Below are 114,626 nucleotides of genomic sequence, written 5' to 3'. Positions count from 1 at the left end.
GTGACCGCCTTCCCCTTGATCTTCTGGGTGCCCGCCCGGTCCTCCAGGGCGGCGAGCTTGTCGTCCTCGGCCTTGGTGCTGCCGTCGTCGCGCTCGGCGAGCGACTCGACGTCCCGGCGCAGCGAGCCGTTCGACTCGTCGAGCTCGCCGTTGTTGCGGCTGCGCTCCTGGATGAGGTCCGAGAGCTTCAGCATGGAGGCGTCCGTGCGGATGTCGGTGCCCTTGGCCGTGTTGAAACTCGTGAAGAAGATGAGTCCCGCGAGAGCGAAGACACCCACCGTGAGCACCCGCACCGGCCTGAAACCCCGCTTGCGGACAGGACTGGATCCGGACTGGGGAGAGTCGGCAGAATTGCTCAACGTACCCTTATCTCCTTCGGCGCTGCGGAAGCACTACGCTAACGGACGCCCGGGGGAGCACTCAGTGTCCCCTTGTACGCTGCCCCGAGCCCGACCATTACCTGCGCGGCCACGCAGCGCATCGACAGGAGAGACCCTCGTGCCGAAGTCACGTATCCGCAAGAAGGCCGACTACACGCCGCCCCCGGCGAAGCAGGCGACCGCCATCAAGCTCAACAGCCGCGCCTGGGTCGCTCCTGTGATGCTGGCCATGTTCCTCATCGGGCTCGCCTGGATCGTCGTCTTCTATGTGACCGACGGCTCACTGCCCCTCGATGCTCTGGACAACTGGAACATCGTGGTGGGCTTCGGTTTCATCGCCGCCGGCTTCGGCGTGTCCACCCAGTGGAAGTAGCTCTCCCCAGGGGTATCCGCTGAGTTATCCACAGCCCGGCTTGAATTTCCACAACAGGCTGGGGAAAAGACGACGATCTGTGGATAACCCATCGGGTGTTGACGCCGGTACGACCATCTCACCAGTGCCCGCAAGCTTGTTCGCCCCCTGCCTGACCTGCGCAAATACAGGCCAGCGACAGGGGGCACAGCTGTTCCCGCACTGTATGCACAAGATCCGGGACTCTCTGTGGACAACGTGCCGCTCAGAGGGGGTGCGGACCCGTCAGGTCAGCTGGGCGGTTCTGACCAGGATCATGACCACGACGACCGCCAGAACCAGCGCACAGGTCCCGTACTGCACGAGTGCCCGCCGCTCACGCGGGGCGTGGACCATGCCGTAGCCCGTGATGAGACCGGCGACGAGGCCGCCGATGTGGGCCTGCCAGGAGATGCTGCTCCAGCCGAAGGTGATGATCAGGTTGATCACCAGGAGCGCGATGATCGGCCGCAGATCGTAGTTGAGCCGCCGCATGAGCACAGCGGTCGCGCCGAAGAGGCCGAAGATGGCACCGGAGGCGCCGAGCGTCCCTGTGCCCGGGGAGGCCAGCAGATACGCCAGCGCGCTTCCCGCGAGGCCGGAGACGATATAGACCGCGAGATAACGGGCCCGGCCCAGGGCGGCCTCCAGGGGGCCGCCGAGCCACCACAGGCTCAGCATGTTGAAGCCGATGTGCCAGTACTGCTGGTGCGCGAACATCGAGGTCACCAGGCGGTAGTACTGACCGGTCGCGACGCCCTCGGTGGATGTGAAAGGCGGCGGCGGGTATGCGCCGACGAGGCTGAGGTCATCCGCCAGGGACGGTTTGCCGAGGATGGCGATGAACAGCGCCAGGTTGATCCCGATGAGGATCTTCGTGAACAGCCGGGGATCGGCCGTGACCGTACCGCCGGCGATGGTGCGGGGTCGGGCCGTGGCCGGAGCCGGTCCCTGGCCACCGCCGTCGCGCACGCAGTCGGGGCACTGGAAGCCGACGGAGGCGCTGACCATGCACTCGGGGCAGATCGGGCGCTCGCAGCGGGTGCAGCGGATGCCGGTCTCACGGTCCGGGTGCCGGTAGCAGCCAGGCAGGTTCTGGGCCTCCGGTGTGCTGCCCGCCTCCTGATTCATGCCATCCCCTAAGTCGCCCTGAGTCGTCGTGCCCACATGGACCGCCCCGCTCATCCTTACGGTTGAGCGGGGCGTTTGGTTCCCTGCGCGGTGGCTGCTCGGGCTCAGCCCTGGCGCGTCTCCACGATGACCTGCTCGATGACGACGTCGTTCACCGGGCGGTCGTTGGGGCGGGTGGTCTTGACGCCGGCGATGGCGTCGATGACCTTCTGGCTGGCCGGGTCGGTGACCTCGCCGAAGATGGTGTGCTTGCGGTTCAGCCAGGCCGTCGGGGAGACGGTGATGAAGAACTGCGAGCCGTTGGTGCCGGGGCCGGCGTTGGCCATGGCGAGCAGGTAGGGCTTGTTGAAGCCGAGGTCGGGGTGGAACTCGTCCTCGAACTCGTAGCCCGGGCCGCCGATGCCGGTGCCCAGCGGGTCGCCGCCCTGGATCATGAAGCCGCTGATGACGCGGTGGAAGATCGTGCCGTCGTAGAGCTTCTTGGTGGACTTCTCACCGGTGCCCGGGTGCGTCCACTCGCGCTCGCCCTGGGCGAGTTCGACGAAGTTCCGGACCGTCTTCGGGGCGTGGTTCGGCAGGAGCCGGACTTCGATGTCGCCGTGGTTGGTCTTCAGGGTGGCGTAAAGCTGCTCGGCCACGATCTGCCTTCCGTTGTCTTCTTGTGCCCGACCGATCCTCGCACGGATCCGGCCGAGGATCGGTCGGGCGGGGGCGCGGGGCGGCGATCCGTGGCATTGTCGTCGACAAGCTCCTGATGCCACGTATTCATCCGTTATTGATCCGGATGCCCGCCCTCAGGTGCCGGGCTGTGCTCCGGCAGGCATGATCCGTAAAAGGGTGGAAAGTCGAATTACCGTACGCCACCGAGGAGGAGGATCCCGTGACCCGCATCGAAAGCGTGCGCGCCGCGACCGGCTCGGCGAAGGACAGCGTGCTGCACGCCGCGGAAGTGGTGGCGCCCTACGCCGACACGGCCAAGGACAGGGCCTCGCACTACGCGACGGAGGCACGCGTACGGCTCGCGCCCAAGGTCTCGCAGGCGGCCGAGCAGGCGCGTGTCCAGTACGGCGCCCATGTCGCGCCGCGCCTGGAGCAGGCCCGTACGCATGTTCCGCCGAAGGTCGACCAGGCCGCCCACGAGGCCGCAGTACGCACTCGCAAGGCGGCTCGGCAGGCCGCCGACTATTCCCGCCCGAGGATCGAGCAGGCCGTCGCCGCGGCCGGCCCGGTTCGCGACGAGGCCACGTCTCGGAGTGTGGCCGCACTGGCCGCGCTGCGTGGCCAGGTCACGCCGAAGGAGGTCCAGAAGCTGGTCCGCAAGCACGAGCGTCGGGCCCGCGCAGGACGGCTCGCCAAGGCTTTGGCGGTCGTGGGCCTCGTCGCGGGCGGTGCGTTCGCCGCTTGGAAGTGGTGGGACAAGCAGGCCAATCCTGACTGGTTGGTCGAGCCGCCCGCCGCGACCGAGGTGCCCGAGACGGGCCGGCTGACGTCCGTGGACGGCAGCGGTCAGTCCGTCCTGGACCCTGAGGTTCAGGCGAAGGAGGCCGAGGAGGACGCCGCGAAGCACGACGAAGGGCGCTGACGCCGACACCGGCGTGTACCAGTGGTGGGGCGGAACTTCTCCGCCCCACCGTCGTGTTCACCCGACGGTGTGGCCCGGTGGGGCCCGATCGGTGCGGCAGGGTTTCCGTGCGCCACAGTCGCGGGGACATGTCTTCGCACCGGATGGACCGCCGCCCTGATGAAGCCCTCGCGCCGCGGGCCGCTCGCTCTGGCCGCCGCACTGCTGTTCCTGGCCTCGGCCTGCACCGCCCGTGCCCCCGAGCCCGCGGCGGCTTCGGCGTACGGCGCGTATGTCGGCTACCAGCCGGCCGACGTGGGGCGTCTTGGCGCACTCGGCGCCTGGCTGGGCGGGCCCGCGCCCCGGGTCGGGCATGTGTATCTGCCCGGCGACCGCTGGAGCAACATCGCGGGGGCGCCGGGCTACCTGGAGTCGTGGGCGGCCTGGCGGCGGGCGGATCCGGGACGGATGTTCGTCCTGAACGTGCCGATGCTGGAACACACGGAGGCCCACCTGCCCGACAGCGTCGTTCGCGAACAGCTTCGGCGCGGTGCGAGCGGTGACTACGACGGGCATTTCCGGGCGCTGGCCAGGCGGTTGACGGCTCTGGGCGTCCCGGACGCGATCGTGGTCCTGGGCTGGGAGATGAACGGCACCACCTACACCCACCGCTGCGGCCCGGACCCGGGCGCGTGGAAGACGTACTGGAGGAGGATCGTGCGCGCGATGCGCTCGGTGCCCGGTCAGCGTCTGCGTTTCGAGTTCACACCCAACCGTGGCCGCGACGCGATCCCGTGGCCGCGCTGTTATCCGGGCGACGAGGTCGTCGACATCATCGGCATGGACGCCTACGACGCCCCGCGCGGTCGGCGTTTCGCCGACCAGGTGAGCGAGCCGTACGGCCTGATCGCCCACGTCCGTTTCGCCCGCGCCCACGGCAAGCCCTTCTCGTATCAGGAGTGGGGTCTGTACAAGAACGGCGACAATCCGGCGTACATGCGCGGCATGCTCACCTGGTTCGCCCGGCAGCGTCCCCTCTACCAGGCCATCACCGACTACTGCCCGCACGGTGTGTGGGGCTGCCGGTCCCATCCGAGGTCGTCCGCGGTGTATCGCTCGTTGATGAAGTAGGCCGCTGCGGCCGCACCGGCGGGTCGGGGGTCGCTCGCGTCGTCCGGGGCCGCGATATCCGCCGTCGTACGGCACCACGGTCTGCGTGGTGCGGAGGTCGGAGACGCGTGGCGCAGGCGCTGGGCGGCGGTGCGCACTTCGTCGTCGACGGGTGGTGCAAACCTTGCGCGCGACGCCGTCGGTCCCGGCCACGTCAGCCTGGCACGGGGCACGGGGCGCGGGCCGGCCAGGACATGTCGGTGATCCAGCCCGGGTTGCCGTGTCGAGGCAGACCCTGAGTGTGCGGCTGCCGCTTGTGCCGTGCCGTGCCACGGCGTGGGCGAACGGCGCGAGACGCTCCGCTGGGTCCTCGGTGTCAGGCGTGTCCGTCGTGTCTGTCGTGTCCGGCTGAGGAGAGCCGGCCAGGGCCCACGGGACGACGTCTGGCTCTACGACGACGAGTCCTTCACCGGTCGCAGAGTCCCCCCGTGAAGGACTCGACGTTGTCCCGGTGGCCCTGGTGGGTCGACCGTGTCCCCGCGGCAGTGGGCCGGTAGTCGCGGAACGGGGAGGGTGGGCGCAGCGCTGGGCCTGGCCGGGGTTCGCGCTGGTCAGCCAGGTGGCCCGTTGGCGGTGGCGCTCCTGTCGATCAGCGCTGCGTCCTCGTGCGGTCTGGTAGGGGCGGAACTCGGCGGTGTTCGGCGGCCTGGAGCGCGGCGGGGGTGCTGGGTCCGCCCAAGGGAATAGCGGCTGGGAGGCTGGGGGCAGACCGACGGCCGGTGCGGAACGGCAGCCACCGCCATCCGAACCGCTCCCGGCACCCGGCACCCGGCACCCGGCACCCGCACGAAAAACCCCTCCGCCCGCGTATTCGCAGGTCGGAGGGGATTTTGGAGTGGAGCCTAGGGGAGTCGAACCCCTGACATCTGCCATGCAAAGACAGCGCTCTACCAACTGAGCTAAGGCCCCGGGAAGAGGAACGTCCGCCGGAAGAACCACTTGCCGGTGGGCGCCGCAGACCAGAGTACCGGGTCACCCCGGGTATTCCGCAAAAAGATATGGGGGTCCCCGCGAACGACCACTCTCCGTAAGATGCTCGGCGTGGTTCGCTGTCGCGAACCACGGTTTTTTGGGGAAGCGATGGGGAGACGCACATGGACGCCGCACAGCAGGAAGCGACCGCAAGAGCGCGGGAACTGCAGCGGAACTGGTACGGGGAGCCGCTGGGGGCGCTCTTCCGTAAGCTCATAGACGACCTCGGCCTCAACCAGGCTCGTCTCGCGGGGGTGTTGGGACTGTCCGCTCCGATGCTGTCACAGCTGATGAGCGGTCAGCGGGCGAAGATCGGCAATCCCGCCGTGGTCCAGCGCGTGCAGCTGCTGCAGGACCTGGCGGGGCAGGTCGCGGACGGCAGCGTGAGCGCGGCCGAGGCGACCGAGCGCATGGACGAGATCAAGAAGTCGCAGGGGGGCTCGGTGCTCAGCAACACCACGACCACAACCAGTAGTTCGGGCGCGCCGACGGTCAAGCGGGTCGTCCGCGAGATCCAGTCGCTGCTGCGCTCGGTGGCCGCCGCCGGAGACATCATCGACGCGGCCGACACTCTCGCCCCGACCCACCCGGAACTGGCAGAGTTCCTCCGGGTCTACGGCGCCGGCCGCACCTCCGACGCGGTCACGCACTACCAGTCCCACCAGAACTGAGCCGTCCGTCCGGTCGCCGAAGGGGGTTCGGCAGCCGGGCCGGGGCCGTGCGGTGGCACGGAGGAGCGCGAGGGGGTCGCGCTCCTCACCGGTGGGCGACACACGGGGGTGTGTCGGCCACCGAGGAGACGAGGAACACGGGGCCGTATCTCTCATCCGGGAGGCCACGAGGGGTCGTATCGCTCATCGAGGGGGAAGCAACGGGGGTAGCCGCAGGGGGAGGAGCGACACGCAGTCATGGGTGAGGTGTTCGCCGGCCGGTACGAACTGGCCGATCCGATCGGACGCGGAGGCGTCGGCGCCGTCTGGCGTGCCTGGGACCACCGGCGCCGACGTTATGTGGCCGCCAAGGTTTTGCTGCAGAGCGACGCCCACTCCCTGCTGCGCTTCGTCCGCGAACAGGCTCTGCGGATCGACCACCCCCATGTCCTCGCGCCCGCCAGCTGGGCCGCCGACGACGACAAGGTCCTGTTCACCATGGATCTGGTCGCCGGTGGCTCGCTGGTCCATCTGGTCGGGGACTACGGTCCCCTGCCACCCGCCTTCGTCTGCACCCTGCTCGACCAACTCCTCGCGGGGCTGGCCGCGGTGCACGCGGAAGGTGTCGTGCACCGTGACATCAAGCCCGCCAACATCCTGCTCGAAGCGACCGGCACCGCTCGCCCGCGGCTGCGGCTGTCCGACTTCGGCATCGCCATGCGGTTGGGCGAGCCCCGCCTGACCGAGACCAACCTCGTGGTGGGCACGCCCGGTTATCTCGCCCCCGAGCAGATGATGGGTGCGGAACCGGACTTCCCCGCCGACCTGTTCGCCGTCGGCCTGGTCGCGCTGTACCTCCTGGAGGGCGCCAAGCCCGACGCCAAGGCACTCATCCAGTACTTCGCCGCCCACGGCACCCCTGGTGCGCCCCAGAGCGTCCCCGAACCGCTCTGGCAGGTCGTGGCCTCCCTTCTCCAGCCGGACCCCCAGGCCCGCTTTCGCACGGCGACGGGGGCCCGCAAAGCCCTCGCCGCCGCCCGAGAACTCCTCCCTGATCCCGGCCCCGACGACGAGGCCATCGAAATCTTCGACCAACTCGGCCCCCTGCCCCCCGGGTTCGGCCCGGAAGGACCACTCAAGCGGGCACCGGGCGTGGACCCGAACAGGACACGGAACGGGGGGCCCGGGACGGGGGGAGAGGCACGCCACGGGACGGTTGACGGAAGCCGGGGTTCCTTTGGGGGCGGCGGGGGGACAGGGCTTCCTCCTGTGGGCGGCGGAGAGAGGGCGGGGGCCTTTGCCGGCGGCGGAGGGGACGGGGGAGCTTTCTGGCGGGGGGCAGGCGAAGGGGCTGATGGTGGTGTTGGGTCGGGTGCTGGTCTCGGTGGTGTTGCGTCGGGTGCCGGTGTAGACGCCGGTGGTGCTGGGCCCAGGGCTGGTGCTGGGTCGGGTGCCGGTGTGGGGTCTGGTGGTGCTGCTTGGCGGCCTGGTGCCGGTGCTGCGCCTGGTGCTGGTGAGGCCGACGGGATGCCTTCGTGGCCTGGCCAGGGCAACGGCGTGGCTTCCCGGCCAGGTGAGGCGGGTGGGGCGTCCTCCTGGTTCGGTGAAGGAAACGAGGCTGGATCCCGGCCTGGTCAAGCAGGCGAGGCTCCCTTCCGGTCGGGCGACGGGAATGCGCCAGGCCCCTTCCGATCCAGGGACGCGAGCCGTCCCCCGTCCTGGCCCGGCGGCGGAAACGAGGTGGGGGACCCCCGGCCTCGTCCAGCGGGCGGAGCCCCCCTCGAGCCCGGCGAAGGGAATGGACCGACCCCCTACCTGCCCGGAGGACCGAGCGGGACGCCGCCCTGGTCCGGAGAAGGAAACAGGTCGGGCTCCCAGTCCGGTCAAGCGAGCCGCACCCCTTCCCAGCCCGGCGAGGCAGGTGGAGCGACCAACTGGTCCGGCGTAGGAAACGGACGGTCCGCCCACCCCGAGGTGCCAGGCGGAGCCCCCTACGGGCCCAGCGAGACAAGCGGAGGGCCTCCCCGGCCCCACGAGGCAAGTGAGACGCCTTACCAGCGAGGTGGGGCAGATGGATCCGCCTACAGACACGGTGGGCCGAACGGACCCGCCTACGAACCTGGTGAGCTGAGCGGACCAGTGTCCCGGTCCGGCGAGGCGCACCGGGCTCCCTCTTGGCCTCGCGAGGGAAACGAGTCGTCCTGGCCCGTCGAGGGCCGCGAGGTCTCGCAGCGCGCCGGAGAGGGCAACACACCGCCCTGGCCCGCTGAGGCGAACTCGCCGTCCTGGCCCAGCGAATCGAACCCGGCGCCGTGGCCCGAACAGGCCGACCCGCCGTCCTGGCCCCGCGAGGTCGGCCGCCCGTCCTCCCCAGGTACCGACACCCCAACTGCCCACCCCAACACCGGTACCGACACGTCCTCCCCCACCACCGGCGGCGGAACCCCCTGGCCCGCTCCCACCAGCCCACCCTCGGTGTCGGACACCGGCAGCTTCCATCTGCCGCCACCCCGGCCCACGGACTCCGGCTCCCAGCCCTCCACTCCACCGGAGCACCAGGCACAGCCGCACCACCCCTACCCACAGGTCCCAGCGCAACCACACCGGCCTGTGCCCCCGGCTCACTCGGCCTACGTCTCCCCCCACGACCCCACACCCCCCACTCATGTCCTGCCCTCCTCCCAACCCCGCGCCTCCCGCTTCCCCCCGCAGGCTCCGACACCGGTCCCGCACCAGCTCCACGCCGATACCTCTACTGCTTCGTACACCGCTCAGAGCCCGCAGGTTCCACCTCCCGCCCCGTCACTTTCCCGAGCGCGCCGCAGCGGCCCACCCGCAAAGGTGGCGATCCCCCTCCTGCTCCTGGCCCTGGCCTGCTACGCCGTAGGGTTCTGGGCACTCACCCAGATCTGAGAACCGGGCCCCCGGACAGACCGCCATCCAGAAAGAACCCACGCGCACCACCGCATCACCCGCAGGACGTACCGCCGTACGCGTGACTCACACGCATCCCGCCCACCCCATGCAGGCGCCCCGACCGGCGGCAAGACAGCCGCGCTCAAGCCCGTCAGCCCCGAACTCCGACGCCACGCCCAAGCCGGACCACCCACCCTCGAACCCCCGAGGTCGGTCCTGCCCCACCCCTCGAACTCCCCAGGCCGGACCCACCCGCCCCCGAACCCACCACGCCCTACACTCCGGCAGCCCTCCGCCGCCCCACCACAACCCACACCCCGAGTACCACCAACACCACGGTCCCCGCCCCGATCCCCCCGACGGCCACCAGCTTCATCCCGGCATCACCGCCACCCGTCCCACCACCGTCGCCGTCACTCGAATCCGCGTCCCCCACCGCCCCCGAGCCCCGCCCGAGAAGCCCCACCTGGAAGATCCCCGAAGGCGCGGACTGTCCCGCATAACCGGGCCCGGCCGTCGCCGCCCCCTTCACCCGCACACGCAGCGTCAGCCCGAACGGCCCGTCCCCGAACTCCTCGCCCACCCGTGCGGCGAGATGCACGACGAGGTAGTAGGACCCGGCGAACCGCATCCCGCCCACCCGGTCGGAAACGGCGTACCGGTTGTCGTACCCGACCGGCGGCAGGGCAGCCAGCGCGCCCGACTTCTGGCTGCCGTTGTAACTGATGCTCGTGTCGTCGACGAGGCCACGCACAGGGTTGTACAGCGCCAGATTCGCGCCCCCAGGCACAAAGCCCCCACCTGCCCCACCACCGCTCGCACTGTTCGCACCGCTCAGGTCGGCGGTCGCGTACACCTGCTGCCCCCAGTCGACCGGCATTTCGTAGAACAGCGTCTGCCCGGGCCGTATGTCGTCGCGCCAGGCGCCTTGTTCCAGGGCGGTCGCCGAGCCGAAGCCTCCGCCTCCCCGCAGCCGCACGCCCCCACCGCCGGGGGGCGAGGGCGTGGCCGAGTCCCAGGCCTCGGGGGCACTGGTCGAACCGGCCTTCCGTAGCCGTGGCTCCAGCACGGGTGCGAGCTCCAGGTCCCAGTCTCCCGGCCTGGACTCGGTGCGCAGTACCCGCTCGACTACGACGTAGTACGTACCGGCGGCCCGGCACAGTGACCGGCTCGACGGGAGTTGACGCGCCGCCCACACGGTGAGGGGACGTGGGCTGCGGCCGGCGCCGATGCTCGCGGTGTCCGTCGCGGAGCAGGGACGGCCGGCTGCGTCCTGCACGGACACCCTGACCCCTTCCGTGGGGGTGACCGCAGTGTCCGTCGGGGGTACGGCCGTCGCAGCGACGTACACGGTCGACGTGCCGTCGAGTACGAGGCGGTAGTAGACCTTGCCGTCGCTCGGCAGCGAACTCCGGTACGTCGTACCGGGTTCGAGACGCTCGGCGTCCGCGGTGTCCGTCGCTCCGGTGACCGTCGGGGCGCCTTCGGCAAAGGTGTAGGAGGAAGGCGGGGCGGAGGAGGAAGCCGTGGCGGAGGAAGAAGGAGAGGGGGAGGGGGACGTGGAAGGGAAGGCCGAGGCGGCGAAGCCAGGAGATCCCGGCGCACCGGCCACCGCGCCGAGCACGACCCCCACGACGGCCACCCGCCACCACGCCCTACGCCGCCCCATCCCGCCGCCACCCCTCCGTGCCCGCGCCCGAGCTCCTACGACCGCCACCGATGCGACATGACCGCCCGTGCGGCCGGGCGGCCGTGGCCCATCCTGCCCCGCCGGGCCGCCGCCCACCCTCGCAATCCGTACGACCGTCCGAAACCCCCGGCCACCACCGGTCCGCGTACGGAACGGGCCGGGCCGGGCCAGGCCGGGCAACGCAAAACCCCGACCGCAACTACGGCCGGGGTCTGTTCAGAATCGGATATCGGTACTCACGAACCCGTGGGCACGGAGTCAGTCGCCTCCGTCCACAGATCCTGCTCGGCGCGATCCGCCTGGATCTGGCGGTACACGAGGAGCCCGCCGATGGCGGCCAGTGCGACCAGGAGCAGCTTCTTCACCGCGCTACCTCGTCTTTCCTTGACGTAGGGGACCTCTGGCGCCCGACTATACACACCGACCGATACCGATCGGTGACCTGCGTCCGGGCCCTCAACTCCCGTCGGGAATGGCCCAGTAGAAGCGGAACAGGGACCTCCGATCAGAGGGTGATCACACCTCCACGGACGGTCACTACAGCACCCATTGCACCACTTCTCCTATTTTTCGCCCTTTATGCACCCATCCGTGTGGTGTTCATCTGAAGATCGACGCGCCACAGGCTTGGGTCCGTGCTTTCGCGACGCTCATACACATCATGAGGAAAGTACGCAAATCGCCCGACCCGAAAGTGAGGGACCATGGCCCAGAACAAGGTCATGAAGCTGTGGACCGTCGTCATCACCGCCTTCCTCGCGCTGTTCACGGCGCTCGGACTGATCACGACGACCGCCGCCGCTGCCGTACCGCAGAGCCAGCCGGCCCGCAACAGCGCGACCGCACACCCGGAGCTTCCGGCGACGTCCCACGGACTCTGGTCCTACGTCAGGTCCCTGCCCCCCACGATGAAGCAGCGAATCCGGGCAGAGGCCCACGGCAAGACCCCCAGCTGCCGCCCCCGCTCTCTCGCCGACACGGACACGGCCGCGGACCCGGACCTGGAAGCGGGCACAGCCGAACCGGCTGGAGCGGACTGCACCTGACTCCACGGTCCCGCCCGAGAAACACCGCAGAAGCATCAAAGACGCCTCGAAGACGTACCGAAGACGCAGCAGCATCGCATTGAAGACGCACCAAAGACGCAGCGAAGAAGCGCTGAAGAAGTGACGACGTCGCATACAGCCCCGCACGGAAACACCCGCCGAATGCCGAAGACCCCCGACCGGAACCGGCTGAAGGTCTTCGTCTCCGGTGGAATCAAGAGGACGCACTCCGAAGGACACCGCACGCGATGGACGCGCCACCAGTGTTCACCGGCCCCCTGCACCCGCTCAGGGGCTCTCACTGACGCCCTTGTCCCAGGACACAGAACTCGTTGCCTTCCGGGTCGGCCATGACCACCTACGACTGGTCACCCCGGCCGATGTCGACCCGCTTGGCACCATGAGCCTCAAGGCGAGCCACCTCGGCGGCCTGGTCATCAGGCCTGAAGTCGAGATGCAGCCGACTTTTGACTTGCTTGCCCTCCTCGATCTTGCCCTCCTCGATCTCGCTCTCCTCGATCTCGCTCTCCTCGATCCTGACGAAGCCAGCCCTGGCAGGCGGTCCGGCTCCGGGCGGATCTCGAACTCCTCATCAGAGGGAGTGAGCCACAACCCAGCCAAGAGCCTCGGCTTGGCGAGAGGCCGACCGACACGGCGACACGGCACCGAAGACCGATGTCAGTCGTAGACGACGAAACCCCGGACGACGCCCCCCAGACATCGCCCCCCGGACGCCAAAAACCCCCAACCATGATCGGTTGGGGGTCTTCGTGCTGGTGGGGCTAACAGGATTTGAACCTGTGGCCTCATCCTTATCAGGGATGCGCTCTAACCAACTGAGCTATAGCCCCGCCGCGCTCTGCGGAGTGTGTCCCGCGCGCTGACTCCTGAAGATTAGCGCACGACGTGGGCAGTCCCAAAATCGGTTCCCCGAGGACCGCCTCCGCACGTTTGAGGCAGCGTTACTCGTCCTCGGCCAGCGTCAGCTCGACGCCGCCGACGAAGCCGGCGGAGAGGTTGTAGATGAACGCGCCGAGGGTCGCGAGCGCCGTCGCGAGGACGACGTCGATGACCGCGATGATCGACGTGAACATCAGGACGTTCGGCAGGGAGAGGAACGCCTGGAGGTCGAAGCCGTTCGACTCGTTCGAGCCGGTCGCCTCGGAGATCGTGCCGCCGACCGTCGAGAAGACGCCCATCGCGTCCATGACCATCCACAGCACGGCGGCCGCGACGATCGTGCAGATGCCGAGCGCGATGGAGAGCAGGAAGCTGACCTTCATGACGGACCACGGGTCGGCCTTGGCCACCCGCAGACGTGCCTTGCGGGTACGGGGCATGGTGCGCGCACCGGTGCGCGGGCGGCGTACCGCACCGGCCGGGCCGGCCTGGGTCGGGTAGGCCTGCGGCGGGTGGTACGGGCCGGCCTGCTGCTGCGGCTGCCGTTCCCCCGGCAGCGGAGAGGGTGAAGGCTGAGGCTGTACCGCGGGCTGGGGCTGCGGCTGGGCCGCCCCCTTCGGCGGCGCGGCGGGCGCCGTCGGCTGGGCCGGCGGCTGGGTGTCCGTCACAGGTCCCCCCTGGGATCCATGCGTCTCGGGCGAGCGCGACTGGGTCGCGGGCGGCTTGATCGCCTTGAGTTGAGTCGTGTGCGTATCTGTTGGGTGCGCGTCCGTCGCCCGCGCGTCTGTCGCACGCGCGGCAGAGCCACGGCCGCCGCCGTCCGCCTCCGTGCCGGGGGAGGACCCCCCAGAGGTTCCGGTCGATCCGGCGCCCGTGGCTCCGCTCACGATGACTCTCTCCTCGTGCTACTCGGCCGAGGGTGCCTCACCCTCGTCCGTGCCGATGGTCTCGGCGACACCCTCGGCGGTCTCGTCGTCGGCCACATCGCCTTCGACCTCCTCCGCCTCACGTCCTGCCTCGGCGTTACGTGCGATGCCGACCACGGCATCGCGCTTGCCCAGGTTGATCAGTTGGACGCCCATGGTGTCACGGCCCGTCTCCCTGACTCCGCTGACTCGCGTACGAATCACACCGCCGGACAGTGTGATGGCGAGGATCTCGTCGGTCTCCTCGACCACCAGCGCTCCGACGAGCGATCCACGGTCCTCCACGATCTTGGCGGCCTTGATGCCTAGGCCGCCGCGACCCTGGACGCGGTACTCGTCGACAGGGGTGCGCTTCGCGTACCCGCCGTCCGTAGCAGTGAACACGAACGTACCGGGTCGAACAACATTCATCGAGAGCAGCTCGTCGCCCTCGCGGAAGCTCATACCCTTGACACCCGAGGTGGCACGGCCCATGGGACGCAGGGTGTCGTCCGAGGCGGTGAACCTGATCGACTGGGCCTTCTTGCTGATCAGAAGCAGATCACTGTCGGCCGAGACGAGTTCGGCACCGATCAGTTCGTCGTCCGAACCGTCCTCGCGCTCACGCAGGTTGATGGCGATGACGCCACCGGAACGCGGAGAGTCGTAATCCTTCAGTGATGTCTTCTTGACCAGACCCGCCTTTGTGGCGAGCACCAGGTACGGCGCCGCGTCGTAGTCGCGGATCGCGAGGATCTCGGCGATCGCCTCGTCCGGCTGGAAGGCCAGCAGGTTGGCGACGTGCTGTCCGCGCGCGTCGCGCCCGGCGTCCGGCAGTTCGTACGCCTTGGCCCGGTAGACGCGGCCCTTGTTGGTGAAGAACAGCAGCCAATGGTGCGTGGTGGAGACGAAGAAGTGGTCGACGATGTCGTCTTCCTTGAGCTTCGTACCGCGTACGCCCTTGCCGCCGCGCTTCTGGGCGCGGTAGTCGACGGTCTTGGTGCGCTTGACGTAACCGCCGCGCGACACCGTGACGACGATGTCCTCCTCGGCGATGAGGTCCTCGATGGACATGTCACCGTCGTAGGGCACCAGCATGGTCTTGCGGTCGTCGCCGTACTTCTCGACGATCGCGGCGAGTTCGGCACTGACGATGCCGCGCTGACGGACCGGCGAGGCCAGGATCTCGTTGTACTCGGTGATCTTCGCCTGGAGTTCGTCGTGCTCCTGAACGATCTTCTGGCGCTCCAGGGCGGCCAGTCGCCGCAGCTGCATCTCGAGGATGGCGTTCGCCTGGATCTCGTCGATCTCCAGGAGCTCCATCAGGCCCGTGCGCGCGATGTCGACGGTGTCGCTGCGCCGGATCAGCGCGATGACCTCGTCGATGGCGTCCAGGGCCTTCAGCAGGCCGCGCAGGATGTGCGCCCGCTCCTCGGCCTTGCGCAGCCGGAACTTCGTACGCCGGACGATGACCTCGATCTGGTGCGCCACCCAGTGCCGGATGAACGCGTCGAGCGAGAGGGTGCGGGGGACACCGTCGACGAGCGCCAGCATGTTGGCGCCGAAGTTCGACTGCAGGTCCGTGTGCTTGTACAGGTTGTTCAGTACGACCTTGGCGACCGCGTCACGCTTCAGGACGATCACGAGCCGCTGACCCGTGCGCGACGACGTCTCGTCCCGGACGTCCGCGATGCCGCCGACCTTGCCGTCCTTCACCAGGTCGGCGATCTTCTGCGCGAGGTTGTCGGGGTTGGTCTGGTACGGCAGTTCCGTGACCACCAGGCACTGGCGGTTCTGGATCTCCTCGACCTCGACGACCGCGCGCATGGTGATCGAGCCGCGGCCGGTGCGGTACGCCTCCTCGATGCCCTTGCGGCCGACGACGAGGGCGCCGGTCGGGAAGTCGGGGCCCTTGATGCGCTCCATGAGGGCGTCCAGGAGCTCCTCGTGCGAGGCCTCCGGGTTCTCCAGGTACCACTGGGCGCCGGACGCGACCTCGCGCAGGTTGTGCGGCGGGATGTTGGTCGCCATGCCGACCGCGATACCGGCCGAGCCGTTGATCAGCAGGTTCGGGAAGCGGGCCGGCAGGACGGTCGGCTCCTGGGAGCGGCCGTCGTAGTTGTCCGTGAAGTCGACGGTCTCCTCGTCGATGTCACGGACCATCTCCATGGACAGCGGCGCCATCTTGCACTCGGTGTAGCGCATGGCCGCCGCCGGGTCGTTGCCCGGAGAGCCGAAGTTGCCGTTGGAGTCGACCAGCGGCATCCGCATCGACCACGGCTGGGCGAGGCGCACCAGGGCGTCGTAGATCGAGGAGTCGCCGTGGGGGTGGTAGTTGCCCATGACGTCGCCGACCACGCGCGCGCACTTGTAGAAGCCGCGCTCGGGGCGGTAGCCGCCGTCGTACATGGCGTACAGGACGCGGCGGTGGACGGGCTTGAGACCGTCCCGGACGTCCGGCAGCGCGCGGGACACGATGACGGACATCGCGTAGTCCAGGTACGAACGCTGCATCTCCGTCTCGAGCCCGACGGGCTCGACACGCTGGGCGATGACGCCGCCCTCTTCAGAGGTGACGGGCGTGTTCTCGTCGGCCATTGCGGGTGAAGATCCTTCCTGGTGCGGTCAGCTGAGACCGACTCAGATGTCGAGGAAGCGGACGTCCTTGGCATTGCGCTGGATGAACTGGCGACGGGCCTCGACGTCCTCGCCCATCAGGACGGAGAACAGGTCGTCGGCCTGGGCGGCGTCGTCGAGGGTGACCTGGCCCAGGACGCGGTGCTCCTGGTCCATGGTGGTCACGCGCAGCTCCTCGGCGTTCATCTCGCCGAGACCCTTGAAGCGCTGGATGGAGTCCTCGCGGATGCGCTTGCCGCGCTGACGGCCCATCTCGATCAGCGCGTCGCGCTCGCGGTCGGAGTAGGCGTACTCGAGGTCGTCCCGGCCCCACTTGATCTTGTACAGCGGGGGACGGGAGAGGTACACGTGCCCGGCCTCGACCAGCGGCCGCATGAAGCGGAACAGGAAGGTCAGCAGCAGGGTGGAGATGTGCTGGCCGTCGACGTCGGCGTCCGCCATCAGGATGATCTTGTGATAGCGCAGCTTCTCGATGTCGAAGTCCTCGTGGACCCCGGTGCCGAAGGCCGAGATCAGCGCCTGGATCTCCTGGTTCTGCAGGATCTTGTCGATCCGCGCCTTCTCGACGTTCAGGATCTTGCCGCGGATCGGGAGGATCGCCTGGTACTCGGGGTTGCGCCCGGACTTGGCGGAACCGCCGGCGGAGTCGCCCTCGACGATGAAGATCTCGCACTTGGTGGGATCGTTCGACTGGCAGTCGGAGAGCTTGCCCGGCAGGGACGCGGTCTCCAGGAGACCCTTGCGGCGGGTCAGGTCGCGGGCCTTGCGGGCCGCCACGCGCGCGGTGGCCGCCTGGATGGACTTGCGGATGATGTCCGCGGCCTCGACGGGGTTGCGGTCCAGCCAGTCGGTGAGGTGTTCGTAGACGACCTTCTGAACGAAGGTCTTCACCTCGGTGTTGCCCAGCTTGGTCTTGGTCTGGCCCTCGAACTGCGGCTCGCTCAGCTTCACCGAGATGATCGCGGTCAGACCCTCGCGGATGTCGTCACCCGTGAGGTTGTCGTCCTTCTCGCGGAGCAGCTTCTTGTCGCGCGCGTACTTGTTGATCAGCGAGGTCAGCGCCGCGCGGAAGCCCTCTTCGTGCGTGCCGCCCTCATGCGTGTGGATGATGTTGGCGAAGGAGTACACACCCTCGCTGTAACCGCCGTTCCACTGCATGGCGAGTTCGAGGGAGAGACTCTTGTCCTTGTCCTCGGCCTCGAGGTCGATCACGGTGGGGTGGACGACCTCTCCCTTGCGGGAGTTGAGGTACTTCACGAAGTCGACGATGCCGCCCTCGTAGTGGTACGAGACGGTCTTGACCTCGTGCTTCTCGTCCTCGCCCGCCTCGTCCGCGCCGGCGGTGGCCTTCGCCGACTCGCGCTCGTCGGTGAGGTTGATCCTGAGACCCTTGTTGAGGAACGCCATCTCCTGGAAGCGCCGCGAGAGCGTCTCGAAGGAGTACTCGGTGGTCTCGAAGATGTCCGGGTCGGCCCAGAAGGTGACCGTGGTGCCGTGCTCGTCGGTGGCCTCGTGCTGGGCCAGCGGGGCCGTCGGCACGCCCAGCTTGTAGTCCTGCGTCCAGCGGTAGCCGTCGGTCTTGATCTCGACGGCCACCTTGGTCGACAGGGCGTTCACGACGGAGACGCCCACGCCGTGCAGACCGCCGGAGACCGCGTAGCCGCCGCCGCCGAACTTGCCGCCCGCGTGCAGCACGGTGAGCACGACCTCGACGGCCGGCTTGCCCTCGGAGGGCACGATGCCGACCGGGATGCCGCGGCCGTTGTCGATGACCCGGACCCCGCCGTCGGGGAGGATCGTCACATCGATGGTGTCCGCGTGGCCCGCCAGTGCCTCGTCGACGGAGTTGTCGACGACCTCCTGCACCAGGTGGTGCAGGCCGCGCTCGCCGGTCGAGCCGATGTACATACCGGGTCGCTTGCGGACCGCGTCCAGACCCTCGAGGACGGTGATGGCGCTGGCGTCGTACGAGGCGGTTACCTCGCCGTTCGACGAGGTCGCCTCGGCGTCGGTGGACGGAATGTTCTCGTTGGGGTTGCCGGAATCGGCCACGAAGCGCCCTTTCTGGCACAGCACGAGCCGGGCTCGTCGGCGGGTTGCCGGAGCGGCTGCGGCATGTTGCGTTGGTAAGCCTTGATCAGCGTTGCTCAGCTTCTCCCGGGCGGTCCCCACGTTCGGGGCGGGATTGGCTTCCAGTCTACCGGTAGCGCCGACAGTGATGGGGGTTTGCCGGTACCTGAGTCCGCATGTGCCGCCCTCAACCGGCGTCTTCCAGGTCCCCATATACGGAGCGGGGCTCCAAGAGGCTCACGGAGGCACTCAGCGCTTCTGGCTGTCAACCCTTGGCTACTTGGGAGTCAGGTCGGAATTCGCAACCGCGTGCAGCGCTACGACAAAGGCGTCGGCGGCGCCCCGAAGGCACCGCCGACGCCCTTGATGTGATGTCTGTCACCCGTAGGTGTCACCGGGTCCGGTGCTGCCGGGGGCGCGCAGCGGACCGTAGCGACGAGCGGGCCCGGCAGGGCCGTTCACCTTGATCATGTTCACCGCGCCGTGCCCGAGATCCTCGTTGAGGCGGGCCACCAACTGCGGGGCGAGCAGCCGCAAGTTCGTCGCCCAGGCCGTCGAATCGCAGCGCACCACCAGAACCCGCTCGTCCTCGTCGTACGTCTCCGGCGCACAGTGCTTGGCCAGGTCCTCGCCCACGATCTGCGGCCAGCGCCCCATCACCCCGCCCACCGCGGCCGGCGTCTCCCAGCCGCGCTCGGTGATCAAGCGGTTGATGGCGGCGCCGAAAGCCATGGGGTCGCGTCCGTCGGCGCGCGCGCCGGAGCGCAGACCGCCTCCGCGCCGCGCCTGCCGCTTCTGCTGCGCCGCGTCCCCACGCGCGCGTGCCTGTTCCTTCGCGGCCCGAAGCGCCACGCGCGCGAGGTCGACGCCGGAGGGTTCGGCGGGCTTGGCGCTTTCGACGGGAGGCTGTTCGTCGGTCATGCGCGCTCCACCGTCCCCTCGGCCACGGCGTACCGCGTCCCCGCCAGCACGTGCGGCACGTCGTCGTCGACCGCAGCCGTCACCAGGACCTGCTCACCGGGCGCGACCAGCTCGGCCAGACGCTCACGGCGACGGGTGTCCAGCTCGGCGAACACGTCGTCGAGGATCAGCACGGGTTCGTTCCCCTCGGCCCTGAGCAGGTCGTACGACGCCAGACGCAGCGCCAGCGCGTACGACCAGGACTCGCCGTGCGAGGCGTATCCCTTGGCGGGCAGTTGACCGAGTTTGAGATTCACATCGTCCCGATGCGGCCCTACGAGGGTCACTCCCCGCTCGATCTCCTGCTTGCGCACCTCGGCGAGCGCCGCCATCAGCTGCTCGTGGAGATCCTCACGCGTGTGTGCCTCGCCCGGCGCGGACGGCTTGTACTCCAAGGCCACCGGACCGCCGCCGGGCGCCAGTTGCTCGTACGCCTTGTCGGCCAGCGGCTGGAGCGCGGCGATCAGGTCGAGCCGCTGGGCGAGCAACTCGGCACCCACGCGCGCCAGGTGCTGGTCCCATACGTCGAGGGTGGACAGGTCCATCGAGCGGCCGCCGTGCCTCCTCGCGAGAGCGGCCGACTTCAGCAGGGTGTTGCGCTGCTTGAGGACCCGCTCGTAGTCGGAGCGGACGCCGGCCATGCGCGGGGAGCGCGCGGTGATCAGCTCGTCCAGGAAGCGGCGCCGCTCGCCCGGGTCGCCCTTCACCAGCGCGAGATCCTCCGGCGCGAACAGCACCGTGCGTACGATCCCGAGCACATCACGCGGTCTGACCTGCGAGGACCTGTTGATGCGGGCACGGTTCGCCTTGCCCGGGTTCAGCTCCAGCTCGACCAGCTGCTGCCGCTCGCCCTGTCTGACCTGCGCCCGGACGATCGCACGGTCGGCGCCCATGCGGACCAAAGGGGCGTCGGAGGCGACCCGGTGGCTGCCGAGGGTGGCGAGGTAGCCGATCGCCTCGACCAGGTTCGTCTTGCCCTGCCCGTTGGGCCCCACGAACGCGGTGACGCCCGGGTCGAGCGGAACTTCGACCCGGGCGTACGAGCGGAAGTCGGCCAGCGACAGATGCGTGACGTGCATGGTCGGTCGCCGACCTCCCCCAGCTTGTGGACTGTGTGGCTTGTGGACTGTGTGAACAGCCCTGTGGATTACTTCGTCTCGACCGCGTGGCCGCCGAACTGGTTGCGCAGCGCCGCGATCATCTTCATCTGCGGCGAGTCGTCCTGGCGGGACGAGAACCGCGCGAACAGGGACGCGGTGATCGCCGGCAGCGGCACCGCGTGGTCGATGGCGGCCTCCACGGTCCACCGGCCCTCGCCGGAGTCCTGTGCGTAACCGCGCAGCTTCTGAAGGTGCTCGTCCTCGTCGAGAGCGTTGACCGCGAGGTCGAGGAGCCAGGAGCGGATGACCGTGCCCTCCTGCCAGGAGCGGAAGACCTCCCGGACGTCGGTCACGGAGTCGACCTTCTCCAGGAGCTCCCAGCCCTCGGCGTAGGCCTGCATCATCGCGTACTCGATGCCGTTGTGGACCATCTTCGCGAAGTGGCCCGCACCGACCTTGCCGGCGTGCACCGCGCCCGCGTCGCCCTCGGGCTTGAGGGCGTCGAAGACCGGCTGCACCTTGGCGACGTTCTCCGCGTCCCCGCCGTACATCAGCGCGTAGCCGTTCTCCAGGCCCCACACACCGCCGGAGACACCGCAGTCGACGAAGCCGATGCCCTTGGCGGCCAGTTCCCCGGCGTGCTTCTCGTCGTCCGTCCAGCGGGAGTTCCCGCCGTCCACCACGACGTCGCCGGGCTCCAGAAGCTCGGCCAGCTCGTCGATGGTCGCCTGGGTCGGCGCACCGGCCGGGACCATCACCCACACGACCCGCGGGCCCTGCAGCGCGTCCACAAGCTCCTTCAGGCTGTGGACATCTGCGAGGTCCGGGTTGCGGTCGTATCCGATCACGGTGTGGCCTGCGCGGCGTATCCGCTCGCGCATGTTGCCGCCCATCTTGCCGAGGCCGACGAGACCGAGCTCCATCAGTGGTTCCTTAGGTTGCTGTGGCGTGTGGGGCACCTTCGTACCCACGTACGAGCCTAAACCCGGACGCTCACGCACACCTGTGGGCATACGCGCTCAAACGTATGCCCTCACCTGGGGCTTTGACTCAGCCGCTGAGGCGCACCGGCATGATCAGGTACTTGTAGGCCTCGTCCGCCTCGGCGTCCAGGGCCGGCTTGCCGCTGAGCAGCGCGGGCTTGGTGGACGTCGTGAAGGAGAGCTGGGCCACCGGGGAGTCGATGGCGCTCAGCCCGTCCAGCAGGAAGGTCGGGTTGAAGGCGATCGAGACGTCGTCGCCCTCCAGCTGGGCGTCGACCCTTTCCACAGCCTGTGCGTCGTCGCTGGAACCCGCCTCCAGGATCAGCACCCCCTGCTCGAAGCTCAGCCGCACCGGGGTGTTGCGCTCGGCGACCAGGGCCACACGCTTGACGGCCTCCACGAAGGGGGCGGTCTCGATCACGGCCACGGAGTTGAACTCCGTCGGGAACAGCGAGCGGTACTTCGGCAGGTCGCCCTCGAGCAGACGCGTGGTCGTCCGGCGGCCCGCGCCCTCGAAACCGATCAGGCCCTCGCCCGCGCCCGAACCGGACAGCGCCAGGATGACGCTGTCGCCGCTCGTGAGGGCCTTGGCGGTGTCCAGGAGCGTCTTGGCGGGCACCAGGGCCACCGCGGACGCCTCGGGGTTCTCCGGCTTCCACAGGAACTCGCGGACCGCGAAGCGGTAGCGGTCGGTGGAGGCCAGCGTGACGGTGTCGCCCTCGATCTCGATGCGCACACCGGTCAGGACGGGGAGGGTGTCGTCACGGCCCGCGGCGATGGCCACCTGGGCGGCGGCGGAGGCGAAGACCTCACCGGGAACGGTGCCGGTGGCGCTCGGCATCTGCGGCAGCGCCGGGTACTCCTCCACAGGCAGGGTGTGGAGTGTGAACCGGGAGGAGCCGCAGACCACCGTCGCCCGTACACCGTCTGTGGAAATCTCCACGGGGCGGTTGGGCAGGGCGCGGCAGATGTCGGCGAGCAGGCGGCCGGAGACGAGGACCGTGCCCTCCTCCTCGACCTCGGCCTCCACGGAGACCCGTGCGGAGACCTCGTAGTCGAAGCTGGACAGGCTCAGCTGGCCTTCCTCGGCCTTCAGGAGAAGGCCGGCGAGGACAGGCGCCGGCGGACGGGCCGGGAGGCTGCGCGCCGCCCAGGCCACTGCCTCCGCGAGTACGTCGCGTTCCACCCGGATCTTCACTGTTGCCGCCTCCTGCTGTTGCCGGCGCTGCTCGGCCTGCCTGGCTTCGTCGTCTGTCTCGGTGTCGTCGGTCCCTGTGCCGGGAAGGACACCGGGGAACAGTCTGACGCACCCCACTGACAGTAGGTGCCTCTCGGGGTCAAGTCGTGACGAGGGGCAGCCGGGAGCCGGACAGCGAGTTGTGCACAGGCCCCACTTCGAAACGGATTCCCAGCTCTCTCTAGTTGGGAGTAGTAGTAGGGGCTGTGGATACCGTGGATAACCCCGTTTTCCCAGCTCAGAGCATGAATTTTGTCCACCGGCCCTGTGGGCGACGGCGGTGGACAACCGGGTCTAACTGTGGAGAACAAAAAGTTCTGCACACTCCGTGCACAGCCTGAGGCGACTTCTCCCCAGCGCCGTCCCCAGCTTTACCCGTCTTTCCCACAGCCCAACCCGGCACCTTCGTGTGACGCCTTTCACTCGACCCGGTGATCAGGCGCGTCGCGTTGCCGAACAGTGGACAGGCATGTGGAGAAGCCGGTGATCGCTGGGGACAACCGGCCCCAGCCTGTGGGTTGCCGGTGGACAACTCGGTGCACAGCCTGTGGATCTTTTCGCTGTCCACAGTCTGTGGAGATCGTTCGTCCACGAATCCACAGCCCCCTGACCTGGCCTGATGGCCTTTCGACAGGGAGCCTGTGGACCGCGATCTGGACAACTTCCCAGTCCCCAGGATGTGGACGGGAAAAAGTCACCGGATCTGTGGAGAGAGGCCGTAACCCCGCGGGGAATCGAACAGCCGGCTACGGCGGCGTGACCTGTGGAATGCCGAAGGGCGCCCTCGGGATCTCGTCCCCAGGGCGCCCCGCGGCGTCGAAACCGCCGTGACTCCGCCTCGGTCAGCCGTTCTTGATGCGGTTCGTCAGCTCGGTCACCTGGTTGTAGATGGAGCGTCGCTCGGCCATCAGATTGCGGATCTTGCGGTCCGCGTGCATCACGGTCGTGTGGTCGCGGCCGCCGAACAGCGCGCCGATCTTCGGCAGCGAGAGGTCCGTCAGTTCGCGGCACAGGTACATGGCGATCTGGCGGGCCGTGACGAGCGCCCGCCCGCGCGAGGTGCCGCACAGGTCCTCGACGGTCAGGCCGAAGTAGTCCGCCGTCGCGCTCATGATGGCCGTCGAGGTGATCTCGGGCGCCGAATCCTCTCCCCCCGGGATCAGGTCCTTCAGCACGATCTCCGTCAGGCCCAGGTCGACCGGCTGCCGGTTGAGCGAGGCGAAGGCCGTGACCCGGATCAGCGCGCCCTCCAGCTCGCGGATGTTGCGCGAGATGCGGGAGGCGATGAACTCCAGGACCTCCGGCGGTGCGTTGAGCTGCTCCTGGACCGCCTTCTTGCGCAGGATCGCGATCCGCGTCTCCAGTTCGGGCGGCTGGACGTCCGTGATCAGACCCCACTCGAAACGGTTCCGCAGGCGGTCCTCCAGCGTCACGAGCTGCTTGGGCGGCCGGTCGCTGGAGAGGACGATCTGCTTGTTCGCGTTGTGGAGCGTGTTGAAGGTGTGGAAGAACTCCTCCTGCGTCGACTCCTTGTCCGCGAGGAACTGGATGTCGTCGACGAGCAGGATGTCCATCTCGCGGTAGCGCTTGCGGAAGCTGTCGCCCTTGCCGTCGCGGATGGAGTTGATGAACTCGTTGGTGAACTCCTCCGAGCTCACGTACCGCACGCGCGTGCCGGGATACAGGCTGCGCGCGTAGTGCCCGATCGCGTGCAGCAGGTGGGTCTTGCCGAGGCCCGACTCCCCGTAGATGAACAGGGGGTTGTACGCCTTGGCCGGAGCTTCGGCGACCGCCACCGCGGCCGCGTGGGCGAAGCGGTTGGACGCGCCGATGACGAACGTGTCGAAGAGGTACTTCGGGTTCAGCCGCGCGGTGGGCTCACCAGGGCCCGTCGCCGGCGCGGGCTGCGCGGCCAGCGGGCCGGGGGCGCCGGTGGTGGGCAGGTTGGAGCCGACCGGGCCGCCGCGGTGCACCCGCCCGGAGCCGGACGGCGGATCGTTCAGCTCCCGGCGGCCGTCGCGCTGGTCGTAGTCGGACCGGGGCTGGTCGTAGTCGGGACGCGGCTTGTCGTAGTCCGGCCGCTGGTCGTAGTCGCGGCGGGGACTGTCGTAGGACGGGCGCTCCAACGACTGCGGGCGGTAGTCCTGCGACGGGGGGCCGTACGAATCCTGCGGGTACGGCTCCTGCGGATAGGGCTCCTGTGACGGCGACGCGTACGGGTCGCGCTCCGGGAAGCCGAGCCGCTGCTGCTGCCAGCTGTATTCGTCCTGCGTCGGCCGCGGCCAGGCGCCGGGTTCGGGGCGCTGGTACTCCGAGGGGTAGGCGGGGCGTGCGGTCGGGAGCTGGTCCGGGCGGGGCGCGTGGTCGCCCTGGTGTCCGGGGCGCTGTTCGCCGCGGCCCGGGCGGGAGTCGTCGGCGCGGTGACGGCCGTAGCCCTCGTACTGGTTGTCGTACTGGCCGGAGGGCAGCTCCGGCTCCTCGTAGCGCGGCTGGGGCCGGGGGGCCGGAGGCGCGGGCGGTGCCGGGGGCTCGCCCGCGGAGTCGTCGACGGTGATCGCGATGCGGATCGGGCGGCCGCACTCGCGGCTCAGGGTCTCGCTGACGGCCGGGGCCAGTCGGCCCTCCAGTACGCCTTTCGCAAATTCGTTCGGTACGGCGAGCAGGGCGGTGTCGGCGACCAGCGCGAGCGGCTGGCAGCGCCGGATCCAGTGCTCGTCCTTCGCCTCCACACCCTGGACGCGGCCCTCACCGAGAAGCTGCTCGAGTACGCGTGGCCACACTGCGGCAAGATCGGCAGGTACGTCAGCCACAGGGCACGCTCTCTCACGGGTCCCACGAACGTGTGGTTGTGGGACGAGTCGGGATTCAAATGGGATGGAGCCGAAACAGAGGGGTCAAAGGAACGAAGCGGAGTTCAGCCACGGTAGTCAGGGCGACGGGTGCGGTTCAAGTTGTTGTCCCCAGCCTGTGGATAGTGTCTCCCGGTGACCACTGGTTTGACCGGATGGCGTAGCCGCGCGTACCGTAACCAGGTCGAGTTGTCGATGGCTGCTGCCGCCTGCCTCCGATGGGCACAGATCGCGTCAGGTGATCGGTAAGCGGTGCACACGGGCGTAACTGCGAGCTACTCGTGGGCGCACGGTGACAGCCAGGACGGCACCCGCCACCACCGATTGATTTCTGGAGCCCCCGAGTGAGCAAGCGCACCTTCCAGCCGAACAACCGTCGTCGTGCCAAGACCCACGGCTTCCGTCTGCGGATGCGTACCCGTGCCGGCCGCGCGATCCTGGCGAACCGCCGCAGCAAGGGTCGCGCCAGCCTGTCCGCCTGATCCCGGTCAGGTCATGCCGTCGTGCTGCCCACCGAGAACCGGCTGAGGCGGCGCGAGGACTTCGCGACCGCAGTACGACGAGGGCGCCGGGCCGGACGCCCGTCCCTCGTCGTCCATTTTCGTAGCGGTGCCACGGACCCGCACGCGCCTGGGGAGAGCGCTCCCCCGACGCGTGCGGGTTTCGTCGTGAGCAAGGCCGTGGGCGGCGCCGTCGTGCGTAACAAGGTGAAGCGCAGGCTGCGTCACCTGATGCGCGACAGGGTCGCTCTGTTTCCCCCCGGTAGCCTGGTAGTGGTACGAGCGCTGCCCGAGGCGGGCGACGCCGATCACGAACAGCTGGCCCGAGACCTGGATGCCGCCGTTCAGCGGCTGCTGGGAGGGGGCGCACGATGAAGTACCCGCTGCTGGCGCTGATCAAGCTGTACCAGTGGACCATCAGCCCGCTGCTGGGGCCGGTGTGCAAGTACTACCCGTCGTGCTCCCACTACGGCTACCAGGCCATCGACCGGCACGGTGCGATCAAGGGAACGGCACTCACCGCCTGGCGCATCCTGCGGTGCAATCCGTGGTCGCTGGGCGGTGTGGACCATGTCCCGCCGCGCAAGCGTCCGCGGTGGCACGAAATGCTGCGTAACGCCTGGCGTGCACGTAGGGGCGGGCCCTCCGCCGCCTCGGCCACCGAGGGACAGACTCCTTCGAGCCCGGCCGCAGAGACTCCGTCCCATGCCCAAGGAGCATGATTAGTGGACACGATTGCCAGTCTTTTCAGCTTCATCACGACACCCGTCTCCTGGGTCATCGTTCAGTTCCACACGGTGTACGGCAAGATCTTCGGCCCTGACACCGGGTGGGCCTGGGGCCTGTCGATCGTGTCTCTCGTGATCCTGATTCGTATCTGCCTGATCCCGCTCTTCGTGAAGCAGATCAAGTCGACGCGGGCCATGCAGACGCTCCAGCCCGAGATGAAGAAGATCCAGGAGCGCTACAAGAACGACAAGCAGCGTCAGTCCGAAGAGATGATGAAGCTGTACAAGGAGACGGGCACCAACCCGCTCTCCTCGTGCCTTCCCATCCTGGCGCAGTCCCCGTTCTTCTTCGCCCTGTACCACGTGCTCAACGGCATCGCGACGGGCGACACCATTGGTGTCATCAACGAATCGCTGCTGGCCAGCGCCCGTAAGGCCCACATCTTCGGTGCCCCGCTCGCCGCGAAGTTCAAGGACGGCTCCGCCACCGTCCAGGCGCTGGGTGCCACGGTCACGGACGTGCGGGTCGTCACCGCGGTCATGATCGTCATGATGTCGGCGTCGCAGTTCTACACGCAGCGCCAGCTGATGACGAAGAACGTCGACACCACGGTCAAGACGCCGTTCATGCAGCAGCAGAAGATGCTGATGTACGTCTTCCCGGTCATGTTCGCCGTCTTCGGCATCAACTTCCCGGTCGGTGTCCTCGTCTACTGGCTGACCACCAACGTGTGGACCATGGGCCAGCAGATGTACGTCATCCACAACAACCCGACCCCGGGTTCCAAGGCCCAGGCCGCTTACCTGGAGCGCCTCACCAAGCACGTCACGACCCACGGCAAGGCCCGCAAGCGCAGCGAGCGCACCATCATCAAGGCGATCGTCGCCAAGGGCCGTGACCGCAACGAGTTCGAGCGCAAGTTCATCAACGGTCTGAACAAGGCGGGCCTCGCGGCCCAGGCCGACGGTTCGGTCATCCAGAGCGAGTCGCAGGCCGCGGTGCAGACCGAGGACGGTTCGCCGGCGAGCGCGGCGGCTCCCAAGCGTCAGCAGCCCAAGCGGCAGAGCAAGTCCCAGCGGCAGTCGGGTGCGGCTTCGGCCGGCTCGAAGGCGGCCGGTGACGACCAGCCGTCGGAGCCGATCTCGCTGAGCAAGTCCGACGAGCCCGAGGACGCCAAGCCCGCCGCTCCCGCCAAGAGTCAGTCCGGCGGCGGTACCCGCAGCAAGGCCCAGTCCGGACAGCGCAAGGGTCCGCAGCGGCCCAAGTCCCCGTCCAAGAAGTAAGAAGGAGTCCATCCCGTGACGGAAGGCACCACCTCCGCCGCTGCCGAGGGTGCAGACACCCTGACCCGCCTGGAGCAGGAGGGCGAGATCGCGGCGGACTACCTCGAGGGTCTGCTGGACATCGCCGATCTCGACGGCGACATCGACATGGACGTCGAGGCCGACCGCGCCGCTGTCTCGATCATCAGCGACGCGGGCGGCCGTGATCTGCAGAAGCTGGTCGGTCGTGACGGCGAGGTGCTGGAAGCCCTGCAGGAGCTCACCCGCCTGGCCGTGCACCGGGAGACCGGGGACCGCAGTCGGCTGATGCTGGACATCGGCGGTTACCGGGCAAAGAAGCGCGCGGAGCTCTCCGAACTGGGCGCCAAGGCCGCCGCCGAGGTGAAGAGCACCGGTGAGGCCGTGAAGCTCGACCCGATGACGCCGTTCGAGCGCAAGGTCGTGCACGATGCGATCAAGGCCGCCGGGCTGCGCAGCGAGTCCGAGGGCGAGGAGCCGCAGCGCTTCGTCGTCGTGCTTCCCGCCTGATCGGTCCGTACGTTCCTCCGGCCCCGTCTGTAGAGCAGGCGGGGCCGAACTTTGTCAGCCTGATAGTTCTGATGGTCGGCGCCCGGTGCGCTGATGCGGTACGGAAGGACGGTTCCCCGTGACGGAGGCAGCGGAGCTTCCCCCCGCGCCCGAACAGGCGCGCGAGGTGTTCGGCGATCGCTTCGAGGACGCGGTGCGCTACGCCGAGCTGCTCGCGGAGGCGGGTGTGCAGCGCGGTCTCATCGGCCCCCGTGAAGTGCCCCGTCTTTGGGAGCGGCATCTGCTGAACTGCGCGGTGCTCTCGGAGGTCGTTCCCGAGGGCGTGACGGTGTGCGACGTCGGCTCCGGTGCCGGTCTGCCCGGCATTCCTCTGGCGCTCGTCCGTGAGGACCTGAAGATCACGCTGTTGGAGCCGCTGCTGAGGCGCACGACCTTCCTGACGGAGGTGGTGGAGCTGCTGGGTCTGGACCATGTGACGGTCGTGCGGGGCCGTGCCGAAGAAGTCATGGGCAAGGTGACCCCCGTGCATGTGGTGACGGCCCGGGCCGTGGCCCCGTTGGACCGGCTGGCGACGTGGGGAGTCCCGCTGCTGCGGCCCTACGGCGAGATGCTCGCGCTCAAGGGCGACACCGCGGAGGAGGAACTCAAGGCGGCAGGGGTGGCCCTGAGCAAGCTCGGTGCCGTGGAGACCTCCATCCTGCATGTGGGTGAGGGCGTCGTCGACCCGCTGTCCACGGTGGTGAGGGTCGAGGTCGGGGAAAGTCCCGGCGGGGTACGTTTCGCGGCCAAGCGTGCCAAGGCGGCTCGTACCGGCCGCACGCGTCGACGTCGTTGATCCCCTTCCTGGCGACGAGACGTACTCCACACAAGCTGCCAAACCTATGCATGCCGGAGTGTCGCGGCAGATCGGGCACGGCTGCACTGCATCGTGTTTCACGTGAAACGTCGCTCACTGCTGCACGGCATCATCAGCCGGGGCCGCGCCGCGGCCGAACCCCGCGACCGGAAGCCTCTCGGGTCACTCGGAGAGGTAACGGAGTTGTCCACAGAGGTGGATTTCTCCACAGAACAACAGGCCTCACTGGTTCACGACCCCGAAGACATGGGAGGCTCTGTTCATTGCGAGCCTGAAGTCGAGGAGAGTGAATCCTTGCGGTCCGACGCCAACATCGCGGGACCGATGACCGATCCGGTCCCCGGTCCCCGAACCGAGTCGATGGGGGAGGATGTTTCACGTGAAACACCGCCCCCGATGGACGACACTCCGATCGGTCGTGCTGCCCAACTGGCGGTAGAGGCTCTTGGCCGGGCCGGCGAGGGTCTGCCACGGCCCGAGCAGACCCGGATCATGGTCGTGGCCAATCAGAAGGGTGGGGTGGGCAAGACGACGACGACCGTCAATCTTGCTGCTTCGCTGGCTCTGCACGGCGGTCGTGTCCTGGTGATCGACCTCGACCCCCAGGGCAACGCATCCACTGCGCTGGGTATCGACCACCACGCCGAAGTCCCGTCCATCTATGACGTCCTGGTCGAGAGCAGGCCGCTGGCCGAGGTCGTCCAGCCGGTCCCTGATGTCGAAGGCCTCTTCTGCGCCCCTGCCACCATCGATCTCGCCGGTGCGGAGATCGAGCTGGTGTCCCTGGTGGCACGTGAGAGCCGGCTGCAGCGCGCGATCCAGGCGTACGAGCAGCCTCTGGACTACATCCTCATCGACTGTCCACCCTCGCTCGGCCTGTTGACGGTCAATGCGCTCGTGGCCGGTGCGGAGGTCCTCATCCCGATCCAGTGCGAGTACTACGCGCTGGAGGGCCTCGGTCAGCTGCTGCGCAACGTCGATCTGGTGCGGGGCCACCTCAACCCCACCTTGCACGTATCGACCATCCTGCTCACCATGTACGACGGCCGGACGCGCCTCGCGTCCCAGGTCGCGGACGAGGTGCGCACCCACTTCGGCGAGGAGGTGCTGCGGACGAGCATTCCCCGCTCGGTCCGTATCTCCGAGGCGCCGAGTTATGGACAGACGGTGCTGACCTACGATCCAGGTTCGAGCGGTGCCCTGTCCTACCTGGAGGCGGCGCGAGAGATCGCGCTGAAGGGCGTCGGTGTCAGCTATGACCCGACCCAGGCGCACATCGGCGCACAGAGCAACCCAAGCATGGTGGAGGGGATCCAGTGAGCGAGCGACGGAGGGGTTTGGGCCGTGGTCTCGGCGCACTGATCCCGGCTGCCCCGACGGAGAAGACGCCGACTCCGGCGGCGATGGGGGGCCCCGGTTCAGCGTCACCGACGTCCGTCCCGGTGCTGACGACCGACCGCGGAGTGGCCGCAGCGAAGGTGGCTACGCTGCCGCCTGTTTCACATGAAACCGAGGCGCCGTCGGTCAACGGCCACGCGGAGATGCCCGCGCCTCCCGTGGGCGCTCACTTCGCCGAGCTCCCCCTCGACTCCATCACGCCGAACCCCCGCCAGCCGCGTGAGGTCTTCGACGATGACGCGCTCCAGGAACTGGTCACTTCCATCAAGGAAGTCGGTCTGCTCCAGCCGGTCGTCGTACGACAGGTCGGTCCCGCCCGCTACGAGCTCATCATGGGCGAGCGGCGCTGGCGGGCCAGCCGTGAGGCCGGCCTGGAGGCGATCCCCTCGATCGTGCGGGCCACGGAGGACGACAAGCTTCTCCTGGACGCCCTCCTGGAGAACCTGCACAGGGCTCAGCTGAACCCGCTGGAAGAGGCAGCCGCCTACGACCAGTTGCTGAAGGACTTCAACTGTACGCACGACCAGCTGGCGGACCGCATTGGCCGGTCCCGTCCGCAGGTCTCCAACACCCTGCGTCTGCTGAAGCTCTCGCCGGCCGTGCAGCGCCGAGTGGCCGCTGGAGTGCTCTCCGCCGGACACGCCCGTGCCCTGCTCTCCGTCGAAGACTCGGAGGAGCAGGACCGGCTGGCCCACCGGATCGTGGCCGAGGGACTTTCGGTGCGTGCGGTCGAGGAGATCGTGACCCTCATGGGGTCGCGGCCGCAGACCGCCCAGCGTTCCAAGGGGCCGCGTGCCGGCGCCCGGGTCTCCCCGGCGCTGACGGACCTCGCGACCCGCCTCTCGGACCGTTTTGAGACGCGGGTGAAGGTCGACCTGGGGCAGAAGAAGGGCAAGATCACCGTCGAGTTCGCCTCGATGGAGGACCTCGAACGCATCCTCAGCTCCCTCGCCCCCGGTGAGGGACCGGTTCTGCAGAAGAGCCTGCTGGACGGCGAAGCCGAGGAGACGGAAGGCTGAGCCAGGCCCCGCCGGGGTGACACCGCCCGGGCGAGCACGAAGAGCGGGACGTGTCCGGTGTGTCCCGAAACGCGGCCCGCTCTTTGCTTTCAGGCGGTATCGATGGAATCGCTGTGTGGATACGATGCGAATGGGTGCGGCGCATCCACCCGGCAGTACCTCTGAGGGGGAGGCAGAGGCCATGCGAACGATGGGTCGAAGCGGACTGGTGAGCGCGGGCCTGGGACTGGGGGTGGTCGGCGGATTCGTCGGCAGCCTGCTCAGGGAACGGAGCGCTCTGACGGCCGCCCGCGACGCGGCGGGCGAAGGAAGCGAGGAACTGCCTTCATGGGGCGTCGGCTCGTACCGCTCACGCTGGACAACCTTCCGGACCTACCCCGGCGTTGCCGCTCGTGTGTCTTCTGGGAGTTGGACCCCGTCAGCGGAGAAGCCGCGGTAAAGGCGGGAACACCCGCTCTGGAGAAGGAAGCCTGGATCTCCGCCGTACTGCTGGACTGGGGATCATGCGGCCGGGTCGTCTACGTCGACGACGTACCGGTCGGCTTCGTCCTCTACGCCCCTCCCGCATACGTTCCCCGCTCCACGGCGTTTCCCACGAGCCCTGTCTCTCCGGACGCCGTCCAGTTGATGACGTCGTTCATCATGCCGGGTTATCAGGGGCAGGGACTGGGCCGGGTGATGGTGCAGACGGTCGCCAAGGACCTGCTGCGGCGGGGCTTCAAGGCCATCGAGGCCTTCGGGGATGCCCGTTGGAAAGAGCCCGCCTGCCTGCTCCCTGCGGACCATCTCCTCGCGGTGGGCTTCAAGACGGTCAGACCCCATCCCACGTATCCGAGACTGAGGCTGGAGCTGCGGACCACGCTCTCCTGGAAAGAAGACGTGGAGATGGCACTCGACCGGCTTCTGGGGGCGGTACAGAAGGAACCGGCGTTGCGCCCCCTGTAATACGAGGGGGCCGACCCTTTCGGGCCGGCCCCCTCGTGTTTCACGTGAAACATCACTCGGCGATGAAGTCCTCAAGGTCGCGCACGATCGCGGCCTTCGGCTTGGCACCGACGATGGTCTTGGCGACCTCGCCACCCTGGTACACGTTCAGCGTCGGGATGGACATGACGCCGTACTTGGCGGCCGTACCCGGGTTCTCGTCGATGTTGAGCTTGACGATCTCGATCTTGTCGCCGTACTCGGCGGCGATCGCCTCGAGGGACGGCGCGATCTGACGGCACGGTCCGCACCAGGCGGCCCAGAAGTCCACCAGGACGGGCTTGTCGCTCTTCAGGACGTCCTGCTCGAAGGAATCGTCGGTCACATTCTTCAGGGTGCCGGCCACGGCGGGCTCCTTAACTGGGTTGGTGCGGTGGGGCGGGACGGGGGTCAGACAGCGGTCTTCTCGGGCTCGGCCTTCTCCTCGTCCGCGAGGGCGGCGAGGAAGCGCTCTGCGTCGAGAGCAGCGGAACAGCCGGTGCCGGCCGCGGTGATCGCCTGGCGGTAGGTGTGGTCGACCACGTCACCGGCGCCGAAGACTCCGGTCAGGTTGGTTCGGGTCGAAGGTGCTTCCACCTTCAGGTAGCCCTCACCGTCCAGCTCGAGCTGGCCCTTGAAGAGCTCGGTGCGCGGGTCGTGGCCGATCGCGATGAACAGGCCGGTGACCGCCAGGTCCGAGAGTTCGCCGGTCTTGAGGTTGCGCAGCTTCAGGCCCGAGAGTTTCGGGTCGCCCTGGATCTCGGCGACCTCGCTGTCCCAGACGAACTTGATCTTCGGGTCGGCGAAGGCGCGCTCCTGCATCGCCTTGGAGGCGCGCAGGGTGTCACGGCGGTGGACGATCGTCACGGACTTGGCGAAGCGGGAGAGGAAGGTCGCCTCCTCCATCGCGGTGTCACCGCCGCCGATCACGGCGATGTCCTGGTCCTTGAAGAAGAAGCCGTCACAGGTGGCGCACCACGAGACACCGCGTCCGGAGAGGGCGTCCTCGTTCGGCAGGCCGAGCTTGCGGTGCTGCGAGCCGGTGGTGACGATCACGGCCTTCGCCTGGTGGACTGTGCCCGAGGTGTCGGTGACGGTCTTGATCTCACCGGTCAGGTCGACGCTGACGATGTCGTCCGGGACGAGCTCGGCACCGAAACGCTCCGCCTGGGCACGCATGTTGTCCATGAGCTCGGGGCCCATGATGCCGTCCTGGAAGCCGGGGAAGTTCTCCACCTCGGTGGTGTTCATCAGCGCGCCGCCTGCGGTGACGGCGCCCTCGAACACCAGCGGCTTCAGCGACGCGCGCGCGGTGTAGAGCGCCGCCGTGTAGCCGGCGGGCCCGGAGCCGATGATGATCACGTTACGGACGTCGCTCACGGCTTGGTTCCTCGTCTCTGGACTGCGTCGTCGGACCGGTGGAGCCCCTCTCAGAACTCTCACCCCACCCAACGGATCCTAAGGGGCGCGCATTCCCGGTGTGTCCGGGCACACGGAGAGGCCACACCGTACGGATTACCACGCAGGACAGAGACGAAGCGCGAGGGCTCAGGAGTGCGCGTAGGACTGCTTCAACAGAACCTTCGCGGTGCCCGTCGGTGCGGTCTTCACGCACGATGCATCCACGATGTAGGCGGTGACCCGGGTGCTGTCGGAGGGATCACGCAGCACGACGAGGAGCGCGTCCGTGCCCTTGTAGACGCCGTCCTCGGTCGCGAGTGGTGTCTCGCTGGTGTGGATGCCGTTCTGGATGCACTGGGGAACCTCGGGTGTCACGAGGATGTGGGGATCCCCGGAGCCCGGGATGTTCGCCGCGCCCATGCTGGTGTGCGGAGCCCGAGATCCGCCGCTCGCACTTTTCTTGTCCGTGAGAAGTTCCGAGACCTGCTTCTCGAGTCCGCTCGCGGAGAAGGTGTCGGCGGAGGTGGTCGCCTGTCCGCGTGCCGCGTCGGTCGGCTTGCCGTCATCCAACGCGGACAGCAGGACGGAACCGAATCCCAGAGCCGCGACGGTGAAGACTGCGCCGAGGACCGCGACCTTGCGGCGGCCGTTCCTCTTGCGGTCCTTGCGGCCGGGGCCGGTGGTGGCCGTACGGGCGTGTCCCGTGGGGCGGTCGGCCGTGGGCGATGTTTCACGTGAAACATGTGCAGTCTCAACTGGCGCCGGTGCGTTCACGGCCTCGGGGGCAGTTGCCTGCAGGAGAGTTTCGGCGGCGAGGGCGGCGTCGATCCTGCCGGCGACGTCGGCGGGCATCTGCGGTGGGCCCGGCAATGTGCCGAGCAGTCCGCGGATTTCCTCCAGCGAGGCGTGTACGTCTGCGCAGAGTTCGCACTCATCCAGATGGCGACGTACGTCCGCGGTCCTGGAAGCGGGGAGGAGGCCTTCGGTGAGGTCGGAGATCTCCGCGACATCCGGGTGCCCGGCTGTGTCTGTCGTGGAAGTCACGCTCGCCCACCTCCGCCCTTCATTGCAGCTGAATCGCTTGATCCCGAATCCGGCGGGCCTTCTGACGGAGGTCCCGCTGCGGGTGGGACGGATGTCCCCTGCGTCCGGTTCCGCCCGAAGCCCGTTTCTCTGCCGTCTCCGGTTTTTTCCGGCCGGAGATGAGTGAGAAGGGGGAGGAGTCTGGCTCTGCCTCGGGCGCAGCGGCTCTTCACCGTCCCTGTCGGCACGTCGAGCATGCGGGCGGCTTCGGCGACCGGGTAGCCCTGCATGTCCACGAGGACGAGGGCGGCGCGCTGGTCGGGCGGGAGCGTGCCGAGGGCTTCCAGGAGCTGGCGGTGGAGGTCGTTGCGCTCCGCGGGCGCCGAGGCGGACTCGTGCGGCTCCAGGAGCTGCTCCAGGCGCTCGGTGTCGTCCACGGGAGATGTCTTGCGGGAGGCTGCCTTTCTGGCCCGGTCCAGGCAGGCGTTCACCGTGATCCGGTGCAGCCAGGTCGTGACCGCCGACTGACCCCGGAAGGTGTGGGCGGCCCGGTAGGCGGACACCAGGGCGTCCTGAACGGCGTCAGCGGCTTCCTCACGGTCCCCGAGCGTGCGGAGGGCGACGGCCCAGAGCCGATCCCGGTGCCGCCGCACGAGCTCACCGAAGGCCTCGGGGTCGCCCTCTACGTGACGGGCCAGGAGATCCTGATCGCTGGTGTCGCCGTACGCGGTGTCATCTGCCATCGGACCCCCTCCTCAGCCTTAACTGGTGACCTTGATGTCCGCCACCCGGCCGCGGTAGGTGCCTTCCTCGGTCAGGGGCAGCTTGGTCAGCCAGACCAGAAGGTAGCGGGACTTCACGGTCTTGTCCGGCTTGAGCGGGACACCCGTACCGGAGCCCTCGGCGACCTTGGTGTATGCGTCGAAGGTGGTCGGCCGGGAACTCGCGTCGCTTGAGGCGGCACGTAGTTCGACAGACGTGTCGCCCATGAACGTGACAGTGACCTTGCCGATGTCCTGGACCTTGCCGAGGTCGAGAATTATCCCGAGGCCCGGCTTGAGGTTCCCGAAGCGGGCGCCCTCGTAGAAGTCCGTCTGCCAGTACGACGAGGTGTCGTCGTCGTAGGCCTTCTTTATGTCGGTCGGCTTCTCGGATCCGTCGCCGAACGGGTCGAAGTCGTACCCCTTGACGATGGCGATCGGAACACTGGCTGCCTTTGTCGGGCTCTTGTCGCCGTCGTCGGTCGTCTGGGTCTGGTTCTCGTCCGACGTGCCGCTCCGATCCATCAGCGCGTCCGCGAGCTGCCAACTGCCGAGACCGAGCGCGGCGATGAGGAGGGCGGAGACCGCCCACTTCAGGGCCCGGCCCGTGCGGCTCTGCAGCGGCGGTGGCGGGGACGGCACAGGCTGGGTGACGCCGGAGTGCGGTGCCGGGCGGCCGTACGTGCCCTGTTGGTACGTCGTGCGCTGGTACTCGGGCGGGGCTGTGAACGCCGGCTCCGGCGGGCGGATGCGGGGCATCTCACCGATCGCCTTGACCAGTTCCTCGGGTGTGGTGCACGCCGACTCGTGCCGCGAGGCGGTCGCACCGTCGTTGGCGAGCGCCCGCATGGACAGCTCGGACAGCCCACGGTGGACACCCGCCCGCACCTGATCGGGTGCGATGAGACCGACGTCCTTGGGCAGACCGGCCAGACCGTAGGCGTCGTTCTCGTACGGCCAGCGCTGGGTGAGCGCCGCGTACAGGAGCGCGCCGATGGCCTCCGTGTCGGTGCGCTGCGGAGTCTCCGAACTGGCGCCCCGCAGCGCGGCGTTCACGGCGAGGCCGCGGATGCGCCACTGCCCGCTCGACGTACGCAGGACCGCGTTCGGGTTCAGCCGCAGATGCGCGAGGCCCTCACGGTGGGCCGCGACCATGGCGGACGCCACCTGACTGACCATCTGGTAGGCGTCGTACACCTCCAGCGGGCCCGGGGCGAGGAGGGTGGTCAGCTCGGTTGCGTCGGGGAGCCACTCGTGGACGACGTAGACGACGTCGTTCTCCTCGACGGCGTCCAGGACCTGGACGAAACGCGGGTCGCCCAGCAGCGCGGAGGAACGGGCCGCGGCCAGGACGGAGCGCGCCCGAGCATGGTCCGCGGGCAGGATGTGCACGCCGACGGCCCGACGGAGTTTCTCGTCGACGGCACGCCAACTGCTGAACCCGTCCAGACGGGTGACGCACTCCTCGAGACGGTAGCGTCTGGCGAGCTTGTGGCCGCTGTGCAACTCCGGCGGTGACGCCTTGCCAGGACTCTCGGTCCCGCCACTCCCCTGTGCCTCGACGTCTTCCGTGTCCCGCTCCCGGTTCTTGGCCACGCCGTCGGCCGTGGGCTGGTCCGCCTTGGCGGTCAGCGGTTCGTCACCGCTGTTGTCTGCCACGTCGACGGCAGCCGTGCTCCGTTCCGCCACCGTCGTTCCCTGCCTCCCCATTCATTGCGCGCCGTGCGACGCAGAATCCAATTGTGCCCACAGTCCGCCGCTATGCACGACACACGGTGGCGGACGATGGTTGTGCGCGTACCCCTGCCTCAGCGCCCCAGACGCCCCCGGACCATGCCGACCAGTGAGTTCAGCTCCTCGATCCGCATCTTGCGTGCGGCGATGAAGAAGATCCCGAGCAGAACCGCGCCACCCGCGATCAGAGCGGCGAACGAACCGACAACTCCCTGGCCGAGCGAGTGACCGATGCCGTAGCAGGCCGCTCCGCTGAGCAGCGCCGCCGGGACGGAGGCGATGCAGAGTCGGGCGTAGGTCCGCAGGACGCGGTTGCCGTCCAGGTCGCCGCCGAGCCGCTTGCGCAGCCGGTTCCAGGCGACGCCGACGCCGATCGCGTAGGCGAGACCGTACGAGGCAGCCATGCCCGCCACGGCCCAGCGCGGCGGCAGTACCACGTAACACAGAGCCGATGCGCCCGCGTTGACCGCCGCCACGATGACCGTGTTGTAGAAGGGGGTGCGGGTGTCCTCGTATGCGTAGAAGGCGCGCAGGACGACGTACTGCACCGAGTAGGGGATCAGGCCGAGGCCGAAGGCCATCAGCATGTACCCCATGTTCGTGGCCTCGCCGGTGCCCGAGGAGCCGAAGATCAGCGTGCACATCGGGATGCCGAGGGCGAGGAACCCGAAGGAGATCGGCACGATGGCGACGGCCGTGGTACGCAGCCCCTGAGAGATGTCGTCACGGACTGCGCCGCTGTCTCCCTCGGCCGCCGAGCGGGCCAGGCGGGGCAGCAGAGCCGCCATCAGGGAGACGGTGATGATGGCCTGCGGCAGGCCCCAGATGAGTTGGGCGTTGGCATAGGCGGAGAAGCCGGTGCCGTCGAGGGGAGAGGCCTTGCCGGATGCGGTGGACAACTGGGTGACGACGAGTGCGCCTGCCTGGTTGGCCAGCACGAACAGGACGGTCCACTTGGCGAGCGTTACGGCCTTGCCGAGTCCGTGGCCGCGCCAGTCGAAGCGCAGCCGCATACGGAAGCCGGTTTCGCGCAGGTACGGGATCATCGCCAGTGCCTGCACCACGAGGCCGAGCAGGACGCCGACGCCGAGCAGGCGCTGTCCCTCCGGCGGGATGTTCGTGACCTTCATTCCGGAGTCGGCCGCGGTGCCGTAGACCCACATGAACATGCCGAGCGTCACGATGATGACGATGTTGTTCAGGACCGGGGTCCACATCATCGCGCCGAACTTCCCACGCGCGTTGAGGATCTGGCCCATCACCACATGGATGCCCATGAAGAAGATCGAGGGCAGGAAGTACCGCACGAAGGTGATGCCGACTTCGTTTGCCGCCGGGTCGCTGGCCACCGAGTCGGACAGCAGCCGGATCAGGAACGGGGCACCGAGGACCGCGAGGGCGGTCAGAGTACCGAGCGCCACCATCACCAGGGTCAGCAGCCGGTTGGCGTACGCCTCGCCGCCGTCCTCGTCCTCCTTCATGGCGCGCACGAGCTGCGGCACGAACACGGAGTTGAGGCCACCGCCGACGGTCAGGATGTAGATCATCGTCGGCAGCTGGTAGGCGACCTGGAAGGTGTCACCGAGCAGACCGACACCCAACGCCGAAACGATCAGCGCCGAGCGGATGAAGCCCGTAAGACGCGAGACCATCGTGCCGGCCGCCATCACGGCGCTCGACTTCAGCAGGCCCCCGGCCTTCCCGCCCTTCTTCGCGGGAGCAGCGGGGGCCGCAGTCACCGCCGCAGCCGGCGCGGTACCGAGATTCATGGTCTCGTCGGCCGAGGGCGCGGGCGCCACCGGCGCCTGGAACTGCGGTGTCGGTGACGGCCCGCCCGGCCCCGGCACCGACGGGGGATCAGTCGGGCGGCCGCCGCGCTGCTGCTGATCGCGGAAAAGGTGCGCGAACGCGTCCGGCTCGTGGCGTTCCTCGCCGGCCTGGCTCACCAGGTCGTCGACCCCCACGAACTGGGTGGTGCGAGGGTCGTCGCCGTACGGCAGATACTGCGTCGGGCCTTCCGGCTCGGGCGCCGGGGTCTGCGCCCAGACGTGCGGGTCCGGGGCGTAAGGAGACTGGGGCGGCTGGGAGTACAGCGGTTGCTGAGGCTGATAGGTGCCGGGGGGCGGCGGGGGGTGCGCGGCCCGGTCGTACAGGGCCTCGGCGACCGGGTCCTGGGCATGGAGGTCCTGTGCCCGGTAGGGGTCCTGGTCGTAGGCGTCCTGGAGGTACATGTCCGCGGGAGCCTGCGGCGGCACCTGGCCATGCTCGGGCGGCGGCCCCTCGGAGCGACCCGAGCTGTCCGCGCCCTGACCGTGATCACCGTCGTACGGCGCGTTCATGGTTACCCCACCTCATCGTCCCGGGCCCACCGGCCACGACATCCTCAACGGTCCACTCTCTCACCCGTGCCGGACGGGTCGGCGCTTTCCGCTGCGGTGTCCGCTGTCAGATCACTCGGCTGCTCCGGGTCGTCCGCCCCTGGTCCGGTGCCGGTCTCCTCCTTGAGACGGTCCTCGGGGCCTTCCGGGTTCTCCGGGCCGTCCACGGCTTCGCCCGCCTCGTCGTCGGGGCCGTTCCGCTCGGCCTCCCGGGCGGCGGCGCGCTTGCGCTGGGTGTACATCCGGAACCCTGCCAGCACCAGCAGCAGGACACCGCCGCCGATGACCAGCATCACGGTGGCCGTGAACTCGGTGACCTTCACGTCGAACCTGACGGACTCGCCGTACGGCTGGCCGTCCTCCGTGTACAGCTGGGCGATCACTGAGGCCTTGCCGTTGGCGTTGGCCGTCGTGGTGAACTTCACCGTCTGGCTGTGGCCGCCCGAGACCTCGACGGGCTGCTCGTCGTAGGAGGAGCCGCCGATCTCGAGACGGTTCGGGCTCAGGGAGGTCAGCCGCAGCCTCAGGTGCTCCACTCCCTGCACCAGGTTGTTCTGGACTGTCACGGGGATCGTGGCACTGCGGCCGGAGAGTTTGGTCTCCGACTTGTCGATCAGGCTGACCTGGGAGGTCAGTTCGTCGAGGTAGGCCTCGACGTCGCTGCGGAAGCCGCTCGCCTCGGTGGCGCGGCCCCGCCACGACGTGGACATCTCGCGGTTCATGGCCCGTCCGAAGGGGGTCACGACGCGGGACTGGTCGGAGAGGATCACCTTGAAGTTGTCGAGCTTGTTCTGCGTGCTCGCGATCTGCTGGAAGGCCCACTTGGGCAGCGCCTGCTTGCGCAGCGAGGAGGGGTAGGCGGACGCGGAGGGGACCTTGGTGGTGGCCCCGGGATCGGGCTTGGCCGCAGCCGCCGCCGTGAGCTTCTGGGGCTGCGACCAGTTACCGCCCTGCAACGCGGTGATCGCTTCGGCCATCGCGTCCGCCTGGCTCGCCGTGGGCATGCGCTGCGGGGCGACGACGATGCTGCGCTGCTTGTCCGTCTGGAGGTCGAGAGTGAGGCTCTGGGCGAGGAACCGCTGGACGGCGAGCGTGGCGGAGGAGGCTTTCGTCAGATCGCCCTGGAAGGCCGTGGACATCCGCGCGTCCGCGACGACCGCCGTGGTGCCGCCACCGATGGGGCGGGCCGCGGAGGGGGTGTACGACAGTCCGGCGGTCTCCTGGAGGCTGTCGCTGCGGGCGATCACCTTGTCGGCGCCGGCGGAGGTGGCGACCTTGACGATCGACGGGTCCACCGCGCCGTTCACCGGCCAGGCGAAGTCGGTGCTCGGCGTCACGTGGAGCACGGTCCGCACCGTGGTGGCCGCGACGTCGGTCGCCTCGTCGAGGTGGCTGAGCGAGCCGGTGACGCTCGTGCCGTTGTGGGCCAGGGAAGCGAGGTCAGGGTCGGCGAAGGGAAGCGCGACGACCTCCTTGTCCTCCACCGCCTTCTGCAGCCTGGCCAGCCACTGCTTGGCGAGTGCCTGGTGTGTGCCCGGGGTGGTGGTGTCACCCTCACCCTGGATCCGGTAGCTGCGGGTCATCGCGTCGACGGACGCCAGTAGGTCCGGGTCGATCACCCACGTGACGTTCAGGTTCTCGCCGAGCGAGAGCATCTGGTCCAGGCGGCCGCCCGCCGAGATCTCCTCGGCGAGGTCGTCGTTGAGGAAGACCGGTGTCTGCTGTGCGTTCGAGCCGGTCTCCGCCGTCATGTGCACGGTGGAGATCAGCGGCCACAGGAAGGTCGTCTTCGTCTTTGTGTCCGCCTCGTCGGCCTGCCAGGGCAGGAACGTCCGCTGGATGCCGAGCGGCTGGTCCCACGACTGCGCGGAGGTCCTGCCCGAGAGGGAGACGGCGAACTGGTAGACGCCGGCGTCACCGAGGTCCAGCTCGTCGACCGGCACGGAGATGGAGAAGGGCTCTGCCACCCCAGGGGTCAGCTTCGCGAACTTCGCCACGTACTTGCCGCCGACCTCGGACCCCGTGGCGCCCTGGAGGGAGTCCTCGTCGTCGGTGACGGTGTCGATCGACGAGCGGGTGTTCAGCTCCGGGCCCACCTGCAGGCCCACATGGGCCGCTGTGACAGCCTGCTTGCCGTTGTTGGTCACCGTCCCTGACACGGTGAGCGTGTCACCGTCCGTAGGTGTGGTGGGGCTGAGCGTGTCGATCGCGACCGATACCGATCCGGTGTCGTCGGCGGCCTGGGCGGGGATTGCGGCGGGAAGCTGGCACAGGCCGGCCACAAGAGGGACGCCTGCGAGCAGGGCCCCGGTACGCCGCAGCCAGCGGCGGGCAGGTGAGGGACTCGTCCCCTGGAAGTCTGCCGCCTCGGCCACGCGCTCGCCCGTCCCTCGTCGTCGTCAGTGGTCGTCGGAATGTGCGTCCACGCATGGTAACGATGCGCGCTGAGGGGAAGTGCCGCGGACTGCTCCACAAGATCGGGGGACGCTGCCGCACTGTCCCGTATGTGCACGTATAAAGGGGAGCGCGCCCGTGAGTCTCCGGAGCAGACCTTGTGCAGGTCTGCATGGCGAGTCCGTGCACGTTTAATGGAGGCGTACGGGGACGCCCGGGCCACGTACCCTCTTCTGTTGTGCCGAACGCCAAGGAAGACAACCTCAGTGCCCCGAGTCGGGTGCAGGACCGCGCGGTGAACGAACCGCTTGAGGTCGCACCTGTCGCCGACGACCTCGCCCGCCGCTTCCAGGAGGCCGGGTTCTCACTCGCCCTGGTCGGTGGTTCGGTCCGGGACGCACTGCTCGGCCGGCTCGGCAACGACCTGGACTTCACGACCGAGGCCCGCCCCCAGGACGTTCTGAAGATCGTTCGGCCGTGGGCGGACGCGGTGTGGGAGGTCGGGATCGCCTTCGGCACTGTGGGGGCGCAGAAGGACGGCTTCCAGATCGAGGTGACCACTTACCGGTCCGAGGCGTACGACCGCACCTCGCGCAAGCCCGAGGTGTCGTACGGCGACTCCATCGAGGAGGACCTCGTCCGGCGTGACTTCACCGTGAACGCGATGGCCATCGCTCTCCCGGAGAGGAAGTTCATCGACCCGCACGGTGGCCTCGACGACCTTGCGGCGCGGGTGCTGCGGACGCCGGGCACTCCGGAAGCGTCCTTCTCGGACGACCCGCTGCGGATGATGCGGGCCGCACGCTTCGCGGCGCAGCTCGACTTCGAGGTGGCGCCCGAGGTGGTCACCGCGATGACGGAGATGTCCGGGCGCCTGGAGATCGTTTCCGCCGAGCGGATCAGGGACGAGCTGAACAAGCTCATCCTGTCCGCCCATCCGCGCAAGGGCCTGACGCTGCTGGTCGACACGGGGCTTGCCGAGCACGTGCTGCCGGAGCTTCCCGCCCTGCGACTGGAGAGCGATGAGCATCACCGGCACAAGGACGTCTACGAGCACACGCTGATCGTCCTGGAGCAGGCCATCGCGCTGGAGAAGGAAGGGCCCGACCTGACCCTCCGCCTGTCCGCCCTCCTCCACGACATCGGCAAGCCGCGCACCCGCCGTTTCGAGAAGGACGGCCGGGTCTCGTTCCACCACCACGAAGTGGTCGGAGCGAAGATGACCAAGAAGCGGATGACGGCGCTCAAGTACTCCAACGAGCTGGTGAAGGACGTCTCGCGGCTCGTTGAACTCCATCTGCGCTTCCACGGATACGGCACCGGGGAGTGGACGGACTCGGCGGTTCGCCGCTATGTGCGGGACGCGGGCCCGCTGCTCGACCGGCTCCACAAGCTGACCCGCTCGGACTGCACGACCAGGAACAAGCGCAAGGCAGCCGCGTTGTCGCGTGCCTATGACGGTCTGGAGGAGCGGATCTCTCAGCTTCAGGAGCAGGAGGAGCTGGATTCGATCAGGCCCGACCTCGACGGGAACCAGATCATGGAGATCCTCGGCGTGGCACCCGGCCCCGCGGTGGGCCACGCGTACAAGCACATGCTGGAGCTTCGTCTGGAGAACGGGCCGATGGAGCACGATGAAGCAGTGGCCGCGCTCAAGGAGTGGTGGGCCGCGCAGAACTGAGGCCGTGAAACGGGGTCATGTTTCACGTGAAACATGACCCTGAGCGCATCGAGGGGCGGTGTTTCACGTGAAACATCGCTCCCTCATCGTTCCGTCGCCATCTGGCGTTCCTTCGTCATCGCCACAGCGATCGTTGCGTAGAGAACGGCGACCATGACCACCAGGGTCGCCGAGCGGCCGTCCGGTGGCAGGATCAGGGCGGCTACGGCCGCGGCGCCCACGAAGGCGATGTTGAACAGCACGTCGTAGACGGAGAAGATCCGGCCCCGGAATCCGTCCTCGACGGAGGACTGCACGATCGTGTCTGTGGCGATCTTCGCGCCCTGGGTGATCAAGCCCAGCACGAACGCCGCGATGAGCATGGGGGCGGTGGCGAAGGGGAGCCCGAGGGCGGGCTCCAGTACTGCCGCGGTTGCCGCGCACACGACCATCCAGCGCTCCGGTCCGAGTTTTCCCGCGGCCCAGGGGGTGACGACCGCGGCGACGAAGAAGCCGGCACCGGAGATTCCCAACGCCAGGCCCAAGAGGGCGAGTCCGTCGTCCGGATCGGATGTCAGGGCGTACCGGCAGAGCATCAGCACCATGACGAGCAGAGCGCCGTAACAGAACCGCATGACCGACATCGCGGCGAGCGCGCGGGCGGCCGACCGACGTGTGGGGGCGGCCAGATGACGGACACCGGCGGTCAGATCACGAGCCGTTCCAGCGAGGGCAGTGCCGAGGCGAGGCTGCACCAACTCGCGATCGGGGCCCAGTAGTTCCGGTGACATGCGCAGTGCGGCGAGCGCACCGCACAAGTACAGCCCCGCTCCCAGCAGCACCACGGCCGCGTCGGAGTCGGCGACCAGTAGGCGTACGACGAAGGCGAGGCCGCCGCCCGCGGCCGCGGCGAGCGTTCCGGCCGTCGGGGAAAGGGAGTTGGCGATCACCAGCCGTTCCTCGTCCACCACGCGGGGCAGTGCCGCGGACAGACCGGACAGGATGAAGCGGTTGACGGCGGTGACACACAGGGCGGAGACGTAGAAGAGCCAGTCCGGGACGTGGCCGATCATCAGGACGGCCGTCGCCGATGCCAGCAGGGCGCGCACGAGATTGCCGTAGAGGAAGACCTGGCGGCGGCGCCAGCGGTCCAGGAGGACGCCGGCGAAAGGACCGACCAAGGAGTAAGGGAGCAGCAGGACCGCCATCGCGGAGGCGATCGCGGTGGCAGAGGTCTGCTTCTCCGGGGAGAACACGACGTAGGCGGCGAGCGCGATCTGGTAGACGCCGTCCGCGCCCTGGGAGAGCAGGCGCACGGTGAGCAGACGTCGGAAGTCTCGGAAACGGAGAAGGGCACGCAGATCGCGGACGACGGACATGGGGCACAGCCTCACATACGGCGAAAGTCCCCGGGCGATACAGCCCGGGGACCCTCTGTAGCCCTGGCAGGAGCGTTTTGAGTGAGCCTTAGCGCTCGACTTCACCCTTGATGAACTTCTCGACGTTCTCGCGGGCCTCGTCGTCGAAGTACTGGACCGGCGGAGACTTCATGAAGTAGCTGGAGGCCGACAGGATCGGGCCGCCGATGCCGCGGTCCTTGGCGATCTTCGCGGCGCGTACGGCGTCGATGATGACACCCGCGGAGTTCGGGGAGTCCCAGACCTCCAGCTTGTACTCCAGGCTCAGCGGCACGTCGCCGAAGGCGCGACCCTCGAGGCGGACGTAGGCCCACTTGCGGTCGTCGAGCCACTGCACGTAGTCCGACGGGCCGATGTGGACGTTCTTCGCGCCGAGATCCCGGTCGGGGATCTGAGAGGTCACGGCCTGCGTCTTGGAGATCTTCTTGGACTCGAGGCGCTCACGCTCGAGCATGTTCTTGAAGTCCATGTTGCCGCCGACGTTCAGCTGCATCGTGCGGTCCAGGACGACACCGCGGTCCTCGAACAGCTTCGCCATGACGCGGTGCGTGATGGTCGCGCCGACCTGGGACTTGATGTCGTCACCGACAATCGGGACGCCCGCCTCGGTGAACTTGTCCGCCCACTCCTTGGTGCCGGCGATGAAGACCGGGAGGGCGTTGACGAAGGCGACCTTGGCGTCGATGGCGCACTGGGCGTAGAACTTCGCCGCGTCCTCGGAGCCGACGGGCAGGTAGCAGACGAGGACGTCGACCTGCTTGTCCTTGAGGACCTGGATGATGTCGACCGGGGCTTCGGCGGACTCCTCGATGGTCTCGCGGTAGTACTTGCCGAGACCGTCGAGCGTGTGACCGCGCTGGACGGTCACACCGGTGTTCGGCACGTCGCAGATCTTGATGGTGTTGTTCTCGGAGGCGCCGATGGCGTCGGCGAGGTCGAGACCGACCTTCTTCGCGTCGACGTCGAACGCCGCGACGAACTCGACGTCACGAACGTGGTAGTCGCCGAACTGGACGTGCATCAGCCCGGGGACCTTCGACGCCGGGTCGGCGTCCTTGTAGTACTCGACTCCCTGAACCAGCGACGCGGCGCAGTTGCCCACGCCGACGACGGCTACGCGAACCGAACCCATTCCGGTTGCTCCCTGTGTGTACGAGTGAGGCCCTGGCAGGGACCTCACGTGGCGGTGTCGCCGGGCGTATCCGACCCGGGGGTGTCCCCGGGCCGGGGCAGGACGCCCGGCGCTCCCTCTGTGGTGTCGCGAGTGGGTTCTCCATGGCCCGGACCCTTCAGGTCCCGGCCGGCCCGCTCGCTCTCGATGAGCTCGTTCAGCCAGCGCACTTCGCGCTCCACGGACTCCATCCCGTGGCGCTGGAGCTCAAGTGTGTAGTCGTCGAGGCGCTCCCGGGTGCGTGCCAACGAGGCACTCATCTTCTCCAGGCGCTCCTCCAGCCGGCTGCGACGGCCTTCGAGGACTCGCATGCGGACGTCGCGCGAGGTCTGCCCGAAGAAGGCGAAACGAGCGGCGAAGTGCTCGTCCTCGTACGCGTCGGGACCCGTCTGCGAAAGCAGCTCCTCGAAGTGCTCCTTACCTTCCGCCGTCAACCGGTAGACGATCTTGGCGCGACGCCCTGCGAGTGGTGCGGCGAGGGCGTCCTCGTGGGTGTTCCCCGGTTCCTCGATCAACCAGCCGTTGGTGACCAGCGTCTTGAGGCAGGGGTAGAGCGTGCCGTAGCTGAACGCCCGGAACACGCCCAGTGACGTATTGAGACGTTTGCGCAGCTCATAGCCATGCATCGGGGACTCACGGAGCAGGCCGAGTACGGCGAATTCGAGGATCCCGGAACGCCGGCTCATCGTCGCCTCCTCGTCGTTGTGTCGCACCGATGTATCGACTCGATACATCAAGACGATAGAACGCTCTTCCGGAAGCGACAAGTGGGGAGACGGTGAACGGGATCACATCAATGTTTCATGCGAACCAAGTTGCCTGATTTGGGGTGAACTTCGGGGCACGGCTGGTTTTGACGGTGCGTAGTCTGTGCGGCATGCACACCACCGGGAACCGAGCGACGCCTGGGGAGCGTTGCTGTCCCGGTGCGGTACGGATGAATGCGGAACCGACCGCATCCGTACTTCGGGGGGACCGGAAACCAGCCGCCGTTTCCAGGCGCGCAAAGGTGCGCCTGCCCGAGGAGTAGTCGTTCGATGAGCGAGCACCGTCGCAAACCGCCGCAGCCGCAGGGAGGCGGACGTGCCGCGGCCCGACGCGGCCAGTCCGGCTCGTCCTCCGGCCGCCGCGCGGCTCCGCGAGGCGCCACCGGGTCTCTTGCCGACTCCTATGGGACGAGCTCCCAGGAGTCGGCTTCTTACGGTCCGGAGGGCGAGGAACGTCAGTACGGCAGCCGTGCCGAGGCCCGCCGGGCGGCCCAGAGAAGTACGGGCGGTGGTCGCCGCAGAGGGGCGGAGCCTGCTCGCGGAAGCGGCCGCCGGCCGCCGGGCGGCCGGGGACGGGCGGGCGACCCCGGCAAGAAGCGGCTGATCGACTATCCCCGCGCCGGCAAGTACGGCGTGGCGCGCTGGGTGCCGTCCTGGAAGCTGGTGACCGGTCTGTTCATCGGCTTCATCGGAAGCCTGGTCGCAGTCGCAGGTGTCGGTTACGCGCTCGTGAGTATCCCGAACGTGGCCGAGACCGCGACGGCGCAGAACAACGTCTACTACTGGTCCGACGACACCGAGATGGTCTCCACGGGTGGTGAGACCAACCGACAGATCGTCAACCTCGCGCAGATCCCGAAGGCGATGCAGTACGCCGTCGTCTCGCAGGAGAACAAGACCTTCTACACCGACAGCGGCATCGACCCCAAGGGCATCGCCCGCGCCGTGTTCAACATGGCCAGGGGCGGCAACACGCAGGGTGGTTCCACCATCACCCAGCAGTACGTCAAGAACGCGCGCCTGAACGACCAGTCCCAGACCGTCACGCGCAAGTTCAAGGAGATCTTCATCTCCATCAAGGTGGGCGCCACGGTCAACAAGGACACGATCATGGAGGGATATCTCAACTCCGCGTACTACGGGCGCAACGCCTACGGCATTCAGGCGGCCGCGCGCGCGTACTTCAACAAGCAGGCCAAGGATCTGGATCCGGGCGAGTGCGCCTTCCTGGCCGCCATGCTGAAGGGCGCCACGTATTACGACCCGGCGGGCGCGACGTCCATCGACCCGGTGAACGCCTCACCCGAGGCCAACAGCAAGCGAGCCCTGCGCCAGATGCAGGACACCCTCGACAAGATGGTCGAATACGGTCACCTCAGCGCCACCGAGCGGGCCAGGCACACCACGCTTCCCAAGGTGCAAAACCCCCGGTCCAACACCCAGCTGAAGGGACAGACCGGCTATCTGGTCGACCTCGCCAAGGCCTACCTGATCAACAACAAGATCATCAGCGCCGACCAGCTCCAGCGGGGCGGCTACTCGATCTACACGACCTTCGACAAGAAGAAGGTCAACGAGCTCGAGGCGGCGGTCAAGAAGGTCCGCGAGGAGAACATCGATCCCAAGAAGCGCCCTGACAAGGACACCTACGTCCAGTTCGGCGGGGCTTCCGTGGAGCCGGCCACCGGGGCGATCCGGGCCTGCTACGGCGGCGAGGACGCGACCACCCACTTCACCAACAACTGCGACTCGACCGGTGCCCAGGTCGGTTCGACGTTCAAGACGTTCGTGCTCGCCGCGGCGATGAAGTGGGGCGTGCGCGATCCGGATCTCGGCGAGAGCCAGGCGCAGGACGAGCGCACCGTCGTCAACGCGAAGAGCCTGTTCAGCGGCAAGAACGACCTCAAGATCAAGAACTACGACCGTTCGATCTGGAAGAACGAGGAGGACAAGGAATGGCTCCAGGAGAACGACGGCAAGCAGTCCTACGGCTCTCCGCCCAAGTACCAGATCGATCTTCGTGAGGCGATGCGGGAGTCCGTGAACTCCGCCTTCGTGCAGCTCGGCATGGACGTCGGCCTGGACAAGGTGAAGGAATCGGCCATGGACGCGGGCCTCAAGGAAGACAGCCTGGCCGGCACCAACTTCCCGTCCTTCTCCATCGGTATCTCCGACCCCAGCGCGATCCGTATGGCGGGCGCATACGCCACCTTCGCGGCCAGCGGCAAGCAGAACGAGCCGTACTCCGTCGAAAGGGTCACGAGCAAGGACGGTGACGTCTTCAACCACAAGGCGAAGCCCGAGCAGGCTTTCGAGAAGAAGGTCGCCGACAACGTCACCGACGTCCTCAAGACCGTGGTCGAAAAGGGCACCGGCACCAACGCCCAGCTGACCGGCCGTGAGGTGGCCGGCAAGACCGGTACCACCGACGGCAACAAGTCCGCCTGGTTCGTCGGGTACACCCCTCAGCTGTCCACGGCGATCACGATGTTCCGGCTCGACGACGACGAGACCAAGAAGAACCGCACGTTCCTCGAGATGTACGGAACGGGTGGCCAGGAGAAGATCCACGGTGCGTCGTTCCCGTCCGAGATCTGGCACGACTACATGGAGCAGGCGCTGAAGGGCCAGAAGGCGATCGACTTCCCGACGCCGGAGCCGATCGGTGAGATCGTCAACGAGGAGCCGAGCCCGACGCCCACTCCGACGCCCAGTGAGACCGAGTCGCCCACCCCGACTCCGACCCCGACGCCCAGCCTGACGTTTCCCTCACCGACGCCCACGGCCTCGGAGAGCTGCCGGTTCGACTGGCAGTGCGGCGACACGGGCGGTACGGACAACGGCGGCACCGACGGAGGCGTGAGCTCGACCCCCACCGCCACATCGACGGATCCCAATGGCGGCAACACCAACGGGAACGGCAACGGCAACGGCAATGGGGGCCTCTTCGGCGGCCCAGGTGGTTAGGCGCCACGTGCCCCATTGAGGGTGTTTCACGTGAAACATGGGCCGTCGCACCCACCAGGTGCGGCGGCCCTCGGCGTACTCCCAGCCTCGTACGGCAGGATGGGCCGCATGCCCAGTGCTGAATCGACGCCAGCGAGCGTGCACGACTCGGACCCAGTGCGTCCGACCAAGGACGACGAGGTCTCCAGGAACGGCAGCGAGTTCATCGGCGGCCCTCTCGGGCGGCGCGCCCTGCTGGGGACCTCCTGGTGGACGCCCGTCCGGGTCATCGCGCTCGTGGCCATCGGCGTGTTCGCGCTCGGCCTGGTCCAGAAGGCGCCCTGCTACAACGGCGGCTGGTTCTTCGGTGCCAGCACCCAGTACACCCACGCCTGCTACTCGGACATCCCGCATCTGTACCAGGGACGCGGATTCGCCGACGGACTCGTCCCGTACTTCGACAAGCTCCCCGGCGACATGCAGTACCTCGAATACCCGGTGCTGACCGGCGTGTTCATGGAGGTCGCCGCCTGGCTCACGCCCGGGAGCGGCAGCATCCAGGACCAGGAACAGTGGTACTGGATGGTCAACGCCGGAATGCTGATGGTCTGCGCGGCCGTCATCGTCGTCTGCGTGAGCCGCACCCACGCCCGGCGCCCCTGGGACGGTCTGCTGGTCGCCCTGGCGCCCGCCTTCGCGTTGACCGCCACCATCAACTGGGACCTGCTGGCGGTCGCTCTGACGGCCTCCGCGATGCTGATGTGGGCGCGGGGCCGCTCGCTCGCCTTCGGCGTCCTCCTGGGGCTCGCCACGGCCGCCAAGCTCTATCCGGTCTTCCTGCTCGGGCCGCTGTTCGTGCTGTGCTGGCGGGCGGGCAAGTGGCGGGACTTCGGCAAGGCGTTCGGCGGCGCGGTCGTCTCCTGGCTCGTGGTGAACCTGCCGGTGATGTACTTCGCCTTCGACGGCTGGTCGAAGTTCTACACGTTCAGCCAGGAGCGGGGCGTGGACTTCGGTTCCTTCTGGCTGATCATGGCCCAGAAGTCCTCCGACCCGTTCAGTACCGAGACCGTCAACACGCTCGCCACGCTGCTGGTGCTGCTGTGCTGCGCCGGCATCGCGGCGCTGGCCCTGACCGCTCCGCGCAGGCCGCGTTTCGCCCAACTGGCGTTCCTGATCGTCGCCGCGTTCATCCTCACCAACAAGGTCTACTCACCGCAGTACGTCCTGTGGTTGGTGCCGCTGGCCGTGCTGGCCCGGCCGAAATGGCGGGACTTCCTCATCTGGCAGGCGTGCGAGGTGGCGTACTTCCTGGGGATCTGGCTGTACCTCGCGTACACGACCAGCGGCAACGCCCACAAGGGGCTGCCGACCGACGGTTACCACTGGGCCATCGGACTGCACCTGCTGGGCACGGCCTACCTGTGCGCGATGGTCGTGCGCGACATCCTGATGCCGGAACGGGACGTGGTGCGTCGGGCCGGCGACGACGATCCCTCGGGCGGTGTGCTCGACCGAGCCGAGGACGTCTTCGTACTGGGCCCCGCCGCCCATCCGCCGCGGCACGCGGCCCACTTCGACGGGCCACCGGTGGAGTGGGGCAGCGATCGTCGGCCCGACGGTTCGCTCTGAGCGAACAGCGCCTGTACGGCGTACGCCGGTTGGGCCACACGTGTGAAAGGCCGTACACGGACATTCCCGTGTACGGCCTTTTCGTCAGCGGTGCTGAAGGACCTCAGCGGTCGACGATCCGGTCGAACTGCGTGGTGGTGTGCCGCAGATGGGCCACCAGTTCCTCGCCGACCTTCGGCTCCGGGGCGTCCGAGGGCACGAACAGAATGGAGACCTGCATGTGCGGCGGTTCGGCGAACCAGCGCTGCTTGCCGCCCCAGACGAACGGAGAAAGGTTCCGGTTGACCGTCGCCAGGCCGGCCCGTGCGACCCCCTTGGCGCGCGGCATGACGCCGTGCAGGGCCTTCGGGGCCTCCAGGCCCACACCGTGCGACGTACCGCCCGCCACGACCACCAGGAAGCCGTCCGAGGCCGCCTTCTGCTGCCGGTAGCCGAAACGGTCCCCCTTGGAGACGCGGGTGACGTCCAGGACGGCGCCGCGGTACTCGGTGGAGTCGTGGTCCCCGAGCCACAGCCGGGTCCCGATGCGGGCGCGGAAGCGGGTCTGCGGGAACTGCTGCTGCAGCCGGGCGAGGTCCTCGGCCTTGAGGTGGCTGACGAACAGGGTGTGCAGCGGCAACCGGGCCGCGCGCAGCCGGTCCATCCAGCCGATGACCTCCTCGACGGCGTCCGAGCCGTCGGTGCGGTCCAGCGGCAGGTGGATCGCGAAGCCCTCGAGGCGGACGTTCTCTATGGCGGCGTGCAGCTGCGGCAGGTCCTGCTCGCTGATGCCGTGCCGCTTCATCGAGGACATCACCTCGATGACCACGCGGGCGCCCACCAGGCCGTAGACGCCGTCGATGGACGACACCGAGCGGATCACCCGGTCGGGCAGGGGCACGGGCTCCTCGCCGCGGCGGTAGGGCGTCAGTACCAGCAGGTCACCGCCGAACCAGTCCTTGATCCGCGCGGCCTCGTAGGTCGTGCCGACGGCGAGGACGTCCGAGCCCAGCCGGGTGGCCTCCTCCGCCAGCCGCTCGTGCCCGAAGCCGTAGCCGTTGCCCTTGCAGACCGGGACGAGCCCCGGGAACTGCTCCTGCACGTGCTTGTGATGCGCCCGCCAGCGCGCAGTGTCGACGTAGAGCGTGAGCGCCATGGCCGGACCCGGAACCTTTCTAGTGGCTGCGGTGTATCAGAGGTATGCGAGCTATTGAAGCGAAGAGCGCGGCGTCAGCGACGCGACATGTAGATGTCGAGGGCCTTGTGGAGCAGCTTGTTGAGCGGGAAGTCCCACTCGCCGAGGTATTCGGCCGCCTGGCCGCCCGTGCCCACCTTGAACTGGATCAGACCGAAGAGGTGGTCGGTCTCGTCCAGCGAGTCGGAGATGCCCCGCAGGTCGTAGACGGTCGCGCCGAGCGCATAGGCATCCCGCAGCATCCGCCACTGCATCGCGTTCGAAGGCCGGACCTCGCGGCCGATGTTGTCGGAGGCGCCATAGGAGTACCAGACGTGACCGCCCACGATCAGCATGGTCGCCGCCGACAGGTTCACGCCCTCGTGCCGGGCGAAGTACAGCCGCATCCGGTTGGGGTCCTCGGAGTTGAGGGCCGTCCACATGCGCTGGAAGTACGACAGCGGGCGGGGCCGGAAGTGGTCGCGCACCGCCGTGATCTCGTACAGCCGCTGCCATTCCTCGAGGTCCTGGTAACCGCCCTGGACGACCTCGACGCCGGCCTTCTCGGCCTTCTTGATGTTGCGTCGCCACAGCTGGTTGAAGTTCTTGTGGACCTCTTCCAGGGAGCGGTTCGCGAGCGGCACCTGGTAGACGTAGCGGGGCTGCACGTCACCGAAGCCGGCTCCCCCGTCCTCGCCCTGCTGCCAGCCCATGCGGCGCAGCTTGTCGGCGACCTCGAAGGCGCGCGGCTCGATGAAGTCGGCCTCGATGTCGCGCAGGCGCTTCACGTCCGGGTTCTGGATGCCGGCCTTGATCGAGGTGGCCTCCCAGCGCCGGATGATCACCGGCGGGCCCATCTTCACGGAGAACGCGCCCTGGTGCTTGAGGTGCGCCAGCATCGGTTCCAGCCACTCGGTCAGATTCGGCGCGAACCAGTTGATGACCGGGCCTTCAGGCAGATAGGCGAGGTAGCGCTTGATCTTGGGCAGCTGCCGGTAGAGGACGAGGCCGGCGCCGACCAGCTCGCCGCCCTTGTCGAACCATCCGAGGCTCTCCGATCGCCACTCCGCCTTGACGTCAGCCCAGGCCGGGACCTGCATGTGGCTCGCCGACGGCAGGCTCTGGATGTATGCCAGATGCTGCTCGCGACTGATCGTCCTCAGGGTCAGGCTCATTCGGGGCGCTCCTCGGGCTGGTGTGTCCCCATGGGTACAGGGGCTCCGGCTCTCGCGCCGAAGCCTACTGCGCCTCGCGAGCGCCCCGACTGGGCGTACGGAACCTGCGTCCCGGCTCGTGGGCCGCCGGGACGTTCCGCGATGCTTTGGGTGGTGTTGAGCGGACAGTGCCCGTGGCGTCAGTTGATGACCCCACCGAAGAGACCGCCGTGCGCCATGCCGAGGAAGAAGCCGACCGCTGCGGCGCCGAGACCGAGGATCAGTCCGAAGCGCTCTCGGGTCGTCTCCGAGACCCACTGGCCGTACGCACCGGTGAGGATGCCGACCAGGCCGGTCCAGGAGCTGAGCAGGTGCAGGTTGTGGAACATCGCCGAGACGAAAGCCGTGATGCCCAGCACCAGGGTCACCGCGAGCAGTGTGTCCTGGAGGGGGTGGGACTTTCCGTCCGTGGCAAAAAGGCCTCCGGCGGTGTTGGGTCGCATTGCCTGTGCCATAGGGCACCTCCTGCGGAAGGCGGCGCATCGTAGCGCCATACACACCCGATGTGTACAGAGTGACCGTCCTCCGGGCCGGATTTCAACCGGAAGCCGGTGTGCGGGTAGTCTGTACCGTCTGCACGGTGTCTGCCCATGTCACGACCGGGACTACCGCGAGGAAGCCCCGATTGTCAGTGGCGGCCGATACCGTTGCGTACGCATCACAACCCTCCTGCCACGGAACGACCGTGGCCGTTGAGTCCAAAGGAGGTGGGTTCCACATGCGTCACTACGAGGTGATGGTCATCCTCGACCCCGATCTGGAGGAGCGCGCTGTCGCCCCCATGATCGAGAACTTCCTCTCCGTCGTCCGTGAGGGCAACGGCAAGGTTGAGAAGGTCGACACCTGGGGCCGTCGTCGGCTCTCGTACGAGATCAAGAAGAAGCCCGAGGGCATCTACTCGGTCATCGACCTGCAGGCCGAGCCTGCGGTCGTCAAGGAGCTCGACCGCCAGCTGAACCTGAACGAGTCGGTCCTCCGGACCAAGGTCCTCCGCCCCGAGACCCACTGAGCTTCCGCTCAGTTGATCCCGGGATCCGAGTAGCAGCAACCAAGCAGCCAGAGCAGCAAACCCGCCGAGAGGTTCCCCATGGCAGGCGAGACCGTCATCACGGTCGTCGGCAATCTTGTCGATGACCCCGAGCTGCGCTTCACCCCTTCCGGTGCGGCGGTCGCGAAGTTCCGTGTCGCGTCCACCCCCCGCACCTTCGACCGCCAGACCAACGAGTGGAAGGACGGCGAGAGCCTGTTCCTGACCTGCTCGGTCTGGCGTCAGGCGGCGGAGAACGTCGCCGAGTCGCTCCAGCGAGGCATGCGCGTCATCGTGCAGGGCCGGCTGAAGCAGCGGTCCTACGAGGACCGTGAGGGCGTCAAGCGCACGGTCTACGAGCTGGACGTCGAGGAAGTCGGCGCCAGCCTGCGCAGTGCCACGGCCAAGGTCACCAAGACCGCCGGCGGTGCCGGACGTGGTGGCCAGGGTGGTTACGGCGGCGGTAGCGGTGGCGGCCAGGGTGGCGGCGGCTGGGGCGGTGGCTCCGGCAGCGGTCAGCAGGGCGGCGGCGCTCCCGCCGACGACCCCTGGGCGACCAGTGCTCCCGCCGGTGGCAGCCCGGCCGGCGGCGGCGGTGGCGGCGGCTGGGGTGGAAACTCCGGCGGCGGCGGCACTGGCGGCGGCTACTCGGACGAGCCCCCCTTCTAGGCCTTCGGCCGAGGGGTGGGTCGTACCCACACTTCTTGATCACACAGGAGAAACACCATGGCGAAGCCGCCTGTGCGCAAGCCTAAGAAGAAGGTCTGCGCTTTCTGCAAGGACAAGGTCACGTACGTGGACTACAAGGACACGAACATGCTGCGGAAGTTCATTTCCGACCGCGGCAAGATCCGTGCCCGCCGCGTGACCGGCAACTGCACGCAGCACCAGCGTGACGTCGCCACGGCAGTCAAGAACAGCCGTGAGATGGCGCTGCTGCCCTACACGTCCACCGCGCGATAAGGGAAGGGTGACCGACTAATGAAGATCATCCTCACCCACGAGGTCTCCGGCCTCGGTGCCGCGGGCGACGTCGTCGACGTCAAGGACGGTTACGCTCGCAACTACCTGATCCCGCGGAACTTCGCGATCCGCTGGACCAAGGGTGGCGAGAAGGACGTCGAGCAGATTCGTCGTGCTCGCAAGATCCACGAGATCCAGACCATCGAGCAGGCCAACCAGGTGAAGGCCCAGCTCGAGGGTGTCAAGGTCCGTCTGGCCGTCCGCTCCGGCGATGCAGGTCGTCTCTTCGGTTCCGTCACCCCGGCCGACGTCGCTTCCGCGATCAAGGCTTCCGGTGGCCCCGAGGTCGACAAGCGCCGCATCGAGCTGGGCTCGCCGATCAAGACCCTGGGCGCCCACGAGACGTCCGTGCGTCTGCACCCCGAGGTTGCCGCCAAGGTCAACATCGAGGTCGTCGCGGCCTGACGGCTGCGGTTGTCTTGAGCAGCGGTGAGAGGGGCCGTACCTACGTAGGTACGGCCCCTCTTGCATGCTGTGAACCGTTCCTGGGTCGCGTTGTGTTTCACGTGAAACGTGACGGCCCACGATGTTTCACGTGAAACGGTCAGCGGGTCGCGCCGGTGACGATCCAGCGGCCTGAACGGGTTCGCAGCCAGAGTGTCAGCATGCGGACCACCATCATCAGAGTCATCGCTGCCCACAGCGCGGTGAGGCCGCCATCCAGTGCGGGTACGAGCAGAGCTATCGGGGCGAAGACGGCCAAGGTGATCACCATGGCCCAGGCGAGATAGGGTCCATCACCCGCTCCCATCAGCACACCGTCCAGGACGAAGACGACGCCGCAGATCGGCTGGGAGAGAGCCACGATCAATAGAGCGGGTAGGGCGGCACCCTTGACCGTGGAGTCACTGGTGAACAGGGGAAGGAACAGCGGTCGGGAGAGTACGACCAGCACGCCGAGGGCGATCCCCACCGCGATGCCCCATTCCACCATCCGCCGGCACGCCTGGCGGGCGCCTTCGGTGTCGTCGGCGCCCAGATAGCGCCCGATGATGGCCTGCCCGGCGATGGCGATGGCGTCCAGGGCGAAGGCGAGCAGGCTCCACAAGGACAGGATGATCTGGTGGGCAGCGATGTCGGCGTCCCCCAGGCGGGCTGCGACGGCTGTGGCGATCATCAGGATCGCCCTCAGGGAAAGCGTGCGGACGAGCAGGGGGACGCCAGCTTGGGCGGAGGCTCTGATCCCCGCGGCGTCAGGACGCAAAGAGGCGCCGTGTCTGCGGGCCCCGCGGACGACGACCACGAGATAGGCGGCGGCCATGCCGCACTGGGCGATGACGGTGCCCCAGGCGGAGCCCGCGATGCCGAGATCGGCGCCGTAGACGAGGCCTGCGTTGAGAGCGGCGTTGGCCACGAAGCCGGCGATGGCGACGTAGAGAGGAGTCTTGGTGTCCTGCAGCCCGCGGAGTACCCCGGTCGAAGCGAGCACCACCAGCATGGCTGGGATGCCAAGGGCGGAGATCCGCAAATAGGTGGTCGCGTAGGGAGCGGCGGTGTCAGAGGCACCGAAGAGCTCCACGATCGATGGCGCGGTGGGCAGGACGACAGCGATGACAACGGCACCGAGCAGCAGCGCCAACCAGATGCCGTCCATGCCCTGGCGGATGGCGGCCTGCGGATCACCGGCTCCCACACGGCGGGCGACGGCGGCCGTGGTGGCGTAAGCGAGGAAGACGAAGACGCTGACGGCCGTGGTGAGAAGGGCCGAGGCGATGCCGAGGCCGGCGAGTTGGGCAGTGCCCAGATGGCCGACGATCGCGCTGTCGGCCATGACGAAGAGGGGCTCGGCGACGAGCGCACCGAAGGCCGGAACGGCGAGTGCGACGATCTCGCGGTCGTGCTGTCGTCGGGTGGCCCTGGGGGCCGCGGACGCCTGTGTCATGTGCACCAATCTAATCGTCCACAGGTAAGAGATGCAATGGAGATTAGACCCTTACTCGTGTTCGGGAGGTGTGCGCTGCTGTGTACAGTTCGAACTGATCTTGAGCCGACCGGGAAAGTTTTTCTTCTGCACAGCCGGTGGACGGCGAAGGCACAGGTCAGAACCCTTCTGGGAGGTTAGAAGGGAGCTTGTTCACAGGGCTGTCCACCGGGTCGTGCACAGGTTTTGCCGAGTTCTCCACAGCATCCGGGCCGTCGTCCACATGGCCTGTGGATAACCAGATTGGCTGACGGTGCCCGCGGGCCTACGGTGGTCCGGCGCCCGCTCCATCCGTCGGCTGGAAAACCATCCCAAAACCGACGCGCCAGAACCGGAGTTGGGCGTCTCAATTGTCAGTGCCGTGCCGTAGAACTGAGAAGCACGGCGAGGTCCGCTCGGCGGACGGGAGGAGGTGGCTCGGTGAGCATTTCCGAGCCCTTGGACGACCCGTGGGCCGACAGCGGTCCCAGTGATCGTCTGCCTTCCTCGCGCCGCCGCAGCGACGGAGGCCGGGGCCGAGACGAGCAGCACGACCGCGGCCGGGACAGCGACGCGTGGGACGGCGGAGGCACGGCCTTCGAGCGGGTCCCGCCCCAGGACCTGGACGCGGAGCAGTCCGTCCTCGGCGGCATGCTTCTGTCCAAGGACGCCATCGCGGACGTCGTCGAGGTCATCAAGGGCCACGACTTCTACAAACCCGCCCACGAGACGATCTTCCAGGCGATCCTGGACGTCTACGCCAAGGGCGAGCCGGCCGACCCCATCACGATCGCCGCCGAGCTCACCAAGCGCGGCGAGATCAACAAGGTCGGCGGCGCATCGTATCTGCACACCCTCGTCCAGACCGTGCCCACGGCGGCGAACGCCGAGTACTACGCGGAGATCGTCCATGAACGGGCGGTGCTGCGGCGCCTGGTGGAGGCGGGGACGCGCATCACCCAGATGGGATACGCGGCCGACGACGACGTCGACGAGATCGTCAACCGCGCCCAGGCCGAGATTTACGCGGTCACCGAGCAGCGCACCAGCGAGGACTACCTGCCGCTCGGCGACATCATGGAGGGCGCGCTCGACGAGATCGAGGCGATTGGTTCGCGCAGCGGTGAGATGACCGGTGTGCCCACCGGCTTCACCGACCTCGACTCGCTCACCAACGGACTGCACCCGGGCCAGATGATCGTCATCGCGGCCCGCCCCGCCATGGGAAAGTCCACCCTCGCGCTGGACTTCGCCCGCGCGGCCTCGATCAAGCACAACCTGGCCAGCGTCATCTTCTCCCTCGAGATGGGGCGCAACGAGATCGCGATGCGTCTCCTGTCGGCCGAGGCACGGGTGGCCCTGCACCACATGCGTTCGGGCACCATGACGGACGAGGACTGGACTCGGCTGGCGCGCCGGATGCCGGAGGTGTCCTCCGCGCCCCTCTACATCGACGACAGCCCGAACCTGTCGATGATGGAGATCCGTGCGAAGTGTCGGCGGCTGAAGCAGCGCAACGACATCAAGCTCGTGATCATCGACTATTTGCAGCTGATGCAGGCCGGTGGTTCCAAGCGCTCCGAGAGCCGTCAGCAGGAGGTCTCGGACATGTCCCGCAACCTCAAGCTCCTGGCCAAGGAGCTGGAGGTCCCGGTGATCGCGCTCTCGCAGCTCAACCGTGGTCCCGAGCAGCGCACGGACAAGAAGCCCATGGTGTCCGACCTGCGTGAGTCCGGATCCATCGAGCAGGACGCCGACATGGTGATCCTGCTGCACCGCGAGGACGCCTACGAGAAGGAGTCGCCCCGCGCGGGCGAGGCGGACATCATCGTGGGCAAGCACCGTAACGGCCCTACGGCGACGATCACCGTCGCCTTCCAGGGGCACTACTCGCGCTTCGTGGACATGGCCCAGACCTGATGTCGGTGCCGCGTCGCACCATGCTGGTCACCGGGGCGCCCGGGGCCGGCAAGAGCACCCTGGCGCGGCCACCGTCGGAAACGCTCCGTTTCCCCCTGCTGGCCGCCAAGGACCACATCAAGGAGACTCTGCCCGACTAGCTGCAGGTACCCGCGGGTGCCCTCACGCCGGCTGGGTACTGCGGCCATGCGGTTGCTCTGGACGCTCACCGCAGGCTGCCGGAGGCGATCCTGGAGGCGCACTTACTGCCATGCCCTTCCGATACGCGTCCTCACCTGGGTTCCCCGACCGCCAGGGTGGTCAAAGTCCTTGCTCCTGCCCACCGGAGGAGGCCGCTCGTCGCTATGCCGTACGGGCGGCCACCGCCCACCCGGTCCATGTGGTTTGCGAGCTCTCGCCGGAGATCCTGGCCCAGTACGACCGGCCGCTCGGCTACGGCCCCGTCATCACCGTGGACCCCACGCGACCGACGGATCCGCTTGCCATCGCCGCACAGGTCCGCCGAATGTCCGACCAGGAAATGCCACGGCTCTGAGACGGCAGCCGTCGGTCGGCCATCCACACCACCGCCGGGGTTAAAGAAGTCGACGCCCGCGTATCCCACGGGATGGACTGGGGGCATGACGACATCTCAGGAAGAGCTGCTTCCCGGCACACGTCGGGCGCTGCTGCACCGGATCGCCACGGCGCAGGCGGAGGGGAGGGCTCCCTCACTGGTCGCGGCGGTCGTGCGGGACGGACGGACCGTGTGGCACGGTGCGCGCACCTCGGTGGACGGGCACGGCCCGGACGAGAACGTGCAGTACCGCATCGGCTCGATCACGAAGACCTTCACCGCCGTTCTCGTCCTGCGACTGCGTGACGAGGGGGTGCTCGACCTCGGGGACCCGCTGGAGAAGCATGTACCCGGCACGGGAGCGGGGGAGGCAACCATCGCCGAACTCCTCTCCCACACCGGCGGTTTGGCGGCCGAGTCTCCCTCGCCCTGGTGGGAGCGCACCCCGGGGGCTCTGCGTCCCGAACTCACCGACGTACTGGGCGAGCACCCCTTCCTGCATCCGGTAGGACGCCTTTTCCATTATTCGAACCCCGGCTACACCCTGCTGGGAGCACTCGTCGAGAAACTGCGCGGGGCTCCGTGGGAAGAGGTGCTCCGGCGAGAAGTACTCGTACCTCTGGGTCTCGACCGCACGAGTGTCCGTCCGGAAGCGCCGCATGCGGGCGGCTGGGCCGTCCACCCGTGGGCCGATGTGATGCTGCCCGAACCCTGCGAACACCTCGGGCGGATGGCGCCGGCCGGGCAACTCTGGTCCACCACGGCGGACTTGGCTCGTTTCGCGGTCTTCCTGACGAACGGCGACGACCGGGTTCTGTGCGCGGAGACCGTGCGGGAGATGCGCACGCCCGCGGCACCGGCTGGGACGGGGGAACTCGCTGACAGTGCCACGTACGGGCTCGGATTGCAGATCCAGTACCGCGATGGACGGCTGCTCGTGGGGCACTCGGGCTCGCTGCCGGGATTCCTCGCGAATCTCACGTTCAGTGAGGCGGACGACGTCGCCGCGGTCGTGCTGGCCAACTGCACCTCCGGCCCGCTGTTGTCCGTCGTAGGGGCCGATCTCGTACGGATCGTCGCCGAGGCCGAGCCCAAAATCCCCGAACCCTGGCGTCCGATGCGCGAAGCCGATTCACGCGTACTGGAGTTGGCGGGCCAGTGGTACTGGGGAACGAGCGGATTCGCCCTACGGCTGACGGCAGACGGGCTCGTCTCGCTGGAGCCCCTGTCGGGCGCAGGCCGGCGCTCGCGATTCCGGGCCGACGGCGACGGCACCTGGACCGGCCTGGAGGGGTACTTCCAGGGGGAGGTCCTGAAGGCCGTACGGCGGCCTGACGGATCGGTGGACCATCTCGACCTCGGTTCGTTCGTATTCACTCGTCAGCCGTACGACGAGGGGTCTTCCGTGCCGGGTGGGGTGGATCCGCAGGGCTGGCGAGGCATCGGCTAGGCGCCCCTGCCCGGTCGACCGAGCGGCGCCCTGTTTCACGTGAAACAGGGCGCCATGCTGTGCGAGCGAACGGCCGTGGGGGAGGATCAGAGGGGCAGCTTGAAGCCCGCGTGTGAGGCCGTGAAACCGAGCCGTTCGTAGAAGCGGTGGGCATCCGTGCGTGTCTTGTCGGACGTCAACTGAACCAACTGGCAGTTCTGCCGTCGGGATTCCTCGATCGCCCACTCGATGAGCCGGGAGCCGAGTCCACTGCCCCGCTCGTCGGCATGGATGCGCACACCTTCGATGATCGATCTGGTGGCACCGCGCCGGGACAGTCCCGGGATGATGGTGAGCTGAAGCGTGCCGACCACGCGATCGTCTCGTGTGGCGACGACCAGATGCTGGTTCGGGTCGGAGGAAAGTCGCTCCAGCGCGGCCAGATAGGGGTCCAGGTCGTCCGGGGACTCGCGCTGGGCGCCCAAGGGGTCGTCGGCAAGCATGCCGACGATCGCAGAGACGTCGTCCGCCGTGGCGGGCCGAATTTCAAGATCTCCCATGTTCGCACCCTATGAGGGGTACTCGCGCGCGGGCACCGCGGGCGGGCGGAGAGCTTCCAGGGCTCGTACGAGGGGGGCGAGTTCGGGGTTGGTGGCGGCCTGGTCGAGGGCTTCTCGCAGGGCGTTCTCGTTGGTGGGGCGGGCTTGTTCGAGGAGGGTGCGGCCGGTGTCGGTGACGTCGGTGTAGATGCCGCGGCGGTCGGTGGGGCAGAGGTAGCGGGCGAGCAGGCCGCGGTCCTCGAGGCGGGTGACCAGGCGGGTGGTGGCGCTCTGGCTGAGGACGACGGCGTCGGCGACCTGCTTCATCTGCAGGTGTTCGCCCTCGCCGTCGTGCTGGCGGCCCAGGACGTCGAGCAGGGAGTACTCGCGCACGCTGAGGTCGTGTGCGCTCTGCAGGGCCTTCTCGATGTGCGCCTCGATCCGGCCGTGCAGCAGGGAGAGCGCGCACCAGCCCTGGGCGAGGGCGGTGAGCGCGGGGTCTGTGGCGGTCATGGGGCCTGCTTCCTCCGTCCTGAGGCTCCTGGCCCGGGCATAAGCGAATCGAGAATACCGTCGCTTGCAAGTAGCACGCGTCTGCAATTATTGTGAGCGTGTGCAACATGCTCTGCAATCGTCTGGGAAGGTGTCACCCCCATGCCGCTCGCGCTTCTGGCTCTCGCGATCGGGGCCTTCGGAATCGGAACGACGGAGTTCGTGATCATGGGCCTGCTGCCCCAGGTCGCGGACGACTTCGGGGTCTCCATCCCCACCGCGGGCCTCCTGGTCACCGGCTACGCGCTGGGCGTCATGTTCGGCGCCCCCCTGATGACCGCCCTCGGCACCAAGATCTCGCGCAAGCGGATGCTGATGCTGCTGATGGGGCTGTTCATCGTCGGCAACCTGCTCTCCGCCGTCGCCCCGTCGTTCACCGTCATGCTGATCGGTCGAGTGGTCGCCTCCCTCGCCCATGGAGCCTTCTTCGGCATCGGCTCGGTCGTCGCCGCCGACCTGGTGGCCCCGGACAAGAAGGCCGGAGCCATCGCGATGATGTTCACCGGCCTGACCGTCGCCAATGTCGTCGGCGTCCCGCTCGGCACGCTGATCGGCCAGAGCGCCGGCTGGCGTCTCACCTTCACGATCGTCGCGGCCCTCGGCGTGGTCGGCCTGATCGGCATCGCCCGGCTCGTCCCCGAGATGCCCCGGCCGGAGGGTGTGCGCCTGCGTCACGAACTGGTCGCCTTCAACAACGCCCAGGTGCTGCTCGCCATGGCGATGACCGTCCTCGGGTTCGGCGGGGTCTTCGCCGCCATCACCTACATCGCGCCGATGATGACCCACGTGGCGGGCTTCGCCGACGGCTCGGTGACCTGGCTGCTGGTCCTCTTCGGCCTCGGCATGGTCGGCGGCAACCTGGTCGGCGGCAAGTACGCGGACCGGGCCCTGATGCCCATGCTGTACGTGTCCCTGGGCGCCCTGGCCCTCGTGCTGGCCCTCTTCACGCTCACCGCGCACCACAAGATCCTGGCCGGCGTCACGATCACTCTCATCGGCGCACTGGGCTTCGCCACCGTGCCGCCGCTCCAGAAGAGGGTCCTCGACCAGGCGCGCAAGGCCCCGACGCTCGCCTCGGCCGTCAACATCGGTGCCTTCAACCTCGGCAACGCCCTCTCCGCCTGGCTCGGCGGTCTGGTCATCTCGGCCGGCTTCGGCTACACCGCTCCCAACTGGGTGGGCGCCGCCCTGGCCGCGGGGGCTCTCCTTCTCGCGTTCCTCTCGGCTGCGCTGGAGCGAAGGGACACCGCTCCTAGTGCCGTGGTCGCAGGGGCGACACCCGCGGAACAGCCGGAACAGCCGACCGCGGTGCACCACTGAACCTGAGTGGCCTGCGGCCCGGCATGACGACAGCGCCGGTTCCCCGAAGTCCGGGGCACCGGCGCCGTCGTACAGGCATGTCTCAGACCGCGACCACCGTCAGCGGAGCGAACCGCCGATGCCAGTCGCCCGGCAGCTCCGGAATCCCGTACGTCATGATCGAGTTGAGGGTGACCGGCGCCAGACCGCGTTCCCGGGCCCACGCCCGTAGCGCTTCGTGCCGTACGTCGATGTCGGTACGCAGGGGACGGTCGGTGCCGGCCGCGAGCGAGGTCAGGAGTGACTGGGCCGTCTTGGTGTCACGGGCGACCAGCGGACCCACGACATGGGTGTGCATGTTGGGCCAGGCAGCCGCGTAGCCGATGATCCGGCCGTTCTCCTCGGCGACGCGGAACTGGTCGGCGAAGGCAGGCAGCCGGGTGATGAGGTGGGTGCGATCGGTGCCGAGCACCTCTTCGTCGAGCCGGAGGATCGTGGCGAGGTCCTCGGCGGTGGCCGCTCGCGTGCTCACCGTCGGGTCCGGGCCGCCCGGAATGAAGTGTCCGCGGAGCATCTCAGCATGGCCGGTGACCTTGAAGCCCAGTTCCTCGTAGAGCGGGCGGCCGTAGGGCGTCGCGTGAAGAGTCAGCGGGGTGGTGCCCATCGCGGAGAGAATGTGACGCATGAGCCGGCGGCCAATGCCCTGCCGGGCATGCCGTTCGGCGACCAGCACCATCCCGATCGCTCCCAGATCGGGCTCGCTGTAGGGGCCGTACTCCGTGACCACGCAGGCGGTGACGAGACCCCCGTCGGGGTCGTCGATGCCGTAGCCCTTTCCGGCCGCGAGGAGGAGGCCCCACTTGTGCTCCTCGCGCGGCCACCCTCGGTTCTCGGACAGGTCCGCGCAGGCGGTGAGATCGCGAAGCGTCAGACGGCGGATGGGCAGAGCGGCGAGAGAAGAAATCGGCACGCAGGTCAGGCTGTCCGACGGGTACCCTCGGCGTCCACTTGTTTCCCGGGGTGCGTACGAGCTTTTGGCCATGTCGTAGCCAAGCGCACAGCACGCGATCAAATGCCGATGTTTCACGTGAAACATCGGAGAACGACGACCGTCCGGCGATCGACCGGAAGCACGCATGACACCTCACCGATCTCATGGACCACTAGCCTCAAGACATGGCGAGACTTCATCTCTTCGACCTCGATGGCACTTTGCTGCACGGAACCAGCGCGCCCGTGCAGATTTCCCGGCAACTCGGCCTTGAGGCCGAGACGGTGGCACTCGACCAGGCGATCGGCGCCGGGCTGATAGGCCCGTCGGAATATGCGCAGCAGGTGTACGCGCTGTGGGTGTCCCTGACCGAGGCACACGTCGTCGCGGCCTTCGAAGGTGCCCCATGGCTGGCCCGCATACGTGAGGTCTGGGCGGAGATCAGAGGGCAGGGCGACTACTGCGCGGTCGTGTCACTCTCGCCATCCTTCTTCGTGGAACGGCTGACCGGTTGGGGAGCTCATGCCGCGTACGGATCCCGCTTTCCGGCCATCCCCTTCACCGAGCCCGTGGATCCTGCCGGAGTACTCAGCGCCGCCGCCAAGGTCCTGATCGCGGACCGGCTCTGCAAGCAGTTCGGAGTGACAAGAGCCGACTGCATTGCCTATGGAGACTCCTCCTCCGACAAGGACCTGTTCGCCGCGGTGCCGATCTCGGTGGCGGTCAATGCAGACCATCACCTGTCCGATATCTCGACCCACTCCTACAAGGGCAGAGATCTGTGGGAAGCCTATGAATTGGTGCGCCATGCTCGGTAATTGAGGCTATGACGGCGACCGGTAGGGTCGACACCGGTTCCTGTCCGTACCGAGGTATGACCATCCCAGGCGGCCGAGAGCGGGGCAATGCAGCCTAACGGGACGGAGAGATCGAAGACCCGCATTTGTGGTTATGGAGCCAGGGCATCCGTACCTGGTGGGACGCTGCAGTGAGGGTGCCGCGGCCAATGCCACACTCGCGCCTACTTGTCCGTACGGACTGCGAATACGGGTTGTAAGTGGCTGTGTTGGCCGTGACGCCGAACCGGGAACGCAAGCCGTCTGCGGGAAAAGGCACCTTCCGACCGAGGAAGTGCGCAGACCGACCGAGAGATGTTCGAGGCGAGGCACACCATGGACGCTCCGACCTCCACGTCGGCCGACGACGGCACTTCCGGGGGTGGCGGCTGGTTCGCTCCACGCAACCAGCCGACAGCGGCCCCCGGTGCCGAACAGGAGACGACAGAGGAAAGCAGGTCGGCCGCGCTGCGCCCGGTCGGCAGGCCGGGGGCGGGCTCTGCAGGAGTCCCGGCAGCCAGTGAACGGGACCAGTCGACTGGTGCCACAGCACCGGCCGACGCTTCGGCTCAAGGCACAGTGCCACCCCGTACGGAGACCGACGACGAGGAAGCGACACCAGCCGAGGAGATACCCACCCCGGCCGCCCAGGCACAGGTCCCGACACGGCCGGACGGGTTACATTCCCCGGCGCGGATACCGCGGCCCGCCCCGGTCCAGCTCCCCGCAGCGCCGGACGACACCCCTTCCGCACGCCCCCGAGTCCCCGTCCGGCGCTCCTCCCCGCACCAGGGCACCCTCAAAGCGCTCGGGACCACCCCTGTGCTCCTTCCAAGCCTGTCCCCACGAGACCAGCCGCCCTCCCCGGACGCCGTCCTCATCCGCCGGACCATGGCCGAGGTCGCGCCCGTGGCCGAGAAGGTCACGTCGTACTTCTACGCGCTGCTCTTCGTACGCCACCCCGATCTGCGCCCACTGTTCCCCGCCGCCATGGACGCCCAGCGGGACCGCCTGTTCAGGGCGCTGCTGACGGCGGCCCAGCACATCGACGACACCCCGGTCCTGGCCGACTACCTGCAGAACCTGGGCCGGGGCCACCGCAAGTACGGCACCCGCGCCGAGCACTATCCGGCGGTCGGGGAGTGCCTCATCGGCGCGCTCAGCACGTACGCTTCCGGCATCTGGGACGCGGAGACGGAAGCGGCCTGGGTCCGGACGTACACGACGATCTCGCAGGTGATGATCGACGCGGCGGCGGCGGACGAACTGCGCGCCCCCGCCTGGTGGTACGCGGAGGTGGTGTCGCACGACCTGAGGACCCCCGACGTCGCCGTCGTCACCGTCCGGCCCGACCAGCCGTATCCGTTCCTCGCCGGCCAGTACACAAGTCTGGAGACGCCGTGGTGGCCGCGCATATGGCGGCACTACTCCTTCGCCTCGGCGCCCCGCTCGGACGGCCTGCTGTCCTTCCATGTGAAGGCCGTTCCCGCGGGCTGGGTCTCCAACGCGCTGGTGCACCGGGCCCGCCCCGGCGACATCATCCGGCTCGGTCCGCCGACCGGGTCGATGACCGTGGACCACACCACTGACAGCGGACTGCTCTGTCTGGGCGGCGGTACAGGCATAGCTCCGATCAAGGCGCTGGTCGAGGACGTGGCCGAACACGGCGCACGGCGGCCGGTCGAGGTGTTCTACGGAGCTCGCACCGACGACGACCTGTACGACATCGACACGATGCTCAGGCTCCAGCAGTCCCACCCCTGGCTGTCGGTCCGCGCCATCGTCGACCGGCAGGCCCGTCTCCAGCTCCCGGACGCCGTACGCGAATACGGTCCCTGGCGCGAGTACGACGCCTACCTCTCGGGACCGCCCGGCATGATCCGCAGCGGTGTGGAGACGCTCAGGTCCCTCGGGATCCCGTCGGAACGCATACGCCACGACTCCGTGGAGGAGCTCGTCCTGGCCCAGTGACCCTGCGAGAGGTCAGCCCAGGTCGGGTGCGTGCATGGCCCGTACGCCCTCGATGTTGCCGTCCAGGTAGTGGCGCAGGGACAGCGGGACCAGGTGGACGGAGGCGATCCCGACGCGGGTGAACGGCACCCGGACGATCTCGTACTCACCGATGGGCTCGTCCACCTCGGGTCCGTGGCGTAGGGACGGGTCCATCGACTCCAGGTGGCAGACGAAGAAGTGCTGCACCTTCACTCCGGTCGCGCCGCCGTCGTCGCCGATGTGCTCGACGGTGTCCACGAAGCAGGGCACCACGTCAGTGATCTTGGCGCCGAGCTCTTCGTACACCTCGCGGTGCAGGGCGTCGACGACGGTCGTGTCCGTCGGCTCGACTCCGCCGCCGGGGGTCAGCCAGTAAGGATCCATGCCGGGTTTGGTGCGCTTGATCAGGACCAGATCGTCGCCGTCCAGCAGGACGGCACGGGCGGTGCGCTTGACCACGGGTCGGACGGTCATGGGGGGTATGTGGCCCGGATGGTTCCACGTGAAACATCGCGAGGTGTCACCGGCCGGGCTCGCTGCGTCAACAGCGCAAAACACCAGCTCAACACCAGTCGGCAGCCGCTCGCAGCAGCCATTCGTGCGCCCGCGCGATATGCGGCATGGCCAGCGTCCCCGTGCGGACCACCAGGAAGTACGTCCGCAGCGGCGGCACGGGGGGCTCGTGCAGCGCGATGACGTCACCGCGCTCCAGGGCAGCCGCGCACAGATAGCGCGGCAGCACGGCGAGCCCGGCACCCGCGACGGCGCAGGCGAGCACAGCACGCAGATCGGGGACGACGACGGTGCCCGGGGCGGCCGGACGGGAATCGAAGACGGAGGCCCAGTAGCGCGAGACGAAGGGCAGCGACTCGTGCACCTCGATCACAGGAACGTCCTCGAACGCGGGAGCTCGCTTGACCGCGGGAAGGGCCTCGACCGCCTCCCCAGAGTCGAGCCGGCCGACCCAGCTCGGGGCGGCGACCAGGACGTGCTCCTCGTCGCAGAGCGTGCTCGCGGTGAGCAGCGCGCCCCGTGGACGGGCCGTGGTGATGGCCAGATCGTGATGTCCGGCGGCCAGACCTTCCAGAGTCTCCTCGGCGTTCCCGAAGGAGGCCCGCAGGGCGAAGCCCTGGCCGTCCTCGCCGGTCAGCTCGGTGAGCGCGGGCAGCGCCCGCTCGGCGGTGAACTCGGGAGGCCCCGCAAGATGCAGCGTGCGCAGGGACGACTCGTCGTCGAGACCGGTCTCGGCGATCTCCACCAGGGCGTCCAGATGAGGCGCGGCCTTGTGGGCGAGTTCGTCACCGATGGTCGTGGGGGTCACGCCGCGGGCCTGCCGTAAGAACAAAGGACGGCCCAACTGCCGTTCCAGGGTGCGGATCTGGGAGGTGACGGCCGGCTGCGAGAGTCCGAGCAATGCGGCGGCGCGGGTGAAGGAACCGGCCCGGTGCACCGTTACAAAGGTGCGCAGCAAGGCCAGATCCATGGCGACGCCCCCTTCCCCTGCCCTTCTCCCGGCCCGGGGCAGGGGCCCCACTATAAATATGTCGATAGGTCTCTGTCGCTACTGTGATTGGACACTGACACAGAGTCAACTAGCCTTGTTCGCGCGGTTCTTCGCGCGCGGGAACCGGGGCGGTCCGAGCCACGAGGGGGGAGGCTCGGACCGTCCGTTGCGCGTACCCGGACGTGGCCGCGCGTCTCGTCGGCCAGCAGTACGCGGATGGTCATCGAGCCTCGTAAGAACCCCTGCTGAGACGGTTAGTCGGCCGACTCGTCCAGCGCACGCAGCACGTCCGCCACCAGGTCCTCGGGATCCTCCGCCCCGACCGAGAAGCGGATGAAGCCCTCCGGCACGTCGTCGCCGCCCCAGCGCCGACGCCGCTCGGCCGTGGAGCGCACCCCGCCGAAGCTCGTGGCGTCGTCCACGAGCCGCAGGGCGTCGAGAAAACGGTCCGCACGCGCGTGCGTGGGCAGCGTGAAGGAGACCACGCATCCATAGCGGCGCATCTGGTGTGACGCGATCTTGTGCGAGGGGTCGTCGGGCAGCCCCGGGTAGCGCAACCCGGCCACGTCGGGCCGCTCCCGCAGTGCCTGGGCGAGCACGAGCGCGGTCGCGTTCTGCCGGTCGACCCGCATCTGGAGGGTCGCGATCGACCGATGGGCGAGCCAGGCCTCCATGGGACCCGCGATCGCCCCGACGATCTTCCTCCAGCGGCGGACGGCGTCCATGGCCTCGCCCTCGTGACCGGTGACGTACCCGAGGAGGACGTCTCCGTGCCCCGTGAGCTGTTTGGTGCCGCTGGCCACGGAGAAGTCGGCGCCGAGCTCCAGCGGGCGCTGTCCGAGCGGCGTGGCGAGCGTGTTGTCGACGGCGACGAGCGCACCACGCGCGTGTGCCGCCTCGACGAGCCGCCGGATGTCGCACACGTCCAGGCCGGGGTTGGACGGGCTCTCGATCCACAGCAGCCGTGCGCCGTCGAGGACCTCGAGCTGGGCGTCACCGCCGGTCGGAGCGGTGCGCACCTCGATGCCGTACGCCTCCAGCTGAGCGCGGATCAGCGGCAGCACCTGGTAACCGTCGCTGGGCAGGACGACCGTGTCCCCGGCGCGCAGCTGCGCGAACAGCACGGCGGAGATGGCGGCCATGCCCGAGGCGAAGACCAGCGTCTCCACGCCGTTCTGCCCCGGCGCCTCCAGCTCGCCGATGGCGCGTTCGAGAAGGCTCCAGCTCGGGTTCGTGTCGCGGCCGTAGGTGTAGGGCCCGTCGACCTCGCCGGGCAGATGGAAGTGGGCGGCGAAGGCCGGACCGGGCAGGGTCGGCTCGTTCTTGACCGCCTCGGGCAGTCCGGCCCGCACCGCGCGCGTGCCTTCGCCCTGGTCCACAGCCCTGTCGCTCATGCCACCCGTCCTTCCGTCTGCCGGCGCACGGCGGCGAGCAGACCCTCGCTCGCCGCCTCCACCATCTCAAGGCACTCCTCGAAGCCGTCCAGGCCCCCGTAGTACGGGTCCGGAACGTCGAGGTCGTCGCCCGCGGCGGGGTCGTACGAACGCAGCAGCCGTACCTTCCCGGCGTCCTCCGGCGTGGGCGCGAGGCGTCGCAGGGCCTTCAAATGGCCGGCGTCGAGGGCGACGACGAGGTCGAGGCGGGAGAACCAGGAGGGCTGGAACTGCCGGGCCGTATGGGCGCCGTCGTAGCCGTGGTCCTCCAGGACGGACACGGTGCGGGGGTCGGCGCCGTCGCCCTCGTGCCAGCCGCCCGTACCGGCACTGTCGACCTCGACCAGTCCCTCCAGGCCGGCTTCCGCTATGCGGGCGCGGAAGACCGACTCGGCCATCGGGGAACGGCAGATGTTGCCCGTGCAGACGAAACAGACGCGGTAGGTCATGCCTCCTCAGTCCTCGTCGGGCAGGACGACGTGCAGGGCCCAGGACACGATCGAGATGATCAAACCGCCCAGAACGGCGGTCCAGAATCCCTCGACGTGGAAGCTCAGGTCGAGCTTGTCGGCGAGCCATGAGGTCAGCAGGAGCATCAGCGCGTTGACGATCAGTGTGAACAGGCCGAGCGTCAGGATGAACAGGGGGAAGGTCAGGAGCTTCACGACCGGCTTGACCAGGAAGTTCACCAGGCCGAAGACCAGGGCGACGAGGATCAGCGTCCAGACCTTCTTGCTGGTGCTGTCACCGGTCAGGGTGATCTTGTCGAGCAGCCAGACGGCGACCGCCAGAGCGCCCGCGTTGGCGATCGTCTTGACTAGGAAATTCTTCATGTGTCTGATCGTGACAGAAGAGATCGGTTACGGGCACTGACGAGGGCGGACCAAGTCGATGAAGGCATTCCGGTTGGATGAACTGGAGGCGGAGCGCGCCGCCAACGACGGCGCCTACCTGCAGTTCCTGCGTGAACGGAACATGTCGGTCGGCCTGTACGCACTCGACGCGGGCGCGCAGGACCCGCAGCAGCCGCACCACCAGGACGAGGTCTACTTCGTGGTCAGCGGACGCGCGGCGATCACCGTGGGCATGGAGACCACCCAGGTCGCGCGCGGCAGCGTGGTGTACGTGCCGGCCGGAGTCGCTCACAAGTTCCACCACATCAGCGAGGACCTCAGGGTCATGGTGGTCTTCTCTCCCCCGGAGAGCTGACCTGTGGCCTCGGGGTTCCCTAGGGGATCAGTCAGGGGAGGACAAGGGGTGCGAGGCCCCCGCAGCGGTACCTCCCGGCCCTAGCATCGAGAGCACGACATTGGTGGATCCGGTACCAGAGGGGCCGGACGGTGCCGGACTTCAGAGAGGTAAATGCGATGGGAGAGATCTTCGCGGGGCTGCCGTGGTGGGTGAAGTGGATCGCGGTGCCGGTCATCGCCCTGGTCGTGTTCGGCGGACTGATAGCCACGGTCGTCGGCTTCGTCATCGGCCTGCTCTTCAAGCTGCTGGTCTTCGTGGCCCTGGTCGGCGGACTCGTCTACGTCGTACGAAAGTTCATGTCGAGCTCCTCGTCGCGCAGCGACTGGTGAGCGTCCGGAGCGAGCGGGGCGACCGGTAACAGGAATCCCCCGTTCCCTCGGGCGGGGGAAGTTTTCCGTACGGGCCGTATACGTGCGGTGGCGGACCGTTAAAGTCCGGAACTCGACGCGGGGGCGACCCCGCGAGCGGAGTACACCCCCCGTGTTCCCCGCACGGGCTACCCCCCTCGCGCTCCGGGAGTGACCCTTGGCCACGGTTGACACCGCACCCGCACAGATCGACGCCCGCTCGACGACGGCTCCGACACAGCCGACGGCTTCGGTACGACCGACGGCTCCTGGAGGTCCGGGAGCTCCTGCCCAACCGGCAGCTCCGGTACGGGCGTCCGCTCCCGTACAGCCAACCGCTCCCGTACGGCCGACGGCTTCCGTACGGTCAACCGCTCCCGTACGGCCGACGGCCCCGGTTCGGCCGTCAGCCCCTGTGCAGCGGCACGCGGCGTCCTCCGCCGAACCTCCCGAACAGGCCCACACCGCGACCTTGATCGGGTCCGTCCAGCGCGCGATGCGCCTGCTGGAATCCGTCGCGGAGCACGAGCACGGCGCCCCCGCCAAACAACTCGCCCGCGAGACCGGGCTGGCGCTCCCCACGGCGTACCACCTGCTGCGCACCCTCGTGCACGAGGGCTATCTGCGCCGGGACAAGGGTCTGTTCTTCCTCGGGGAGGCGGCCGAGCGACTGAGCAGCAACGGAGCCGAGCAGAAACGTCGCAGCACCGTTGTCGAGGCGCTCGCGCACTGGCGCGACCTGATCGGCGTGCCGGTCTACTACGCCCAGTACCGGGACGGCGAGATCGATGTCCTCTGCGTCTCCGACAGCCCCGGAAACCCGGCGGTCGAGGAGTGGGCCGACTTTCGCGAGACCGGGCACGCCCACGCCATCGGGCAGTGTCTGCTGGCCCAGCTCGACGACGAGGCCCGGCGCGACCACCTCGACCGGTACCCCGTGCAGTCCATCACGCCGTACACCGTGCGCGACGGCCACAGCCTGCTCCGGCGTCTCGAACGGACCGCGCGGATGGGGCCGGTGATCGAGCGTCAGGAGTACGCGCTCGGGACGGTGTGTGCGGCGATTCCGATCACGGTGGGTAATGCTGCGGCAACGATGGCCATCTCGTTGCCCGTTCATCAGTCGGACCGGTTGCTGGCCGCCACCCAGCAACTTCAAGAGGAAATCGGGCGCCTGATGGGCTCGCTCTCGATCTCTATCAGTATCTGAAAACTCACTCCTTGTGATCTGTCGTGCACGTTCAGCAAGATGCCACCAGTGTCAGAGGGATCATTCCGGGCCAACGAAGGCAGATGACGGGGTAGGCAATGCGCGAGTCCGTACAGGCAGAGGTCATGATGAGCTTTCTCGTGTCGGAGGATCTCTCCTTCCGTATTCCGGTGGAGTTGGGATACGAGGCCTGCGATCCCTATGCCGTCCGGCTGACCTTCCATCTCCCGGGCGATGCCCCGGTGACCTGGGCGTTCGGCCGCGAGCTGTTGATCGACGGGGTGGGCCGGCCCTGCGGGGAGGGTGATGTACGGGTCTCACCCGCCGGTTCCGACCTACTGGGTGATGTCCTGATCAGGCTTCAGGTCGGCGGCGACCAGGCCCTGTTCCGCTCATCGACGGCGCCGATCATCGCCTTCCTCGACCGCACCGACAAGCTGGTACCGCTGGGCCAGGAGGCCGCGCTGGCCGATTTCGACACCCATCTCGACGAGGCGCTGGACCGGATCCTGGCGGAGGAGCAGAGCGCGGGCTGATGCGTTCTGCGGCGAGCTGCCGGAACCCTTCCTCGTGGGGCGGGAGGGCGCAGGAACGCTTCTGCCGAGTCGGGCTCCTCGGCTCGGTCAGACCGGACTGGGAGCTCGTGCTGGTGAGGGGGTGGCCGGGCTCGCGGCCTGGGGAGGCTGCCGGATCGGATCAGGATGCGGGAATTCGTCGAGGCGGGCGATGAGCACTGATCACTCTCAGCGCGGGGCGACAGCGGTGAGTCGGCTCGCTGGGGATGCGGGGCGGGACGGTGCTCTGATCGGAACCAAGGCTGCGGGAGACCATCGCGGTGCTTCTGCCGAAGCGGTCGATGTGGCCCGTCCCGACGGCCGGGACCGGCAATCGGGGGCGTGGGAGCCGTAGGAATGCCCAGGCGGCGGGCCACTAGTCCGCTCTTGCGCTCGTGCGCTCGTGCGCCGAGGTCGGCGTGGGAGCGGAGGTGGCGGATGCGGCGCGCGTGTTCGCACACGCACTACGGCGAACGAGTTTCCTTGTAGGAGCCGGGAGCCGGGAGCCGGGAGCCGGGAGCCGGGAGCCGGGAGCCGGGAGCCGGGCGGCGGGCGGCGGGCGGCGGCACCCGAGCGGCGGAACCCGAGCCCAAAAGCCCAAAGCCCAGCCCGGAACCCCGAACCCGAGTCCGGAGCCCCGAAGTCCAGCCCGCGACCCGGGAGCCGGGGAGCCGGGAAGTGATCCGGAACCGGGGCTAGGAAGGGTGGGCGGAGTACTGGCCCAACCCCGGGGCCTCTCTCAGCGCTTGCGCCGCCGACCCCTCCCACCGCGTCCCGCCACCGGCCGACTGCCGGCCGTGCCCGCACTCGCACTCGTCGCCGGTACGGGCGCCGACATCCCCGCCACAGCCTCCGCCCCCGGTCGGTCGGCCGAGACCACCAGGGCCGCCAGGGCCGTCGTGACCGGTACCGAGGCGACGAGGCCGATCGAGCCGATCAGCGTACGCACGATCTCCTCCGCCACCAACTCGCTGTTGGCGACAGTCCCCACGCTGGACTGCGCGATGGAGAAGAGCAACAGCAGTGGCAACGCGGCACCGGCGTAGGCGAGGACGAGGGTGTTGACGACGGACGCGATGTGGTCGCGGCCGATCCGGATACCCGCGCGGTACAGCCCGCGCCAGCCCATCGTGGGGTTGGCCTCGTGCAGCTCCCAGACCGCCGACGTCTGCGTGACCGTCACGTCGTCGAGGACACCGAGGGAGCCGATGATGACGCCGGCGAGCAACAGACCGCTCATGTCGATCGACGGGTACAGCCCGTGGATGAGCCCGGTGTTGTCGTCCGTGTTGCCCGTCAGCGCTGCCCAGCCGATGAACAGCGAGCCGAGGACGCCGATCAGCACCAGCGAGATCAGCGTGCCCAGTACCGCCACGGAGGTACGGGCCGACAGACCGTGGCACATGTAGAGGGCGATCAGCATGATGGCGCTCGACCCGACCACCGCCACGAGCAGCGGATTCGAGCCCTGCAGGATCGCGGGCAGGACAAAGAAGTTCAGCAGCAGGAAGCTGACGGCCAGCGCGACCAGTGCCATGACACCGCGCAGCCGCCCGACGACAACGACGACGAGCGCGAAGATCCCGGCGAGCAGGCCCATCGGGAACCTGCGGTTCACGTCGGTGACCGAGTACTGGAGGTCCCTGGGCGCGGAGGGCTCGTAGGCGACCACGACCTTCTCGCCCTCGTGCAACTGTCGCGACTGGTCAGGCTGGACGATCTCCGTGAAGGTGCGGCCCTTGTCGTCGCCGGTGTCGACCCGGATCGTCGCCTTCTTGCAGGTGCCGTTGGCCTGCTGCTCGGCGGACGAGCCCTCGGCGGTGGAGGTGTCCCCGGTCGGGGTCTCCCCCGAGGCGTTCACCGACTTGCAGCTGACGCTCACGACCTTGCTGACCGTGGCCTGCTGGGTCTGCCGGTCGAAGCCGACCCCGGTGCGTTCGTGCGCCGGGGCACCACCGGGCCACAGCACCCCGAGCCCCACCACCACAGCTACACCGAACGGGATGAGGATTGCCGCGATGACCTTGCGCAGGTGCTTGGAGACGGGAGTTGCCGGTCCATGGCTATGACTGTGCGAGTGACCGTGCCCACCGCCGGAGCCGGCCTCGCTCTCATGCCCGGGCCCGCTCCCATGCCCGTGCCCGTCACCGGAACCGTGCCCGTCACCGGGACCATGCCCGCGCCCATCGCCGCCATGGCCACCGCCACCGCCCAGACCGCCGCCACCGCCGCCTGAGGCACCGTGGCTCGCGCCTTGACCGCGGCCGTAGTCGGGACCGCCGCCGTGCCCGCCCCTGGGCTCGTGCTCATGCTCGTGCCAGCCGCCGGCCCCTCCGACCCCACCGGCCTCACCGCCCCCGAAGCCACCGTGGGAGCCACCGCGAGAGCCGCTGCCGGGGCCGTGCCCAGGGCCGCTTCCGGAGCCCGGTCGGCGCGGAGGCTCGGGAGGCGGGTACGGGGGCTGATGCGTCGTGGTCACCGCCCGATCATCGCAAGAACGACAGGGGCCCTCTGTTCACCGCGCCCGAATTGACGCTAGCGTGGAGCCACCTTTGTACACGCGGGAGCTCGGAGCACCGGGCTGAGAGGGCGCTGACCTCCGTCCCAGCGATGTTTCACGTGGAACGTCATCTCCAGCGAGTGACGTTCCCCACGAAACGTCGGCCGACGGAAACCGCTGCGTCGACCGCCGAACCTGTTACCGGGTAATGCCGGCGTAGGGAGTAGGTCTCATGACCATCAAGGACGCGCGCACGCCTGCCTCCGAGCAGAACGACCAGCTCGACACGGAGGCCGGGAAGTCCATCGGCTGGCACAAGGCGTACGTCGAGGGCTCGCGCCCCGATCTGCGGGTGCCGGTTCGTCAGGTGCACCTCACCAACGGGCAGTCGGTCACGCTGTACGACACCTCCGGCCCGTACACCGATCCGCTCACCGAGACGGACGTCCGCCGGGGCCTTGTGCCACTGCGGGAGAACTGGATCATCGCCCGCGGGGACACCGAGGAGTACGCGGGTCGTCCCGTGCGCCCCGAGGACGACGGGATCAAGCACACCTCACCGCGGGGTGGCCTCCGTAACCTCGACGCGGTCTTCCCCGGGCGGTCGCGCCAGCCGCGCCGGAGCCGTGACGGCAAGGCGGTCACGCAGCTCGCCTACGCCCGTCGCGGCGAGATCACACCGGAGATGGAGTACGTGGCCATCCGGGAGAACGTCACTCCCGAGGTCGTCCGTGAGGAGATCGCGGCGGGCCGCGCGGTGCTGCCGGCGAACGTCAACCACCCGGAGATCGAGCCGATGATCATCGGCAAGCGGTTCCTGGTGAAGGTCAACGCGAACATCGGCAACTCCGCGGTCACCTCCTCCATCGAGGAGGAGGTGGAGAAGATGACCTGGGCGACCCGGTGGGGCGCCGACACGGTCATGGACCTGTCCACCGGCCGCAACATCCACACCACCCGCGAGTGGGTGCTGCGCAACTCCCCCGTCCCGATCGGCACGGTGCCGCTCTACCAGGCGCTGGAGAAGGTCGACGGTCGCGCCGAGGAGCTGACCTGGGAGATCTACAAGGACACGGTCATCGAGCAGGCCGAGCAGGGCGTGGACTACATGACGGTTCACGCGGGCGTGCGCCTGCCGTACGTACCGCTGACGGCCAACCGCAAGACCGGCATCGTCTCGCGTGGCGGCTCGATCATGGCGGCGTGGTGCCTGGCGCACCACAAGGAGTCGTTCCTGTACGAGAACTTCGAGGAACTGTGCGAGATCCTCGCCGCCTACGACGTCACGTACTCGCTGGGCGACGGCCTCAGGCCCGGCTCGATCGCGGACGCCAACGACGAGGCGCAGTTCGCGGAGTTGCGCACGCTGGGGGAACTCAACCGGATCGCGAAGCGTTTCAACGTACAGACCATGATCGAGGGCCCGGGGCACGTCCCGATGCACAAGATCAAGGAGAACATCGACCTTCAGCAGGAGATCTGCGATGAAGCTCCGTTCTATACGCTCGGCCCGCTGACCACCGACGTCGCGCCGGCCTACGACCACATCACCTCCGGCATCGGCGCCGCGATGATCGCCTGGTGGGGCACCGCGATGCTCTGCTACGTCACGCCCAAGGAGCACCTGGGCCTGCCCAACCGGGACGACGTCAAGACGGGTGTCATCACTTACAAGATCGCCGCCCACGCGGCCGACCTCGCCAAGGGACACCCAGGCGCCCAGGAGTGGGACGACGCCCTGTCCGACGCCCGCTTCGAGTTCCGCTGGGAGGACCAGTTCAACCTGGCCCTCGACCCCGACACGGCCCGGGAGTTCCACGACGAGACCCTCCCGGCCGAACCGGCCAAGACGGCTCACTTCTGCTCCATGTGCGGGCCGAAGTTCTGCTCGATGAAGATCTCCCAGGACATCCGCCGTCGCCACGGCGGCAGTCCGGAGGAGATCGAGGAGGGCATGGCCCAGAAGTCGAAGGAGTTCGCGGCGGCGGGCAATCGGGTGTATCTGCCGATCGCCGACTGACGCGGGCGAACCGTCGGCGGGTGGCCCGCGGCCGGGTCTTCGGCTTGCGCTCCCCGTGATGGGGGCGCAAGCCGAGGGGCTGTGCCGGGGTCATTCCGGCTGGTGTTCCGGCCCCCCGAAGTCCGGGCTGGTGTAGTCCGGGCTGCTGAAGCTCGGGCGGGCACCGGAGGCTCCGTCGTCCGGGCTGCTGAAGCCGGGGCGGTCGTAGCCGAGGCTGGGCATCCGGCTGGTCCGTGCGGGCGGTGCCGTGTGGTGGTGCAGTGCGGCGGTGCCCGGATCGGCCAGGGCCTCTCTGAGGAAGGGGAGGAGTCCGCGTTCCAGCAGGGCCTCGCGCCAGGCGTCCCTGGCCCGTGCCACCTCCTCGCTCAGTTCGCCGTACCCCGCGTCCGAAGAGGGCCGGTTGCGCAGTGCGGTGATCAGCAGGCCGCCGGCGGCGACCAGGATCGCGGCCGCGGTCAGGGCGCCGAACACCCAGCCGATGGTGATCATGGCGTGGGCGAACGCCGGTGGCGGGCTGAGCATCTGGAGGATGTAGCCCACGAGCAGGAAGATCGCCGCGGCGATCCCGGCGAGGACGGGCGTCAGGACGGCGGCGACGGCGACGGCGCCCGCACCGGCGGTCTCGGCGACCTCTCCCATGGTGGCGGCGAGCCCCATCGCACCCGTGCCCGAGTCGGCGGGTCCGGGTTCGTGCACGGACGACAGGGTGGACGGCGTCGCCGGGCGGCGCTGTTCCTCGCGGACCTTCACGTAGTGCTGGTACTCGGTCGCCGCGGCCGCCGTGATGATCGCGGTGGCGTTGAGCGCCATGGTGCGCAGCTGTTCGGGATTCAGCCGCTGTCCGACAGCGGCCAGTTCGGGACGGTGTGGTGCGGAGCGCAGCGCCTCATCGAGGATCCGCTCGTACTCCTGGCGGTCCTCGCTGTGCAGGTGCTGCGGAACGCTGTTCATGTGCATCCCCCGATGCTCCGTAGGGCTTGGGGCTCGCATGCCAACGAGCCGTCGGGCAGAAACGGAGGGGAGCCTGCTACGGATAAGCAGATGGTAGAGCGGTCACGGCACAGGGTGACAGGGGGTTTCCAGAAATTGGCCTCTGGCCTGCGCGGTCGACGGTCGGTCCGTCCTGGGGGAACCTCTGCCCTGCGAAGGCTCAGATATCCAGGGGCAGTTGCTGGACCAGCAGTTTTCCGGCCATGGTCACCCCGCCGTCCATCGCGATGGCCAGTCCGTCGGCGTAGACGTGCGGTCCCTCGACCACCGGACCGGATTCCTCCTTGTCGTCCTCGGAGCCCACTTCGCCGAGCAGATAGGGGATCGGGCTGTGGCCGTGAACGATGCGGTTGCCGCCGTACGTTGCGAGCAGGGAGCGCACATGGTCGGCGCCGCCTTCGTCGCGGAAGGAGAAGCGCTTGGTGAACTTGCGGAACAGGTCCCACACCTCGTCCGCGTCATTGCGCGTGAGGGTCTCGCGGACGGTGTCGTTGACCGCCTCGATCGAGTCGCCGTAGTCGAGATAGGCGGTGGTGTCGGAGTGGACCAGCAGGTGCCCGTCCACCTCCTCGACGGCGTCGAGGCGGGCCATCCACTGCAGATGGTGGTCCTGGAGGCGGTCCATGTCGGTCTTCTGCCCGCCGTTGAGCAGCCAGGCCGCCTGGAAGGTGGCGGTGCCCGCGCCGGAGTTGACGGGGGTGTCGCCGAACCGCTTGGCGCCGAGCAGCAGCAGCTCGTGGTTGCCCATGAGGGCCTTGCAGTAGCCGCCTGCCGCTGCGGCCTCCGCGGACAGCCGCATCACGAGGTCGATGACGCCGATGCCGTCGGGGCCGCGGTCGGTGAAGTCGCCGAGGAACCACAGCCGGGCGGTGCCCGCGCACCAGTTGCCCGCGGCGTCGACCAGGCCCTTCTCGTGGAGGGCGGTCATCAGTTCGTCGAGGTAGCCGTGGACGTCGCCGACGACGAACAGCGGACCGGGACCGTCCTCCGGCTGCTCAGCGGGGTCGGCGGCCGCCTGGAGTCCGTCACCGTGGTCGATGACGGGCAGGTCCTGCTCGGTGGGGGTGTACCCCTCCGGGTACGCCTCCTCAGGGGCCGGGACGACGTCGCCGGGGTGCGTGCTATGGCCGTACGGACCGGTCTCGTTGACGTACGCGGGCACCCGGAAGTCGCGCAGCACTGCCGTGCGCTCCACCTCGGGTCCCTGACCGGCCCCCTGAGTCATCAGACCCCTCCACCATCGCGCCGCATCTGCACCGCTTCGGACTGCCTGGTCGCAGCGGCCCGCGGTGTCGTGGGCCCATCATAGGAATGCGGATCGCGCCATGTGATGACCCAGGGGTGGTGAATCGGAGCAAGACTCCTGTCCACCGCGGCATTCGCCCCGATTGGGCCGGGCTTCGCCCCTGCCCGGCCACCTCCCGGCTACTCCTTCTCGGGCGACCGCGGCGGACTGACCGTCGTGCGCGGCGCCCGCCGCTGGGACGAGGTGCGCACGATCAGCTCGGTCGGTATCACCTGCTCGACCGGTTGGTCGGATTCCACGCCTTCGATGGCGTCGATGAGGAGCTGGATCACTGCCGTGCCGATGCGTCGGGGCTTGAGGGAGAGCGTGGTGACGGGCGGCTCGGTGCTGGCGTACACGGTGGACTCGCTGCAGCAGACGATGAGCAGGTCGTCCGGGACGCGCAGCCCGTAGCGGCGGGCGGCGGCCAGCAGGTCGGTGCCGTTCGGGTCGAACAGGCCGTAGACGGCGTCGGGTCGGTCCGGGCGGGCGAGCAGCCGGTCGGCGGCGACGGCGCCCGCGCACGGATCGTGCGCCGGATAGGCCTCGTAGACGGGATCCTGGCCGACCCGCTCGCACCAGCGCAGGTACGCGGTGGTCGACAGGTGGGTGTAGGTGTCCGTCGTCGTCCCGGTCAGCAGGCCGATGCGGCGGGCGCCGGCGTCGGCCAGGTGGTCGAGGATGCCGAGGACGGCGGCCTCGTGGTCGTTGTCGACCCAGGCGGTGACCGGGAGCGCGCCGGCCGGACGGCCGTCGGAGACCACCGGTAAACCCTGCCGGACCAGCTCGCTGACGACCGGGTCCTGGTCGGAGGGGTCGATGACCACCGTGCCGTCCAGGGCGACGTTCGACCACACGTCGTGGCGCGAGGTCGCCGGCAGGATGACGAGGGCGTAGCCGCGGGCGAGCGCGGCCGAGGTGGCGGCCCGCGCCATCTCGGCGAAGTACGCGAACTCGGTGAAGGTGAAAGGTTCATCCCCGTACGTCGTCACGGTCAGGCCGATGAGTCCCGACTTGCCGGTACGGAGGGTTCTGGCCGCGGCCGAGGGCCGGTAGCCCAGCCGGTCGGCGACCTCCCGGACATGGCGGCGGGTGGCGTCCGGGAGCCTGCCCTTGCCGTTCAGGGCGTCGGAGACGGTCGTGATGGAGACTCCGGCGGCGGCGGCCACGTCTCTGATGCCCGCCCGGCCCGGCCGACTGCCTCGACGTGAGGTTTCCGCGCGGCTCACCTGGTGCTTCCCTGCTGCTGTCATGGCGAGCCGATAGTAGGGCTCATGCGGTGGGGTAGGGCGGACGCATATGCACGCGTTGACAGGCACGTTTCTGCAAGGTCATTTGGTGTCAACTGCCTGTGAAACAAAGTCAGTTAAACGATCCAATGGCACTACGTAACTTGTCGGCACGCATGGGCCTGCCGAGTTCCCGATGTTTCGAAGAGGTCTCAACTCACCTTCACGGGTGATGCGCGCTACGGCGTGAGCCACCGGCGCATAGATATATGTGACCGCGCCCCTTGATTCGTCTGCCTTCGTACGGTGATGCCCCTGATGCCTGTGAGGCTGACGAGGTTCGTTCTCACCTGTACGCAGCGGAGCCCAATCCTCATAAGGTGAGCAGTATTGGAAGCCGGCTGCCGGAGTCGGCCGCCATGTGTCGGTGGTCATGAGGAGGACTGCGGTGAGCGAGACAAGCCCCAAGCTGCGCGCCGAGCTGGAGGGTATCCCCACGTACAAGCCGGGCAAGCCCGCCGCGGCCGGCGGACCCGCGGCCTACAAGCTGTCCTCCAACGAGAACCCCTATCCGCCGCTGCCGGGTGTGCTGGAGACCGTGACGGCCGCGGTCTCCTCCTTCAACCGCTACCCCGACATGGCCTGCACGGGCCTGATGAACGAGCTGTCCGAGCGCTTCGGCGTCCCGCTCTCCCATCTGGCCACCGGCACCGGCTCCGTCGGCGTCGCCCAGCAGCTGATCCAGGCGACCTCGGGACCGGGCGACGAGGTGATCTACGCGTGGCGGTCCTTCGAGGCGTACCCGATCATCACGCAGATCAGCGGTGCCACCTCGGTGCGGGTGCCGCTGACGGCGGGCGATGTGCACGACCTGGACGCGATGGCCGACGCGATCACCGACCGGACCCGGCTGATCTTCGTCTGCAACCCCAACAACCCGACGGGCACGGTCGTGAAGCGGGCCGAGCTGGAACGGTTCCTCGACCGGGTGCCGAGCGATGTGCTGGTGGTGCTGGACGAGGCCTACCGCGAGTTCATCCGCGACCCCGAGGTGCCGGACGGTGTGGAGCTGTACCGCACGCGGCCGAACGTCTGTGTGCTGCGCACCTTCTCCAAGGCGTACGGCCTCGCGGGCCTCAGGGTCGGCTTCGCGATCGCCCACGAGCCGGTGGCCGCGGCGCTGCGCAAGACGGCGGTGCCCTTCGGGGTGAGCCAGCTCGCACAGGAGGCGGCGATCGCCTCGCTGCAGGCCGAGGACGAACTCCTGGGCCGGGTCGGCTCGCTGGTCTGTGAGCGCAACCGTGTCGTGGAGGGGCTGCGGTCCCAGGGCTGGACGGTGCCCGAGACCCAGGCCAACTTCGTCTGGCTGCGGCTGGGGGAGCGCACGGTCGACTTCGCGGCGGCGTGCGAGCAGCACGGTGTGGTCGTACGGCCCTTCGCGGGCGAGGGAGTGCGCGTGACGGTCGGCGAGGCCGAGGCGAACGACATCTTCCTGAAGGTGGCGGAGGGCTTCCGCAAGGAGCTCTAGCTCACACAGGCCTGGCGTCCGCGCAGGTCGGAGGGGTTCGACAGGGGGGTTCCCGGAGGTGACCGGGACCCCCCTTCGTTTATCGAAAGCAGGTGCGGCATACTAGCTTGTGAATGTGAACGCTTTCACAAGCGGACACTTCACCCGCATTTGTTCCACAAGCCTGTGAGGTAAGGAGCGGCGACGTGGACCTGGCTCTGGCGCCGGAGACCCTGGCGCGCTGGCAGTTCGGCATCACCACCGTCTACCACTTCCTGTTCGTCCCCCTGACGATCTCCCTGGCCGCCCTTACGGCCGGCCTGCAGACCGCCTGGGTGCGTACGGAGAACGAGCGGTACCTCAGGGCCACCAAGTTCTGGGGCAAGCTCTTTTTGATCAACATCGCGATGGGTGTGGTCACCGGCATCGTGCAGGAGTTCCAGTTCGGCATGAACTGGTCCGACTACTCGCGCTTCGTCGGCGATGTCTTCGGTGCCCCGCTCGCCTTCGAGGCCCTGATCGCCTTCTTCTTCGAGTCCACCTTCATCGGCCTGTGGATCTTCGGCTGGGACAAGCTGCCCAAGAAGATCCACCTGGCCTGCATCTGGATGGTCTCGATCGGCACGATCCTGTCGGCGTACTTCATCCTCGCGGCCAACTCGTGGATGCAGCACCCGGTCGGCTACCGGATCAACAAGGCGAGGGGTCGCGCGGAACTCACCGACTTCTGGGCGGTGCTGACCCAGAACACCGCTCTCGCCCAGGCCTTCCACACCCTCAGCGCGTGCTTCCTGACCGGAGGCGCGTTCATGGTCGGTATCGCGGCCTTCCACCTGTTCCGCAGGAAGCACATCCCCGTGATGAAGACCTCGCTGCGGCTGGGCCTCGTCACCGTGGTCATCGCCGGCATGCTCACCGCCATCAGCGGTGACACGCTCGGCAAGGTTATGTTCAAGCAGCAGCCGATGAAGATGGCGGCCGCCGAGGCGCTGTGGGACGGCCAGGACTCCGCGCCGTTCTCGATCTTCGCCTACGGCGACGTGGAGAAGGGCCACAACACCGTGGCCATCGAGATCCCGGGTTTGCTGTCCTTCCTGGCCAACGACGACTTCACCTCGTACATCCCCGGCATCAACGACGTGAACAAGGCCGAGCAGCAGAAGTACGGGCCGGGCGACTACCGGCCCAACATCCCCGTCACGTTCTGGGCGTTCCGCTGGATGATCGGCTTCGGCATGACGTCCTTCGCCATCGGCCTCGCCGGACTCTGGCTGACCCGCAAGAAGTTCATGCTCCCGCAGCACCTGAGGGTCGCCGACGACGAGGTGCCGCATCTGGTCCTCTTCAAGAACAAGGCCCTCAGCCCCAAGCTCGGCAGGCTCTACTGGCTCGCGGCGATCTGGACCCTGGGCTTCCCCCTGATCGCCAACTCCTGGGGCTGGATCTTCACCGAGATGGGCCGCCAGCCATGGGTCGTCTACGGCGTCCTGCAGACCCGTCACGCGGTCTCCCCCGGCGTCTCCCAGGCCGAGGTCCTCATCTCGATGCTGGTCTTCACGGCTCTGTACGCCATCCTCGCCGTCGTCGAGGTCAAGCTGCTCGTGAAGTACGTCAAGGCCGGTCCTCCCGAGCTCACCGAGGCCGACCTCAACCCGCCCACGAAGATCGGCGGCGACACCCGTGACGCCGACAAGCCGATGGCCTTCTCGTACTAGGCCGAGGGAGATCGAGTCATGGAACTTCACGACGTCTGGTTCGTGCTCATCGCCGTCCTGTGGACCGGCTACTTCTTCCTGGAGGGCTTCGACTTCGGGGTCGGCGTCCTGACCAAGCTGCTCGCCCGCAACCGGGTCGAGAAGCGTGTCCTGATCAACACCATCGGTCCCGTCTGGGACGGCAACGAGGTGTGGCTGCTGACGGCGGGCGGCGCGACCTTCGCCGCCTTCCCCGACTGGTACGCCACGCTCTTCTCCGGCTTCTACCTGCCGCTGCTGCTCATCCTGGTCTGCCTGATCGTCCGGGGTGTCGCCTTCGAGTACCGGGCCAAGCGACCCGAGGAGAACTGGCAGCGCAACTGGGAGACCGCGATCTTCTGGACCTCACTCATTCCCGCATTCCTGTGGGGTGTGGCCTTCGGCAACATCGTGCACGGCGTCAAGATCGACCAGCACTTCGAGTACGTCGGCTCCCTCTGGGACCTGTTCAACCCCTACGCCCTGCTCGGCGGACTGGTGACGCTGACCCTGTTCACCTTCCACGGAACGGTGTTCACGGCCTTGAAGACCGTCGGGGAGATCCGGGAGCGGGCACGGAAGCTGGCGACCCAGGTCGGTCTCGTCGCGGCCACGCTGGCGCTGATCTTCCTGCTCTGGACGCAGGTCGACAGCGGGGACGCCAAGAGCCTGGTCGCGCTGGTGGTGGCGGTGGCCGCGCTGGTCGCCGCCCTGGTGGCCAACCAGGCCGGGCGTGAGGGCTGGTCGTTCGCGCTGTCGGGCGTCACCATCGTGGCCGCCGTCGCCATGCTCTTCCTGACGCTCTTCCCGAACGTCATGCCGTCCTCACTCAACGCGGACTGGAGCCTGACGGTCACCAACGCCTCGTCGAGCCCGTACACCCTGAAGATCATGACCTGGTGCGCGGGGATCGCCACGCCGATCGTCCTGCTCTACCAGAGCTGGACCTACTGGGTGTTCCGCAAGCGGATCGGTACGCAGCACATCGCCGAAGCCGTGCACTGAGCCCGATATGGGGCATGTTTCACGTGAAACATGCCCCTTGAGAAGAGGGTGTGTTTCACGTGAAACCGATCGACCCGCGTCTGCTCCGGTACACCCGGGCCACCCGCCACTTCCTGGTGGCCGTCGTCGGCCTGGGCGGCGTCGGAGCCCTGTTGGTCATCGCTCAGGCGATGCTGATCGCCGAGATCGTGGTCGGCGCGTTCCAGCACGGCCTGGCGGTCGCTGAACTCCGGACTCCCCTGCTGCTGTTGGCGGCCTTCGCCGTCGGCCGTGGAGTCGTCTCCTGGCTCACTGAACTCGCCGCCCACCGGGCGAGCGCGGCGGTGAAGTCGGAGCTGCGGGGACGGCTGCTGGAGCGGGCCACCGCGCTGGGGCCCGGGTGGCTGAGCGGGCAGCGGACGGGATCCCTGGTCGCTCTGGCCACCAGGGGAGTCGACGCCCTCGACGACTACTTCGCGCGTTATCTCCCGCAGTTGGGGCTGGCGGTGGTCGTGCCGGTGGCGGTGCTGGCGCGGATCGTGACCGAGGACTGGGTCTCGGCGGCCATCATCGTCGGGACCCTGCCCCTCATCCCGGTGTTCATGGTGCTGATCGGCTGGGCCACCCAGGCTCGGATGGACCGTCAGTGGCGGCTGCTGTCCCGGCTGTCGGGGCACTTCCTGGACGTCGTCGCGGGGCTGCCGACCTTGAAGGTGTTCGGCCGGGCCAAGGCACAGGCCGAGTCCATCCGGCGCATCACCGGCGAATACCGGCAGGCGACCATGCGAACCCTGCGGATCGCCTTCATCTCCTCCTTCGCCCTCGAGTTGCTGTCGACGCTCTCGGTGGCGCTGGTCGCCGTGACGATCGGGATGCGTCTCGTCCACGGCGAGATGCATCTGTACGACGGCCTCGTCATCCTCATCCTGGCCCCGGAGGCGTATCTGCCTCTGCGGCAGGTGGGTGCGCAGTATCACGCGGCGGCGGAGGGGCTGGCGGCCGCAGAGGAGATCTTCTCGGTGCTGGAGACGCCGGTGCCGACGGTGGGTACGGCTGCCGTACCCACCGGTGCCCTGGCCTTCGAACAGGTCACGGTCAGGTACCCGGGCCGCTCCGGGGACGCCGTCACGGACGTTTCCTTCGAGGTCGCGCCCGGGGAGACGGTCGCGCTGGTCGGGCCCAGCGGGGCGGGCAAGTCGACGCTGCTGGACGTCCTGCTGGGATTTGTGCGGCCGGCCGAGGGGCGGGTGCGGATCGGGGGAGCCGATCTCGCCGAGGCCGACCTGGCGGAGTGGCGGTCACGCGTCGCATGGGTGCCGCAGCGGCCGCAGCTGTTCGCCGGGACGATCGCCGAGAACGTGAGGCTGGCACGACCCGACGCCGACGACGCCGCGGTGCGGCGGGCGCTGGGGGACGCGGGGGCGCTGGAGTTCGTCGACGCGCTCCCGCTGGGGGCCGACACCGTGCTCGGCGAGGACGGGGCGGGACTGTCCGCCGGGCAGCGGCAACGGCTCGCGCTGGCCCGGGCGTTCCTCGCGGACCGGCCGGTACTGCTCCTGGACGAGCCGACGGCGGCGCTCGACGGAGCCACCGAGGCGGAGATCGTGGCGGCGGTACGGCGGCTGGCGGCCGGGCGCACGGTGCTGCTGGTGGTGCATCGACCGGCGTTGCTCGCGGTGGCGGACCGGGTGGTGCGACTGACGGAGCCCCCGGCACCGGCTCCTGCGGACGCCATGGCCAGGACGTCCACGGCACGCACGGTCGAGGACAGTGGCCCCGCTCCGGCGGAGCCCGGGGCGACCGAGCCGACGCCACAGGCGCGCAGCGTCCTCGCCCGCGTGCGCGCCATGTCCGGCCCTCGGAGAGGCCGGCTCGCGCTCGCGATGCTGCTCGGCAGCCTCGCGCTCGGCAGCGCCGTGGGACTGATGGCCACCTCCGGTTGGCTGATCTCCCGGGCCTCGCAACAGCCGCCCGTGCTGTATCTCATGGTGGCCGTGACGGCGACCCGGGCCTTCGGCATCGGGCGGGCCGTCTTCCGGTACGCGGAGCGGCTGGTGTCGCACGACGCCGTGCTGCGCATGCTCGCGGACACCCGGGTCGCCGTGTACCGGCGCCTGGAGCGGCTGGCCCCCGCCGGGCTGCGCACGGCCCGCCGGGGTGATCTGCTCTCGCGGCTCGTCTCCGACGTGGACGCCCTCCAGGACTACTGGCTGCGCTGGCTCCTGCCCGCCGGTGCCGCAGCTGTGGTGTCGGCGGCCTCCGTGGGTTTCACGGCCTGGCTGCTGCCGGAGGCGGGCGCCGCGCTCGCCGTGGGCCTGCTGGCCGCGGGTGTCGGCGTCCCGCTCGTCACGGGAGCCGTGGCTCGCCGCGCCGAGCGCAGGCTCGCCCCCGCCCGCGGGGAACTGTCGACCCGCGTGACCGATCTCCTCACCGGGACCGCGGAGCTGACCGTCGCCGGTGCCCTGCCCGCCCGTACCGCCGAGGCACGGCGGGCGGACAGCGTCCTCACCCGGATCGTCTCGCGCGCCGCCACCGCCACCGCGCTCGGTGACGGTCTCACTGCCCTGATCTGCGGCCTGACCGTCAGCGCCACCGCCCTCGTCGGCGCCCACGCGGTCGGCTCCGGGCGGCTCGGAGGGGTCGCCATGGCCGTCGTCGTGCTCACTCCGCTGGCAGCCTTCGAGGCCGTCCTCGGATTGCCGCTCGCCGTGCAGTACCGCCAGCGGGTGCGCAGGAGTGCGGAGCGCGTCCACGAGGTGCTGGACGCGTCGGAGCCGGTGCGGGAGCCGGAGCAGGCTCGGCAGGCGCCCGCCTCGCCGTTCCCGGTGGTCCTCGAGGGACTGACGACCCGGCACGAGGGCCAGGACCGGGACGCGCTCGCGGGCCTCGACCTGACCCTCGCGGAGGGCCGCAGGATCGCCGTGGTCGGCGCCTCCGGTTCCGGCAAGACGACGCTCGCGCAGGTGCTGCTGCGCTTCCTGGACGCGAACGCCGGCACCTACACCCTGGGCGGGGTGGACGCCTACGGCCTGCACAGCGACGACGTACGGCGGCTGGTGGGACTGTGCGCCCAGGACGCCCACCTCTTCGACAGCTCAGTGCGCGAGAACCTGCTCCTCGCCAAGAAGGACGCGACCGAGGACGAGCTGCGGGACGCGCTGCGGCGGGCCCGCCTGCTCGACTGGGCCGAGAGCCTGCCCGACGGGCTCGACACCCTGGTCGGCGAGCACGGGGCCTGGCTGTCCGGCGGTCAGCGCCAGCGGCTCGCGCTGGCCCGGGCGCTGCTCGCCGACTTTCCCGTCCTCGTCCTGGACGAGCCGGCCGAGCATCTCGACCTGCCCACCGCCGACGCCCTCACCGCCGATCTGCTGGCCGCCACCGAGGGTCGTACGACGCTCCTCATCACGCACCGCCTGGCCGGACTCGAGTCGGTGGACGAGGTGGTCGTACTCGACGAGGGACGGGCGGTGCAGCGCGGTCCCTACGCGGAACTGGTGCGTGCGGAGGGGCCATTGCGGGGGATGGCCGAACGGGAGGCGGAGTCGGAGTTGCTGGTGGCACGTGAGGTGCCGGTCGGCTGAGCCGCGCATGGAGCGTCTCTCGGCCGGCCGAGCCCCGACGACACCTACAGCCGCTCCAGCATCCGCTCGATCACGACGGCCACCCCGTCGTCGTTGTTGGCGACGGTCCGGCCCGAGGCGGCGGCGATCACGTCGGGGTGGGCGTTGCCCATCGCGTACGACTGGCCTGCCCAGGTGAGCATCTCGACGTCGTTGGGCATGTCCCCGAAGGCGACGACCTGCTCGTGCGAGATCCCCCGTTCGGCGCAGCACAGGGCGAGCGTGCTGGCCTTGGAGACACCGGGGCCGCTGATCTCCAGCAGGGCGCTGGGGCTGGACCGGGTGACGTTGGCGCGGTCGCCGATGGCCAGCCGGGAGAGGGTGAGGAAGGCGTCCGGGTCGATCGAGGGGTGGTAGGCAAGGATTTTCAGCACCGGCTCGGCGGCACCGGGGCCGTCCTCGGCCAGCAGTTCCTCGGCGGGGGCGAGGTTGTCCGGGATCTCCATGTGCAGCTTGGGGTAGTCCGGCTCCTGGTAGAAGCCGTACGTCTGCTCCACCGCGTACACCGTGCCGGGCGCCGCCTCCCGCAGCAGCCGTACGGCGTCCAGCGCGTTCTCCCGGGCCAGCTCGCGCACCTTCACGAACCGGTGGGCACCGGGACCGCCGTGCAGGTCGACCACCGCGGCGCCGTTGCCGCAGATGGCCAGGCCGTGGCCGTGGACGTGGTCGCTGACGACATCCATCCAGCGGGCCGGGCGACCGGTGACGAAGAAGACCTCGATGCCGGCCTCCTCGGCGGCGGCGAGGGCCGCGACCGTGCGTGGGGACACCGACTTGTCGTCGCGCAGCAGAGTGCCGTCGAGATCGGTGGCGATCAGGCGGGGGGGTAGGCCGGCGGCCGGGGTCTCGGGCTGTCGAGTCGCTGAGGTCACCCGCTCATTCTCCCGTATATGCGTGCACGCCCGTGCGGGTGCCCACACAGGTGAGACATAGATGACGCGGGGGCGGACCCCACCCGCCCCGGTGCGGTCGTCTCAGCCCAGCTGTGCCGGTGCCTCCATGGCGATCCGCTCGAAGACCTTCTCCTCGGCCGCGAAGTCGGAGTCGGGGATCGGCCAGTGGATCACGAGCTCCGTGAAGCCGAGCTCCCGGTGGCGGCCCGCGAAGTCGACGAACGCGTCGAGGGACTCCAGCGGGCGGCCGCGGTCGGGGGTGAAGCCGGTGAGCAGGATCTTGTCCAGGGTGTTCGCGTCCCGGCCGAGCGCCGCGCAGGCGTCGATGAGCTTGTCGACCTGGCCGCGGAGGGCTTGGAGGGACTGCTCGGGTGTGCCCTTCTCGTACAGCTTCGGGTCGCCGGTGGTCACCCACGCCTGCCCGTGGCGTGCGGCGAGCTTCAGGCCCCGCGGCCCGGTGGCGGCCACGGCGAAGGGCAGCCGGGGCCGCTGGAGGCAGCCGGGGATGTTGCGGGCCTCGTGCGCCGAGTAGAAGTCGCCCTCGTAGGACACGGAGTCCTCGCTGAGCAGGCGGTCGAGCAGCGGGACGAACTCGGCGAGCCGGTCGGCACGCTCGCGGGGGCTCCACGGATCCTGGCCGAGTGCGGTGGCGTCGAAGCCGGTGCCGCCCGCCCCGATGCCGAGGGTGACGCGGCCGCCGGAGATGTCGTCGAGGGTGATCAGTTCCTTGGCGAGGGTCACCGGGTGCCGGAAGTTCGGCGAGGTGACCAGGGTGCCCAGGCGCAGCCTGTCGGTGACGCCCGCGGCGCCGGTCAGCGTGGGCACGGCCCCGAACCAGGGCCCGTCCCGGAAGGTGCGCCAGGACAGGTGGTCGTAGGTGTATCCGGTGTGGAAGCCGAGCTGTTCCGCGCGCTGCCATGTCTCGCGGCCCCCCTCGTTCCAGCGGCGATGGGGGAGGATCACGGTGCTCAGACGCAGACTCATATGTCCGAGCGTAAGCGTCCGGCGCTGTTTCACGTGAAACAGTGACTCACGGTCACTGTGTGCGGCTGCTGAGCCAGGGGCTGAGGCCGACCGGGATGAACTCCTTGTGCACGCGGTCGCCCGGGAGCGGCACCATCAGGAAGTGGCTGGGCGGGAAACGGCGCGCCTTCACCCAGGCGTGGCCTTCATAGAGGGCGCGGAGGAAGGCGGGGACGTCGTCGCGGGCGACGTCGGGGCACTCGACTCCGTCCACGGTGATCAGGGCGTCGTCGTCCGGGAACAGGCGTACCTCCACACGCGGCCGGCCGCCGAACTCGACGTAGGCCTCGTGGGGCAGGGTGCCGTCCGGGTCGGTGGTGACGCCGACGCCCGCGGCGCTGCGGCGGGAGGTCTGGTCGGCGCCGATGTCGTGGGTCACCTCGATGGCGAGCCCGTACTCGGCGGCGAGGGCGCGGAGCGCGGTGACGGCGGCCTCGGTCGTGGGGAGGTGGTTTCTGCCGGTGTCCATGGCGTCGATCATCTCCCACCGGGTTCAGTGCGACTCGGGAAACCGCAGGTAGCGCGGTGGCACGGCCTGGGTCAGCCATACCCCGTTCGCGCTGACCTGGAAGACATGGCCGTCCCGGTGCATGGCCTGCGCGTCCACGGAGAGCACGACGGGACGGCCGCGGCGGGCGCCGACCCGGGTCGCGGTGTCACGGTCGGCCGACAGATGGACGTCGTGCCGGTTCATGGGGCGCAGTCCCTCGGCGCGGATCGCGTCCAGGTGGCGGGCCACGGTGCCGTGGTAGAGGTACGGCGGCGGGGTCGCCGGTGGCAGGCCGAGGTCCACGTCGACGCTGTGGCCCTGGCTGGCGCGAATGCGCGTGCCGTCGATCACGAAGCGCTGTTTGTCGTTGGCGGCGACCACGTGGTCCAGCTCGTCCCGGGTGAAGCGGAAGCCGTGCGCGGTGGCCGCGGCGATCAGCGCGTCGATCTCGACCCAGCCGGCCGGGTCCAGCGTGAGCCCGATCCGTTCGGGCTGGTGACGCAGATGCTTCGAGAGGTACTTCGACACCTTCACGGTGCGTCTCTCGTCCCTCTCGCGTGGCTTGTTCTCGTTCATCCCGCCAGGGTGCCGGGAGAGACGTGAATCACGCGAATGATTTTGGATCGGATGTTTGATCCACAACCAACTGTAGTTATCCACAGGTTACTTGGCGTTTCTGTGGACAACTCCCTGTCATGTCAGCCCCCTTCGTCAAGATCGACTGGGGGTCGTTCACTTGACGTGAGCGCATCCAACTTCCTTGCCCGTACCTCCCGTTCGGCCGCCAGCACAAAGAACTCCGCCACCCGCTCCGCCCCAACCAGCCCCTCCACCGCCCGCATCGTCTCCTCGGGCACGGCCACGGAACGTGACGCCGGGCCCCCGTCCCGCGCCTCCTCGGAACCGAGGTGCTGTCGCAGCTGCCGTACCGCCAACAAGCGCATCGCGCGCGCGAGTTCGGCGTCCACGGTCTGCTGGGCGAGGGGTCGCAGCCGTCGTACGAGTGAGGCCGCTTCGGCGGCGTCGGCGTCGGAGGGCCGGTGCGGTCCCTCCAGATAGCGGGCGAAGACGTGCTCGGTGGTGAACTCCAGGAAACGGGCGGCGATGTGCTCGACCTGTCCTCTCAACTCCCGAAGGTGGCCCGAGATCGCGGAGAGCGGAACCCCGGCCGCGTGCAACTCGACGGCCACGGCGAGCTCTTGGGGGCTGGGCACGAGGAAGGAGTCCTCGTCTCCGGGCACCGGCTCCAGTACGCCGAGCTCCACGGCCTCGGCGACCGCTGCCTCGTCGGGGATGCCGCCGAAGCGTGTGTCCAGTTCAGCGCGGGAGATCCGGACGGCCTCCTCGTCGGTCCACGGGCCGTCGACCTCGGCGACAAGACCGAGGATCCCGCCGAGACCGCGGCCGGAGTCGTAGGCCTCCAGGAGCTCCTTGATGGAGGCCAGGCCGTAGCCGCGGTCGAGGAGGTCGGCGATCTGCCGCAGCCGGGCGAGGTGGGTCTCGGTGTAGATGTTGGCGCGGCCGCGGCGCTCGGGGCGGGGGAGCAGCCCTCGGTCCTGGTAGGCGCGGATGGTGCGCACGGTGGCGCCGCTGAGGTGGGCGAGGTCCTCGATCCGGTAGGCAGGGGTGTCGCTCACGAGGCCGCCCGGGCCGCCGGTGACCGCTTCAGGTACTCCACCGCACGGCTCAACGACCCTTCCCGCGAGGGGTGGTAGGTCCGCCGGAGATAGCGCGGTACGGCCGCACCGAGCGCTCCCCAGGCCGGCAGCAGGCCCTTGCGTACGGCCTTCTGGTGCTCCTTGAGGGAGTAGCGCAGCCGTCCGGCCAGCTGTGGATCGTGGCGCATCAGGTAGGCCGTTCCCCATACGCACAGGTACAGCATCACCGGGGCGGTCACCGCCATGCCCACGACGCGACGGGTGTAGCGGGGTGCGCCGGTGCCGCCGCAGTGCTGGTACATGTCGAAGGCGACCGCGCGGTGTTCGACCTCCTCGGCGCCGTGCCAGCGCAGCAGGTCGAGCATGACCTCGTCGGCGCCGGCCCGGTCGAGGCCGTCGGCGGCCAGGACCCAGTCGCCGAGCACCGCCGTGAACTGTTCGACTGCGGCGACGACCGACAACCGGAACCGCAGCCACTCGCGCGCGGGGACGGGCGCGTTGAGCGGTGGGCGCTCGCCGAGCAGCCGCTCGAAGAGGAAGTCGACGTACTTGGTGAAGCCGGCGGTGTCGAGCCGCTGCGCCGCCAGGTGGTCCAGCACGTGCGTGTGCTGGACGCTGTGGGTGGCCTCCTGGCCCATGAACCCCTTGACGTCGGCACGGAGTTCGGGGTCCGTGATCAACGGCAGGGCCTCCTTGAAGACCTTCACGAACCAGCGCTCCCCCGCCGGCAGCAGCAGATGCAGCACGTTGATGACGTGGGTGGCGGTGGGCTCGCCGGGGATCCAGTGCAGGGGCGTGCGGGACCAGTCGAAGGCCACCCGGCGCGGGGCGATGTGGTGGCTCACTGCGGCGGCTCCAGTCGTGCGATCGCGCGGAGTGCCTTGGGCGCCCACCGGGCCAGCGCGTGCGCGCCGCGGGCCTCGGGGGTGACCGGTACGACGGCCTGGTTGCGCACGACCGCTCTCAGGATCGCGTCGGCGACCTTTTCGGGCGGGTAGTTCCGCAACTTGTAGAGACGGGCCGTGCGCTTCTGGCGGCGTTTCTCCTCGTCGGCGTCGACGCCCGCGAAGCGTGCGGTGGAGGTGATGCCGGTGTTGACGAAGCCGGGGCAGATCGCCGAGACCCCGATGCCCCGGCCCGCCAGTTCCGCGCGCAGGCTCTCGCTGAGCATGAGGACGGCGGCCTTGGAGGTGCCGTAGGCGGACAGCGCCCTGGAGGGCTGGTAGGCGGCCGCCGAGGCGGTGTTGACGATGTGGCCGCCCTGTCCGCGCTCCGCCATCTGCTTCCCGAAGAGCCGGCAGCCGTGGATGACACCCCACAGGTTGACGTCGAGGACCTTCTTCCAGTCCTCGGTGGTGGTGTCGAGGAAGGAGCCGCCGAGGCCGATGCCGGCGTTGTTGACCAGGACGTCCACCACGCCGTACTCGGCGGCGACCTTGTCGGCGAGTTTCTCCATGGCCTGTTCGTCGGAGACGTCGACGGTCTCCGCCCAGGCCTCGGGGGCGCCGAGCAGCCGGGACAGTTCGGCGGTGCGGGCGGCGGACTCGGTGTCCCGGTCGACGGCCACCACGCGTGCGCCGGCCTCGGCGAAGGCGAACGCGGTGGCCCGTCCGATGCCGCTGCCCGCGCCGGTGACGAGGACGAGCTGTCCGCCGAACCGGTCGGCGTACTTCCCGGTCGCCTGCGCCGTGGTCCGGCCGCCCTCGACGGACGTCACGAACTCCGTGATCCACGCCGACACCTGGTCGGGCCGGGAGCGCGGGATCCAGTGCTTGGCGGGCAGGGTGCGCCGGGTCAGCTGGGGCGCCCACTGCTCCAGGCCGTCGTAGAGCTTCTCCGAGAGGAACGCGTCGCCCAGGGGCGTGATGAGCTGCACGGGCGCGTGTGCGTAGGCGTCGGTGCGCGGCCGGCGCAACCGTGTCCGGACGTTGTCGCGGTACAGCCAGGCGCCGTGGGCCGCGTCGGCCGGCAGCGAGGAGGTCGGGTAGCCGTCGGCGGGGACCTTCTCGGCGCGCTCCAGCATGCGGGGCCAGGCCTTGCCGAGCGGGCCGCGCCAGGCCAGTTCGGGCAGGGCGGGGGTGTGCAGCGCGTACACGTACCAGGACTTGGCGCCCTGGCCGAGGAGCTGGCCGACCCGGCGGGGGGTGGGGCGCCTGAGGCGGCCAGCGATCCAGTGGCCGAAGTGGTCCAGGGACGGTCCGGACATGGAGGTGAAGGAGGCGATACGGCCCTCGGTGCGCCGGACGGTGACGAACTCCCAGGCCTGTACCGAGCCCCAGTCGTGTCCGACCAGGTGCACGGGCCGGTCCGGGCTGACGGCGTCCGCGACGGCCAGGAAGTCGTCCGTCAGCTTCTCCAGGGTGAACCCGCCGCGCAGCGGCTTCGGTGCCGTGGAGCGGCCGTGGCCGCGGACGTCGTAGAGGACGACGTGGAAGCGGTCGGCGAGGCGGGAGGCGACCTGGGACCAGATCTCCTTGCTGTCGGGGTAGCCGTGCACCAGGACGACGGTCGGCTGCCCCGGGTCGCCCAGTTCGGCCACGCACAGTTCGACGCCGCCGGTGCGTACCCGGCGCTCGCGCGCACCTTCGAGCAAGGTCATTTCTCCTCCGCCCAGCGCCGCACGTGCGGCAGGTCGTCGTCCAGCCAGAAGGCGCTCTGCTCGGGGTCAGCGGAGTCGGTGACGACCAGGATCTCCTCGAACTTCGCGCCCGTGCCCCTGAATCCGAGGTGGGGTTCGACCGCCCACAGGCCCGGCCGCGGCGGGTGGTCGGAGAAGCGGTACGGCGACCACAGGGGCGACCAGCCCTCACGGTGGCCGTGCAGCGCGTCGGCCGCCAGGCCCTTCAGGGACTGGGTGCCGAATCCGAGGACGTGGGGTGACCAGCGGCGCTGCTTGACCTGGTCGACCTTGTGGGCGATCACGCCGAAGGGGTACGCGCGGTGCCGGTTGGCGTAGCCCTGGCGGATCATGAGGCGGTCCACGTCCTCGTAGATCTCTCGCAGCGACCGCCGCTCACGGACCTCGCGCAGGATCAGCTCGCGGTGTGCCTCCAGGTCGGCCATCAGCCTGTCCTGGACGGGGTTGACGCCGAGCGAGCCGGAGTAGCCGATGTCCGCGGTGTATCCCTCGTACACCGGTGCCATGTCCAGGATGAACGGCATCCCGGGCTCCAGGCGGCGGTCGGTGGGGAAGAACTGGAGCGGAACGCGGAAACCGGTGAACGCGGTGCGGTCCCCGAACCAGGCGAAGGGCAGATGGAACCAGTCCCGTACGCCCCGCTCGCGCAGCCACTCGCGCTGCATGCGGGCGGCCTGCCGCTCGCTCACGCCGGGCTCCAGACGGGCCGCGACCGCCTCCGCGCATGCGTACGCGAGTCGCTGGACCTGCCGGAATCCCCGCAACCGGGTGGAGAGTTCGCAGTTCACTGCCGTCGTCATGCCGCCTCGTCCCCGTCGACTGCGGTACGTGCCCGTAACGTGACACTGGCGAATGTGACAGTTATTGGAGGCTGCGTCAACAGGGCCCGGGAGGGCTGTGGAAAAACCCGCCGATGTGGAAAACGGAGGCCCGGTTGTTGGACTTCAGGGTGACCCCTAGGTGCCCGTACGTCTGGAGTCTGATGCGGATGCAGCTCTGAGGGGTGACGACCTGAGTGGTCCGCGTCACTACTGTCGGGGATGTGACTGTGATCGCGACCGAAAGCCTGAGCAAGCGGTTCCCCCGGGTGACCGCGCTTGACCGGCTCTCCTTGGACGTCGGACCCGGTGTTACCGGACTCGTCGGCGCCAACGGAGCCGGCAAGTCCACCATGATCAAGATCCTGCTGGGTCTGTCCCCCGCCACCGAGGGCCGCGCCGAAGTGCTCGGGCTCGACGTCGCGACCAAGGGCGCCGCCATCCGCGAGCGGGTCGGCTACATGCCGGAGCACGACTGCCTGCCGCCCGACGTCTCGGCCACCGAGTTCGTCGTGCACATGGCCCGCATGTCCGGTCTGCCGCCCACCGCCGCGCGCGAGCGCACCGCGGACACCCTGCGCCATGTCGGCCTGTACGAGGAGCGCTACCGCCCCATCGGCGGCTACTCCACCGGCATGAAGCAGCGCGTCAAGCTCGCCCAGGCCCTGGTGCACGACCCGCAGCTGGTCTTCCTCGACGAGCCGACCAACGGCCTCGACCCGGTCGGCCGCGACGACATGCTGGGCCTGATCCGCCGTATCTACACCGACTTCGGCATCTCGGTCCTGGTCACCTCGCACCTGCTGGGCGAGCTGGAACGCACCTGCGACCACGTCGTCGTCATCGACGGCGGCAAGCTCCTGCGCTCCAGCTCCACCACCGACTTCACCCAGATCACGACGACCCTCGCGGTCGAGGTCACCGACACCGACGAGCACCCGGACGGCACCCGCGCGGTGCGCGAGGCACTGCACGCGCGCGGGGTGGAGGTCCTCGACTCCCAGAGCGGTCTGCCGGGCGCCGGCCACATCCTGCTGCTGACCGCGCAGGGCGAGGAGACCTACGACGTCGTCCGGGACACCGTCGCCGACCTCGGGCTCGGCCTGGTGCGCATGGAGCAGCGCAGGCACCACATCTCGGAAGTCTTCACGAACGAGGACGAGCAGCGAAAGGAGGCCGTAGGCCATGGCAGTTGAGCACCCGGTCACCGTCCCCTCGGGTGACCAGTCCCGCATCCACAACATCGGCTACCGCTCCTACGACGGCCCCCGTCTCGGCCGTTCCTACGCCACCCGCTCCCTCTACTCGCAGTCCCTGCGCGGCGCCTACGGCCTCGGCCGCTCGGTCAAGTCCAAGGTGCTGCCGATGCTGCTGTTCGCGGTGATGTGCGTGCCGGCGGCCATCATGGTGGCCGTAGCGGTCGCCACCAAGGCGAACGACCTGCCGGTCGACTACACCCGCTACGCGATCATCATGCAGTCCGTGATCTGCCTGTACGTCGCCTCGCAGGCGCCCCAGTCCGTCTCGCGCGACCTGCGCTTCAAGACCGTGCCGCTGTACTTCTCGCGGCCCATCGAGACCGCGGACTACGTGCGCGCGAAGTACGCGGCGCTGGCCACCGCGATGTTCATCCTCACCGCCGCTCCGCTGATCGTGCTCTATGTGGGCGCGCTGCTGGCCAAACTGGACTTCACCGACCAGACCGTGGGATTCGGGCAGGGACTCGTCTCCGTGGCGCTGCTCTCGCTGCTCTTCGCCGGTATCGGCCTGGTGATCGCGTCGGTCACCCCGCGCCGCGGCTTCGGCATCGCGGCCGTGATCGCCGTACTGACCATCTCCTACGGCGCGGTGTCCACCCTCCAGGCCATCGCCGACGCCCAGGGCAGCACCAGCGCCATCCCGTGGATCGGCCTGTTCTCGCCGGTCACGCTCATCGACGGTGTGCAGTCGGCCTTCCTGGGCGCGACTGCGGCGCTCCCGGGCGGACACGGCCCCTCGACCGGACAGGGCGTGGTCTACGTCCTGCTCACCCTGGGCCTGATCGCCGCCAGTTACGGCCTCCTGCTGCGCCGCTACAAGAAGGTGGGACTGTGACCACGCTCCAGATCGACCACGTCTCCCGCTGGTTCGGCAATGTGGTCGCCGTCAACGACATCACCATGACGATCGGCCCCGGCGTCACCGGCCTCCTCGGCCCCAACGGCGCCGGAAAGTCCACCCTCATCAACATGATGGGCGGCTTCCTCGCCCCCTCCACCGGCACCGTCACCCTCGACGGACAGCAGGTGTGGCGCAACGAGGCCATCTACCGGCACATCGGCATCGTCCCCGAGCGCGAGGCGATGTACGACTTCCTCACCGGCCGCGAATTCGTCGTCGCCAACGCCGAGTTGCACGGCCTCGGCGCGAAGGCCGCCCAGAAGGCGCTGGCCACGGTCGAGATGGAGTACGCGCAGGACCGCAAGATCTCCACGTACTCCAAGGGCATGCGCCAGCGCGTCAAGATGGCGTCCGCCCTGGTCCACGACCCCTCGCTGCTCCTGCTCGACGAGCCGTTCAACGGCATGGACCCGCGCCAGCGCATGCAGCTCATGGACCTGCTGCGGCGCATGGGCGACGAGGGCCGCACCGTGCTGTTCTCCTCGCACATCCTCGAGGAGGTCGAGCAGCTCGCCTGGCACATCGAGGTCGTCGTGGCGGGCCGGCACGCGGCCAGCGGCGACTTCCGCAAAATCCGCCGCCTGATGACGGACCGCCCGCACCGCTACCTGGTGCGTTCCAGCGACGACCGAGCCCTCGCGGCCGCGCTGATCGCCGACCCGTCGACGTCCGGCATCGAAGTCGACCTGACGGAGGGCGCGTTGCGCATCCAGGCCGTCGACTTCGGCCGCTTCACCGCGCTGTTGCCCAAGGTCGCCCGCGACCACGGCATCCGGCTGCTCACGGTCTCGCCGTCCGACGAGTCCCTCGAGTCCGTCTTCTCGTATCTCGTCGCGGCGTAGGAGGCCGAAAGATGTACGACCCCACAGTCGCCCGACTCACCTACCGGGCCCTGCTCGGCCGCCGCCGGGCTCTCATCCTGGGCGCTCTGCCGGCGCTGCTGATCCTGATCTCCGTGATCGTGCGCGGCCTTGTCGGCGCCGACGACCAGACCGCCTCCGACCTGCTGGGCGGGCTCGCGCTCGCCACCATGGTGCCGATCATCGGCGTCATCGCGGGAACCGGCGCGATCGGGCCGGAGATCGACGACGGCTCGGTGGTGTACCTGCTGTCCAAGCCGATCAAGCGGCCGACGATCATCTTCACCAAGCTCATCGTGGCGATCGCCGTGACGATGGTGTTCTCGGCCCTGCCGACGCTGATCGCGGGCTTCATCCTCAACGGCAACGGCCAGCAGATCGCCGTCGCCTACACGGTGGCCGCACTGGTCTCCTCGATCGCCTACGCGGCGCTCTTCCTGCTGCTCGGCACGGTGTCCCGGCACGCGGTGGTCTTCGGGCTCGTCTACGCGCTGGTCTGGGAGGCCCTGTTCGGCTCCCTGGTCGCCGGGGCGAAGACCCTGAGCGTCCAGCAGTGGTCCCTGGCCGTCGCCCACAAGGTCGCGGGCGGGGACCTGGTCACCTCGGACGTCGGACTGCCGACGGCCACGGTGCTGCTGGTCGTGGTGACCGTCCTCGCGACCTGGTACGCGGGACAGAAACTGCGGTCGCTGAAGCTGGCGGGCGAGGAGTAAGCGCCCCTGACGTCCCGCTTATTGACGGGGACTTCATCTTTGTCCGGGAACACTGGACAAGGGGAACGTTCGGCTGCGCGTCGAAGGGAACGGGCAATGGCAGACGACTGGGACGACCTCGTCCTGGACGAGGACTTCATACGGTCCGCCGGGACGACCGAGCCGTCTGCCCGCGCCCGGATGCTGGCGGCGCGCTGGCGTGACGAGGAGCCCGAACCGCAGCCCTGGCGCTCCGACGAGCCACCTGCCGGGTGGTTCTTCGGCAAGCGCCGACGGCGGTGGCGGCGCCGGTAGCCTCGAACACACGGCCGGATTTAATCGGTGGCGCCCAACTCGTCGTACCGGCACAGTGGTTGTGTCCACCCCGCCGGACGACGGTCCGGCGCCACGTTCTGGGAGAGGAGCCGGACGATGTCCATGCACGACAGTACGTCCAGCTCCCGTCGGGGCCGTCCGCGGAGGACTCCGGTGTAGTTACGCCACCGTCGAGTCCACCCGTAGGACTGCCCGGGGCGGCCGCTTCGAGCACGCGATGTCGCTCTCGCGTGAGGCCGCCCACCCGGAGGATTGGCCGAGTGGTAAGGCACTGGCTTGCGCTGTGTCACATCAGAAGCGAGTCAAGGTCGGGCCTGGAAAGCCCGCGCACGTTCGATTCGTGCATCCTCCGCAAGACGTTGTCACTGGGACCTGGCCGGGGTTCTCGGGCCCGACCGTCCGTAAGGGCGAGGGCCTTTTCCCCGGAGCCAAGACCGAGCGGACCACCGCACCGGGACCACCGCACCGGACCACCGCCGGTCACAGCGCGATCGTCGACCAGCACTGCCCCGCCGCCGAAGCGGTCCTGGGACCGGTACACACGCTGCTGTCCTTCGAAGAGCTCCCGGTCCGGGGGGACGCCCCGTAGCCGTCAGCCGAGCAGTCGCTCCAGCACCACCGCGATCCCGTCCTCCTCGTTGGAGGACGTCACCTCGTCGGCCACCGCCTTGAGTTCCTCGTGCGCGTCCGCCATCGCCACGCCGTACGACGCCCAGGCGAACATCGGGATGTCGTTGGGCATGTCGCCGAAGGCGATCGTGTCCGCGGCCTTCAGGCCCAGCCGACGGGCCGCCAGGGACAGACCGGTCGCCTTCGACAGGCCCAGCGGCAGCAGTTCGACGATGCCCTCACCCGCCATCGCGACCGTGACGAAACCGCCCGCGGCCCGCTGGGCGGCCTCGGCCAGTTCGTCGTCCGACAGCCTCGGATGCTGTACGTAGATCTTGCTCAGCGGGGCGGCCCACAGGTCCGCGACATCGGTGAGCGGAACCGACGGCAGTGTGCCGGTCACCGCGTATCCGGCGCCGACCAGCACCTCCCCGTCCAGTCCGTCCCGGCTCGCGGCCAGGTACAGCGGACCGACCTCCGCCTCGATCTTCGCGAGGGCCACACCCGCCAGCTGCCGGTCCAGCGTCACCGACGTCAGCAGACGGTGCTCACCGGCGTGGTACACCTGCGCGCCCTGCCCGCAGACCGCGAGACCGTCGTAACCGAGGTCGTCGAGGATGTGCCGGGTCCAGGGAACCCCGCGTCCCGTCACGACGATGTGGGCGGCGCCCGCCGCGGTGGCCGCGGCGAGCGCGTCACGGCTGCGCCGCGAGACCGACTCGTCGGAACGCAGGAGCGTCCCGTCGAGGTCGGTCGCGATCAGCCGGTACGGAAGGCCACTGCTCACTTGGCGACCGGCTCCAGCAGTTCCCGTCCGCCCAGGTAGGGGCGCAGCACCTCGGGAACGCGCACCGAGCCGTCGGCCAGCTGGTGGTTCTCCAGAATCGCCACGATGGTGCGCGGCACGGCGCACAATGTGCCGTTGAGCGTCGCCAGCGGCTGGACCTTCTTGCCGTCCCGCATACGCACGGACAGCCGGCGGGCCTGGAAGCCGTCGCAGTTGGAGGCCGAGGTCAGCTCGCGGTACTTGCCCTGGGTCGGGATCCACGCCTCGCAGTCGAACTTGCGGGAGGCCGAGGCGCCGAGGTCGCCCGAGGCCACGTCGATGACCTGGAAGGGCAGCTCGAGGCCGGTGAGCCACTGCTTCTCCCAGTCCAGGAGCCGCTTGTGCTCGTTCTCCGCGTCCTCGGGGGCGACGTACGAGAACATCTCGACCTTGTCGAACTGGTGCACGCGGAAGATGCCCCGAGTGTCCTTGCCGTAGGTGCCGGCCTCGCGGCGGAAGCACGGCGAGAAGCCGGCGTAGCGCAGCGGCAGCTGGTCGGCGTCGAGGATCTCGTCCATGTGGTACGCGGCGAGCGGGACCTCGGAGGTGCCGACCAGGTAGTAGTCGTCCTTCTCCAGGTGGTAGACGTTCTCCGCGGCCTGGCCGAGGAAGCCGGTGCCCTCCATGGCGCGCGGGCGGACCAGCGCGGGAGTGAGCATCGGCGTGAAGCCGGCCTCGGTGGCCTGCGCGATCGCCGCGTTGACGAGCGCGAGCTCCAGGAGCGCGCCGACGCCGGTCAGGTAGTAGAAGCGCGACCCGGACACCTTGGCACCGCGCTCGACGTCGATGGCGCCCAGCGCCTCGCCGAGCTCCAGGTGGTCCTTGGGCTCGAAGCCCTCGGCACCGAAGTCGCGGATGGTGCCGTGCGTCTCCAGGACGACGAAGTCCTCCTCGCCGCCGACGGGGACGTCGGGGTGGACGAGGTTGCCGAGCTGGAGCAGGAGGCGCTTGGTCTCCTCGTCGGCCTCGTGCTGCTCGGCGTCGGCCGCCTTGACGTCGGCGGCCAGCTGGCCGGCCTTCTTCAGCAGCTCGGCCTTCTCGTCTCCGGAGGCCTTGGGGATGAGCTTGCCGAGCGACTTCTGCTCGGAACGCAGCTCGTCGAAGCGGACGCCGGACGACCTGCGCCGCTCGTCGGCAGACAGGAGGGCGTCGACGAGGGCGACGTCCTCTCCACGGGCGCGCTGGGACGCGCGCACTCGGTCGGGGTCCTCACGGAGCAGGCGAAGGTCAATCACGCGGTCAAGGCTACCGGTGCGGGGATACGGCCCACGACTCACTATTCCCAGCCGCGCCGAATCACGTCTTACGTACCGTTATGGGTGAATTGCGTAGCGTGTCAATGAAAAGCACCCCGGTCCCCGGGACGAGGCAGGGGCGGGGAGTCGGGTTGACTCGACTCCCTTGCGGAGAGCGGGACTTGGTACGCCGTTGTCCACAGGGATCCACACCCCTCGAAAAGTTATCCACAGGCTGTGCGGGGGATCTGTGGATTTCGGAATTGATCACTCTGAAACTTGGGGATCACGCCGAGGATTCCCGCCGCAAACCCGCATTTACCCCTACTTTCGAGTGGAAAGTGGTCACTCCAAAGGGTTATCCAAGGGAAAAGAATGGACGAAGGGTGATGTGCGCGCCTGTGAACGCCGGAGGGCTCCGCAGGCCGATTTGTCGACAGGTTCGCGCTTCGGTGTCGACTTGTCCCCAGATCGAGATGCGCACCTGTGGATAACTTCTGTGGATAACTAAAATCTGCAGGTAAGACAGGTCAGAATCGCCCGTCCTGGCATCGGGCCACCCAGTCCGAGGCCGCCATGAACTCCTCGTCCGAGGTGCCGGTCAGCGGCGCTCGCAGGTCCGCCAGTTCCTTGTCCGCACGCGGGTACGAACCGAGGAAACGCACCTCGTGGCAGATCCGCTTCAGCCCCATCAGGGCCTCCGCCACCCGGCGGTCGGTGATGTGGCCCTCGGCGTCGATGCAGAAGCAGTAGTTGCCGATGCCCGCGCCCGTGGGCCGGGACTGGAGCAGCATCAGGTTGATACCGCGGGCGGCGAACTCGCCGAGCAGGTCGCGCAGTCCGCCCGGGTGGTCGTCGCGCTGCCACAGCACGACGGAGGTCTTGTCGGCCCCCGTGGGGGCGGCGGGCCGGGCCGGGCGGCCGACCAGCACGAACCGCGTCTGCGCGTTCTCGGCGTCGTGGATCCCGGTCTCCAGCGCCTCGAGGCCGTACCGGGCGGCCGCGAACTCGCCGGCGAAGGCCGCGTCGTACTGCCCGTCCCGGACCAGCCGGGCGGCGTCCGCGTTCGAGGCGGCCGACTCCCAGTGGACGTCCGGGAGGTGCTTCTTCAGCCAGTTGCGCACCTGCGGCTGGGCGGCCGGGTGCGCGGAGACCGTCTTGATGTCCGCGAGCTGGGTGCCCGGCCTGACCAGCAGCGCGAAGGTGATCGACAGCAGCACCTCGCGGTAGATCATCAGCGGGGCGCCCGCGACCAGTTCGTCGAGGGTGGTGGTGATGCCGCCCTCGACGGAGTTCTCGATCGGCACGAACGCGGCCTCGGCCTCACCGGCGCGCACCGCGTCCAGCGCGGACTGCACCGACACGTACGGGATCAGCTCACGGGTCGCCGCCTCGGGAAGCGTCCGCAGTGCGACTTCGGTGAAGGTGCCCTCAGGGCCGAGATACGCATAGCTCGCTGGCATGACCTCACCCTAATGGCCCTTGTGGAAGGGATCCCATTTCTCTTCCGACCGGGTGAACCGGCGTGACCTCACCCTTCCAGCAGCCCCTGCCCGACGTACTCCCCCTCCGCCGCCCCACCCGGTACCGCGAACAGACCGCTCGACTCGTGCCGGATGTACTGGGAGAGCGCGTCCCCGCGGTCCAGCTTGCGCTGGATCGGGACGAAGCCGCGCAGCGGGTCCGCCTGCCAGCAGACGAACAGCAGCCCCGCGTCCGGTGCCCCGTCCGCGTCGATGCCGTCGTGGTACGAGAACGGGCGACGCAGGATGGCCGCGCCCCCGTTCTCATCGGGCCGGGTGATCCGGGCGTGCGCGTTGATCGGCACCGCCAGATTGCCCTTCGCGTCCGTCTTCTCCAGGTCCATCGCCGTCGTCTCGGTGCCCCCGGACAGCGCCGCGCCGTTCGCCTTCCGGCGCCCGATGACGGCCTCCTGGGCCCCCAGGGACAGCTTCTCCCAGTCGTCCAGCAGCATCCGGATCCGTCGTACGACCGCGTAGGAGCCGTTCGCCATCCACGCGGGCGTGCCGGATTCCGGGACGAAGACGCGCTGGTCGAAGTCGGGCTCGCCCGGCTTCGGATTGCGGGTGCCGTCCAACTGGCCCATGAGGTTGCGGGCCGTCATGGGGTGGGCCGTGGCTCCCGGTGTGCGGTTGAAGCCGTTCATCTGCCAGCGGACCTTCGCCGCGCTGCCCGCGTCCTTCTGGACCGCGCGCAGGGCGTGGAAGGCGACGAGGGCGTCGTCGGCACCGATCTGCACCCACAGATCGCCGTTGCTGCGGGCCTTGTCGAGCTGGTCGGAGGAGAAGTCGGGGAGCGGGTCGAGGGCGACCGGCCGCTGCTTCTCCAGGCCGGTGCGGCTGAAGAAGCTGTGTCCGAAGCCGAAGGTCAGGGTCAGTGAGGAGGGCCCGGCGTCGCGGGCCACATCCGTGTCGTGGGATCCGGAAGCCTCCCCCGCCATCAGCCTCCGAGCCGTCTCCGACCAGCGGCGCAGCAGTGCGGCGGCCTCCTTGCGCCCCGCGCCCGCCGCCAGGTCGAAGGCGACGAGATGGCCGCGCGCCTGGAGGCCCTCGGTGATGCCGGGCTGATGTTTCCCGTGAAACATCACCTCGTCGCTGCCGACCGAGGTCAGCGGAGTCGCCGCGGCGGGCGCGGCGGCGTACCCCGCGGCCCCGCCGGCCGCTCCGAGGACGAGCCCGGTGGCGCCGGCGGTGCCGAGCAGGGCCCGGCGTGAGATGCCCTGCCCCGGAGCGGGACGCGTCGTGGTGGAGGCGCCTTCGTCGACGACGGGAGGGGACTGTTCAGCCATGGTGCGGTTCAGCCGATCTGCGCGTTCTTGGAGACGGTCGTCTGGTCGATGTCCGAGGTCCGTACGGTCACGGCGACCTTCCAGTCGCCCGCCATGGGGATCTGCACGTTGCTCGCCGACCAGTGGCCCGTGGCGATGCGGTCGGGGGTGACGGCCAGCGGCCCGATCTTCTTGGCCTCCAGGGTGAGGGCGACCTTCACCTCGGGGATGTCGAAGGCTCGGCCGTTGGACCGCTGGACGTAGACGTGCATCTCGTTGCCGCCCACGCGCGCGGGGTCGAAGTCGACCGTCACGACACCCTTGCCGTCCGTGCCGCCGGTGTCGAAGGACATGTCCAGAGTCACCGCCCCGGACCCGGCCGACGAGGAGGAAGAAGAGGAAGAGGAAGCCGCCTTGGCCGCCTTGGCGTCCTCCTCCGTACGGCCGGGCTCGGTCTGCGTCAGTACGGTCGTGACCGCCAGCAGGACAACCGCGACCCCGGCCTCGGCGAGCACCGAGCGGCGCAGTCCGAACCGGTGCGGATCGGCGTCCCGTGTCCGCTTCTGCCGCGCGGTGTCCATCGCGGCCTGCTGCCGGGCGAGCTGAGCGGCCCGCTTGGAATCACCGGGGGTCTTGGAGCCGGGGCCCTTGGATCCGGCCGCCTTGGAGTCCGCGCCCCCCTTGGACTTGCCGGAGCCGGAGGAATTCGCGGCCACGCGCTCCTTCTGAGGTGCCCGCTTGCCCTGCCGTACGACGGTGTCGGCGAGCTGCGCCGTCCACCGCCGGGAGATGAAGGCGATGCCGACCAGCAGTGCCACCAGCCCGATCTTGACCAGCAGCAGCTGTCCGTACCGGGTCTCGGTGAACGCCGACCAGGAGCCGAGCTGCCGCCAGGACTGGTAGACGCCGGTCGCCACCAGCGCGACGACGCTGCCGAAGGCGACCTGGGAGAACCGTCGTACGGCGGCCGACTCGATCGGAGCGTCGGAGCGGTACAGCGCGACGAGCAGCGCGGTCAGTCCGCCGAGCCAGGTGGCGACGGCGAGCAGGTGGACGACGTCGACGGGCATCGCGATGCCCGCCTGGAGACCGACCGAGGCGTGCTCGGCCATCGCCCAGCTCGCCGCGAGCCCGGCCGCGACGACGGTCCCGCCGATCGCGAGCCCGAAGGTGAGGTCCCGCTTCTCCTCGTTCTCGCGCTTGTCATAGGCCCCGAAGAGCACGGAGATGAACAGGGCCGCAGCCGCGAGCAGCAGCAGCCGGGAGACGAGGGCCGCGCCCGCCTTGGTCTGGAGCACGTTCCCGAGCAGGTCCAGGTCGAAGATGTCGCCGACCTTCCCGGAGCCCGTGTAGGAGCCGCGCAGGAGGAGCAGCAGCAGGGTGGCCGAGGTGAGCGTGAGCCAGCCGCCGACGACGAGCCGCTGCATGGGCCGTACTCCGGCGCCGCGCTGCCAGCAGCCGAGCACGAAGGCGGCGCCGCCGACCAGGACGATGAAGCCGGCGTACGACATGTACCGCCCGAAGCCGTACAGCCAGCCGACGACCCCACCGCCCGCCGTGTCCCCGGAGACGGAGACGGAGGTGATCGAGGGGGCGCCGATGGAGAAGGTGTAGGCGCCGGCGACGGGATGGCTGTCGGCGGAGACGACCTGGTAGGTGACGGTGTAGGTGCCGTCGGGCAGGCCGCTGTGGAGTTTCACGCCGTACGTCGTGCCGCCGGCCTCGAACGGCTTGCCCTGCTGGACGGCCTTGCCCTTGGGGTCGAGGACGCGCAGCGAGTCGTTCGACAGGGCGACCTTCTCGGAGAAGGTCAGCGAGACCTGGTCGGGCGCCTTGTCGACCACCACCCCCTGCTGGGGGTCGCTGCCGGTGAGCGCGGCGTGCGCGGAGGCCGGCCCGGCCGTGGTCAGCAGCAGGCCGCACGCGGCCAGGAGCAGCAGTACCAGGGTCCGGACGCGGGGGGCGATGGTCTGCGTCAAGGTGATCCCTCCCTCAGTGTCCGGTCTTCGGGACGTAGGTCGCCGACTTCACCGGCATCTTCACGACGACGGGGTCGGACTTGGCGAAGTGCAGTTCGACGGTGACCGTCTGACCCTGCTTCGGAGTCTTCTTCAGCTTGTCGAACATCAGATGGTTGGCGCCGCTTTTGAACACGAGTTGACCGTGGGCCGGGACGGGGAGGCCGGAGACCTCCTCCATCGCGCCGCCGGTGGTCTCGTGCAGGGTGACTTCGCCGTCGTCGCTGGTGACGGAGGTCAGCTCGTCCTTCGACGAGCCGGAGTTGGAGATCGTCAGGAACCCGGCGGCCATGTCGGCGGAGACGGGCTGCGGGATGTAGGCGCCGGAGACGGTGAGGCCTCCCGAGGAGCCGCCGGAATCCGAACAGCCGGCCAGCAGCAGGGCCGCCCCCGTCAGGACGGCGAGCCCGGTGGGCGAACGCTTCACGGGTTCTGTCCCTTGATGATCTGGGGCAGGTCCTTGGTGTAGTCGTCGACGGTGGCGTCCTCGCCGTACAGGACGTATCCCTCGTCGGTCTTCGGGGAGAAGGCGACGACCTGGGTGCCGTGCACCGAGACGGTCTTGCCGGTCTTCTTGTCCTTGTGGGTCGGCTCGATGGAGATGCCGAGAGTGCGGGCGCTCGCCTGGATGGTGGCGAAGTCGCCGGTCAGGCCCACGAACGTGGTGTCGATGCCCTTGAGCCACTTGCCGAGCTCGGCGGGGGTGTCGCGGGCCGGGTCGGTGGTGACGAACACGACGGTCAGCTTGTCCTGCTCGGACTTGGGCAGCTGCTTCTTCGCGACGGCGATGTTGTTCATCGTCAGCGGGCAGATGTCGGGGCAGTGGGTGTAGCCGAAGTAGATCAGCGTCGGCTTGCCCTTCGTCTCCTTGCGGAGGTCGTACTTCTCGCCCTTGGTGTCGGTGAGAACCAGGTCCGGCTTCTCGAACGGCTGGTCGAGGACCGTGGCCGCCTTGTCGGAGCCGGCCTCCTCCGAGACCACCGAGACGGGCGAGCTGCTGCTGTCGTCACCGCTGCCGCAGGCGGTGAGGGTCAGGGTGGCGGCGGCGATCAGCGCGGCCGCGGCGAACGTCTTCTTGCGCATAGCAAAATGTCCCAGATGTAAGTTTTTCGGTGTGCGCCGGGGCCGTACGACCCCGGCGCGCGTCCCGCGAATCAGGTCAGGCGTCGCTGCGCCGGCGGCCGGCGAGCACGCCGTAGGCCACGCCCAGAGCGCCGACGACGATGCCGACCACGCCGAGGACGCGGGCGGTGGTGTCACTGCTGTCTCCGGCGGCGGCCTCGGTGGTCGAGGCGGCGTTCTCGGTCTTGTCGTCCGCCTCCTCGGCGGCCGTCGAGCCGTGGTGTCCGTCCTCGGAGGCCGCGGACAGGGCGAGGACGGGAGCCGGCGTCTCGGGCTCCTCCCCGCCGTCCTCCTGGACCTCGATCCAGCGCACGACCTCCTTGTTGGAGTACGTCTGGATCGCCTTGAAGACCAGTTCGTCGGCGTCCTCGGGCAGGGCGCCGACGGAGACCGGGAACTTCTCGAAGTAGCCGGGCTGGATTCCGCTGTCCTTGCCGGTGGCGGTCCAGGTGACCTTGGAGACGGCCTCGGTGATCTGCTCGCCGTGCAGTTCGAGCGGCTTGGCGAGCTTGGACTTGGTGACCTGGATCTTCCAGCCCGGCATCGGCTCCGGCATGACCGAAGCCAGCGGGTGGTCGGTCGGGAAGGTGACCTCGAGCTTGGTGGTGGAGGCGTTGTCGCGCTCGTTGGGGACCTTGAAGTCCACGACCGCGTAACCGCCCTTGGCGGCGGTGCCCTCGGCGGCCACGCTGACGTGCGCGAAGGCGGGCGAGGAGAGGACGACAACGGCGGTGGCGGCGACGGCGCCGGCCGCGGCGAGACGAGAAGCCTTCATGAAGAGCACTCCGCTTCGAAAGGGATTCCGGTGAAGAGGGATACGCGTGCGCACACGCGCGTGCCGCACGACGGCGGCCCCCCATCCCCTGTCCCTCGGGAAGTGGAACGGTGGTCGCGTCGCTTCAGGCGGCGAGAACGAGCCCTGCGGCGGCCGGCGGACCGCGCCTGATCACCGTGTGCCGGAGTGCCGCGCTACACGGTCGGGGCGGCGCGAGCGACGCCGTCGGCAGGGCGCGCGGTCCGGCGTCGGGAGCCCCCGGCAGCCCCGCACGCAGGGCACGCACCAGTGCGAGCGCCCCGCGCAGGGATCGTACGAGCGCCGCTTCCGCGACCGAATGCGCCGAGCAGGTGGACAGTTCGGCCAGCCGCAGCAGCGCCAGGTCCCCGCGCCGCAGCAGCCACCCGGCGGCGACGGCCGCGAGGACGTGCCCGAGGACCATCGGCAGGGACGGCCAGACGGAGGAGCCGGTCATGGCGGTCGCGGAGTGGTCCACCGCGGTGGCGCCCGTGCCGGGGTGGAGCCCGGCGTCCGTGAGGACCTTCTGGGCCTGCGCCGGGCTGATCGCCGCGGCGGTGGTCCCGCACAGCAGCCGTGCGGCCTGCTGCACCAGCGTGGCGTCGGACGCCGACTGCGACGACACGGGTGACGACATCGACGACATGGACGACATGGACGCCGACATCACCGTCGTGCCGTGCTGCCCGAGCCCGAACAGCACGTGCAGCACGGTCTGTCCGACCGCGAGCAGTGTCGCGATCCCCGGCAGCGAGCGCTCGCGCCCGGCAAGAGGTGCCACGACCAGAACGGCCCCGATGAACCCGGCGGCCAGCGTCCACAGCGGAACCGTGGCGCAGGAGGCGATCGAGTGACCGGCCGCGGCCAGCACGACGCAGACCGCGGCGAACACCGCGGCCCGCAGTACCCGGAGATCCCCTCCGGAGCGCACGTGGGGGGCAGTCATGGCGGGCTCATCATCGCACTGGGCTTATGAGCGCCATACGGCAGGTCCACAAGATGACGTACGGGGTGTACGACCGGAAGGTCACTTCTGACCCGAGCTGCCCCACATACACCGTCCGTTGCTCCGTATGCATCCCCCATATGGGCGGCATCACGTCAACGATGTGCTTACACCGGGGCACGCGCGGCAATACGTAACGGTATGTCGAGCCGCGGCCGGGAGGCTGGAGCATGAGCATCTGGTGGTCACTCCATTTGCGGCGCGAGGCTGCGAGCGTTCCGCTCGCCCGGCGTCTGCTGCTCGGCACCATGGAGACCGCGGGCGTCGACCCGGACGTCTCCTACGATCTCTCCCTCGCCCTCAGCGAGGCCTGCGCCAACGCCGTGGAGCACGGCGGGGAGAGCGGACCGCAGGACTCCTCGGCGGCCTACCGGGTCACCGCCTACCTCGACGGCGAGAAGTGCCGTATCGAGGTCACCGACTCCGGCCCGGGCTTCCCGCCGGTGCGGCCCCGCCCCACCCCCATGGAGGCGGAGAACGGCCGCGGCCTCTGTCTCATCCACGAACTCGCCGACCACGTCCAGATCGGCAACAAGCCGGGCCGTGGCGCCGTAGTCAGCTTCGACAAGATCCTCAAGTGGCGGAAGGACGCACCGCTGATGGCGGTGTGACCCGCGGAACCGAGGACTTCGGCTTCTTCGGCATCCTCAGGTCGCGCACAGCGTCCTCTCACGGTCCTGACGGACAGGGTTCCTAGGTTCCTGGCCATGACGGGAAACCACAGGAACTCCAGCCTAACCCGGCGCCGCGCCCTCGCGGTGACGGGCGGAACGGTCGCGGCGGGCGGACTCGCCGTCGGCGGATACCAGTCGGCCTTCGCCGACACCACCGACACCACGAGCACCACCGAGACGACGGCCACCGACGCCTGCATGACGCTCATGTCGAGCGTCACCGAAGGGCCGTACTACCTTGACGGCGCGCTGGTCAGAAAGGACATCACCGAGGGCAAGAGCGGTGTCCCGCTGACGCTGCGGCTGACCGTGGTGGACGCCACCGACGGCTGTACCCCGGTCAAGGGCGCGGCCGTGGAGATCTGGCACTGCGACGCCTGGGGCTACTACTCCGGCTACACCACCGCCAACCCCGGTGGCTCCGCGCCCGCGGAGAGCGAGGACGGCTCGACCGCGAACGACAACACCTATCTGCGCGGCTACCAGATCGCGAACGCCAACGGGGTCGTGAAGTTCGAGACGATCTTCCCGGGCTGGTACACCCCGCGCACCTGCCACATCCACGTGAAGGTGCACACCGGCGGCGAGAAGGAGGACGGCACCTACGAGGGCGGCAAGGTCAACTACACCGGCCAGCTCTTCTTCGACGACACGATCGCCGAGGAGATCTTCGCCCTGGAGCCCTACTCCCGGCACTCCGGCAGCTACACCGCCCTCGACGACGACATGGTCTACGACGGCGGTGGCGCCGCCGGCGGCCTGCTCACCCTCAAGGCCGTGCACAAGGCCGACCCGTCCAAGGGCTACAAGGGCGCCCTGGCCCTCGCCATCGACCCGGACGCCGAGAACACCGGTGCGGGCAGCGGCGGTGGCGGCGAGGGAGGCACGCCTCCGAGCGGTGCCCCGTCGGGCGAACCGCCGAGCGGCACTCCGTCCGAAAGTGCCAGTCCCTCGGCCTCCGCGTCCTCGTAAGGTACGGCCATGAGCAGCCGCGAGGACGAGGCGCTGGCTCTGGCCGCCGTGGACGCGCTGACCGGTCAACTGGCCCTGGCTCCCAAGCCGGGCCTGCCCGACCCGCGCGACCTCGGGGCCCGCGCCACCCGCAAGGACCACTGTTCCCTGCGCTGGTCGGCCAGGGCACTCGCGCCCGGCCTCGCGGCGATGGCCGCCGCCGCGCGCCGCACCGGCGAGCCCAGCCCGGGGCTGCGTGCGGAACTGGGCGCGATCGGCCGGTCCACCGAGCACTCGGTGGGCCTGGCCGGCGGCGGCCATCGCGGCGCCCT

100 protein-coding genes, 3 tRNA genes, 2 pseudogenes and 1 riboswitch (2 of these 106 running past the window's edge) are annotated in these 114,626 nt (G+C 68.8%); of the genes and pseudogenes, 46 read left to right on the top strand and 59 right to left on the bottom strand.

Annotation, left to right across the window (positions count from 1 at the left end):
* A protein-coding gene (locus ABZT02_RS26730; protein WP_356021522.1) for a DUF881 domain-containing protein crosses the window boundary here: on the bottom strand, window positions 1-359 show its beginning. It extends 421 nt beyond the left edge of the window; the window shows 359 of its 780 coding nt (coding positions 1-359); its start codon is at window positions 357-359; its stop codon lies beyond the left edge, outside the window.
* Window positions 360-498: 139 nt separating this feature from the next.
* Here ABZT02_RS26730 and crgA point away from each other — a divergent pair, with 139 nt between their 5' ends.
* A complete protein-coding gene (crgA, locus tag ABZT02_RS26725; protein WP_356021520.1) occupies window positions 499-753 on the top strand; it encodes a cell division protein CrgA in 255 nt (84 codons plus the stop codon).
* Between the two features lie 264 nt (window positions 754-1,017).
* Here the strand turns inward: crgA and ABZT02_RS26720 are convergent, their stop codons facing one another.
* Together ABZT02_RS26720 and ABZT02_RS26715 are read right to left on the bottom strand one after the other, a co-directional pair.
* Entirely contained in the window at window positions 1,018-1,902 is an 885-nt protein-coding gene (locus tag ABZT02_RS26720) for a rhomboid family intramembrane serine protease (RefSeq protein WP_356021518.1), read from the bottom strand.
* A gap of 104 nt (window positions 1,903-2,006) precedes the next feature.
* A complete protein-coding gene (locus tag ABZT02_RS26715) occupies window positions 2,007-2,540 on the bottom strand; it encodes a peptidylprolyl isomerase (RefSeq protein WP_356021516.1) in 534 nt (177 codons plus the stop codon).
* Between the two features lie 242 nt (window positions 2,541-2,782).
* Here ABZT02_RS26715 and ABZT02_RS26710 point away from each other — a divergent pair, with 242 nt between their 5' ends.
* Together ABZT02_RS26710 and ABZT02_RS26705 are read left to right on the top strand one after the other, a co-directional pair.
* Complete coding sequence (locus ABZT02_RS26710; protein WP_356021513.1) at window positions 2,783-3,484, top strand: DUF5324 family protein; 702 nt, start codon at window positions 2,783-2,785, stop codon at window positions 3,482-3,484.
* Between the two features lie 159 nt (window positions 3,485-3,643).
* Window positions 3,644-4,594, top strand: coding sequence for a glycosyl hydrolase (locus ABZT02_RS26705; RefSeq protein ID WP_356021511.1), 951 nt, complete (start codon window positions 3,644-3,646; stop codon window positions 4,592-4,594).
* A gap of 875 nt (window positions 4,595-5,469) precedes the next feature.
* On the opposite strand, the gene ABZT02_RS26700 is transcribed toward ABZT02_RS26705, so the two are convergent.
* Window positions 5,470-5,542 (bottom strand) — tRNA-Ala (locus ABZT02_RS26700).
* A 185-nt stretch (window positions 5,543-5,727) separates the two neighbouring features.
* Here ABZT02_RS26700 and ABZT02_RS26695 point away from each other — a divergent pair.
* Window positions 5,728-6,276: a DNA-binding protein gene (locus tag ABZT02_RS26695; RefSeq protein WP_031036313.1), complete on the top strand. Its 549-nt coding sequence runs from the start codon at window positions 5,728-5,730 to the stop codon at window positions 6,274-6,276.
* A gap of 237 nt (window positions 6,277-6,513) precedes the next feature.
* Window positions 6,514-7,413, top strand: a pseudogene (locus ABZT02_RS26690) (serine/threonine-protein kinase); the annotation flags it as partial.
* Window positions 7,414-9,445: 2,032 nt separating this feature from the next.
* Here the strand turns inward: ABZT02_RS26690 and ABZT02_RS26685 are convergent.
* Window positions 9,446-10,840: a hypothetical protein gene (locus tag ABZT02_RS26685; RefSeq protein ID WP_356021509.1), complete on the bottom strand. Its 1,395-nt coding sequence runs from the start codon at window positions 10,838-10,840 to the stop codon at window positions 9,446-9,448.
* A 257-nt stretch (window positions 10,841-11,097) separates the two neighbouring features.
* Window positions 11,098-11,226, bottom strand: a complete 129-nt coding sequence (locus ABZT02_RS26680; RefSeq protein ID WP_003999697.1) for a DLW-39 family protein — start codon at window positions 11,224-11,226, stop codon at window positions 11,098-11,100.
* Between the two features lie 339 nt (window positions 11,227-11,565).
* On the opposite strand from ABZT02_RS26680, the gene ABZT02_RS26675 reads away from it, so the two are divergent.
* Window positions 11,566-11,907 carry a DUF6344 domain-containing protein gene (locus ABZT02_RS26675; protein ID WP_356021507.1) on the top strand — a complete coding sequence of 114 codons (342 nt, stop codon included), beginning with the start codon at window positions 11,566-11,568 and terminating at the stop codon, window positions 11,905-11,907.
* Between the two features lie 358 nt (window positions 11,908-12,265).
* Here the strand turns inward: ABZT02_RS26675 and ABZT02_RS26670 are convergent.
* From ABZT02_RS26670 to dnaA, 10 genes and pseudogenes are all read right to left on the bottom strand, one after another.
* Window positions 12,266-12,589 (bottom strand): annotated as a pseudogene (locus ABZT02_RS26670) (VOC family protein).
* A 92-nt stretch (window positions 12,590-12,681) separates the two neighbouring features.
* A tRNA-Ile gene (locus tag ABZT02_RS26665) sits at window positions 12,682-12,758 on the bottom strand.
* Between the two features lie 111 nt (window positions 12,759-12,869).
* Window positions 12,870-13,694, bottom strand: a complete 825-nt coding sequence (locus tag ABZT02_RS26660) for a DUF3566 domain-containing protein (RefSeq protein WP_356021504.1) — start codon at window positions 13,692-13,694, stop codon at window positions 12,870-12,872.
* Window positions 13,695-13,712: 18 nt separating this feature from the next.
* On the bottom strand, window positions 13,713-16,310 hold the full coding sequence (gene gyrA / locus ABZT02_RS26655) for a DNA gyrase subunit A (protein WP_356021502.1): 2,598 nt from the start codon (window positions 16,308-16,310) through the stop codon (window positions 13,713-13,715).
* A 42-nt stretch (window positions 16,311-16,352) separates the two neighbouring features.
* Complete coding sequence (gene gyrB / locus ABZT02_RS26650; RefSeq protein WP_356021500.1) at window positions 16,353-18,401, bottom strand: DNA topoisomerase (ATP-hydrolyzing) subunit B; 2,049 nt, start codon at window positions 18,399-18,401, stop codon at window positions 16,353-16,355.
* 396 nt (window positions 18,402-18,797) lie between these two features.
* The gene (locus tag ABZT02_RS26645; protein ID WP_356021498.1) at window positions 18,798-19,340 is read right to left on the bottom strand and encodes a DciA family protein; all 543 of its coding nucleotides are present in this window, start codon (window positions 19,338-19,340) and stop codon (window positions 18,798-18,800) included.
* Entirely contained in the window at window positions 19,337-20,458 is a 1,122-nt protein-coding gene (recF, locus tag ABZT02_RS26640) for a DNA replication/repair protein RecF (RefSeq protein ID WP_356021496.1), read from the bottom strand. Before recF ends, ABZT02_RS26645 begins: the two co-directional genes overlap by 4 nt.
* A 68-nt stretch (window positions 20,459-20,526) precedes the next feature.
* On the bottom strand, window positions 20,527-21,402 hold the full coding sequence (gene gnd / locus ABZT02_RS26635) for a phosphogluconate dehydrogenase (NAD(+)-dependent, decarboxylating) (RefSeq protein WP_356021494.1): 876 nt from the start codon (window positions 21,400-21,402) through the stop codon (window positions 20,527-20,529).
* A gap of 127 nt (window positions 21,403-21,529) precedes the next feature.
* On the bottom strand, window positions 21,530-22,660 hold the full coding sequence (dnaN, locus tag ABZT02_RS26630; RefSeq protein WP_020119489.1) for a DNA polymerase III subunit beta: 1,131 nt from the start codon (window positions 22,658-22,660) through the stop codon (window positions 21,530-21,532).
* Window positions 22,661-23,541: 881 nt separating this feature from the next.
* On the bottom strand, window positions 23,542-25,509 hold the full coding sequence (gene dnaA, locus ABZT02_RS26625) for a chromosomal replication initiator protein DnaA (RefSeq protein ID WP_356021492.1): 1,968 nt from the start codon (window positions 25,507-25,509) through the stop codon (window positions 23,542-23,544).
* 383 nt (window positions 25,510-25,892) lie between these two features.
* On the opposite strand from dnaA, the gene rpmH reads away from it, so the two are divergent.
* From rpmH to ABZT02_RS26580, 9 genes are all read left to right on the top strand, one after another.
* Complete coding sequence (gene rpmH / locus ABZT02_RS26620) at window positions 25,893-26,030, top strand: 50S ribosomal protein L34 (RefSeq protein ID WP_005482975.1); 138 nt, start codon at window positions 25,893-25,895, stop codon at window positions 26,028-26,030.
* A gap of 21 nt (window positions 26,031-26,051) precedes the next feature.
* Window positions 26,052-26,423: a ribonuclease P protein component gene (gene rnpA, locus ABZT02_RS26615; protein WP_059208182.1), complete on the top strand. Its 372-nt coding sequence runs from the start codon at window positions 26,052-26,054 to the stop codon at window positions 26,421-26,423.
* Window positions 26,420-26,770, top strand: a complete 351-nt coding sequence (gene yidD / locus ABZT02_RS26610; RefSeq protein ID WP_037707204.1) for a membrane protein insertion efficiency factor YidD — start codon at window positions 26,420-26,422, stop codon at window positions 26,768-26,770. The genes rnpA and yidD overlap by 4 nt, the downstream gene beginning before the upstream one ends.
* 3 nt (window positions 26,771-26,773) lie before the next feature.
* Complete coding sequence (gene yidC, locus ABZT02_RS26605) at window positions 26,774-28,060, top strand: membrane protein insertase YidC (protein ID WP_356021489.1); 1,287 nt, start codon at window positions 26,774-26,776, stop codon at window positions 28,058-28,060.
* 15 nt (window positions 28,061-28,075) lie between these two features.
* Entirely contained in the window at window positions 28,076-28,588 is a 513-nt protein-coding gene (locus tag ABZT02_RS26600) for a R3H domain-containing nucleic acid-binding protein (RefSeq protein ID WP_356021487.1), read from the top strand.
* Window positions 28,589-28,706: 118 nt separating this feature from the next.
* A complete protein-coding gene (rsmG, locus tag ABZT02_RS26595) occupies window positions 28,707-29,423 on the top strand; it encodes a 16S rRNA (guanine(527)-N(7))-methyltransferase RsmG (protein ID WP_356021485.1) in 717 nt (238 codons plus the stop codon).
* Window positions 29,424-29,690: 267 nt separating this feature from the next.
* A complete protein-coding gene (locus ABZT02_RS26590; RefSeq protein ID WP_356021668.1) occupies window positions 29,691-30,764 on the top strand; it encodes a ParA family protein in 1,074 nt (357 codons plus the stop codon).
* On the top strand, window positions 30,761-31,861 hold the full coding sequence (locus tag ABZT02_RS26585; RefSeq protein ID WP_356021483.1) for a ParB/RepB/Spo0J family partition protein: 1,101 nt from the start codon (window positions 30,761-30,763) through the stop codon (window positions 31,859-31,861). The genes ABZT02_RS26590 and ABZT02_RS26585 overlap by 4 nt, the downstream gene beginning before the upstream one ends.
* A 327-nt stretch (window positions 31,862-32,188) precedes the next feature.
* A complete protein-coding gene (locus ABZT02_RS26580) occupies window positions 32,189-32,806 on the top strand; it encodes a GNAT family N-acetyltransferase (protein ID WP_356021481.1) in 618 nt (205 codons plus the stop codon).
* A 52-nt stretch (window positions 32,807-32,858) separates the two neighbouring features.
* On the opposite strand, the gene trxA is transcribed toward ABZT02_RS26580, so the two are convergent.
* The 7 genes from trxA to ABZT02_RS26545 form a co-directional block, all read right to left on the bottom strand.
* On the bottom strand, window positions 32,859-33,191 hold the full coding sequence (trxA, locus tag ABZT02_RS26575; protein ID WP_007383275.1) for a thioredoxin: 333 nt from the start codon (window positions 33,189-33,191) through the stop codon (window positions 32,859-32,861).
* A gap of 44 nt (window positions 33,192-33,235) precedes the next feature.
* A complete protein-coding gene (gene trxB / locus ABZT02_RS26570) occupies window positions 33,236-34,204 on the bottom strand; it encodes a thioredoxin-disulfide reductase (protein ID WP_356021479.1) in 969 nt (322 codons plus the stop codon).
* 168 nt (window positions 34,205-34,372) lie between these two features.
* Window positions 34,373-35,269: a hypothetical protein gene (locus tag ABZT02_RS26565; protein ID WP_356021477.1), complete on the bottom strand. Its 897-nt coding sequence runs from the start codon at window positions 35,267-35,269 to the stop codon at window positions 34,373-34,375.
* Complete coding sequence (gene sigM / locus ABZT02_RS26560; protein ID WP_356021475.1) at window positions 35,266-35,991, bottom strand: RNA polymerase sigma factor SigM; 726 nt, start codon at window positions 35,989-35,991, stop codon at window positions 35,266-35,268. Before sigM ends, ABZT02_RS26565 begins: the two co-directional genes overlap by 4 nt.
* Before the next feature lie 18 nt (window positions 35,992-36,009).
* Window positions 36,010-37,698: a protein kinase family protein gene (locus ABZT02_RS26555; RefSeq protein WP_356021474.1), complete on the bottom strand. Its 1,689-nt coding sequence runs from the start codon at window positions 37,696-37,698 to the stop codon at window positions 36,010-36,012.
* A 119-nt stretch (window positions 37,699-37,817) separates the two neighbouring features.
* The gene (gene murJ, locus ABZT02_RS26550) at window positions 37,818-40,082 is read right to left on the bottom strand and encodes a murein biosynthesis integral membrane protein MurJ (protein ID WP_356021472.1); all 2,265 of its coding nucleotides are present in this window, start codon (window positions 40,080-40,082) and stop codon (window positions 37,818-37,820) included.
* A gap of 44 nt (window positions 40,083-40,126) precedes the next feature.
* Window positions 40,127-42,496, bottom strand: coding sequence for a DUF6049 family protein (locus ABZT02_RS26545; RefSeq protein ID WP_356021470.1), 2,370 nt, complete (start codon window positions 42,494-42,496; stop codon window positions 40,127-40,129).
* 257 nt (window positions 42,497-42,753) lie between these two features.
* Here ABZT02_RS26545 and ABZT02_RS26540 point away from each other — a divergent pair, with 257 nt between their 5' ends.
* Entirely contained in the window at window positions 42,754-44,196 is a 1,443-nt protein-coding gene (locus ABZT02_RS26540) for a CCA tRNA nucleotidyltransferase (protein WP_356021468.1), read from the top strand.
* Window positions 44,197-44,279: 83 nt separating this feature from the next.
* On the opposite strand, the gene ABZT02_RS26535 is transcribed toward ABZT02_RS26540, so the two are convergent.
* The 3 genes from ABZT02_RS26535 to ABZT02_RS26525 all read right to left on the bottom strand — a co-directional run bounded on the left by ABZT02_RS26535 (window position 44,280) and on the right by ABZT02_RS26525 (window position 47,450).
* Window positions 44,280-45,554, bottom strand: a complete 1,275-nt coding sequence (locus tag ABZT02_RS26535; RefSeq protein WP_356021466.1) for an MFS transporter — start codon at window positions 45,552-45,554, stop codon at window positions 44,280-44,282.
* Between the two features lie 88 nt (window positions 45,555-45,642).
* Entirely contained in the window at window positions 45,643-46,725 is a 1,083-nt protein-coding gene (locus tag ABZT02_RS26530; RefSeq protein WP_356021464.1) for an inositol-3-phosphate synthase, read from the bottom strand.
* A gap of 44 nt (window positions 46,726-46,769) precedes the next feature.
* Window positions 46,770-47,450 carry a PadR family transcriptional regulator gene (locus ABZT02_RS26525; protein WP_356021462.1) on the bottom strand — a complete coding sequence of 227 codons (681 nt, stop codon included), beginning with the start codon at window positions 47,448-47,450 and terminating at the stop codon, window positions 46,770-46,772.
* Between the two features lie 351 nt (window positions 47,451-47,801).
* Between ABZT02_RS26525 and ABZT02_RS26520 the strand changes: the two genes are divergently transcribed.
* Together ABZT02_RS26520 and ABZT02_RS26515 are read left to right on the top strand one after the other, a co-directional pair.
* A complete protein-coding gene (locus ABZT02_RS26520) occupies window positions 47,802-50,498 on the top strand; it encodes a transglycosylase domain-containing protein (protein WP_356021460.1) in 2,697 nt (898 codons plus the stop codon).
* A 108-nt stretch (window positions 50,499-50,606) separates the two neighbouring features.
* On the top strand, window positions 50,607-52,106 hold the full coding sequence (locus ABZT02_RS26515) for a glycosyltransferase 87 family protein (protein ID WP_356021458.1): 1,500 nt from the start codon (window positions 50,607-50,609) through the stop codon (window positions 52,104-52,106).
* 103 nt (window positions 52,107-52,209) lie between these two features.
* Here the strand turns inward: ABZT02_RS26515 and ABZT02_RS26510 are convergent, their stop codons facing one another.
* The 3 genes from ABZT02_RS26510 to ABZT02_RS26500 all read right to left on the bottom strand — a co-directional run bounded on the left by ABZT02_RS26510 (window position 52,210) and on the right by ABZT02_RS26500 (window position 54,928).
* Complete coding sequence (locus tag ABZT02_RS26510) at window positions 52,210-53,241, bottom strand: alanine racemase (protein ID WP_355748755.1); 1,032 nt, start codon at window positions 53,239-53,241, stop codon at window positions 52,210-52,212.
* A 74-nt stretch (window positions 53,242-53,315) separates the two neighbouring features.
* Complete coding sequence (gene femX / locus ABZT02_RS26505; RefSeq protein ID WP_356021456.1) at window positions 53,316-54,434, bottom strand: peptidoglycan bridge formation glycyltransferase FemX; 1,119 nt, start codon at window positions 54,432-54,434, stop codon at window positions 53,316-53,318.
* A 179-nt stretch (window positions 54,435-54,613) separates the two neighbouring features.
* Complete coding sequence (locus ABZT02_RS26500) at window positions 54,614-54,928, bottom strand: hypothetical protein (RefSeq protein WP_352387166.1); 315 nt, start codon at window positions 54,926-54,928, stop codon at window positions 54,614-54,616.
* A 263-nt stretch (window positions 54,929-55,191) separates the two neighbouring features.
* On the opposite strand from ABZT02_RS26500, the gene rpsF reads away from it, so the two are divergent.
* The 4 genes from rpsF (at window position 55,192) to rplI (ending at window position 56,928) form a co-directional block, all read left to right on the top strand.
* The gene (gene rpsF, locus ABZT02_RS26495; protein WP_356021453.1) at window positions 55,192-55,482 is read left to right on the top strand and encodes a 30S ribosomal protein S6; all 291 of its coding nucleotides are present in this window, start codon (window positions 55,192-55,194) and stop codon (window positions 55,480-55,482) included.
* Between the two features lie 78 nt (window positions 55,483-55,560).
* Window positions 55,561-56,169, top strand: coding sequence for a single-stranded DNA-binding protein (locus ABZT02_RS26490; protein WP_356021451.1), 609 nt, complete (start codon window positions 55,561-55,563; stop codon window positions 56,167-56,169).
* Between the two features lie 57 nt (window positions 56,170-56,226).
* Window positions 56,227-56,463, top strand: a complete 237-nt coding sequence (gene rpsR, locus ABZT02_RS26485) for a 30S ribosomal protein S18 (RefSeq protein WP_003949403.1) — start codon at window positions 56,227-56,229, stop codon at window positions 56,461-56,463.
* Window positions 56,464-56,481: 18 nt separating this feature from the next.
* Window positions 56,482-56,928 carry a 50S ribosomal protein L9 gene (gene rplI / locus ABZT02_RS26480; protein ID WP_069759556.1) on the top strand — a complete coding sequence of 149 codons (447 nt, stop codon included), beginning with the start codon at window positions 56,482-56,484 and terminating at the stop codon, window positions 56,926-56,928.
* A 139-nt stretch (window positions 56,929-57,067) separates the two neighbouring features.
* Here the strand turns inward: rplI and ABZT02_RS26475 are convergent, their stop codons facing one another.
* Window positions 57,068-58,405, bottom strand: a complete 1,338-nt coding sequence (locus tag ABZT02_RS26475; RefSeq protein ID WP_356021448.1) for an MATE family efflux transporter — start codon at window positions 58,403-58,405, stop codon at window positions 57,068-57,070.
* 459 nt (window positions 58,406-58,864) lie between these two features.
* Here ABZT02_RS26475 and dnaB point away from each other — a divergent pair, with 459 nt between their 5' ends.
* The 3 genes from dnaB to ABZT02_RS26460 all read left to right on the top strand — a co-directional run bounded on the left by dnaB (window position 58,865) and on the right by ABZT02_RS26460 (window position 62,349).
* Complete coding sequence (gene dnaB / locus ABZT02_RS26470) at window positions 58,865-60,343, top strand: replicative DNA helicase (protein WP_356021446.1); 1,479 nt, start codon at window positions 58,865-58,867, stop codon at window positions 60,341-60,343.
* Window positions 60,343-60,483 carry a hypothetical protein gene (locus ABZT02_RS26465; RefSeq protein ID WP_356021444.1) on the top strand — a complete coding sequence of 47 codons (141 nt, stop codon included), beginning with the start codon at window positions 60,343-60,345 and terminating at the stop codon, window positions 60,481-60,483. Before dnaB ends, ABZT02_RS26465 begins: the two co-directional genes overlap by 1 nt.
* A 480-nt stretch (window positions 60,484-60,963) precedes the next feature.
* The gene (locus tag ABZT02_RS26460; RefSeq protein ID WP_356021442.1) at window positions 60,964-62,349 is read left to right on the top strand and encodes a serine hydrolase domain-containing protein; all 1,386 of its coding nucleotides are present in this window, start codon (window positions 60,964-60,966) and stop codon (window positions 62,347-62,349) included.
* A gap of 86 nt (window positions 62,350-62,435) precedes the next feature.
* Here the strand turns inward: ABZT02_RS26460 and ABZT02_RS26455 are convergent, their stop codons facing one another.
* Together ABZT02_RS26455 and ABZT02_RS26450 are read right to left on the bottom strand one after the other, a co-directional pair.
* A complete protein-coding gene (locus tag ABZT02_RS26455; protein WP_356021440.1) occupies window positions 62,436-62,888 on the bottom strand; it encodes a GNAT family N-acetyltransferase in 453 nt (150 codons plus the stop codon).
* A gap of 9 nt (window positions 62,889-62,897) precedes the next feature.
* Window positions 62,898-63,380, bottom strand: coding sequence for a MarR family transcriptional regulator (locus ABZT02_RS26450; protein WP_356021438.1), 483 nt, complete (start codon window positions 63,378-63,380; stop codon window positions 62,898-62,900).
* Between the two features lie 141 nt (window positions 63,381-63,521).
* Here ABZT02_RS26450 and ABZT02_RS26445 point away from each other — a divergent pair, with 141 nt between their 5' ends.
* Window positions 63,522-64,739 carry an MFS transporter gene (locus ABZT02_RS26445; protein ID WP_356021436.1) on the top strand — a complete coding sequence of 406 codons (1,218 nt, stop codon included), beginning with the start codon at window positions 63,522-63,524 and terminating at the stop codon, window positions 64,737-64,739.
* An 82-nt stretch (window positions 64,740-64,821) separates the two neighbouring features.
* On the opposite strand, the gene ABZT02_RS26440 is transcribed toward ABZT02_RS26445, so the two are convergent.
* Complete coding sequence (locus ABZT02_RS26440; protein WP_356021434.1) at window positions 64,822-65,688, bottom strand: GNAT family N-acetyltransferase; 867 nt, start codon at window positions 65,686-65,688, stop codon at window positions 64,822-64,824.
* Window positions 65,689-65,894: 206 nt separating this feature from the next.
* Here ABZT02_RS26440 and ABZT02_RS26435 point away from each other — a divergent pair, with 206 nt between their 5' ends.
* Together ABZT02_RS26435 and ABZT02_RS26430 are read left to right on the top strand one after the other, a co-directional pair.
* The gene (locus ABZT02_RS26435) at window positions 65,895-66,527 is read left to right on the top strand and encodes an HAD-IB family phosphatase (RefSeq protein WP_356021432.1); all 633 of its coding nucleotides are present in this window, start codon (window positions 65,895-65,897) and stop codon (window positions 66,525-66,527) included.
* Between the two features lie 333 nt (window positions 66,528-66,860).
* Window positions 66,861-68,516 (top strand): globin domain-containing protein, encoded by a 1,656-nt coding sequence (locus tag ABZT02_RS26430; RefSeq protein ID WP_356021430.1) that lies wholly within the window; start codon window positions 66,861-66,863, stop codon window positions 68,514-68,516.
* A gap of 12 nt (window positions 68,517-68,528) precedes the next feature.
* On the opposite strand, the gene ABZT02_RS26425 is transcribed toward ABZT02_RS26430, so the two are convergent.
* From ABZT02_RS26425 to ABZT02_RS26405, 5 genes are all read right to left on the bottom strand, one after another.
* Window positions 68,529-69,011 (bottom strand): NUDIX hydrolase, encoded by a 483-nt coding sequence (locus tag ABZT02_RS26425; RefSeq protein ID WP_352391434.1) that lies wholly within the window; start codon window positions 69,009-69,011, stop codon window positions 68,529-68,531.
* A gap of 88 nt (window positions 69,012-69,099) precedes the next feature.
* The gene (locus ABZT02_RS26420) at window positions 69,100-70,020 is read right to left on the bottom strand and encodes a LysR family transcriptional regulator (RefSeq protein ID WP_356021427.1); all 921 of its coding nucleotides are present in this window, start codon (window positions 70,018-70,020) and stop codon (window positions 69,100-69,102) included.
* 275 nt (window positions 70,021-70,295) lie between these two features.
* Window positions 70,296-71,435 (bottom strand): cystathionine gamma-lyase, encoded by a 1,140-nt coding sequence (locus tag ABZT02_RS26415; RefSeq protein WP_356021425.1) that lies wholly within the window; start codon window positions 71,433-71,435, stop codon window positions 70,296-70,298.
* Window positions 71,432-71,923 (bottom strand): low molecular weight protein-tyrosine-phosphatase, encoded by a 492-nt coding sequence (locus tag ABZT02_RS26410; protein WP_356021423.1) that lies wholly within the window; start codon window positions 71,921-71,923, stop codon window positions 71,432-71,434. The genes ABZT02_RS26415 and ABZT02_RS26410 overlap by 4 nt, the downstream gene beginning before the upstream one ends.
* A 6-nt stretch (window positions 71,924-71,929) precedes the next feature.
* Complete coding sequence (locus tag ABZT02_RS26405; protein ID WP_356021421.1) at window positions 71,930-72,307, bottom strand: phage holin family protein; 378 nt, start codon at window positions 72,305-72,307, stop codon at window positions 71,930-71,932.
* A 58-nt stretch (window positions 72,308-72,365) separates the two neighbouring features.
* Here ABZT02_RS26405 and ABZT02_RS26400 point away from each other — a divergent pair, with 58 nt between their 5' ends.
* The 4 genes from ABZT02_RS26400 to ABZT02_RS26385 all read left to right on the top strand — a co-directional run bounded on the left by ABZT02_RS26400 (window position 72,366) and on the right by ABZT02_RS26385 (window position 74,818).
* Window positions 72,366-72,683, top strand: coding sequence for a cupin domain-containing protein (locus ABZT02_RS26400; RefSeq protein WP_007383239.1), 318 nt, complete (start codon window positions 72,366-72,368; stop codon window positions 72,681-72,683).
* A 158-nt stretch (window positions 72,684-72,841) separates the two neighbouring features.
* Window positions 72,842-73,054 carry a DUF5326 family protein gene (locus ABZT02_RS26395; RefSeq protein ID WP_037711649.1) on the top strand — a complete coding sequence of 71 codons (213 nt, stop codon included), beginning with the start codon at window positions 72,842-72,844 and terminating at the stop codon, window positions 73,052-73,054.
* Window positions 73,055-73,487: 433 nt separating this feature from the next.
* Window positions 73,488-74,282 (top strand): helix-turn-helix domain-containing protein, encoded by a 795-nt coding sequence (locus ABZT02_RS26390; RefSeq protein WP_356021418.1) that lies wholly within the window; start codon window positions 73,488-73,490, stop codon window positions 74,280-74,282.
* Between the two features lie 98 nt (window positions 74,283-74,380).
* A complete protein-coding gene (locus ABZT02_RS26385) occupies window positions 74,381-74,818 on the top strand; it encodes an SsgA family sporulation/cell division regulator (protein ID WP_356021416.1) in 438 nt (145 codons plus the stop codon).
* Window positions 74,819-75,575: 757 nt separating this feature from the next.
* Here the strand turns inward: ABZT02_RS26385 and ABZT02_RS26380 are convergent.
* Window positions 75,576-77,315, bottom strand: coding sequence for a YibE/F family protein (locus ABZT02_RS26380; protein ID WP_356021414.1), 1,740 nt, complete (start codon window positions 77,313-77,315; stop codon window positions 75,576-75,578).
* Between the two features lie 71 nt (window positions 77,316-77,386).
* A riboswitch (TPP riboswitch) is annotated at window positions 77,387-77,576 on the top strand.
* Here ABZT02_RS26380 and thiC point away from each other — a divergent pair.
* Complete coding sequence (gene thiC, locus ABZT02_RS26375; RefSeq protein WP_356021412.1) at window positions 77,569-79,356, top strand: phosphomethylpyrimidine synthase ThiC; 1,788 nt, start codon at window positions 77,569-77,571, stop codon at window positions 79,354-79,356. Its footprint overlaps the riboswitch before it by 8 nt.
* A 90-nt stretch (window positions 79,357-79,446) precedes the next feature.
* Here thiC and ABZT02_RS26370 read toward each other — a convergent pair whose 3' ends face one another.
* The 3 genes from ABZT02_RS26370 to ABZT02_RS26360 form a co-directional block, all read right to left on the bottom strand.
* Window positions 79,447-80,313: a hypothetical protein gene (locus ABZT02_RS26370; RefSeq protein WP_356021410.1), complete on the bottom strand. Its 867-nt coding sequence runs from the start codon at window positions 80,311-80,313 to the stop codon at window positions 79,447-79,449.
* A 193-nt stretch (window positions 80,314-80,506) separates the two neighbouring features.
* Window positions 80,507-81,571, bottom strand: a complete 1,065-nt coding sequence (locus ABZT02_RS26365) for a metallophosphoesterase (RefSeq protein WP_356021408.1) — start codon at window positions 81,569-81,571, stop codon at window positions 80,507-80,509.
* 200 nt (window positions 81,572-81,771) lie between these two features.
* Complete coding sequence (locus ABZT02_RS26360; RefSeq protein WP_356021406.1) at window positions 81,772-82,884, bottom strand: LacI family DNA-binding transcriptional regulator; 1,113 nt, start codon at window positions 82,882-82,884, stop codon at window positions 81,772-81,774.
* Window positions 82,885-83,308: 424 nt separating this feature from the next.
* Here ABZT02_RS26360 and hisC point away from each other — a divergent pair, with 424 nt between their 5' ends.
* The 4 genes from hisC to cydD all read left to right on the top strand — a co-directional run bounded on the left by hisC (window position 83,309) and on the right by cydD (window position 90,665).
* On the top strand, window positions 83,309-84,388 hold the full coding sequence (gene hisC / locus ABZT02_RS26355; protein ID WP_356021404.1) for a histidinol-phosphate transaminase: 1,080 nt from the start codon (window positions 83,309-83,311) through the stop codon (window positions 84,386-84,388).
* Window positions 84,389-84,573: 185 nt separating this feature from the next.
* Window positions 84,574-86,082 (top strand): cytochrome ubiquinol oxidase subunit I, encoded by a 1,509-nt coding sequence (locus ABZT02_RS26350; RefSeq protein WP_356021402.1) that lies wholly within the window; start codon window positions 84,574-84,576, stop codon window positions 86,080-86,082.
* 18 nt (window positions 86,083-86,100) lie between these two features.
* Complete coding sequence (gene cydB / locus ABZT02_RS26345) at window positions 86,101-87,105, top strand: cytochrome d ubiquinol oxidase subunit II (RefSeq protein WP_356021400.1); 1,005 nt, start codon at window positions 86,101-86,103, stop codon at window positions 87,103-87,105.
* 59 nt (window positions 87,106-87,164) lie between these two features.
* The gene (gene cydD, locus ABZT02_RS26340) at window positions 87,165-90,665 is read left to right on the top strand and encodes a thiol reductant ABC exporter subunit CydD (protein WP_356021398.1); all 3,501 of its coding nucleotides are present in this window, start codon (window positions 87,165-87,167) and stop codon (window positions 90,663-90,665) included.
* 44 nt (window positions 90,666-90,709) lie between these two features.
* On the opposite strand, the gene ABZT02_RS26335 is transcribed toward cydD, so the two are convergent.
* The 8 genes from ABZT02_RS26335 to ABZT02_RS26300 all read right to left on the bottom strand — a co-directional run bounded on the left by ABZT02_RS26335 (window position 90,710) and on the right by ABZT02_RS26300 (window position 98,206).
* Window positions 90,710-91,594 carry an HAD hydrolase family protein gene (locus tag ABZT02_RS26335; protein WP_356021666.1) on the bottom strand — a complete coding sequence of 295 codons (885 nt, stop codon included), beginning with the start codon at window positions 91,592-91,594 and terminating at the stop codon, window positions 90,710-90,712.
* Between the two features lie 84 nt (window positions 91,595-91,678).
* On the bottom strand, window positions 91,679-92,581 hold the full coding sequence (locus ABZT02_RS26330; RefSeq protein WP_356021396.1) for an LLM class flavin-dependent oxidoreductase: 903 nt from the start codon (window positions 92,579-92,581) through the stop codon (window positions 91,679-91,681).
* A 52-nt stretch (window positions 92,582-92,633) separates the two neighbouring features.
* Window positions 92,634-93,089, bottom strand: coding sequence for a hypothetical protein (locus ABZT02_RS26325; RefSeq protein ID WP_356021394.1), 456 nt, complete (start codon window positions 93,087-93,089; stop codon window positions 92,634-92,636).
* Between the two features lie 24 nt (window positions 93,090-93,113).
* Window positions 93,114-93,686, bottom strand: coding sequence for an RNA 2'-phosphotransferase (locus tag ABZT02_RS26320; protein WP_356021392.1), 573 nt, complete (start codon window positions 93,684-93,686; stop codon window positions 93,114-93,116).
* A gap of 122 nt (window positions 93,687-93,808) precedes the next feature.
* Window positions 93,809-94,747: a MerR family transcriptional regulator gene (locus ABZT02_RS26315; RefSeq protein WP_356021390.1), complete on the bottom strand. Its 939-nt coding sequence runs from the start codon at window positions 94,745-94,747 to the stop codon at window positions 93,809-93,811.
* Complete coding sequence (locus ABZT02_RS26310) at window positions 94,744-95,613, bottom strand: metal-dependent hydrolase (protein WP_356021388.1); 870 nt, start codon at window positions 95,611-95,613, stop codon at window positions 94,744-94,746. The genes ABZT02_RS26315 and ABZT02_RS26310 overlap by 4 nt, the downstream gene beginning before the upstream one ends.
* On the bottom strand, window positions 95,610-97,367 hold the full coding sequence (locus tag ABZT02_RS26305; protein ID WP_356021386.1) for an SDR family oxidoreductase: 1,758 nt from the start codon (window positions 97,365-97,367) through the stop codon (window positions 95,610-95,612). Before ABZT02_RS26305 ends, ABZT02_RS26310 begins: the two co-directional genes overlap by 4 nt.
* On the bottom strand, window positions 97,364-98,206 hold the full coding sequence (locus ABZT02_RS26300) for a M24 family metallopeptidase (protein ID WP_356021384.1): 843 nt from the start codon (window positions 98,204-98,206) through the stop codon (window positions 97,364-97,366). The genes ABZT02_RS26305 and ABZT02_RS26300 overlap by 4 nt, the downstream gene beginning before the upstream one ends.
* Window positions 98,207-98,454: 248 nt before the next feature.
* On the opposite strand from ABZT02_RS26300, the gene ABZT02_RS26295 reads away from it, so the two are divergent.
* From ABZT02_RS26295 to ABZT02_RS26270, 6 genes are all read left to right on the top strand, one after another.
* A complete protein-coding gene (locus tag ABZT02_RS26295; RefSeq protein ID WP_356021664.1) occupies window positions 98,455-99,420 on the top strand; it encodes an ABC transporter ATP-binding protein in 966 nt (321 codons plus the stop codon).
* The gene (locus ABZT02_RS26290; protein WP_356021382.1) at window positions 99,410-100,318 is read left to right on the top strand and encodes an ABC transporter permease subunit; all 909 of its coding nucleotides are present in this window, start codon (window positions 99,410-99,412) and stop codon (window positions 100,316-100,318) included. The genes ABZT02_RS26295 and ABZT02_RS26290 overlap by 11 nt, the downstream gene beginning before the upstream one ends.
* A complete protein-coding gene (locus ABZT02_RS26285; RefSeq protein ID WP_356021380.1) occupies window positions 100,315-101,226 on the top strand; it encodes an ABC transporter ATP-binding protein in 912 nt (303 codons plus the stop codon). The genes ABZT02_RS26290 and ABZT02_RS26285 overlap by 4 nt, the downstream gene beginning before the upstream one ends.
* A gap of 11 nt (window positions 101,227-101,237) precedes the next feature.
* Entirely contained in the window at window positions 101,238-101,957 is a 720-nt protein-coding gene (locus ABZT02_RS26280) for an ABC transporter permease (RefSeq protein WP_356021378.1), read from the top strand.
* Between the two features lie 96 nt (window positions 101,958-102,053).
* Window positions 102,054-102,251 carry a hypothetical protein gene (locus tag ABZT02_RS26275; protein ID WP_356021376.1) on the top strand — a complete coding sequence of 66 codons (198 nt, stop codon included), beginning with the start codon at window positions 102,054-102,056 and terminating at the stop codon, window positions 102,249-102,251.
* 267 nt (window positions 102,252-102,518) lie between these two features.
* A tRNA-OTHER gene (locus tag ABZT02_RS26270) sits at window positions 102,519-102,624 on the top strand.
* Window positions 102,625-102,864: 240 nt separating this feature from the next.
* On the opposite strand, the gene ABZT02_RS26265 is transcribed toward ABZT02_RS26270, so the two are convergent.
* The 9 genes from ABZT02_RS26265 to ABZT02_RS26225 form a co-directional block, all read right to left on the bottom strand.
* On the bottom strand, window positions 102,865-103,668 hold the full coding sequence (locus tag ABZT02_RS26265; RefSeq protein WP_356021374.1) for an HAD family hydrolase: 804 nt from the start codon (window positions 103,666-103,668) through the stop codon (window positions 102,865-102,867).
* The gene (gene serS, locus ABZT02_RS26260) at window positions 103,665-104,942 is read right to left on the bottom strand and encodes a serine--tRNA ligase (RefSeq protein WP_356021371.1); all 1,278 of its coding nucleotides are present in this window, start codon (window positions 104,940-104,942) and stop codon (window positions 103,665-103,667) included. Before serS ends, ABZT02_RS26265 begins: the two co-directional genes overlap by 4 nt.
* Before the next feature lie 530 nt (window positions 104,943-105,472).
* Window positions 105,473-106,405: a prephenate dehydratase gene (gene pheA, locus ABZT02_RS26255; protein ID WP_356021370.1), complete on the bottom strand. Its 933-nt coding sequence runs from the start codon at window positions 106,403-106,405 to the stop codon at window positions 105,473-105,475.
* Between the two features lie 68 nt (window positions 106,406-106,473).
* Window positions 106,474-107,751, bottom strand: coding sequence for an iron uptake transporter deferrochelatase/peroxidase subunit (gene efeB / locus ABZT02_RS26250; RefSeq protein ID WP_356021369.1), 1,278 nt, complete (start codon window positions 107,749-107,751; stop codon window positions 106,474-106,476).
* An 8-nt stretch (window positions 107,752-107,759) separates the two neighbouring features.
* Window positions 107,760-109,709 carry a copper resistance protein CopC gene (locus ABZT02_RS26245; protein ID WP_356021368.1) on the bottom strand — a complete coding sequence of 650 codons (1,950 nt, stop codon included), beginning with the start codon at window positions 109,707-109,709 and terminating at the stop codon, window positions 107,760-107,762.
* A 13-nt stretch (window positions 109,710-109,722) separates the two neighbouring features.
* Complete coding sequence (locus ABZT02_RS26240) at window positions 109,723-110,175, bottom strand: copper chaperone PCu(A)C (protein WP_356021366.1); 453 nt, start codon at window positions 110,173-110,175, stop codon at window positions 109,723-109,725.
* Window positions 110,172-110,831, bottom strand: a complete 660-nt coding sequence (locus ABZT02_RS26235; RefSeq protein ID WP_356021364.1) for an SCO family protein — start codon at window positions 110,829-110,831, stop codon at window positions 110,172-110,174. Before ABZT02_RS26235 ends, ABZT02_RS26240 begins: the two co-directional genes overlap by 4 nt.
* Before the next feature lie 76 nt (window positions 110,832-110,907).
* A complete protein-coding gene (locus ABZT02_RS26230; RefSeq protein ID WP_356021362.1) occupies window positions 110,908-111,645 on the bottom strand; it encodes a YcnI family protein in 738 nt (245 codons plus the stop codon).
* Between the two features lie 124 nt (window positions 111,646-111,769).
* The gene (locus tag ABZT02_RS26225) at window positions 111,770-112,609 is read right to left on the bottom strand and encodes a hypothetical protein (protein ID WP_356021360.1); all 840 of its coding nucleotides are present in this window, start codon (window positions 112,607-112,609) and stop codon (window positions 111,770-111,772) included.
* Window positions 112,610-112,839: 230 nt separating this feature from the next.
* Between ABZT02_RS26225 and ABZT02_RS26220 the strand changes: the two genes are divergently transcribed.
* The 3 genes from ABZT02_RS26220 to ABZT02_RS26210 all read left to right on the top strand — a co-directional run.
* The gene (locus ABZT02_RS26220) at window positions 112,840-113,280 is read left to right on the top strand and encodes an ATP-binding protein (protein WP_356021357.1); all 441 of its coding nucleotides are present in this window, start codon (window positions 112,840-112,842) and stop codon (window positions 113,278-113,280) included.
* A gap of 96 nt (window positions 113,281-113,376) precedes the next feature.
* Window positions 113,377-114,315, top strand: coding sequence for an intradiol ring-cleavage dioxygenase (locus ABZT02_RS26215; RefSeq protein WP_356021355.1), 939 nt, complete (start codon window positions 113,377-113,379; stop codon window positions 114,313-114,315).
* Between the two features lie 9 nt (window positions 114,316-114,324).
* Window positions 114,325-114,626, top strand: the start of a protein-coding gene (locus ABZT02_RS26210) for a triphosphoribosyl-dephospho-CoA synthase (protein ID WP_356021352.1). 532 nt of this gene lie beyond the right edge of the window; 302 of the gene's 834 nt are visible here — the first part of the coding sequence; the start codon lies at window positions 114,325-114,327; the stop codon falls past the right edge of the window.

The organism is Streptomyces sp. NPDC005402, from assembly GCF_040606575.1.
Classification (GTDB): Bacteria; Actinomycetota; Actinomycetes; order Streptomycetales; family Streptomycetaceae; genus Streptomyces.
Note: the sequence above shows the minus strand (reverse complement) of the source record. Positions and strands in the feature narration are given on the sequence as shown.

Coding starts and splice junctions, on each gene's coding strand:
- ABZT02_RS26720 (WP_356021518.1), bottom strand. CDS start 1,902: ATGAATCAGGAGGCGGGCAGCACACCGGAGGCCCAGAACCTGCCTGGC.
- ABZT02_RS26705 (WP_356021511.1), top strand. CDS start 3,644: ATGAAGCCCTCGCGCCGCGGGCCGCTCGCTCTGGCCGCCGCACTGCTG.
- ABZT02_RS26695 (WP_031036313.1), top strand. CDS start 5,728: ATGGACGCCGCACAGCAGGAAGCGACCGCAAGAGCGCGGGAACTGCAG.
- ABZT02_RS26685 (WP_356021509.1), bottom strand. CDS start 10,840: ATGGGGCGGCGTAGGGCGTGGTGGCGGGTGGCCGTCGTGGGGGTCGTG.
- ABZT02_RS26675 (WP_356021507.1), top strand. CDS start 11,566: ATGGCCCAGAACAAGGTCATGAAGCTGTGGACCGTCGTCATCACCGCC.
- gyrA (WP_356021502.1), bottom strand. CDS start 16,310: ATGGCCGACGAGAACACGCCCGTCACCTCTGAAGAGGGCGGCGTCATC.
- ABZT02_RS26645 (WP_356021498.1), bottom strand. CDS start 19,340: ATGACCGACGAACAGCCTCCCGTCGAAAGCGCCAAGCCCGCCGAACCC.
- recF (WP_356021496.1), bottom strand. CDS start 20,458: ATGCACGTCACGCATCTGTCGCTGGCCGACTTCCGCTCGTACGCCCGG.
- gnd (WP_356021494.1), bottom strand. CDS start 21,402: ATGGAGCTCGGTCTCGTCGGCCTCGGCAAGATGGGCGGCAACATGCGC.
- yidD (WP_037707204.1), top strand. CDS start 26,420: ATGAAGTACCCGCTGCTGGCGCTGATCAAGCTGTACCAGTGGACCATC.
- ABZT02_RS26590 (WP_356021668.1), top strand. CDS start 29,691: ATGGGAGGCTCTGTTCATTGCGAGCCTGAAGTCGAGGAGAGTGAATCC.
- ABZT02_RS26580 (WP_356021481.1), top strand. CDS start 32,189: ATGGGGCGTCGGCTCGTACCGCTCACGCTGGACAACCTTCCGGACCTA.
- sigM (WP_356021475.1), bottom strand. CDS start 35,991: ATGGCAGATGACACCGCGTACGGCGACACCAGCGATCAGGATCTCCTG.
- murJ (WP_356021472.1), bottom strand. CDS start 40,082: ATGAACGCGCCGTACGACGGTGATCACGGTCAGGGCGCGGACAGCTCG.
- ABZT02_RS26535 (WP_356021466.1), bottom strand. CDS start 45,554: ATGTCCGTCGTCCGCGATCTGCGTGCCCTTCTCCGTTTCCGAGACTTC.
- ABZT02_RS26530 (WP_356021464.1), bottom strand. CDS start 46,725: ATGGGTTCGGTTCGCGTAGCCGTCGTCGGCGTGGGCAACTGCGCCGCG.
- ABZT02_RS26525 (WP_356021462.1), bottom strand. CDS start 47,450: ATGAGCCGGCGTTCCGGGATCCTCGAATTCGCCGTACTCGGCCTGCTC.
- ABZT02_RS26520 (WP_356021460.1), top strand. CDS start 47,802: ATGAGCGAGCACCGTCGCAAACCGCCGCAGCCGCAGGGAGGCGGACGT.
- ABZT02_RS26515 (WP_356021458.1), top strand. CDS start 50,607: ATGCCCAGTGCTGAATCGACGCCAGCGAGCGTGCACGACTCGGACCCA.
- ABZT02_RS26510 (WP_355748755.1), bottom strand. CDS start 53,241: ATGGCGCTCACGCTCTACGTCGACACTGCGCGCTGGCGGGCGCATCAC.
- femX (WP_356021456.1), bottom strand. CDS start 54,434: ATGAGCCTGACCCTGAGGACGATCAGTCGCGAGCAGCATCTGGCATAC.
- ABZT02_RS26500 (WP_352387166.1), bottom strand. CDS start 54,928: ATGGCACAGGCAATGCGACCCAACACCGCCGGAGGCCTTTTTGCCACG.
- rpsF (WP_356021453.1), top strand. CDS start 55,192: ATGCGTCACTACGAGGTGATGGTCATCCTCGACCCCGATCTGGAGGAG.
- ABZT02_RS26490 (WP_356021451.1), top strand. CDS start 55,561: ATGGCAGGCGAGACCGTCATCACGGTCGTCGGCAATCTTGTCGATGAC.
- rpsR (WP_003949403.1), top strand. CDS start 56,227: ATGGCGAAGCCGCCTGTGCGCAAGCCTAAGAAGAAGGTCTGCGCTTTC.
- rplI (WP_069759556.1), top strand. CDS start 56,482: ATGAAGATCATCCTCACCCACGAGGTCTCCGGCCTCGGTGCCGCGGGC.
- ABZT02_RS26475 (WP_356021448.1), bottom strand. CDS start 58,405: ATGACACAGGCGTCCGCGGCCCCCAGGGCCACCCGACGACAGCACGAC.
- ABZT02_RS26465 (WP_356021444.1), top strand. CDS start 60,343: ATGTCGGTGCCGCGTCGCACCATGCTGGTCACCGGGGCGCCCGGGGCC.
- ABZT02_RS26460 (WP_356021442.1), top strand. CDS start 60,964: ATGACGACATCTCAGGAAGAGCTGCTTCCCGGCACACGTCGGGCGCTG.
- ABZT02_RS26455 (WP_356021440.1), bottom strand. CDS start 62,888: ATGGGAGATCTTGAAATTCGGCCCGCCACGGCGGACGACGTCTCTGCG.
- ABZT02_RS26450 (WP_356021438.1), bottom strand. CDS start 63,380: ATGACCGCCACAGACCCCGCGCTCACCGCCCTCGCCCAGGGCTGGTGC.
- ABZT02_RS26445 (WP_356021436.1), top strand. CDS start 63,522: ATGCCGCTCGCGCTTCTGGCTCTCGCGATCGGGGCCTTCGGAATCGGA.
- ABZT02_RS26435 (WP_356021432.1), top strand. CDS start 65,895: ATGGCGAGACTTCATCTCTTCGACCTCGATGGCACTTTGCTGCACGGA.
- ABZT02_RS26430 (WP_356021430.1), top strand. CDS start 66,861: ATGTTCGAGGCGAGGCACACCATGGACGCTCCGACCTCCACGTCGGCC.
- ABZT02_RS26425 (WP_352391434.1), bottom strand. CDS start 69,011: ATGACCGTCCGACCCGTGGTCAAGCGCACCGCCCGTGCCGTCCTGCTG.
- ABZT02_RS26420 (WP_356021427.1), bottom strand. CDS start 70,020: ATGGATCTGGCCTTGCTGCGCACCTTTGTAACGGTGCACCGGGCCGGT.
- ABZT02_RS26415 (WP_356021425.1), bottom strand. CDS start 71,435: ATGAGCGACAGGGCTGTGGACCAGGGCGAAGGCACGCGCGCGGTGCGG.
- ABZT02_RS26410 (WP_356021423.1), bottom strand. CDS start 71,923: ATGACCTACCGCGTCTGTTTCGTCTGCACGGGCAACATCTGCCGTTCC.
- ABZT02_RS26405 (WP_356021421.1), bottom strand. CDS start 72,307: ATGAAGAATTTCCTAGTCAAGACGATCGCCAACGCGGGCGCTCTGGCG.
- ABZT02_RS26400 (WP_007383239.1), top strand. CDS start 72,366: ATGAAGGCATTCCGGTTGGATGAACTGGAGGCGGAGCGCGCCGCCAAC.
- ABZT02_RS26395 (WP_037711649.1), top strand. CDS start 72,842: ATGGGAGAGATCTTCGCGGGGCTGCCGTGGTGGGTGAAGTGGATCGCG.
- ABZT02_RS26385 (WP_356021416.1), top strand. CDS start 74,381: ATGCGCGAGTCCGTACAGGCAGAGGTCATGATGAGCTTTCTCGTGTCG.
- thiC (WP_356021412.1), top strand. CDS start 77,569: ATGACCATCAAGGACGCGCGCACGCCTGCCTCCGAGCAGAACGACCAG.
- ABZT02_RS26370 (WP_356021410.1), bottom strand. CDS start 80,313: ATGCACATGAACAGCGTTCCGCAGCACCTGCACAGCGAGGACCGCCAG.
- ABZT02_RS26365 (WP_356021408.1), bottom strand. CDS start 81,571: ATGACTCAGGGGGCCGGTCAGGGACCCGAGGTGGAGCGCACGGCAGTG.
- ABZT02_RS26360 (WP_356021406.1), bottom strand. CDS start 82,884: ATGACAGCAGCAGGGAAGCACCAGGTGAGCCGCGCGGAAACCTCACGT.
- cydB (WP_356021400.1), top strand. CDS start 86,101: ATGGAACTTCACGACGTCTGGTTCGTGCTCATCGCCGTCCTGTGGACC.
- ABZT02_RS26330 (WP_356021396.1), bottom strand. CDS start 92,581: ATGAGTCTGCGTCTGAGCACCGTGATCCTCCCCCATCGCCGCTGGAAC.
- ABZT02_RS26325 (WP_356021394.1), bottom strand. CDS start 93,089: ATGGACACCGGCAGAAACCACCTCCCCACGACCGAGGCCGCCGTCACC.
- ABZT02_RS26320 (WP_356021392.1), bottom strand. CDS start 93,686: ATGAACGAGAACAAGCCACGCGAGAGGGACGAGAGACGCACCGTGAAG.
- ABZT02_RS26305 (WP_356021386.1), bottom strand. CDS start 97,367: ATGACCTTGCTCGAAGGTGCGCGCGAGCGCCGGGTACGCACCGGCGGC.
- ABZT02_RS26300 (WP_356021384.1), bottom strand. CDS start 98,206: ATGACGACGGCAGTGAACTGCGAACTCTCCACCCGGTTGCGGGGATTC.
- ABZT02_RS26290 (WP_356021382.1), top strand. CDS start 99,410: ATGGCAGTTGAGCACCCGGTCACCGTCCCCTCGGGTGACCAGTCCCGC.
- ABZT02_RS26280 (WP_356021378.1), top strand. CDS start 101,238: ATGTACGACCCCACAGTCGCCCGACTCACCTACCGGGCCCTGCTCGGC.
- ABZT02_RS26275 (WP_356021376.1), top strand. CDS start 102,054: ATGGCAGACGACTGGGACGACCTCGTCCTGGACGAGGACTTCATACGG.
- pheA (WP_356021370.1), bottom strand. CDS start 106,405: ATGCCAGCGAGCTATGCGTATCTCGGCCCTGAGGGCACCTTCACCGAA.
- efeB (WP_356021369.1), bottom strand. CDS start 107,751: ATGGCTGAACAGTCCCCTCCCGTCGTCGACGAAGGCGCCTCCACCACG.
- ABZT02_RS26235 (WP_356021364.1), bottom strand. CDS start 110,831: ATGCGCAAGAAGACGTTCGCCGCGGCCGCGCTGATCGCCGCCGCCACC.
- ABZT02_RS26230 (WP_356021362.1), bottom strand. CDS start 111,645: ATGAAGGCTTCTCGTCTCGCCGCGGCCGGCGCCGTCGCCGCCACCGCC.
- ABZT02_RS26225 (WP_356021360.1), bottom strand. CDS start 112,609: ATGACTGCCCCCCACGTGCGCTCCGGAGGGGATCTCCGGGTACTGCGG.
- ABZT02_RS26220 (WP_356021357.1), top strand. CDS start 112,840: ATGAGCATCTGGTGGTCACTCCATTTGCGGCGCGAGGCTGCGAGCGTT.
- ABZT02_RS26215 (WP_356021355.1), top strand. CDS start 113,377: ATGACGGGAAACCACAGGAACTCCAGCCTAACCCGGCGCCGCGCCCTC.